112 protein-coding genes and 1 tRNA gene (2 of these 113 only partly in view) are annotated in these 109,369 nt (G+C 65.7%); 36 read left to right on the top strand and 77 right to left on the bottom strand.

The window, feature by feature from the left end; all coding sequences use genetic code 11:
- Together ABIC90_RS17690 and ABIC90_RS17685 are read right to left on the bottom strand one after the other, a co-directional pair.
- On the bottom strand, positions 1 to 192 hold the 5' portion of the coding sequence (locus tag ABIC90_RS17690; RefSeq protein ID WP_354356219.1) for an aminoacyl-tRNA deacylase. It extends 300 nt beyond the left edge of the window; the window shows 192 of its 492 coding nt (coding positions 1-192); its start codon is at positions 190 to 192; its stop codon lies off the left edge, out of view.
- Positions 189 to 1,250: an aldo/keto reductase gene (locus tag ABIC90_RS17685; RefSeq protein WP_354356217.1), complete on the bottom strand. Its 1,062-nt coding sequence runs from the start codon at positions 1,248 to 1,250 to the stop codon at positions 189 to 191. The genes ABIC90_RS17690 and ABIC90_RS17685 overlap by 4 nt, the downstream gene beginning before the upstream one ends.
- Positions 1,251 to 1,365: 115 nt before the next feature.
- Between ABIC90_RS17685 and ABIC90_RS17680 the strand changes: the two genes are divergently transcribed.
- Positions 1,366 to 2,292 (top strand): alpha/beta fold hydrolase, encoded by a 927-nt coding sequence (locus tag ABIC90_RS17680; RefSeq protein ID WP_354356215.1) that lies wholly within the window; start codon positions 1,366 to 1,368, stop codon positions 2,290 to 2,292.
- Here ABIC90_RS17680 and ABIC90_RS17675 read toward each other — a convergent pair.
- From ABIC90_RS17675 to ABIC90_RS17655, 5 genes are read right to left on the bottom strand one after another with little or no spacing between them, the layout of a single operon-like run.
- Positions 2,289 to 2,987: an aspartate/glutamate racemase family protein gene (locus ABIC90_RS17675; protein WP_354356213.1), complete on the bottom strand. Its 699-nt coding sequence runs from the start codon at positions 2,985 to 2,987 to the stop codon at positions 2,289 to 2,291. The genes ABIC90_RS17680 and ABIC90_RS17675 overlap by 4 nt on opposite strands.
- 43 nt (positions 2,988 to 3,030) lie before the next feature.
- A complete protein-coding gene (locus ABIC90_RS17670; RefSeq protein WP_354356211.1) occupies positions 3,031 to 3,384 on the bottom strand; it encodes a hypothetical protein in 354 nt (117 codons plus the stop codon).
- A 25-nt stretch (positions 3,385 to 3,409) separates the two neighbouring features.
- A complete protein-coding gene (locus ABIC90_RS17665; protein WP_354356209.1) occupies positions 3,410 to 4,231 on the bottom strand; it encodes a MetQ/NlpA family ABC transporter substrate-binding protein in 822 nt (273 codons plus the stop codon).
- A gap of 31 nt (positions 4,232 to 4,262) precedes the next feature.
- Entirely contained in the window at positions 4,263 to 4,925 is a 663-nt protein-coding gene (locus tag ABIC90_RS17660; RefSeq protein WP_354356207.1) for a methionine ABC transporter permease, read from the bottom strand.
- Complete coding sequence (locus ABIC90_RS17655; protein WP_354356205.1) at positions 4,918 to 5,790, bottom strand: methionine ABC transporter ATP-binding protein; 873 nt, start codon at positions 5,788 to 5,790, stop codon at positions 4,918 to 4,920. Before ABIC90_RS17655 ends, ABIC90_RS17660 begins: the two co-directional genes overlap by 8 nt.
- 239 nt (positions 5,791 to 6,029) lie before the next feature.
- Here ABIC90_RS17655 and ABIC90_RS17650 point away from each other — a divergent pair, with 239 nt between their 5' ends.
- The 12 genes from ABIC90_RS17650 (at position 6,030) to ABIC90_RS17595 (ending at position 20,111) form a co-directional block, all read left to right on the top strand.
- Positions 6,030 to 6,845: a MetQ/NlpA family ABC transporter substrate-binding protein gene (locus ABIC90_RS17650; protein ID WP_354356202.1), complete on the top strand. Its 816-nt coding sequence runs from the start codon at positions 6,030 to 6,032 to the stop codon at positions 6,843 to 6,845.
- Between the two features lie 441 nt (positions 6,846 to 7,286).
- A protein-coding gene (prfB, locus tag ABIC90_RS17645) for a peptide chain release factor 2 (protein ID WP_354356200.1) occupies positions 7,287 to 8,391 on the top strand; the annotation gives its coding sequence in 2 pieces (ribosomal slippage) (positions 7,287 to 7,367 and positions 7,369 to 8,391; 1,104 coding nt in all).
- 3 nt (positions 8,392 to 8,394) lie between these two features.
- Positions 8,395 to 9,093: an HAD family hydrolase gene (locus ABIC90_RS17640; RefSeq protein ID WP_354356198.1), complete on the top strand. Its 699-nt coding sequence runs from the start codon at positions 8,395 to 8,397 to the stop codon at positions 9,091 to 9,093.
- On the top strand, positions 9,080 to 11,773 hold the full coding sequence (gene pepN, locus ABIC90_RS17635) for an aminopeptidase N (protein WP_354356196.1): 2,694 nt from the start codon (positions 9,080 to 9,082) through the stop codon (positions 11,771 to 11,773). The genes ABIC90_RS17640 and pepN overlap by 14 nt, the downstream gene beginning before the upstream one ends.
- 40 nt (positions 11,774 to 11,813) lie before the next feature.
- On the top strand, positions 11,814 to 12,671 hold the full coding sequence (locus ABIC90_RS17630) for a hypothetical protein (RefSeq protein WP_354356194.1): 858 nt from the start codon (positions 11,814 to 11,816) through the stop codon (positions 12,669 to 12,671).
- 79 nt (positions 12,672 to 12,750) lie between these two features.
- Positions 12,751 to 13,761: a class 1 fructose-bisphosphatase gene (locus ABIC90_RS17625; protein WP_354356192.1), complete on the top strand. Its 1,011-nt coding sequence runs from the start codon at positions 12,751 to 12,753 to the stop codon at positions 13,759 to 13,761.
- 25 nt (positions 13,762 to 13,786) lie between these two features.
- Positions 13,787 to 13,862: transfer RNA gene (locus tag ABIC90_RS17620), tRNA-Thr, on the top strand.
- Between the two features lie 388 nt (positions 13,863 to 14,250).
- Positions 14,251 to 15,270 (top strand): hypothetical protein, encoded by a 1,020-nt coding sequence (locus tag ABIC90_RS17615; RefSeq protein ID WP_354356190.1) that lies wholly within the window; start codon positions 14,251 to 14,253, stop codon positions 15,268 to 15,270.
- Between the two features lie 256 nt (positions 15,271 to 15,526).
- Complete coding sequence (locus tag ABIC90_RS17610; RefSeq protein WP_354356188.1) at positions 15,527 to 16,447, top strand: site-specific DNA-methyltransferase; 921 nt, start codon at positions 15,527 to 15,529, stop codon at positions 16,445 to 16,447.
- Positions 16,444 to 18,477, top strand: coding sequence for an ATP-binding protein (locus ABIC90_RS17605; protein WP_354356186.1), 2,034 nt, complete (start codon positions 16,444 to 16,446; stop codon positions 18,475 to 18,477). The genes ABIC90_RS17610 and ABIC90_RS17605 overlap by 4 nt, the downstream gene beginning before the upstream one ends.
- Entirely contained in the window at positions 18,474 to 19,814 is a 1,341-nt protein-coding gene (locus ABIC90_RS17600) for a hypothetical protein (RefSeq protein WP_354356184.1), read from the top strand. Before ABIC90_RS17605 ends, ABIC90_RS17600 begins: the two co-directional genes overlap by 4 nt.
- A 66-nt stretch (positions 19,815 to 19,880) precedes the next feature.
- Positions 19,881 to 20,111 carry a DNA/RNA helicase domain-containing protein gene (locus ABIC90_RS17595; RefSeq protein WP_354356182.1) on the top strand — a complete coding sequence of 77 codons (231 nt, stop codon included), beginning with the start codon at positions 19,881 to 19,883 and terminating at the stop codon, positions 20,109 to 20,111.
- A gap of 39 nt (positions 20,112 to 20,150) precedes the next feature.
- Here the strand turns inward: ABIC90_RS17595 and ABIC90_RS17590 are convergent, their stop codons facing one another.
- Positions 20,151 to 20,423 (bottom strand): hypothetical protein, encoded by a 273-nt coding sequence (locus tag ABIC90_RS17590; RefSeq protein ID WP_354356180.1) that lies wholly within the window; start codon positions 20,421 to 20,423, stop codon positions 20,151 to 20,153.
- A 593-nt stretch (positions 20,424 to 21,016) separates the two neighbouring features.
- On the opposite strand from ABIC90_RS17590, the gene ABIC90_RS17585 reads away from it, so the two are divergent.
- The gene (locus ABIC90_RS17585) at positions 21,017 to 21,994 is read left to right on the top strand and encodes a phosphate acetyltransferase (RefSeq protein WP_354356178.1); all 978 of its coding nucleotides are present in this window, start codon (positions 21,017 to 21,019) and stop codon (positions 21,992 to 21,994) included.
- Between the two features lie 56 nt (positions 21,995 to 22,050).
- Here the strand turns inward: ABIC90_RS17585 and ABIC90_RS17580 are convergent, their stop codons facing one another.
- The 18 genes from ABIC90_RS17580 to ABIC90_RS17495 all read right to left on the bottom strand — a co-directional run bounded on the left by ABIC90_RS17580 (position 22,051) and on the right by ABIC90_RS17495 (position 38,006).
- Positions 22,051 to 22,305: a hypothetical protein gene (locus ABIC90_RS17580; RefSeq protein ID WP_354356176.1), complete on the bottom strand. Its 255-nt coding sequence runs from the start codon at positions 22,303 to 22,305 to the stop codon at positions 22,051 to 22,053.
- Positions 22,290 to 22,688, bottom strand: coding sequence for a hypothetical protein (locus ABIC90_RS17575; RefSeq protein WP_354356174.1), 399 nt, complete (start codon positions 22,686 to 22,688; stop codon positions 22,290 to 22,292). The genes ABIC90_RS17580 and ABIC90_RS17575 overlap by 16 nt, the downstream gene beginning before the upstream one ends.
- A 222-nt stretch (positions 22,689 to 22,910) precedes the next feature.
- Entirely contained in the window at positions 22,911 to 23,276 is a 366-nt protein-coding gene (locus ABIC90_RS17570; protein WP_354356172.1) for a helix-turn-helix domain-containing protein, read from the bottom strand.
- A complete protein-coding gene (locus ABIC90_RS17565; RefSeq protein WP_354356170.1) occupies positions 23,245 to 23,571 on the bottom strand; it encodes a transcriptional regulator in 327 nt (108 codons plus the stop codon). Before ABIC90_RS17565 ends, ABIC90_RS17570 begins: the two co-directional genes overlap by 32 nt.
- A gap of 202 nt (positions 23,572 to 23,773) precedes the next feature.
- Positions 23,774 to 24,145, bottom strand: coding sequence for a hypothetical protein (locus ABIC90_RS17560; protein WP_354356168.1), 372 nt, complete (start codon positions 24,143 to 24,145; stop codon positions 23,774 to 23,776).
- A 65-nt stretch (positions 24,146 to 24,210) separates the two neighbouring features.
- Positions 24,211 to 24,663, bottom strand: a complete 453-nt coding sequence (locus ABIC90_RS17555; RefSeq protein WP_354356166.1) for a hypothetical protein — start codon at positions 24,661 to 24,663, stop codon at positions 24,211 to 24,213.
- Between the two features lie 18 nt (positions 24,664 to 24,681).
- Positions 24,682 to 25,185, bottom strand: a complete 504-nt coding sequence (locus tag ABIC90_RS17550) for a hypothetical protein (RefSeq protein WP_354356164.1) — start codon at positions 25,183 to 25,185, stop codon at positions 24,682 to 24,684.
- Positions 25,182 to 25,655, bottom strand: coding sequence for a hypothetical protein (locus ABIC90_RS17545; RefSeq protein WP_354356162.1), 474 nt, complete (start codon positions 25,653 to 25,655; stop codon positions 25,182 to 25,184). Before ABIC90_RS17545 ends, ABIC90_RS17550 begins: the two co-directional genes overlap by 4 nt.
- Positions 25,656 to 25,672: 17 nt before the next feature.
- Entirely contained in the window at positions 25,673 to 25,999 is a 327-nt protein-coding gene (locus ABIC90_RS17540; protein WP_354356160.1) for a hypothetical protein, read from the bottom strand.
- A 152-nt stretch (positions 26,000 to 26,151) separates the two neighbouring features.
- Positions 26,152 to 26,622, bottom strand: coding sequence for a hypothetical protein (locus tag ABIC90_RS17535; protein WP_354356158.1), 471 nt, complete (start codon positions 26,620 to 26,622; stop codon positions 26,152 to 26,154).
- A gap of 16 nt (positions 26,623 to 26,638) precedes the next feature.
- A complete protein-coding gene (locus ABIC90_RS17530) occupies positions 26,639 to 27,136 on the bottom strand; it encodes a hypothetical protein (protein ID WP_354356156.1) in 498 nt (165 codons plus the stop codon).
- A 66-nt stretch (positions 27,137 to 27,202) separates the two neighbouring features.
- Positions 27,203 to 27,742: a hypothetical protein gene (locus ABIC90_RS17525; protein ID WP_354356154.1), complete on the bottom strand. Its 540-nt coding sequence runs from the start codon at positions 27,740 to 27,742 to the stop codon at positions 27,203 to 27,205.
- Positions 27,739 to 32,256 carry an RHS repeat-associated core domain-containing protein gene (locus ABIC90_RS17520; protein WP_354356152.1) on the bottom strand — a complete coding sequence of 1,506 codons (4,518 nt, stop codon included), beginning with the start codon at positions 32,254 to 32,256 and terminating at the stop codon, positions 27,739 to 27,741. The genes ABIC90_RS17525 and ABIC90_RS17520 overlap by 4 nt, the downstream gene beginning before the upstream one ends.
- A 30-nt stretch (positions 32,257 to 32,286) precedes the next feature.
- Positions 32,287 to 32,724 carry a DcrB-related protein gene (locus ABIC90_RS17515; protein ID WP_354356150.1) on the bottom strand — a complete coding sequence of 146 codons (438 nt, stop codon included), beginning with the start codon at positions 32,722 to 32,724 and terminating at the stop codon, positions 32,287 to 32,289.
- Positions 32,725 to 32,731: 7 nt separating this feature from the next.
- Positions 32,732 to 33,040 carry a hypothetical protein gene (locus ABIC90_RS17510; protein ID WP_354356148.1) on the bottom strand — a complete coding sequence of 103 codons (309 nt, stop codon included), beginning with the start codon at positions 33,038 to 33,040 and terminating at the stop codon, positions 32,732 to 32,734.
- 5 nt (positions 33,041 to 33,045) lie between these two features.
- A complete protein-coding gene (locus ABIC90_RS17505; protein ID WP_354356146.1) occupies positions 33,046 to 36,255 on the bottom strand; it encodes a type VI secretion system Vgr family protein in 3,210 nt (1,069 codons plus the stop codon).
- A gap of 117 nt (positions 36,256 to 36,372) precedes the next feature.
- The gene (locus ABIC90_RS17500) at positions 36,373 to 36,855 is read right to left on the bottom strand and encodes an Hcp family type VI secretion system effector (protein ID WP_354356144.1); all 483 of its coding nucleotides are present in this window, start codon (positions 36,853 to 36,855) and stop codon (positions 36,373 to 36,375) included.
- A 440-nt stretch (positions 36,856 to 37,295) separates the two neighbouring features.
- The gene (locus ABIC90_RS17495) at positions 37,296 to 38,006 is read right to left on the bottom strand and encodes an SIR2 family NAD-dependent protein deacylase (protein ID WP_354356142.1); all 711 of its coding nucleotides are present in this window, start codon (positions 38,004 to 38,006) and stop codon (positions 37,296 to 37,298) included.
- 75 nt (positions 38,007 to 38,081) lie between these two features.
- Between ABIC90_RS17495 and ABIC90_RS17490 the strand changes: the two genes are divergently transcribed.
- Complete coding sequence (locus ABIC90_RS17490) at positions 38,082 to 39,953, top strand: Ig-like domain-containing protein (protein ID WP_354356140.1); 1,872 nt, start codon at positions 38,082 to 38,084, stop codon at positions 39,951 to 39,953.
- A gap of 69 nt (positions 39,954 to 40,022) precedes the next feature.
- Here ABIC90_RS17490 and ABIC90_RS17485 read toward each other — a convergent pair whose 3' ends face one another.
- On the bottom strand, positions 40,023 to 40,451 hold the full coding sequence (locus tag ABIC90_RS17485) for a type II toxin-antitoxin system VapC family toxin (RefSeq protein ID WP_354356138.1): 429 nt from the start codon (positions 40,449 to 40,451) through the stop codon (positions 40,023 to 40,025).
- Complete coding sequence (locus ABIC90_RS17480; protein WP_354356136.1) at positions 40,448 to 40,759, bottom strand: type II toxin-antitoxin system Phd/YefM family antitoxin; 312 nt, start codon at positions 40,757 to 40,759, stop codon at positions 40,448 to 40,450. The genes ABIC90_RS17485 and ABIC90_RS17480 overlap by 4 nt, the downstream gene beginning before the upstream one ends.
- A 207-nt stretch (positions 40,760 to 40,966) precedes the next feature.
- Here ABIC90_RS17480 and ABIC90_RS17475 point away from each other — a divergent pair, with 207 nt between their 5' ends.
- Entirely contained in the window at positions 40,967 to 41,782 is an 816-nt protein-coding gene (locus tag ABIC90_RS17475; protein ID WP_354356134.1) for a hypothetical protein, read from the top strand.
- 21 nt (positions 41,783 to 41,803) lie between these two features.
- On the opposite strand, the gene ABIC90_RS17470 is transcribed toward ABIC90_RS17475, so the two are convergent.
- Complete coding sequence (locus ABIC90_RS17470) at positions 41,804 to 43,015, bottom strand: acetate/propionate family kinase (protein WP_354356132.1); 1,212 nt, start codon at positions 43,013 to 43,015, stop codon at positions 41,804 to 41,806.
- A 185-nt stretch (positions 43,016 to 43,200) separates the two neighbouring features.
- Between ABIC90_RS17470 and ABIC90_RS17465 the strand changes: the two genes are divergently transcribed.
- On the top strand, positions 43,201 to 44,145 hold the full coding sequence (locus ABIC90_RS17465) for a DUF2272 domain-containing protein (protein WP_354356130.1): 945 nt from the start codon (positions 43,201 to 43,203) through the stop codon (positions 44,143 to 44,145).
- Between the two features lie 39 nt (positions 44,146 to 44,184).
- Here ABIC90_RS17465 and ABIC90_RS17460 read toward each other — a convergent pair whose 3' ends face one another.
- Genes ABIC90_RS17460 through ABIC90_RS17450 form a run of 3 tightly spaced genes read right to left on the bottom strand, consistent with a single transcriptional unit; the run spans position 44,185 to position 45,449 of the window.
- Positions 44,185 to 44,433 carry a DUF3297 family protein gene (locus ABIC90_RS17460; protein WP_354356128.1) on the bottom strand — a complete coding sequence of 83 codons (249 nt, stop codon included), beginning with the start codon at positions 44,431 to 44,433 and terminating at the stop codon, positions 44,185 to 44,187.
- Between the two features lie 53 nt (positions 44,434 to 44,486).
- Positions 44,487 to 44,948, bottom strand: coding sequence for a ribonuclease HI family protein (locus tag ABIC90_RS17455; protein ID WP_354356126.1), 462 nt, complete (start codon positions 44,946 to 44,948; stop codon positions 44,487 to 44,489).
- A 51-nt stretch (positions 44,949 to 44,999) separates the two neighbouring features.
- Positions 45,000 to 45,449 carry a DUF4124 domain-containing protein gene (locus tag ABIC90_RS17450; protein ID WP_354356124.1) on the bottom strand — a complete coding sequence of 150 codons (450 nt, stop codon included), beginning with the start codon at positions 45,447 to 45,449 and terminating at the stop codon, positions 45,000 to 45,002.
- Between the two features lie 239 nt (positions 45,450 to 45,688).
- Between ABIC90_RS17450 and ABIC90_RS17445 the strand changes: the two genes are divergently transcribed.
- Positions 45,689 to 46,834, top strand: coding sequence for a hypothetical protein (locus ABIC90_RS17445; protein ID WP_354356122.1), 1,146 nt, complete (start codon positions 45,689 to 45,691; stop codon positions 46,832 to 46,834).
- Complete coding sequence (locus ABIC90_RS17440; protein ID WP_354356120.1) at positions 46,813 to 47,868, top strand: DNA methyltransferase; 1,056 nt, start codon at positions 46,813 to 46,815, stop codon at positions 47,866 to 47,868. Before ABIC90_RS17445 ends, ABIC90_RS17440 begins: the two co-directional genes overlap by 22 nt.
- 54 nt (positions 47,869 to 47,922) lie before the next feature.
- Here ABIC90_RS17440 and ABIC90_RS17435 read toward each other — a convergent pair whose 3' ends face one another.
- The 3 genes from ABIC90_RS17435 to ABIC90_RS17425 form a co-directional block, all read right to left on the bottom strand.
- Entirely contained in the window at positions 47,923 to 48,573 is a 651-nt protein-coding gene (locus ABIC90_RS17435; protein ID WP_354356118.1) for a DUF6134 family protein, read from the bottom strand.
- Complete coding sequence (locus tag ABIC90_RS17430) at positions 48,570 to 49,358, bottom strand: DUF1295 domain-containing protein (protein ID WP_354356116.1); 789 nt, start codon at positions 49,356 to 49,358, stop codon at positions 48,570 to 48,572. Before ABIC90_RS17430 ends, ABIC90_RS17435 begins: the two co-directional genes overlap by 4 nt.
- Before the next feature lie 121 nt (positions 49,359 to 49,479).
- Positions 49,480 to 50,526, bottom strand: coding sequence for an SAM-dependent methyltransferase (locus ABIC90_RS17425; protein WP_354356114.1), 1,047 nt, complete (start codon positions 50,524 to 50,526; stop codon positions 49,480 to 49,482).
- A gap of 167 nt (positions 50,527 to 50,693) precedes the next feature.
- On the opposite strand from ABIC90_RS17425, the gene ABIC90_RS17420 reads away from it, so the two are divergent.
- From ABIC90_RS17420 to ABIC90_RS17410, 3 genes are all read left to right on the top strand, one after another.
- On the top strand, positions 50,694 to 51,239 hold the full coding sequence (locus ABIC90_RS17420; protein WP_354356112.1) for a DUF4256 domain-containing protein: 546 nt from the start codon (positions 50,694 to 50,696) through the stop codon (positions 51,237 to 51,239).
- A gap of 64 nt (positions 51,240 to 51,303) precedes the next feature.
- On the top strand, positions 51,304 to 52,839 hold the full coding sequence (locus ABIC90_RS17415) for a cryptochrome/photolyase family protein (RefSeq protein ID WP_354356110.1): 1,536 nt from the start codon (positions 51,304 to 51,306) through the stop codon (positions 52,837 to 52,839).
- A gap of 7 nt (positions 52,840 to 52,846) precedes the next feature.
- Entirely contained in the window at positions 52,847 to 53,122 is a 276-nt protein-coding gene (locus ABIC90_RS17410; RefSeq protein ID WP_354356108.1) for a DUF3253 domain-containing protein, read from the top strand.
- On the opposite strand, the gene ABIC90_RS17405 is transcribed toward ABIC90_RS17410, so the two are convergent.
- Complete coding sequence (locus ABIC90_RS17405; protein WP_354356257.1) at positions 53,052 to 53,303, bottom strand: ORF6N domain-containing protein; 252 nt, start codon at positions 53,301 to 53,303, stop codon at positions 53,052 to 53,054. The two genes, ABIC90_RS17410 and ABIC90_RS17405, sit on opposite strands and share 71 nt — an antisense overlap.
- 164 nt (positions 53,304 to 53,467) lie before the next feature.
- Here ABIC90_RS17405 and ABIC90_RS17400 point away from each other — a divergent pair, with 164 nt between their 5' ends.
- On the top strand, positions 53,468 to 54,430 hold the full coding sequence (locus ABIC90_RS17400; protein ID WP_354356106.1) for a LysR family transcriptional regulator: 963 nt from the start codon (positions 53,468 to 53,470) through the stop codon (positions 54,428 to 54,430).
- A gap of 28 nt (positions 54,431 to 54,458) precedes the next feature.
- Positions 54,459 to 54,926 carry a GNAT family N-acetyltransferase gene (locus ABIC90_RS17395; RefSeq protein WP_354356104.1) on the top strand — a complete coding sequence of 156 codons (468 nt, stop codon included), beginning with the start codon at positions 54,459 to 54,461 and terminating at the stop codon, positions 54,924 to 54,926.
- 27 nt (positions 54,927 to 54,953) lie between these two features.
- On the opposite strand, the gene ABIC90_RS17390 is transcribed toward ABIC90_RS17395, so the two are convergent.
- From ABIC90_RS17390 to ABIC90_RS17375, 4 genes are all read right to left on the bottom strand, one after another.
- A complete protein-coding gene (locus ABIC90_RS17390; protein ID WP_354356102.1) occupies positions 54,954 to 55,352 on the bottom strand; it encodes a nuclear transport factor 2 family protein in 399 nt (132 codons plus the stop codon).
- 78 nt (positions 55,353 to 55,430) lie between these two features.
- Positions 55,431 to 55,775 carry a hypothetical protein gene (locus tag ABIC90_RS17385; protein ID WP_354356100.1) on the bottom strand — a complete coding sequence of 115 codons (345 nt, stop codon included), beginning with the start codon at positions 55,773 to 55,775 and terminating at the stop codon, positions 55,431 to 55,433.
- A gap of 92 nt (positions 55,776 to 55,867) precedes the next feature.
- The gene (locus ABIC90_RS17380) at positions 55,868 to 56,704 is read right to left on the bottom strand and encodes an alpha/beta hydrolase (RefSeq protein WP_354356098.1); all 837 of its coding nucleotides are present in this window, start codon (positions 56,702 to 56,704) and stop codon (positions 55,868 to 55,870) included.
- A gap of 61 nt (positions 56,705 to 56,765) precedes the next feature.
- Complete coding sequence (locus ABIC90_RS17375; RefSeq protein WP_354356096.1) at positions 56,766 to 57,215, bottom strand: helix-turn-helix domain-containing protein; 450 nt, start codon at positions 57,213 to 57,215, stop codon at positions 56,766 to 56,768.
- A 79-nt stretch (positions 57,216 to 57,294) separates the two neighbouring features.
- Here ABIC90_RS17375 and ABIC90_RS17370 point away from each other — a divergent pair, with 79 nt between their 5' ends.
- The gene (locus ABIC90_RS17370; RefSeq protein ID WP_354356094.1) at positions 57,295 to 58,158 is read left to right on the top strand and encodes a class I SAM-dependent methyltransferase; all 864 of its coding nucleotides are present in this window, start codon (positions 57,295 to 57,297) and stop codon (positions 58,156 to 58,158) included.
- 40 nt (positions 58,159 to 58,198) lie between these two features.
- On the opposite strand, the gene ABIC90_RS17365 is transcribed toward ABIC90_RS17370, so the two are convergent.
- Complete coding sequence (locus tag ABIC90_RS17365) at positions 58,199 to 58,660, bottom strand: DUF4259 domain-containing protein (RefSeq protein ID WP_354356092.1); 462 nt, start codon at positions 58,658 to 58,660, stop codon at positions 58,199 to 58,201.
- 49 nt (positions 58,661 to 58,709) lie between these two features.
- On the opposite strand from ABIC90_RS17365, the gene ABIC90_RS17360 reads away from it, so the two are divergent.
- Complete coding sequence (locus ABIC90_RS17360) at positions 58,710 to 58,952, top strand: hypothetical protein (RefSeq protein ID WP_354356090.1); 243 nt, start codon at positions 58,710 to 58,712, stop codon at positions 58,950 to 58,952.
- 41 nt (positions 58,953 to 58,993) lie between these two features.
- Here the strand turns inward: ABIC90_RS17360 and yidD are convergent, their stop codons facing one another.
- The 3 genes from yidD to ABIC90_RS17345 all read right to left on the bottom strand — a co-directional run bounded on the left by yidD (position 58,994) and on the right by ABIC90_RS17345 (position 60,345).
- The gene (gene yidD / locus ABIC90_RS17355) at positions 58,994 to 59,320 is read right to left on the bottom strand and encodes a membrane protein insertion efficiency factor YidD (protein WP_354356088.1); all 327 of its coding nucleotides are present in this window, start codon (positions 59,318 to 59,320) and stop codon (positions 58,994 to 58,996) included.
- 373 nt (positions 59,321 to 59,693) lie between these two features.
- The gene (locus tag ABIC90_RS17350; RefSeq protein ID WP_354356086.1) at positions 59,694 to 60,062 is read right to left on the bottom strand and encodes a copper-binding protein; all 369 of its coding nucleotides are present in this window, start codon (positions 60,060 to 60,062) and stop codon (positions 59,694 to 59,696) included.
- A 4-nt stretch (positions 60,063 to 60,066) separates the two neighbouring features.
- On the bottom strand, positions 60,067 to 60,345 hold the full coding sequence (locus ABIC90_RS17345; protein ID WP_354356084.1) for a helix-turn-helix transcriptional regulator: 279 nt from the start codon (positions 60,343 to 60,345) through the stop codon (positions 60,067 to 60,069).
- A 29-nt stretch (positions 60,346 to 60,374) separates the two neighbouring features.
- Between ABIC90_RS17345 and ABIC90_RS17340 the strand changes: the two genes are divergently transcribed.
- Positions 60,375 to 60,665, top strand: coding sequence for a GIY-YIG nuclease family protein (locus ABIC90_RS17340; protein ID WP_354356082.1), 291 nt, complete (start codon positions 60,375 to 60,377; stop codon positions 60,663 to 60,665).
- Positions 60,666 to 60,689: 24 nt separating this feature from the next.
- On the opposite strand, the gene ABIC90_RS17335 is transcribed toward ABIC90_RS17340, so the two are convergent.
- Complete coding sequence (locus ABIC90_RS17335) at positions 60,690 to 62,009, bottom strand: aspartate aminotransferase family protein (protein WP_354356080.1); 1,320 nt, start codon at positions 62,007 to 62,009, stop codon at positions 60,690 to 60,692.
- Positions 62,010 to 62,120: 111 nt separating this feature from the next.
- On the opposite strand from ABIC90_RS17335, the gene ABIC90_RS17330 reads away from it, so the two are divergent.
- On the top strand, positions 62,121 to 62,978 hold the full coding sequence (locus ABIC90_RS17330; RefSeq protein WP_354356078.1) for a LysR family transcriptional regulator: 858 nt from the start codon (positions 62,121 to 62,123) through the stop codon (positions 62,976 to 62,978).
- A gap of 18 nt (positions 62,979 to 62,996) precedes the next feature.
- Here ABIC90_RS17330 and ABIC90_RS17325 read toward each other — a convergent pair whose 3' ends face one another.
- The 3 genes from ABIC90_RS17325 to ABIC90_RS17315 form a co-directional block, all read right to left on the bottom strand.
- Entirely contained in the window at positions 62,997 to 63,659 is a 663-nt protein-coding gene (locus ABIC90_RS17325; RefSeq protein WP_354356076.1) for an FABP family protein, read from the bottom strand.
- 76 nt (positions 63,660 to 63,735) lie between these two features.
- A complete protein-coding gene (locus ABIC90_RS17320) occupies positions 63,736 to 64,161 on the bottom strand; it encodes a hypothetical protein (protein WP_354356074.1) in 426 nt (141 codons plus the stop codon).
- Between the two features lie 101 nt (positions 64,162 to 64,262).
- A complete protein-coding gene (locus tag ABIC90_RS17315) occupies positions 64,263 to 65,573 on the bottom strand; it encodes a hemolysin family protein (RefSeq protein ID WP_354356072.1) in 1,311 nt (436 codons plus the stop codon).
- Between the two features lie 23 nt (positions 65,574 to 65,596).
- Between ABIC90_RS17315 and ABIC90_RS17310 the strand changes: the two genes are divergently transcribed.
- Positions 65,597 to 66,460 (top strand): symmetrical bis(5'-nucleosyl)-tetraphosphatase, encoded by an 864-nt coding sequence (locus ABIC90_RS17310; RefSeq protein ID WP_354356070.1) that lies wholly within the window; start codon positions 65,597 to 65,599, stop codon positions 66,458 to 66,460.
- Positions 66,461 to 66,494: 34 nt separating this feature from the next.
- On the opposite strand, the gene ABIC90_RS17305 is transcribed toward ABIC90_RS17310, so the two are convergent.
- Positions 66,495 to 66,989 (bottom strand): response regulator transcription factor, encoded by a 495-nt coding sequence (locus ABIC90_RS17305; protein ID WP_354356068.1) that lies wholly within the window; start codon positions 66,987 to 66,989, stop codon positions 66,495 to 66,497.
- A 192-nt stretch (positions 66,990 to 67,181) separates the two neighbouring features.
- Here ABIC90_RS17305 and ABIC90_RS17300 point away from each other — a divergent pair, with 192 nt between their 5' ends.
- Positions 67,182 to 68,186, top strand: coding sequence for an AraC family transcriptional regulator (locus tag ABIC90_RS17300; protein WP_354356066.1), 1,005 nt, complete (start codon positions 67,182 to 67,184; stop codon positions 68,184 to 68,186).
- Between the two features lie 35 nt (positions 68,187 to 68,221).
- Here ABIC90_RS17300 and ABIC90_RS17295 read toward each other — a convergent pair whose 3' ends face one another.
- From ABIC90_RS17295 to ABIC90_RS17280, 4 genes are all read right to left on the bottom strand, one after another.
- Positions 68,222 to 69,187, bottom strand: a complete 966-nt coding sequence (locus ABIC90_RS17295) for an ABC transporter substrate-binding protein (protein ID WP_354356064.1) — start codon at positions 69,185 to 69,187, stop codon at positions 68,222 to 68,224.
- A 47-nt stretch (positions 69,188 to 69,234) separates the two neighbouring features.
- Positions 69,235 to 70,059, bottom strand: coding sequence for a class II aldolase/adducin family protein (locus ABIC90_RS17290; protein ID WP_354356062.1), 825 nt, complete (start codon positions 70,057 to 70,059; stop codon positions 69,235 to 69,237).
- Between the two features lie 153 nt (positions 70,060 to 70,212).
- Positions 70,213 to 71,331 (bottom strand): LLM class flavin-dependent oxidoreductase, encoded by a 1,119-nt coding sequence (locus tag ABIC90_RS17285; protein WP_354356060.1) that lies wholly within the window; start codon positions 71,329 to 71,331, stop codon positions 70,213 to 70,215.
- Positions 71,332 to 71,367: 36 nt separating this feature from the next.
- On the bottom strand, positions 71,368 to 72,381 hold the full coding sequence (locus tag ABIC90_RS17280) for an ABC transporter substrate-binding protein (RefSeq protein WP_354356058.1): 1,014 nt from the start codon (positions 72,379 to 72,381) through the stop codon (positions 71,368 to 71,370).
- Between the two features lie 144 nt (positions 72,382 to 72,525).
- On the opposite strand from ABIC90_RS17280, the gene ABIC90_RS17275 reads away from it, so the two are divergent.
- From ABIC90_RS17275 to ABIC90_RS17260, 4 genes are read left to right on the top strand one after another with little or no spacing between them, the layout of a single operon-like run.
- Positions 72,526 to 73,770, top strand: coding sequence for an acyl-CoA dehydrogenase family protein (locus ABIC90_RS17275; RefSeq protein WP_354356056.1), 1,245 nt, complete (start codon positions 72,526 to 72,528; stop codon positions 73,768 to 73,770).
- The gene (locus tag ABIC90_RS17270) at positions 73,767 to 74,747 is read left to right on the top strand and encodes an ABC transporter substrate-binding protein (RefSeq protein ID WP_354356054.1); all 981 of its coding nucleotides are present in this window, start codon (positions 73,767 to 73,769) and stop codon (positions 74,745 to 74,747) included. Before ABIC90_RS17275 ends, ABIC90_RS17270 begins: the two co-directional genes overlap by 4 nt.
- Positions 74,744 to 75,343, top strand: a complete 600-nt coding sequence (locus tag ABIC90_RS17265; RefSeq protein ID WP_354356052.1) for a cysteine dioxygenase — start codon at positions 74,744 to 74,746, stop codon at positions 75,341 to 75,343. Before ABIC90_RS17270 ends, ABIC90_RS17265 begins: the two co-directional genes overlap by 4 nt.
- Entirely contained in the window at positions 75,340 to 76,962 is a 1,623-nt protein-coding gene (locus ABIC90_RS17260) for a rhodanese-related sulfurtransferase (RefSeq protein ID WP_354356050.1), read from the top strand. The genes ABIC90_RS17265 and ABIC90_RS17260 overlap by 4 nt, the downstream gene beginning before the upstream one ends.
- 61 nt (positions 76,963 to 77,023) lie before the next feature.
- Here ABIC90_RS17260 and ABIC90_RS17255 read toward each other — a convergent pair whose 3' ends face one another.
- On the bottom strand, positions 77,024 to 77,632 hold the full coding sequence (locus ABIC90_RS17255) for a TetR/AcrR family transcriptional regulator (protein WP_354356048.1): 609 nt from the start codon (positions 77,630 to 77,632) through the stop codon (positions 77,024 to 77,026).
- A gap of 59 nt (positions 77,633 to 77,691) precedes the next feature.
- Here ABIC90_RS17255 and ABIC90_RS17250 point away from each other — a divergent pair, with 59 nt between their 5' ends.
- Positions 77,692 to 78,327, top strand: a complete 636-nt coding sequence (locus ABIC90_RS17250; RefSeq protein ID WP_354356046.1) for an NAD(P)H-dependent oxidoreductase — start codon at positions 77,692 to 77,694, stop codon at positions 78,325 to 78,327.
- A 212-nt stretch (positions 78,328 to 78,539) separates the two neighbouring features.
- Here the strand turns inward: ABIC90_RS17250 and ABIC90_RS17245 are convergent, their stop codons facing one another.
- The 8 genes from ABIC90_RS17245 to ABIC90_RS17210 form a co-directional block, all read right to left on the bottom strand.
- Positions 78,540 to 80,030 (bottom strand): DEAD/DEAH box helicase, encoded by a 1,491-nt coding sequence (locus ABIC90_RS17245; RefSeq protein WP_354356044.1) that lies wholly within the window; start codon positions 80,028 to 80,030, stop codon positions 78,540 to 78,542.
- A gap of 133 nt (positions 80,031 to 80,163) precedes the next feature.
- On the bottom strand, positions 80,164 to 81,051 hold the full coding sequence (ypfJ, locus tag ABIC90_RS17240) for a KPN_02809 family neutral zinc metallopeptidase (RefSeq protein WP_354356042.1): 888 nt from the start codon (positions 81,049 to 81,051) through the stop codon (positions 80,164 to 80,166).
- A gap of 107 nt (positions 81,052 to 81,158) precedes the next feature.
- On the bottom strand, positions 81,159 to 81,725 hold the full coding sequence (dcd, locus tag ABIC90_RS17235; protein WP_354356040.1) for a dCTP deaminase: 567 nt from the start codon (positions 81,723 to 81,725) through the stop codon (positions 81,159 to 81,161).
- 82 nt (positions 81,726 to 81,807) lie between these two features.
- Positions 81,808 to 83,094: a guanine deaminase gene (gene guaD / locus ABIC90_RS17230; RefSeq protein ID WP_354356038.1), complete on the bottom strand. Its 1,287-nt coding sequence runs from the start codon at positions 83,092 to 83,094 to the stop codon at positions 81,808 to 81,810.
- Positions 83,095 to 83,197: 103 nt separating this feature from the next.
- A complete protein-coding gene (locus tag ABIC90_RS17225; protein ID WP_354356036.1) occupies positions 83,198 to 84,298 on the bottom strand; it encodes a BMP family ABC transporter substrate-binding protein in 1,101 nt (366 codons plus the stop codon).
- A gap of 116 nt (positions 84,299 to 84,414) precedes the next feature.
- Positions 84,415 to 86,949, bottom strand: a complete 2,535-nt coding sequence (locus ABIC90_RS17220) for a penicillin acylase family protein (RefSeq protein ID WP_354356034.1) — start codon at positions 86,947 to 86,949, stop codon at positions 84,415 to 84,417.
- A 94-nt stretch (positions 86,950 to 87,043) separates the two neighbouring features.
- A complete protein-coding gene (locus ABIC90_RS17215) occupies positions 87,044 to 87,850 on the bottom strand; it encodes a helix-turn-helix domain-containing protein (protein WP_354356032.1) in 807 nt (268 codons plus the stop codon).
- Between the two features lie 86 nt (positions 87,851 to 87,936).
- Positions 87,937 to 88,887: a LysR substrate-binding domain-containing protein gene (locus ABIC90_RS17210; protein ID WP_354356030.1), complete on the bottom strand. Its 951-nt coding sequence runs from the start codon at positions 88,885 to 88,887 to the stop codon at positions 87,937 to 87,939.
- A gap of 97 nt (positions 88,888 to 88,984) precedes the next feature.
- Here ABIC90_RS17210 and ABIC90_RS17205 point away from each other — a divergent pair, with 97 nt between their 5' ends.
- Complete coding sequence (locus ABIC90_RS17205) at positions 88,985 to 90,292, top strand: MFS transporter (RefSeq protein ID WP_354356028.1); 1,308 nt, start codon at positions 88,985 to 88,987, stop codon at positions 90,290 to 90,292.
- Here the strand turns inward: ABIC90_RS17205 and ABIC90_RS17200 are convergent.
- From ABIC90_RS17200 to ABIC90_RS17130, 15 genes are all read right to left on the bottom strand, one after another.
- Positions 90,253 to 91,314 carry an adenosine deaminase gene (locus ABIC90_RS17200; protein ID WP_354356026.1) on the bottom strand — a complete coding sequence of 354 codons (1,062 nt, stop codon included), beginning with the start codon at positions 91,312 to 91,314 and terminating at the stop codon, positions 90,253 to 90,255. The genes ABIC90_RS17205 and ABIC90_RS17200 overlap by 40 nt on opposite strands.
- 131 nt (positions 91,315 to 91,445) lie before the next feature.
- Positions 91,446 to 91,820 (bottom strand): hypothetical protein, encoded by a 375-nt coding sequence (locus ABIC90_RS17195; protein ID WP_354356024.1) that lies wholly within the window; start codon positions 91,818 to 91,820, stop codon positions 91,446 to 91,448.
- 84 nt (positions 91,821 to 91,904) lie between these two features.
- Complete coding sequence (locus tag ABIC90_RS17190; RefSeq protein WP_354356022.1) at positions 91,905 to 93,077, bottom strand: BMP family ABC transporter substrate-binding protein; 1,173 nt, start codon at positions 93,075 to 93,077, stop codon at positions 91,905 to 91,907.
- Positions 93,078 to 93,126: 49 nt separating this feature from the next.
- Positions 93,127 to 94,047, bottom strand: a complete 921-nt coding sequence (locus ABIC90_RS17185) for an ABC transporter permease (RefSeq protein ID WP_354356020.1) — start codon at positions 94,045 to 94,047, stop codon at positions 93,127 to 93,129.
- Between the two features lies 1 nt (position 94,048).
- Positions 94,049 to 95,194: an ABC transporter permease gene (locus ABIC90_RS17180; protein WP_354356018.1), complete on the bottom strand. Its 1,146-nt coding sequence runs from the start codon at positions 95,192 to 95,194 to the stop codon at positions 94,049 to 94,051.
- On the bottom strand, positions 95,187 to 96,713 hold the full coding sequence (locus ABIC90_RS17175; protein WP_354356016.1) for an ABC transporter ATP-binding protein: 1,527 nt from the start codon (positions 96,711 to 96,713) through the stop codon (positions 95,187 to 95,189). The genes ABIC90_RS17180 and ABIC90_RS17175 overlap by 8 nt, the downstream gene beginning before the upstream one ends.
- 111 nt (positions 96,714 to 96,824) lie before the next feature.
- The gene (locus ABIC90_RS17170; RefSeq protein WP_354356014.1) at positions 96,825 to 98,204 is read right to left on the bottom strand and encodes an NCS2 family permease; all 1,380 of its coding nucleotides are present in this window, start codon (positions 98,202 to 98,204) and stop codon (positions 96,825 to 96,827) included.
- A gap of 78 nt (positions 98,205 to 98,282) precedes the next feature.
- Positions 98,283 to 99,275, bottom strand: coding sequence for a LysR family transcriptional regulator (locus ABIC90_RS17165; RefSeq protein WP_354356012.1), 993 nt, complete (start codon positions 99,273 to 99,275; stop codon positions 98,283 to 98,285).
- Positions 99,276 to 99,437: 162 nt separating this feature from the next.
- A complete protein-coding gene (gene xdhB / locus ABIC90_RS17160) occupies positions 99,438 to 101,888 on the bottom strand; it encodes a xanthine dehydrogenase molybdopterin binding subunit (protein WP_354356010.1) in 2,451 nt (816 codons plus the stop codon).
- A gap of 2 nt (positions 101,889 to 101,890) precedes the next feature.
- Positions 101,891 to 103,498, bottom strand: coding sequence for a xanthine dehydrogenase small subunit (gene xdhA, locus ABIC90_RS17155; RefSeq protein WP_354356008.1), 1,608 nt, complete (start codon positions 103,496 to 103,498; stop codon positions 101,891 to 101,893).
- Positions 103,499 to 103,673: 175 nt separating this feature from the next.
- Positions 103,674 to 104,936 carry a TCR/Tet family MFS transporter gene (locus tag ABIC90_RS17150; protein ID WP_354356006.1) on the bottom strand — a complete coding sequence of 421 codons (1,263 nt, stop codon included), beginning with the start codon at positions 104,934 to 104,936 and terminating at the stop codon, positions 103,674 to 103,676.
- Positions 104,933 to 105,898, bottom strand: a complete 966-nt coding sequence (locus ABIC90_RS17145) for a glycosyltransferase family 2 protein (RefSeq protein WP_354356004.1) — start codon at positions 105,896 to 105,898, stop codon at positions 104,933 to 104,935. The genes ABIC90_RS17150 and ABIC90_RS17145 overlap by 4 nt, the downstream gene beginning before the upstream one ends.
- Positions 105,899 to 105,906: 8 nt before the next feature.
- The gene (locus ABIC90_RS17140) at positions 105,907 to 106,119 is read right to left on the bottom strand and encodes an MbtH family protein (protein WP_307503226.1); all 213 of its coding nucleotides are present in this window, start codon (positions 106,117 to 106,119) and stop codon (positions 105,907 to 105,909) included.
- Between the two features lie 22 nt (positions 106,120 to 106,141).
- Positions 106,142 to 107,461, bottom strand: coding sequence for a glycosyltransferase (locus ABIC90_RS17135; protein ID WP_354356001.1), 1,320 nt, complete (start codon positions 107,459 to 107,461; stop codon positions 106,142 to 106,144).
- Between the two features lie 14 nt (positions 107,462 to 107,475).
- Positions 107,476 to 109,369: the final stretch of a non-ribosomal peptide synthetase gene (locus ABIC90_RS17130; protein WP_354355999.1), read on the bottom strand. The gene runs 5,579 nt beyond the window's last position; 1,894 of the gene's 7,473 nt are visible here — the last part of the coding sequence; its start codon lies off the right edge, out of view; the stop codon is at positions 107,476 to 107,478.

The following is a 109,369-nucleotide window of genomic DNA, read 5'->3' as shown; positions in this document are numbered from 1 at the left end:
GAGCGGCTTCGCGTCCTGGTCCTGCATCACCAGCGTCTTGATGACGGTGAACGGATCGAGCCCGAGCATCTCGGCCCCGCGCTGCGCGCCGCCGTGCGGCATGTACTCGTAGGGGTGCTCGGTGAAGGCGACCTTGTTCGCCCGCAGCAGCTGGGTGGCGGGGGTTTCGGAAACGTGGGCTTTCTTGCTCACATCGCCGGGTCGCGGATGTCCCACCGGATCGCGTCGATCTCGGCCAGCACCTCGGCCGACAGCGTGGTGCCGTACACGGCAATGTCTTCCTCCAGCTGCGCCAGCGTCGTCACGCCGATGATGGTGCTTGCCACCTGCCACTTGGTGTAGCAGAAGGCCAGCGCGAGCTGCGTGGGCGTCAGGCCGTTGTCGCGCGCCAGCTGGTTGTAGCGCCGCGCCGCGCGCAGGGCGTCGGGCCTGCCCCAGCGTTGCTTGCGCACCGATTCGTAGCTGGAAATGCGCGCGCCCTTGGGCGCATCCGGGCCCTCGATGCCGCTCTGGTCGTACTTGCCGGTCAAGAGGCCGAAGGCCAGCGGCGAGTACGCCAGCAGCGACACGCCCAGCCGGTGCATCGTTTCGTCGAGCCCGTTCTCGTAACCGCGGCTCACCAGGCTGTACACGTTCTGCACCGTCGCCACGCGCGGCAGGCCGTGCTGCTCGGCCAGCCGCACGAACTCGTGAACGCCGTAAGGCGTTTCGTTCGACAGGCCGATCGCGCGCACCTTGCCTGCCTTCACCAAGCCGCCGAGCGCTTCGAGCTGCTCCAGGATCGGCGTCTTCGACACTTCCTTGGACGGCTCGTAGTAGATGCCGCCGAACATCGGCACATGCCGCTCGGGCCAGTGGATCTGGTAGAGGTCGATCACGTCGGTCTTCAGGCGCTTGAGGCTCGCGTTGCACGAGGCCACGATGTCGTCCCCCGTCATGCCGTCGCCTTCGCGCACCCAAGGCGTGGTGCGCAGCGGGCCCGCCACCTTGGTGGCCAGCACCAGCTTCTGGCGCGCGCCGGGGTTGGCTGCAAACCAGTTGCCGATGATGGTTTCGGTGACGCTGTAGGTTTCCTTGCGCGTGGGCACGGAATACATCTCCGCCGTGTCGATGAAGTCGACGCCGAGTTCCAGCGAGCGGCTGAGGATGGCGTGCGAGGTGGGCTCGTCCACCTGTTCGCCGAAGGTCATGGTGCCCAGGCAGATGGGGGTGACGTGGAGGTCGCTCTGACCGAGTTGGATCTTTTTCATGCGCGGGATGCTACCGCCCTCCCCCGCAACGCGCTGGCCCGCGCCCCAAAAGCCCGGCGCCGGCTGTCGTGTGCCGGACTGCCCGAAGGCGGCCCGCTCCTTATCATCGACGCCCATGTACCCCACCCTTCGTCCCTCGCGCAGCGAATTCGTGCCCGTGCGCAACCTCAGCTACCACGTGCGCCTCTGGGGCCAGCCCTCGGCCGAACGCCCGCCGCTGGTGCTGGTGCACGGATGGATGGACGTCGCGGCCTCGTGGCAGTTCGTGGTCGATGCGCTGGCCGAGGACCGCTTCATCATCGCGCCCGACTGGCGCGGCTTCGGCCTCACCGACGGCGGCGGCGTCGACAACTACTGGCTGGCCGACTACCTGGCCGATCTCGAATGGCTGCTCGACCACTATGCCGGCGAAGGTGACCAGGCCCGCGCGGTCGACCTCGTCGGCCACAGCATGGGAGGCAACGTCGCGATGCATTACGCGGGCGTGCGGCCCCAACGCATCCGCCGCCTCGTCAACCTCGAAGGCTTCGGCATGCCTTTTCGCAAGCCCGACGAAGCGCCCGCGCGCTACGGCCAGTGGATCGACGAGCTCAAGAGCCTGCACCGCGGCGAAAAGGCCCTCGCCGGCTACTCGGCGGCAGACGGCGTGGCCCGCCGCCTCATGAAGACCAACCCGCGCCTGTCGCAAGACAAGGCCGACTGGCTCGCGAGCCACTGGGCGGCCGGCCACCAGCAGCCCGACGGCAGCATGCGCTGGCAGATCCTCGGCGAGGCGGCACACAAGATCGTCAATGCGCACATCTTCCGCGTCGACGAAACCCTGGCGCTCTATGCGCGCATCACCGCGCCCACGCTGATGGTCGAGGCCTCCGACGACAGCCTGCAGGGCTGGTGGAAAAACCGCTACACGCTCGAAGAATTCCACGAGCGCCTGAAGTCCGTGCCCTCGGTGCGCATCGAGCGGCTCGATGATGCCGGCCACATGCTGCACCACGACCAGCCGCAGCGCGTGGCGCAGTTGATCGAAGACTTCCTGGCCTAGTCTTTTTGCGTGGCGCGGCGCAGTGCGGCGCGTGCCAAAAGACGGGTGGAGTCCAGCGTGGGCAGCGGCGAATTCGCGTCGCTCATGATCAGCGGGATCTCGGTGCAGCCGAGCACCACCGCATCGCAGCCCTCTTCGTCCTTCATGCACTGCATCACGCGCTGGAAGGTGTCGATGGCCTCGGGCTTGAAGACGCCGCAGACCAGCTCTTCCATGATGATCCGGGCGATCTCGTCGCGCTCCTCGATCGTGGGGCGGACGTACGCCAGCCCGCGCGCCGACAGCTTCTCGGGATAGACCTCGCTGTCCGTCAGCCAGCGCGTGCCCGTGATCCCGATGCGGCGAAAGCCGCGCTGCACCGCCTCGTCCGCCACGCACTCCGCAATGTGCAGCCAGGGCAGCGGCGAGCGCCCTTCGATGAACGGCAACGCCTGGTGGATGGTGTTGTCGGGGCAGACCAGAAAGTCCGCGCCGATCTTCGCGAGCTTGTGCGCCGAAGCGAGCATCACCTCGCCCACGCCGCGCCAGTCGTCGCGGTAGATGTGCGCCATGTAGTCCGACAGCGACGGTGTGTGCATCGAGACTTCGGGGTGCGCATGCGGCCCCAGAAATTTCGCGCCCTCCACGCAGAGGGTCTGGTAGCAGAGTGCCGCGCCTTCGGCGGAGCAGCCGACGATTCCGATGTGCTGGGTCATGAGGGCATCCTACAAAAGGCGCGCCGCGATGCCCAGCCGCGGATCAGTCTTCGTTCACCGCATTGCCCGTCAGGGACAGCACTTCCTCCACGAAGGCTTCGAACAGCGGCAGCGCGACAGGCAAGCCTTCGAGCGACTGCGCCTCGCCCGCATCGAAAACGTATGGCTTGCCGGGCGGAATCCCGACCCACTCGCCGCCTTCGAACAACAACCCCAGGTAGCCGTCGACCGTAGGCAAATAGAACAGCCCTGCCCCATCGATCGCGCGCTGCCCCTTCTTCGCCTTGCCCCGCCCCCAGCTCACGCCCTGCCCGGCCAGATGCTCGGTGATCCAGCCGTCGCACACATGCGTGTCGCGCCAGTTGCCTTGGGCATCGAATACGGCGAGCACGGGCATGAGAGGGGTCCTTCGTGGGAGTTGGTTACTGCAGGAAGCTGGGCTTGGCGTAGCCCTGGAACTTGGTATCGACCACCGTCTTGAATTCCTTCGAGCGATAAGCCTCGACGATGTCCTTGGCCCATGCCGAGTTCTTGTCCGCACTCTTCACGGCCACCACATTGAGGTAGTAGTCCGGCGTCTTCTCCAGCACCACCGCCTCGGTGAGCTTCAGGCCCGAGGAGATCGCGAAGTTGCCGTTGACGATGGCGTACTCGGTGTCGCCCAGCGAGCGCGGCAGCTGTGCGGCTTCGAGCGGAATGAACTTGAGCTTCTTCGGGTTTTCGGCCACGTCCTTTTCAGACGCGCGGATCGGGTCCACGCCGGCCTTGATGGTGATGAGCTTGTTCTGCTCCAGCAGCACCAGCGCGCGCGCCAGGTTGCTCGGGTCGTTCGGCAGCGTCACGCGGTCGCCCTCTTTCACATCGGCCAGCGTCTTGCGCTTGGTCGAGTAGATGCCCAGCGGCGCGATCGGGCCCTGCACCAGTTCGGCGAGGTCCAGCTTCTGGTCGGCCGAGAACTTCTTCAGGTAGACCTGATGCTGGAAGAAGTTGGCGTCGAGCGAGCCCTGGGCCAGCGCAAGGTTGGGCTGCACGTAGTCGTTGAACTCGACCAGCTTCACCTTGTAGCCCTTCTTCTCGAGGATGGGCACGATGCCGAACTTCAGCTGGTCATAGTTGGAGCCGGCGGTGCCGCCGATCACGAGGTTCTTCTTGGCGTCTTGCGCCTGCGCGAGCGAGAGGCCGCCGAACGACAGCGCGACGAGGGAAATGGCGAGGACGGAGCGGCGCAGCAATGCGGTTTTCATGGAATGAGCAAAGTGAGGGGAAAGGAAAAGATCAACGCTTGTCCAGCCTGCGCGCCGTGGTGTTGCCCACGAACTGCAGGATCTGTACCAGCACCACCAGCAGTGCCACGGTGAGCACCATCACGTCGGTCTGGAAGCGGTAGTAGCCGTAGCGGATCGCCAGGTCGCCGATGCCGCCGCCGCCCACCACGCCGGCCACCGCCGAGTACGAGAGAAAGCTCACGGCCAGCACCGTCAGCGCCAGCACCAGGCCCGAACGGGCCTCGACCAGCAGCACGCGGCCGACGATCTGCAGCTCCGAGGCGCCCATGGCATGCGCCGCCTCGATCACGCCGCGCGGCACTTCGCGCAGGCACTGGTCGACCAGGCGCGCGAGGTACGGAATGGCGGCGAACGACAGCGGCACCGCAGCCGCCAGCGGCCCGATGGAGGTGCCCGCGATCACCCGCGTGAACGGCACCAGCGCCACCAGCAGGATGATGAAAGGGAAGGAACGCACCGTGTTCACAAGCCAGTTCAGCACCAGGAACGCCGGCTTGTTCTCCAGCGACTGCCCCGGCCCCAGCAGGAACAGCAGGATGCCCAGCGGCCCGCCGATCAGCACCGCGGCCGAGAGTCCGATGGCCAGCATCATGAAAGTCTGGCCCGTGGCGACCCACAGCTCGGGAAGGATGGGCGCGATGTTTTCAAACATAGGCCACCTCCTCGGCAGTGCGCGCGGCGGACAGGGCACGCGGCTCGACCGGCAGGCGCGCCTCGCGCTCGCGGCGGCGCACCAGCTGGTCGATCTCGCGGCCCAGCGCGGTCTTGCGCTCTTCGCTCGGCGCATCGACAACAGCGAACTGCTCGATCAGCCGCCCCTTTTCAAGGATGGCCACATTGCGGCACAGCACCTCGACCACCGAGAGCTCGTGCGTCACGATCACGATGGTCACGCCGATTTTCTGGTTGATGTCGCGCAGCGTTTCGAGCAGCGCGCGGGTGGTTTCGGTGTCCAGCGCCGAGGTGGGCTCGTCGCACAGCAGCACCTGCGGGCGCGGTGCCAGCGCGCGGGCGATCGCCACACGCTGCTTCTGGCCGCCGGAGAGCTGGGCCGGGTAGGTGTCGATCTTCTCGGCGAGGCCGACCAGGTCGAGGCATTCGCGCACCCGGGCATTGATCTCGGCCTTGGAGTGCCGGCCGTGGATCTTCAGCGGGAAGGCCACGTTGTCGAACACCGTGGCGTTCTGCAGCAGGTTGAACTGCTGGAAGATCATGCCGATGTTCTGGCGCGTGTCGCGCAACTCGCGGCGCGAGAGCGTGGTGAGGTCGCGCCCGCCGACGAGCACGCGGCCGGCATCGGGCCGCTCCAGCAGGTTGATGAGGCGCAGCAGCGTCGATTTGCCGGCGCCGCTCTTGCCGATCAGGCCGAACACGTCGCCCTGGTGGATGTCGAGCGAAAGCGACTGCACGGCGTCGAACACCTCGCCGCTGGGCAAGGCAAAGGACTTCTGCACCGATTGAAGACGGATGACCGGCGCCGCGTTGCCGCGGGCCGCATCAGGCGAAGGGTGGGTCATGGAGAAAAGGCGCTGCCCGCGTGAAAGCGCGGTCGCGGAGTTCGCAAAAAGGTGCCGAGTATGAAAACAAAAGCAGCCAAAGGGAACGAACAAATCCTCGCTTGCTTATGCGCGAAATCACATAAGCGCCGCAAGTCGCACATCGGTCGCGCCATAAAGATATGCGGATTGCTTCGTTCTCAAAACGGTGAGGCAGTGCCACATTCGCGCCTTCCCTTTTTTTGATTTCGCACCACAACATGCACAGCATTTTCAGCCGCCGCACCCTGGCCCTTGCCGCATTGGCCACCGCTCTTTTTGCCGGCGGCACCGCCTTCGCGCAGGACAACAAGAACACGCTCAAGGTCGGCGTTTCCGTCGGCAACGGCGAGCAGATCTTCGAAGTGGTGAAAAAAGTTGCCGCCAAGGACGGTCTGAACATCCAGGTCGTGGTGTTCAATGACTACCAGTTGCCCAATGCAGCGCTCGCCTCGGGCGATCTGGACGCCAACGCCTTCCAGCACCAGCCCTTCCTCGACAACCAGAACAAGGCGCGCGGCTTCGACATCGTGCCCGTGGGCCTGACCATCACCGCGCCGCTGGGCTTTTACTCGCGCAAGATCAAGGCGATCGACCAGCTGCCCGACGGCGCTTCGGTCGGCATCCAGAACGATCCGTCGAACGGCAACCGTGCGTTGCTGCTGCTGCAACAGGCCGGCCTGATCACGCTCAAGCCCGAAGCGGTGAAGAACAACAACGCCACGCCGCTGGACGTGGTGACCAACCCCAAGAAGCTGAAGCTGATTGCGCTCGACGCGGCCCAGCTGCCGCGCTCGCTGGACGACCTGACCATCGCCTCCATCAACAACGACTACGCCGAGAAGGCGGGCCTGTCGCTGAACAAGGACGCGGTGATCAAGGAATCGCCGAAGAGCCCGTACGCGAACCTCATCGCGGTGCGCCGCGCCGACAAGGACAAGCCGTGGGCCAAGCGCCTCGTCGCCGCCTATCAGTCGGCGGAGGTAAAGAGCTTTATCGAGGCGCAGTTCAAGGGGTCGCTGGTGCCGGCGTTCTGACCTGAGCAGATTCCCCCTTGCCCCCTGTGCGCGCGCGACGCGTCCAGGGGGATTTTTGCTTTTGGTGAATCCAGAGAAAACCGAAACCCGAACCGGAAAATCGACGTGCGATCAGTTCCGATAGCTCGTTGATTGGCAAAGCCTTTTGGCTTAGTGCAAGCGGAAACCCAACCGGAATTCAGACCGGCAGCTCGAAAGTGAAATGCGGAGAACGGGGTCGCGCTCTGCCTTTGACTTGCTCCCTCCCCTCCCGGGGGAGGGTTGGGGTGGGGGCTCGCGGCCTTTGCACATGCACCGTTTTTTCGAGCGCCGCCGCGCCCCCATCCCAGCCTTCCCCCAGAGGGGGAAGGAGCAATACAGGGCCTGTGCAAGGAAGGTTTCCCAAGCATGAGAAAATGGCCGGTTCCCCCGAACACCAACCTCACACAGTCAGGACACCCCATGGACGCAGAACAAATCAACCAAATCGGCGCAATGCTCGCGGACCTGAGCGCCCGCACGGTCGATTTACGGAGGTATCTTTGACTACGATGCCAAAGCTGAACGACTGAGGACAGTCAACGCATCGCTCGAAGACCCGAACGTCTGGAACGACCCCAAGAAGGCCCAGGAACTGGGCAAGGAGAAGAAGTCGCTCGACGACGTGGTCGTGACGCTCGACCGCCTCACCAACGGTCTCTCCGACAACACCGAGCTCTTCGAAATGTCGAAGGCCGACGGCGACATGGACGGGCTGCAGGCCATCTCGGATGACGCCGACACGCTTGAAGCCGACATCAAGCAGCTCGAATTCCGCCGGATGTTCAACAACCCGGCCGATCCGCTCAACGCCTTTGTCGACATCCAGGCCGGCGCCGGCGGCACCGAGGCTTGCGACTGGGCCAGCATGCTGCTGCGCCAGTACCTCAAGTACGCCGAGCGCAAGGGCTTCAAGACGCAGATCGAAGACGAAACCCCGGGCGACACCGCCGGCATCAAGGGCGCGACCATCAAGATCGAAGGCGACTACGCCTTCGGCTTGCTGCGCACCGAAACCGGCGTGCACCGCCTGGTGCGCAAGTCGCCGTTCGACTCCTCGGGCGGCCGCCACACCAGTTTTGCCAGCATCTTCGTGTACCCGGAAATCGATGATTCGATCGAGATCGACATCAACCCTTCCGACGTGCGCACCGACACCTTCCGTGCCAGCGGCGCGGGCGGCCAGCACATCAACAAGACCGACTCGGCCGTGCGCCTGACGCACATTCCGACCGGCATCGTCGTGCAGTGCCAGGACGGCCGAAGCCAGCACAGCAACCGCGACGTGGCGTGGAAGCGCCTGCGCTCGCGGCTGTACGACTTCGAAATGCGCAAGCGCCAGGAAGAGCAGCAGAAGCTGGAAGACAGCAAAACCGACGTGGGCTGGGGCCACCAGATCCGCAGCTACGTGCTGGACAACAGCCGCATCAAGGACCTGCGCACCAACGTCGAAGTCTCGGCCACGCAGAAGGTGCTGGACGGCGACCTCGACGTGTTCATCGAAGCCTCGCTGAAGCAAGGCGTGTAAGCGATGACGCTGAACAGCCTGAAGAAGAACGGCAAGGTCGAAGCCTTCATCTTCGACATGGACGGCACCATGATCGACTCCATGCCCTGGCATGCGCGCTCTTGGGTCGTGTTCGTCGAACGCCACGGCCTCAAGCTGGACGTGAGCGACATCCTTGCGCGCACCACGGGCCGCACCGGCACCGAGTGCATGCGCGAGCTGTTCGACCGCGCGCTGTCCGACGACGAGTGCCAGGCCCTGGTGCACGAGAAGGAAGAGATCTACCGCGACATGTTCAGCGACAACTTCACCGAAGTCGCCGGCTTCACCGCCTTCGCCAAGGCCGCCGTTGCACGCGGCCTGAAGGTGGCCGTGGGCACGGCGGGCGACAAGGGCAACATCGCGTTCGCCATGTCGCGCCTGAAGATGGACCCGCTGCCGCTGGCCATCGTCGGCGGCGACGAAGGCTTCAGCGGCAAGCCCACGCCCGCCATCTTTCTGGAAGCCGCGCGCCGCATCGGCGTGGCGCCCGAGCGCTGCATCGTTTTTGAAGACGCCCCCTTCGGCATCGAAGCCGCCCGGCGAGGCGGCATGCGCGCCGTGGCCGTGTGCAGCACCCACAGCGCCGCCGAACTGGCAGGCCCCCATGTGATCGCCGCGGTTCGTGACTACAACGAACTCGCCCATTCGAATTTTCTGGAGACACTCGATGATGCTGCGTGATGCCCAAGGGCAACCGATTGCCGTTCGCCGCGAAGACTATGCCGCGCCGGCCTTCTGGATCGACACCGTCGACCTGACCTTCGACCTGGACCCCGCCAAGACCCGCGTGCTCAACCGCATGCAACTGCGCCGCAACCCCGAGGTGCCCGGCCAGCCGCTGCGCCTGCACGGCGATGAGCTCAACCTGGCGCGCGTGCTCGTCAACGGCCAGGGCGCATCGTTTCGCATGGAAGGCGACCAGCTCGTCATCGACGGCCTGCCCGACGCGTTCGAGCTCGAGATCTTCACCACCTGCTGCCCCATCAAGAACACCAAGCTGATGGGCCTGTTCGTGAGCGAAGACACCTTCTTCACGCAGTGCGAGGCCGAGGGCTTCCGACGCATCACCTACTTCCTGGACCGCCCGGATGTGATGGCCACCTACACGGTGACGCTGCGCGCCGCCAAGGCCGCCTACCCGGTGCTGCTGTCCAACGGCAACCTGGTCGAAGAAGGCGAACTGCCCGAGGGCCGCCACTTCGCCAAGTGGGTCGACCCCTTCCGCAAGCCCAGCTACCTTTTTGCCCTGGTGGCCGGCAAGCTGGTGGCGCGCGAGCAGCGCATCAAAGCGCGCAACGGCAAGGAACATTTGCTGCAGGTGTACGTGCGCGCCGGCGACCTCGACAAGACCGAGCACGCGATGAACTCGCTCATCAACTCGGTGCTGTGGGACGAGGCCCGCTTCGGCCTGCCGCTGGACCTGGACCGCTTCATGATCGTCGCCACCAGCGACTTCAACATGGGCGCCATGGAGAACAAGGGCCTGAACATCTTCAACACGAAGTACGTTCTGGCCAACCAGGCCACCGCCACCGACGCCGACTACAGCAACATCGAAAGCGTGGTCGGCCACGAGTACTTTCACAACTGGAGCGGCGACCGCGTGACCTGCCGCGACTGGTTCCAGCTGTCGCTGAAAGAAGGCCTCACCGTCTTCCGCGACCAGGAGTTCAGCCAGGATTTGTGCGCCGACGCATCGGCCCGCGCCGTCAAGCGCATCGAAGACGTGCGCGTGCTGCGCACCGCCCAGTTTCCCGAAGACGCAGGCCCCATGGCCCACCCGGTGCGGCCCGACAGCTACATCGAGATCAGCAACTTCTACACCGTCACCATTTATGAGAAGGGTGCCGAGGTCGTTCGCATGATGCAGACGCTGGTCGGCCGCAAGGGCTTCGAGAAGGGCATCACCCTCTACTTCGAACGCCACGACGGCCAGGCCGTGACCTGCGACGACTTTGCACAGGCCATTGCAGACGCCAACCCCGATTCGGAGCTCGCCCGCCTCTTGCCCCAGTTCAAGCGCTGGTACAGCCAGGCCGGCACGCCCCGCCTTGCGGCGCACGGCGTGTACGACGCGCAGAACCGCAGCTACACGCTGAGCGTGGTGCAAAGCTGCCCGCCCACGCCGGGCCAGCCGAGCAAGGAACCCTTCGTCATTCCGCTGAACATCGGCCTGCTCGATGCCGCCGGGCGCGAGCTGCCGATTCAGCTCGAAGGCGAAAGCGAAGTAACGCGCGGCACCCGCACCGTGGTGCTCTCGCGCGCCGGCGAACAGCTCACCTTCGTGGGCCTGGACGCGGAGCCCGTGCCGTCGATCCTGCGCGGCTTCAGCGCGCCGGTGATCCTGGACTTCGACTACACCGACGCCCAACTGCTCACCCTGCTGGCCAACGACACCGATCCCTTCAGCCGCTGGGAAGCCGGCCAGCGCCTGGGCCTGCGGGCCGCGCTGCAGGGCATTGCCGCCCTGGCCACCGACACCACCCCGGTGCTGAACGACGCCTACATCGACGCCATGCGCAGCGTGCTGCGCAACCCGCAGCTGGACGCCGCCTTCAAGGAGCTGGTGCTCACGCTGCCGTCGGAAACCTACATTGCCGAGCAGCTCGACGTGGTCGACCCGCAGCGCGTGCACATCGTGCGCGAAGCCATGCGCGCCCAGCTGGCCAGCGCCCTCTTCGCCGACTGGGAACAGACGTACGAAGAGAACCACGACACCGGCGCCTACACCCCCGACCCCAGCTCGTCGGGCCGCCGCGCGCTGGCCGGCATGGCGCTGAACTTTCTGTGCCTGGCGGCGCGCGCCTCCGGCGACACCGTGTGGCCCGGCAAGACGCTGCAGCGCTTCAAGGACGCGGGCAACATGACCGACCGCTTCAACGCCCTGAACGCGCTCGTGGCCTCGGGCCACACGCTCGCGGCGCAGGCGCTCGCGCGCTTCCACGCCATCTTCAAGGACGAGGCGCTGGTCATCGACAAGTGGTTCTCGCTGCAGGCCGGCGCCCCCGACCGCGGCGGCGACATCCTGCCGCTGGTCAAGCAGCTGATGAAGCACCCGGACTTCTCGATCAAGAACCCCAACCGCGCGCGCAGCGTGATCTTCAGTTTTTGCAGCGCCAACCCCGGCGCATTCCACCGTGCCGACGCGGCCGGCTATGTGTTCTGGAGCGACCGCGTGATCGAGCTCGACGCCATCAACCCGCAAGTGGCCGCCCGCCTGGCGCGCGCGCTCGACCGCTGGAGCAAGCTGGCCGAGCCGTACCGCAGCGCTGCGCGCGAAGCGATTGCGCGCGTGGCCGCCCGGCCGGACCTGAGCAAAGACACGCATGAGGTCGTAACGCGTGCACTCGCCGGCAACTGAGCAAGACCCGAATCGGCCTGCGCTGCCGCAGGGCAGGCGCATGCAAATGCTGCATCTGCGGCTGCGCGTGCCCTTTCGTCCGGCGCTTGCGCTGACGACGGTGCTGCTGTGCGCGGCGCTCGCCGGCTGCGCAGGCGGTGCGGGCGGGAGCTCGCGCCAGCCGTGGATCAGGACCTCGCAGCTCGCCACCCTCCCCGGCTCGACCGTGCAGGTCGTCGTGCCCGGCATCGGCGTCGAGGTGGAAAGCGACCCCGACGCCGGCTCCAAACGCATGCGCGTCATCGGCGCCGGCATGGCGGCGATTCCGGGCGTGGGCATTCTGGGCGCCATGGCCGTGGGCGGCGCAACCGGCGCGGCCAACCTGCGCTACCAGGCCTCGGTGCAGGAAGAGATCCAATCGCGATCGGCCCTTTACCTGAAGGTGGTCGGCAACTACGAGCTGGCGCCCCAGCTCAGCGCCCGCCTTGAGAAAGCATTGCGCACCAGTCCCAACTACCGCAACGCCACCTACCGCGAGCCCGCCACCAGCATGTTCAGGGGTAGCCCGCTGAACCCCGACAGCGCACAGACCGTCGTCGAAGGCTGGGCCAACGTGTCCGACGACGAAGACGAAGCCGTGGTGCGCGCCACCGTGCGCATCGGCTCGCCCGACAAACGCACGCTGTGGCACGAGTACGCCTACCGCTCCGCCGTGAGCCTTGCAGACCTCGCCGGCCCTTCGCTCAAGCAAGAACTGCGCGGCAAAGACGCCAACACCCAGCGCAGCACCCGCCGCGCGCTGTGGCTCGCAAACGACGGCAAGCTGCTGAACGAGGGCTTGGCCAAGGCCACCACCGACATTGCGATGCGCATTGCCTACGACCTGGGCGCACCCTGGCCCGAAGACAACACCGAATAGCGCCGGCCCCACCGACAGCCCCCGCCGCCACCACGACACAACACACCGACTCGAACCCCATCCAGGAAGCACACACCGTATGACCCAGAAGATTTCCCTCACCCGCTACCTCGTCGAAAAGCAACGCGCCGACGGCCTCATTCCCGGCCAGCTGCGGCTGCTGCTCGAAGTGGTGGCACGCGCGTGCAAGAGCATCAGCCAGGCCGTCAACAAGGGCGCGCTGGGCGGTGTGCTCGGCACCGCCGAGAGCGAGAACGTGCAGGGCGAGATTCAGAAGAAGCTGGACATCATCGCCAACGAAGTGCTCATCGAGGCCAACGAATGGGGCGGCCACCTCGCGGCCATGGCCAGCGAGGAAATGGACAGCATCTACGTGGTGCCCAACCGCTACCCGCAAGGCGAATACCTGTTGATGTTCGACCCGCTCGACGGCAGCAGCAACATCGACGTGAACGTGAGCATCGGCACCATCTTCAGCGTGCTGAAGAAGCCCGACGACACCCCCGGCGTGCAGGAGGCCGACTTTCTGCAGGCCGGCACCCAACAGGTGGCCGCCGGCTATTGCATCTACGGCCCGCAGACCACGCTGGTGCTGACCGTGGGCAACGGCGTGGACATGTTCACGCTCGACCGCGAGCAAGGCAGCTTCGTGCTGACGCAGCAGGACATCCAGATTCCGGCGGACACCAAGGAATTTGCGATCAACATGAGCAACATGCGCCACTGGGACGAGCCCATGAAGCGCTACATCGACGAATGCCTGGCCGGCAAGGAAGGCCCGCGCGGCAAGGACTTCAACATGCGCTGGATTGCCAGCATGGTGGCCGACGTGCACCGCATCCTGATGCGCGGCGGCGTGTTCATGTACCCGTGGGACAAGCGCGAGCCCGAAAAGGCCGGCAAGCTGCGGCTGATGTACGAGGCCAACCCGATGAGCTGGCTGGTCGAGCAGGCCGGCGGCGCGGCCACCAACGGCAAGCAGCGCATCCTGGACTTGAAGCCCACCAAGCTGCACGAGCGGGTGAGCGTGATGTTGGGTTCGCGTAACGAAGTTGCGCGTTTGACCCAGTACCACGCCGAAAAGGCCTGATGAGGTGGCTATAATCTGAGGCTTCGCCGGTGTAGCTCAGTCGGTAGAGCAGCTCATTCGTAATGAGAAGGTCGGGTGTTCGATTCATCTCTCCGGCACCAAATTGAAAGCCCCTGATTTGCAAGAGTCAGGGGCTTTTTCTATGCGCACGTCATGAGCCAGCTGCTACGGCTAGCTCCAAACAATGCCATAAGAGCAATCTCCTAACGTTCAGCTCCTCGGGAAGGTTTGGACGCGGGGAATTTTTCAGTAGTGCCTCTCGAGACAAGTGGAAGCAACTTCCACAGCGCGTCAGGCGCGCGCCACTCGAGTTCGGCATGCGGACTCATCCGCCACAACCGCTCTTACAACACGCCACGCGCATTTAGCTCGGCGCGCGAGCGCCCCATTACTGCACGCTGGACAACGCGCGTCATTGAAAGTCCCAAGACCTAATTTTTATTACATGATGTAGCATGCCCCCTATCAAAAAGCCGGGAGGGCAGCAACATGGCGGTGGGCAGAGTTCTTCGGATCGAAAACGAAAACCAAGCTTCAGCTTATTTAGAGCGCGCGTTAGCCGGTCAATTCGAAGGGAAAGACATAGAAATAGTTTTTTCGAATTGGCCAATTCTCAGCATACGCGCAAAGGGGGAAGGTTACGACAGCACAATTACCCCAGATATGGCAGGGGCCTTGGTTGAAATACAGCACGCCATGAATCGGGCATATGCGCGATTCGTTCATAATAGCGGAAATGCCAGAGTCTTAACAGCTGATGAACGTCAAGATATTCAATTCAAAGCCAAAGTAAAGCGCGGCAGCTCACTGATGGAAATCAATGTGGGTGAATTTGCAGAAAAACTCACAACCGCATTGGTGGGAAAAATGTCGTCCACAGAAATTGTCGTTACGGTTTTAGGGATTGCCTTTATTGGTGGGAGCGCAATTTTATTGAAATCTTTCCTTAAAGACCGCGCCGAAGAAAAGAAGGCAGACATTGAGTTCAGGAAAACTCTCTCACTCTCTCAAGAAGAAACTAAGCGATTGGAAGTGGTGACGCGAGCGCTTTCGGAGCAGCCAAGGCTTCGGGCTGCGCAAGAGGATTTCGATGAAAGCAGACGAGAAATTCTGCGCAGTGTCGGAGATGCCAAAACCCTCGAAGTTAATGGCATTGAAATGAGCAATGCTGTTGTGAGGTCGATTTCCACGGCTTCAAGACAAAGAGCCAAAGAAATTCAGCTGAATGGAAATTACCGAATCTTCAAGATAGATTGGCAACAGGAGCAAAACGTGCGTCTCTGGCTTGCCGGCGGCGATCGTAGCGGTGAATTCATTGCGGCCTTGGGGACGGAAACCATAACCGCCCAACATCGAGAATTACTTAAAGAGGCAGAATGGGGGCGAAAGACCCTGTATATGCAAATTAATGCCACTGAACTGCGTGGCGAAATAACTACTGCGCGAATCGTAAGCGTCGCTTGGCCGAGGGACCGGCGTAAACCTCGTCCTGTTGATTCTGGAGGGTGATAGAGGCAAGTAAAAAAAGAGCGAGTGAGGAGATTTGAAAAAAACTTCCGCGACGGTAAATCTTCTTGCTTGAAACATTATTTTTCTTGATTGACAAATTGCGTTAACCAGAAAATCGCGAGCTGCAAAAAAACTTACTTCTGATATGCCCGAGAAGAAAAAAAAGAAACAGAGCCCTCTGGCTCCTCTAATCCTTCCCTCTACACGGTCTCGTGCGTATACCGCTAAAGACGGTAGCTACTACGTGGGTGACTCGTTGGAAGTATTGCAATCAAAAGCCTTCGAACGCTTGCATGGTCGTGTCCAACTACTTCTGACATCCCCTCCTTACCCATTAAACGAAAAAAAGAGCTATGGGAATCTAACGGGAGACAAGTATTTAAAGTGGGTGGAATCTCTCGCTCCAATTTTCGCAAAACTATTGACGCCTGACGGATCAATTGTGATTGAGTTGGGAAATAGCTGGGAGCCTGGCCGGCCCGTGCAAAGCCTTCTTGCACTTGAAGCGTTACTTGCATTCACGAAGGCCGAGGGCGCTGGCTTGCGCTTAGTCCAACAGTTTGTCTGTTATAACCCCTCGCGCTTGCCTTCTCCAGCCTCGTGGGTGACGGTCAATCCACTTAGAACAGTAGATAGCTTCACTCATGTTTGGTGGCTGGCCAAAACCGATTACCCCAAAGCCGACAATCAAAAAGTATTGCGCCCTTATAGCGACGCGATGAAAAGTTTGCTCAAGCGCGGATCCTACAACTCCGGCGATCGTCCGTCAGAGCATAGGGTTAGTTCAAAGGGATTTTTGAATGATCGGGGCGGTTCTATCGCGCATAATTTTCTGGAGCTTGAAGCCATGCAAAGTGGTCGCGATGTAAGACTGCCCAACGCATTTTCTCTTTCTAATACTGCCTCTAAAGATCATTTTCATCGCGAATGCAAACGGCTGAAGATTACTCCTCATCCAGCTCGCATGCCGGTAGGACTGGCTTCCTTCTTCATTGAATACTTGACCAACGAAGGCGATTTGGTGCTGGACCCTTTTGCCGGCAGTAATACAACGGGTTTTGCTGCAGCCCTGTCGAAACGACGATGGGTGGCCATCGATGCGCAAGACAATTTTGTTGCGCAATCAAAATTACGATTTAGCGATCCCATATTTCGTTCAGTGAAAGAAAAGTCATGAGCATCACAGACGCCATTACCAAACAGGACTTCTTTAAACGCAAGCAAGACGGAGGCAAATGGGAGTGGGATACAGGCACCTTCGTTGGGCGCCCTTTCAAGATGTCCTACGTCGATTCTTCGGTATTGATGGCAGACGCATGGAAGGAAAAAGCTCATGGGATTCCGCAGGGCTGTTTTCTTCTTGCCTATTACGACTGCGACCCACAACAAAAATACCTTCAAGAGGCGGTGCTTCTTCGTGTGATCGAGCCAGCTGAATTGCCCACCGACAGAGAAGTGGTTAGTTCAATGGTCGAATACTACAAAGATCATATACGCACTGGCTCCAATCAACAAAGCCAGCTCGATCAGTATTCTCGATATGAATTCGGGTTCTCTGGCGTACGTTGCAGTATTCTCGGGTGTTTTTATCTTGACGATGCGAGCAAACTTCGTTTTGGCGCCGATGTCGAAAATTTTTATTCTGCCCACAATTATTCAGTAATTAAACCGTCCGATGATCTTTTGACTTTCATCGTCAACTACCGCGATACAGGAGTGCCTGGTGGCCAGGGAGATATTCGGATAGGGAAAATACGCTATAGCTCGAGCCGTCGATTTGCCGCGGCTCAAGCCGATGTACCTATGTACGTAAAGGCCAAGGATTTTGCCGGCAAGCGCACAGCGCTATTTGGTATGACTAGGACTGGCAAGTCCAACAGCATCAAGAAAATTATTCAGGCCAATGAGCAGATGAGCGTAATGGCAGGCATGCAACTTAATGGCACTAAAGAGTCCGCAGAAGAAATTCTCGAACCCTTTCAGGGTGAGACACCAAAGTATCCCATCGGTCAATTAATCTTTGATATGAATGGAGAATACGCTAACAAAAATCTTCAGGATGAAGGCACCGCTATTTTCGAGATATATAAGAACAAGACCGACCGCTATTCCATAGTCGAAAAACCTGGATTCAAGGTTATGAAAGTGAATTTCTACAAAGAAGTAGAAGCTGGCCTGGAGTTACTGAAGACACACCCCACGGTGGCGGATGATTCTTCAAAATACATGACGAGCTTTCGTTCCGTTTTTCTAGAGAAGCCCACGGATTACGACACTAACCCATCTGCTAAAGCACGCTTCGATCGGCGAGTCGCTGTCTATCATTGCATGCTATATAGGGCGGGTTTTAAGCCGCCCGCTTCGATGAAAATAACGTTCACCGCTTCTGTCGACGTCCGCGGCGAGGTGGACAGTAAGATCGATCCATCAAATGGGCTCGAACTTGAAGCCGCCGCAAATTGGTGGGAGGCCTTTTGGGCAATTTATGACAATTCTCAATTCGGACAAAAATACAAACAAAAAAATGCGCGCGAATGGGCCGATGATGATTTAAAGGCCCTGCTTGTAATGCTCACACGCTGCCGAAGCTCGGGTGGACAAGTTGATTGCACGGGATATCGCAATCTTAAGCCGATAATCCCCCAGCACACCAATGTCTCGATGACGCCGTTTGAAGACGACATCCTCGCGGCCTTGCGCGCTGGACGCATCGTCATTGCCGATTTGTCCAGCGGCGATGAGGAGCTACAACGCATGTACTCTGAGCGCATTACGCGCAAGGTATTTCGCGATGCGATGAGTCGCTTTACTTCCGCACAGCCTAACAATTTCATTCAGTTTTATTTCGAGGAAGCACATAATCTATTTCCAAAAAAAGAAGACAAGGATCTCAGTCAAATCTACAACCGATTGGCAAAAGAGGGAGCTAAGCTACACCTTGGACTTGTCTACGCTACACAGGAAGTTAGCTCGGTTAGCGGAAATATTCTAAAGGCAACTCAAAATTGGTTTATATCTCACCTCAACAATGAGGACGAAATTCGAGAGTTACGTAAGTATTACGACTTTAGTGATTTCAGTGACAGTTTGGTGCGCTTTAGTCAAGATACCGACAAAGGCTTTGTTCGGGTTAAAACCTATTCAAACGCATTTGTCGTTCCTGTGCAAGTCGATAAGTTTGCGGCTGCGCCAGGAGAGTCGAAGTGAGTTACTCGAGCAATGGCCCTAAGCCATATGAGCGAGCCAGCAAATCTTCACATCATCACATTATCAATGATGAGAGCGTCAAGGAGTCACTCAAAGGTTTGTTCTTACCGCCAAAAAGTGACAACGTTTCTCTGGAACAGCTGCTGTGTAAATTCGTGCCGACCCAGACCTCAATTCAACATGTTGTTGCAGTTGACGGTGGCTATACGGAGGTACCGCTGCGCGAAGGATATCCCTCGGCCGCAATGCATTTCTTTCAGTTTGGTGCGCTGCACTTTCGTATTGAAGACCTCATAGCGCTCGAATCTTCAAGACATGTCGCGCCAGAAGACATGCAGAAGCTAAAAAATATTGATCGATTGAAGTTACCTCTCGCTACGCGTGGGGCACGCAGAAAAGATTGTGCGTCGCTTCGAGAGTCTGTGCGCAAGACTTTGTATGAATTTCTTGCTAAGGAGAAATTGAGCGAAGACCTGAGTTTGCTAGACACCTTAGCTTGGTTTGTTTTTAGAAAATATAAGAGCGCGCGCACTGAGGACGATAAAAAATGGATTCTTGGGAGCAACCCACACGGCGCTGATGGCACCGTGAGTCTTAATGAGGCCGACATGACCGCGGCATTCGCTTTTGAATGCCCAATAACGAAGAAGCCAATCTATTTGAGCGATGTTTTTCGCTTACATGAGCGCGTTGAAGAAGAAACTGGAGCTTCAGGCGTGGCGGGTTATGTCTCAGGCGTAATTGAGCATCTCGTATTGCTGCACATCATTCGAAATCTTGTCCGAAAGAATTCGGCCGCACTCAGCCAGGTACTTTTCATTATTGATCGACCAACTGGCTGGTTCGGGGTAACAGCCTCGATGCACAAATTGAGCCTAGAGTTGAATGGTTGGCTGTTCGATCAACACAATTTATTCATGGCGGGATTGGAAAAGAGTGGGGCGTTCGTTGAACACGCCGCCTCTATTCAAGAGTTAGTGCCCCGCGGCTCGATCCTTCTGCTCAGCGATGAATACATCTACCGGCATATTTCTCCTGGAGATGAGGATCCAGTACGCCCTTACGCTGCGACCTCGTACTACGGACACAAGATAATCTTTCGGTCGCGAAATGGTCAGATGTATGTCGTTTCACTACCCGTTAAAAAATTGATGAAGACACCTGCCGCAGCTGATATTCCGAATCTACATGCAATTTTGACTCATGTAGAACAACTGCATTGCGACATGTTCGAGAACGCATTACTTCCAGTTGCTCTTGCAAATAAGCTTGTAAGCCTCTCAGCACATCCGAGTTCTCAAATATTGAAAGCCTTCGCTCAATCGAGCGTGGCTTAAATTAAGAATGTTTGCCAGGGTAATCACCGGGCCGGACGGAGCACGCGCGACGAAAACGTCGAGATAGTGCCAGCCGCACGAGACCGCTACGACAAGACTTTGCGCGGCCACAAGGTTCGGGCCAAGGTCGATCCCGAAAAGGCCGCTGCAGCGGCAGACCTCATCATCAAGAACACCTACCGCACGTCGATGACGCGAGGCATAAAGGGGTGCTACGTCTACTGCAGCGACGAAGAGACCGCTCGCTACTTTCGCACCCGACTTTCACCCGGTGCGCTTGTTGCGGCCCAACCATGAAGATCAACGGTGGGCTGCGACACCCACCGGCTGACGACCTCAGGCTTCTTGCTGATCCAGCGCGTTGAGCCTGCTCAAGACTTCCTGCGCAAGCCGGGTGATTTCATCCGCCAAGTCCGCCGCAAGCCACATCAGGTGGTCCCGATGCTGCTCCCCTATCCCGTCGAACCATTCGCTCCAATCCCCGTAGCAGCAACTCAACAGCGATCGCAATTGAGTCAACTTGTTCTCAAGGATGTCCGACGCGTCCGGACCCTGAGTTGCGTCGTAGGAGGTGGGCAGGTTTTGCCCGGCGATAATTTCATCAGCCATTTGTTGTGCTCTCTTTCCAAAGTAATGCACTTCAGGTGGTCAGACGGCCATGGTGTTAGCGCACCTTGGCCGTCGCCTTTTCTGCCTCACATCGACATCGCTGCGGTGTGCATTTCGATGTCCCGCCGTGAGGCGCGGCGGTCGACAAATATAAGAACAGAAGCGCGTCAACAGAGCGCCCGCGCACCGAACAAATCCCGCATTGCGCCAACTTTGCCCACATCGGCAAACCTCAGGAATTACCCAAATGTCACGGCGATAAACGGGCGATAAATCGACACGAAAAACCCACTCATCACGCCCGTGTTGGGCGCCGCTCTGAAGCGTTGACGCCTGCCGAATCGCGTGAGGCAATCGCAAGCAGCCAAGCTCTTCAACGTCACTCCATCGACCATCTCGCACCGGGAATCCAACACGCAGGCGACGGAGCCCCATGACTCATCGGCGCGGCTGGTCGAAACGCCCTGACTACAACAAGCTCAAGCCTGCAGGGGCTGGCCGCCAACACCCGCCCCGTCACGGCGCTGCTTGCTGCAAACTCCCCTCAGCCACTTGCCCATTCGCCCATCCCTCACCCATCTTCCGGAGCCCGCATGGCGTCTACCTCTCCCTCCGCTGCCCCGTCTTCGTCTTCAGCCCACCCCCACTACGACCGCCTGATCGCCTCCGCCCGCGCCCTCCCCCCGCTGCGCGTCGCGGTCGTGCACCCGACCAACGCGATGTCGATCGAAGCGGCCTTGGCTTCGGCCGAGCTGGGCCTCATCGCGCCGGTGCTCGTCGGCCCGCGCGCCAGAATCGAGGCGGCGGCGCAAGAGGCCGGCGCGAGCATTGCGCACCTCACCATCGTCGATGCGCCGCACAGCCACGCCGCGGCCGATGCCGCCGTGGCCATGGCCTTGCGCGGCGAGGTCGATGCGTTGATGAAGGGCAGCCTGCACACCGACGAGCTGATGGGCGCGGTGGTGCGGCGCGAGGGCGGCCTGCGCACCTCGCGGCGCATCAGTCACTGCTTTGTGATGGACGTTCCGGGCCACGCGCAGCCGCTGATCATTTCGGACGCGGCGATCAACATCGCGCCCACGCTCGAAGACAAGGTCGACATCGTGCAGAACGCCATCGACCTGGCGCATGCGCTGCACATGCCCGAGGTGCGGGTGGCGATTCTGTCGGCCACCGAAACGGTCAACCCCAAGGTGCCCTCCACGCTGGACGCCGCCGCGCTGTGCAAGATGGCCGACCGCGGCCAGATCACCGGCGCGCAGCTGGACGGCCCGCTGGCGCTGGACAACGCCATCGACGCCGAGGCCGCGCGCATCAAGGGCATCGTCGATTCCCCCGTGGCCGGCCACGCCAACGTGCTGATCGTGCCCGACCTGCACGCAGGCAACCTGCTGGCCAAGAGCCTCAGTTTTCTGGGCGGCGCCCTGGCGGCGGGCATCGTGCTGGGCACGAAGGTGCCGGTGATCCTGACGAGCCGCGCCGATTCGGAATCGGCACGGCTGGCTTCGTGTGCGGTGGCGTCGATGCTGGCGAAGGCGGGGCGGGATGGGACGATCAAGGCGGTGGGGTGACAAGGGGCCGGCGGAGCAGGCAATGGCCTGTTCGCCGGTTTGACAGTCCAAGGTTTTCAGGCAGCCGGCCAGGCCGAAAGCATTCGGATGAATTCACCCAATTCGATGTGCACAGGCGCCATGTCCTCGTCCCAAAGGCTCTCTATGCAGACGCCGCCACATGTGAACTTCACATTGAACGCGTTGCCAGCGATTTCCAGTTCGTCCTGATGGCCTGCGCGAACATTTCTGGCAAAGCCCAGGTACCGCTCGCGATCCGTTGCCGTCAGGATGTCGCTGTCCACGAGCTTGTCGATCAGCTGGCGCCCCATTTCAGATACTCCCCGCTCTTGGCACTGTAGAACCGCATCGTCGACGCCACGATGTGCGCAAACCAGGGCCCGCTGAAGCCGCTCACCACGAACCGGTACACCTCGCCCGCGTTGTTGTCGAAGAAGCGCTGGCGTGTTTCCTCGGGGAGTGTCGAGGGATCGGGCTTGGAGAAGACTTCCGACTCGGTGTCGGTCTTCCACGCGATCGGGCAATCGATGTAGCCCACGTCGGTGAACTCGATCTGCAGCTGATACCCCTGAGTGATGTCGAGCGTTCCCCGCACGATCACGCTGACCTCGTCGTAGCTGACGAGGTAGAAGTCCATCCACGGGTGCTCCATGATGGCGGCGTTCAGTGCCTGTTCGCCGGTCTGATAGTCCATGGTCAATACGGTATGTGTGTGTCCGCCGCCCCGGCGGAATTGAAGATCGGGTTCGGGCTTCCGTCCTTGAAGGTTTCCTTGAGCGTGCTCGCGTGGTGCCAGCATCCGTGAATGTCCATGTACTCTTCCCCTTTGCCGCGCCAAGATGTTCGCGCCGTTCAGGCCCAAAGAAGAAAGCCGGGCTGAGCTTGCGAACGCTGGCCCCAAGGGCCACGCAGAAGCTCAGGCCTTGATCTGCTTGACCTTTGCACGACCAGGCGTACGGCGCGGCGTCTTGTAATTCGGATCGGCAGCCCTGAGTGCTTCGGGCATCTTCTCGGCGATGGCAATCAACGTCTTGGCTGCACCCGTCGGTTCGCGACGGCCTTGCTCCCATTGCTGCAAGGTACGCACAGACACGCCAAGAAGTTCGGCAAAGCCAGCTTGCGAAAGGCCTGCAGCCTCGCGCGCGGCAACAACGGGTGTGTAGACCGTGCGGGTCTTCCCGGCGGCCATTTCGCGCGCAGACTGAACCAGCAACGCTTCGAAGTCCTGGCTTGCTTCGAAGGCTTCCAACTCAGCATTGGTCAACGGCTTTTTCTGCGGCATCGCGCAATTCCTTCAAGGTTTCGCCGGAGATCGAATCGAGGTTCGCTTTGGCGTAGATCAACAACAGGACGACTTCACCGGGCTTCTTGCGGCTGAAGTACAGAACTCGCACGCCGCCACTCTTGCCGAATCCAGCGCGGCTCCAGCGCACTTTGCGCACACCGCCAGACTTCTGGACAAGATCACCAGCATGGGGGTTTTCGGAGATGTAGGCGGCAAACGCGCCTCGCTCTTCCTCTGTCCAATAGTTCGGCCATAGCTTTTGAAAGGTCGGGGTTTCTACGACAGTGAGCATGGCCGAAAGAGTACGCCACTGGCGTACATTCTACAGTTGTAGAACGTGAGCATCATCACGACTTCAGCAGAAGTTTTCCGGGTTGCCTGCTGAGTGCTTTCAGGCGGTGCGTTTCACCGGCGATTGCCCGAGGGAAGTGCCCCGCGGCGTTCGACGCCGCGTCGTAGCGGCCGCAGGGGCCGTCACCGCGGTGAAGAAAGCACTACCGGGCCATCATCAAGTTGCGGAGCCGCTCGAAATGGTCGTCGCACCATCTCGAATAAAGCGCCGCGTCGAAGTTCTTGATCTTGTAGAGGTCGTCGGCATTGAAGTGCGAGAAGAAGCATCTCGCCGTGCTGAGCACGACCCAGTGAATGACCTCGCGATGCACCGGGCTCACCTCGTCCTGGCCGAGCACCAGTTCCATGTCGTCGATAAGGCGACTGAGCAATGCATCGTCGAAGAAGCGATCTTCGAACAGGGCGTGACAGAAGGTGCCTTCGATCTGGTCGTTCTTGTTGTCCAGGATGCGGCGGATCGCGGCGCTGACATCCGGGCCTTGCTCGCTGGGCGGCTTGGGCGCGTTGGGATTCATTCGTCCTCCTTGCGTTCAGGTTCAAGGTGCTGCTCGAAACATCGTTGCTCGAGAGTGGCCGAGCATCAAAGGCTTTCGAAAAAGTAAGCCATCAGCGTGTTGTCGATGAATCCCTTGGCGAGCATGGTGTTCGACAAAGGGTGCATCGCTTCGTCGAAGGCGATCTGCGCGACGTGGTGCGCTTCTTCGAGCACCTTCACCAGCGGCGCGCAAAGCGTCTGCAGCGCGGCGTGCTCCACGCTCAGCTGCCAGGCATCGCCCACCAGTGCATAGGGCAGCACCACGAAGATCCGAAGGTCGAAGCGAATGAAGAACTGCGCCCGCAGCGCGGGGCTGAACGCGCAGTCGATCAGGTGCGAGTAGCGGTCGTTGGCGGGGCCGGTGCCCGTAGCGTGCACATCGGCAGCGCCGAAGAATGCAGCTAGCACTTCGTCGATCTCGTGTGCAGGGGCATCGGGCAGCGGCTCGAAGTCTCTGGCTGCGGCGAAGGCTTTCAGCTTCTGGACAGTCGGTGTCATCGCGGGTTCGGAGGTCGATCAAACGATCTCGGCGAACAGGCTCTCGAACACGGTCGCCGGCAAGCCGTCGAGCTGCGTGGCGCAGCCCGGCGCGGGCAGAAAGAAATACGCGTGCGCCACTTCCTGCAAACCCTGCGCGGCGAACATGGCCCGGGCCTTGTCGATCAAGGACTTGGCGGCCTCGGGCAACCTCGCCGGATCGATCGGGTGATTGACCTCGCCCCGGTCGACCATGGCCCATTTCCTGTCGAAGCAGTACACGGCGAACAGCGGCGCCTTGGACGAGATGTAGAAGCGAAGGTCGAATTCGAAACGCTTCTTCAACCCCTCGTCCCGGCCCGACAGCTTGCACGCGAGCGAGTGCGCCGGGTTGTAGTTCGTGTCGTCGTCCAGCAAGAAAGCCATGCCCAAATCACCCGACAGCGCATCGCGCAAGCGGGCCACCCACGCGGCGTGGTCTTGCACGCAGCCGACGGGTTGCGCTATTGCATCGAGGATGAACGGCGGGAGCGTCGGCATCACGGGGCCACCGTGTATTGCAGGTCACGGTGCCTGATGCGGATGACGGCCTGCGTGAAGACGATCTCGTGGCTCAGAAGGTCGTCGTCCAGAACCAGCATTTCGTCGATCAGCCAATCGCCATGCGACCGGTCGCCGGCGGGCCAGTCGCTCTTCGTTTTTTCCACCGAGTACGACTGCACGTCGCTGTAGGTCAGCAACAGGCGGTTGCCATAGGCGCCGACGAGGTGAATCTCGATGCCGTTCGCTCGCGCATCACCTTCATCTTCTTCTTCGAATTCCAGCACCACCAGCTTTTGCAGGCGCGCATCGTGAGGGCATCGCTCGTCCCGGTGCGCGTAATGCCACGGCGCGCTCATGAACGCGAGCGCGTCCGCCGGCACACGGTGCATCACTTGCGCCACGTAGGCGGGGTAGCCCGAGCTGTCCATGGCGTAGCCGTCAGCGGTTTCGGAGAACTGGATGATCTTCAAGGTGCTCGTCTCCGGCATCAGTCGCAGAACGCTGCAAGCCCCATGCCTTGCTCTGCGGCGCGGGCAAGAATCCCCTGCATCGCCTTGAAGGCAGCGATCCGCCCGCGGTCAGCGCCGAGCGTGTCGGCGTTGGTGTTGAACACGCGCAGCATCGTCATGACTTGGTCCGGGCGCAGCAGCGAGTCGTCGAAGTACCTGAGGTCCGCGCCGGCTTTCCTGCACTGGTCGAGTTCAAGGGCCAAGGAGCCATGCGCCTCGAAGTCGATGGAACCTGCGTGCGCCAACCCGCGCGGGTCCTTGGGCATGGCGCTGCACGAAGGGGGGACGAAGTAGATGTCGAGCATGGGTTTCCGCTAACGCTTGCGGGGCATCATGCTGCCCACCTCGGCACACGTCAGGTCCAGCCCGTCGGCGTAGCTGGTCAGCGGAACGCCGAGCTTTGTCTCAAGCTCGCGCAGTTCTTCGAGAGTCATGGGCGTTTGCATTGATGCCATGCTCAACGCCGCACCATTAAGCGGTAGTAATCCGCGAGAGCACCGTACGGAAGCAGAGCGCCGGCTATCTTCGTCAGCACCAGTGCGTCGCGCTCCTCTTTGCGGAAATGAACCGTGACGCTGGAGGGGAGCAGTACCACCTGCTCGTCGCATAAGTCGAAGCGTGTCGCGCCCTCCAAGGGGCTGGTGGCCTGTGATAGCCCAGCAATTTCCGAGAAACCGGGAAGATCGCAATGGCCGAAGAAGTCGATGGTGTCGTGCGAGAAATTCTTTTCGGGGTCGAAGTGGAGGTTGAGGCTCCAGCCGTCGAAATCGAAGGTGTAGACAACCCCGGCCCCCGTGCGCCATTGCTCGTCGGCCTCTTGCGCGCAGGCTGTTTCTTCTGGAATGCCCATGCCTGCGGCCAGATGCACAGCGCCTCGCTCAAGGTAGTGCAGCAGGTTGAGTTGCGCGGCGATGGTTTGCTTCAACATCCGACGTCGAGCCTGTTCAGTCCATGGCTTGCCGCCACCCGGCAATCCATGGATGGCCGACCACGGAAGGCGCCAATTGCGCCAGAACCTTCAGGAACTCGTCGCGCACGGCAAGCAGCATGTCGTCGAGCGCCGTGATGTCCAGTTCCTCGACTTCAGGGTCCGGGGCCCAATCGGTCCGGCTGATGCAGCGAACTGCACATCTATCGCCTGGCGGAAGAAATTCGAGTGTCCGCTCGATGCCCTGCTCGTACAAATCGATCACTGCAGCCTGTCGCGCCCGAAGCGCTTGCACGGCATCGGGCAGTTGCTCCAAAAACACGGCGAGATCGGTACGAACATCCACTGGCCATCGGGCCTGACCGAACCCGGCGATCAGGAAGTCCGCGGACTCATCGAGCGCTCCGCAGAGATCCATCACGATCGATCGCACGTCGTCGTCATCGGGGTCATAGAGACGAGGCGATAGTTCCGCCGCCGGCAGAAGGGGGCGGACTCTCAATTCGATATGCATGGGAGGCTTCGCGAAGGCCTGAATCAGCATCAGCGCATACGGAAATTTTCCGCCGCAGTTATCAATTCAATCACTTGCTTCGCACAATTTCCCAAGTCTGTTGAATTTTATAAAATCCCTGTATATCTCGGCAATATCTGGGTTTTCGTTATTTTTACAGACTAGCATCAATTTCTCCAAGGCATTGGGCAAATCCAAAGTTACCAACAACTCAGCCAATCGCCTATACAAAAACTCGTCTCCGCTCGCAAGATATCGATGAATTTGGTTATCCAGAGAATTTTCAACTACTGTTCTGCTGTCGAGGAAATGAGAGGAATATTGCAGCAGCACGGCCCTTGCAATGATGAGATTATCGATACTGCCATCGACAGCAATATCCAAAATCACAGGAGCAATTTCAGCCAACTCCAGATTACTTAGCCCAGGGGCGTCTTCCTTCAAAAACCTGAGCGCGGCAGCCTGCTCCGAAATAGTGCTTAGAGCCAGCAGCATGAATTTCTTGAAGTCAGCATGCCTTTTAAAATTGAATCGACTGACAAGAAGTGAATTTTCCGCATCTTTCACGACCCGCCATTCCTCAGGAAAAATATCTGGGTTATTCATTTCTTTCCTGCATGCTGCCAAGGCAGAGATTCGAACAAGGCTTGGAATTCCGTAAATGGCATATCTCGAGTCGGGAAAACCGTCGCATGCCCCGGTCCGCGAGGAGAATTTGGAATCACATCCGACCCGTCCCGAACTATATCGATTCCACTCGGCATTTTGGTTCCCTCTGGAATATCGTGGTAATGCCCGCTCAAAGGTGATTTTGTCGGATCGACGGTGGTCGACGCACCCTCCGGGAATGTCTTTCCGGCCTGCGACTTGACCATGCCGTTGGCATCTACCGCAATGTCTTTTCCCGGTCTCGGCGCTCTGGGCTTGGTGGCATTGCCGAACGCACAGTATGAAAGCCCCAGCGGATCGATCCACCGAGCCGAGTTGGGCGCATATTGATGAAGGTTCGACCCACCCATCAACCCGATCGGGTCAGGGCTGATGAACCGCCCGATGTCCGGGTCATAAAACCGGAAGGTGTTGTAGTGCAGCCCCGTGTCCCGGTCGAGGTACTGCCCCTGGAAGCGCAGGTTCTGCGCGACGGCTTCGGGTGCTTGCTCTGCTGCGCTCACGGGTCGCCCGTTCAGCGAGGTGAGCTCCCAGTGCTCCGCGACGGTCGCGCCCCAGGTACGGTAGCTCGCGCGCCAGCACAGGTTGCCGTCGTTGCTGCTCAGTTCCTCGGGCAGGCCCGCGGGGCCATTGTGAAAGTGAAAGACCTGTGCGACCGGCGCGCCGTCATCGTGCGCGCGCGCGTGAGCGGGCTCGACCCTGGCATCGAGCCGCGCCACCGGCACATGGCTGCCGGCCTCGTACACATAGCTCAGCACCTGCGCGCCCCTGCGTTCCTCAATGAGCCGCATGCCCTCCCAAATGAACCGCGTGCTGCCGAACGCATCGTGCTTGGCCACCCGTCGCCCCATCGCGTCGTAGTCGAAGCGCGTGACCTGGGTGGTGGCCTCGGGCGTGTTCGGGCGGCGCGTGGTGTGCACGGCCACAAGCCGGCTCTCGTCGTCCCACTCGAAGCGTTGCGCGGTGTGCCTGCCCGACAGCTTGCGCACCAGCCGGCCGTGGCCGTCATAGCTGTAGCGCTTGTCTTCGAACACGCGCACCAAGTTATCTCGCACATACCCGGGAGCGGCACCACCGAGCGCGGGGCCGGCGAGCGAGGCGTCGAGCAGGTTGCCGGCGGGGTCGTACGCAAAGCGCTCGCTGTTGTTGCCGGCCGCGCCGCGCACGGTCTGCTCGATGCGGCCGGTGGCGTCGTAGCGGTGCGCGGTGGTGCCTTGCAGCGAATGGCGGCTCTGGCGCAGCTCGCCCACGGGGTCGTAGCTGTACTCCTTCATGAGCCCGTCGAGCAGGCGGGCCTCGGGCGTGCCGGCGCTGTCGATGGCCTGGCGCCACGCGTCGTCGCGCGGAGCGAAGGCGGTGTTCAGTGCAGCCGGGCGGCACCATGCCGCGGCGCGGCGGCCCAGCGGGTCGAGCGCGAAGCGGGTGTGCAGGGCACCCTGGCTGCGCCCCACCTCGCGGTGCAGGTCGTCGCGCTCGATGTCGCTGATGAGCTGGTGCACCGCAGGCGCATCGCCGTGCTGCTGCGACAGGTTGACCTGGTGCAGGTGGCCGGAGCCGTAGTACAGATAGTTGAGCGCGCGCTGCACGCCCTGCCCCACCTGTCCCGCTTGCCCCGCCTGACCCGATATGGCGGGCAGCAGCGTCCGCGTGCGGTTGCCCAGTTCGTCGTGCGTGTGGCTCAGGCTGTGGGTTTCGCCGGTGAGTTCGTCAATGGCGGTTTCGCCGACGAGGCGGCCGAGCTTGTCGTAGGTGAAGGCGGTGCGATGCAGCGCGCGCAACCCATCCGGCGAATCGGGCTGCAGCACTTCGAGCTTGACCGCCTCCGTCAACCGGTCGAGCGCGTCGTAGCGGTAGCGGTAGTGGTGGCTCGCGGTGCGCTTCTCGACGAGGCGGCCCACGGCGTCGCGCAGCAGCTCGGTGCGCAGCGGCTTGGCCGCCTGCTGCGGCTCGGCGCCGTCGCGCAGTTCGAGGTCTTCGTCGCCGATGCCCGGCACATGGGTGATGCGCACCGGCCAGCCGTTGGCGTCGTAGTGCACCTGCACGCGGGTGCCGCCGACGCGGCGTTCTTCGACCACGCGGTCGCCGGCGTCGCGCACGAATTCGAAATGCAGCCCGTTCTCGTTGACCAGCGACTGCAGGCGCTGGGCGCTGTCGTAGTTCCAGGCGATGCGCCGGCCTTCGGCGTCCTCGCGCATCAGTGGCTGGCCGCGCAGGCCGAGCGCAAAGCGGGTGCTGCGGCTGAGCGCATCGGTGGCGCTCACGATGCGGCCGGCGGCGTCGCGGCTGAAGCTCTGGTGGCTGTGGTCGGGCTGCGAAACCGACAGCAGCCGGCCCATGGCGTCGTGGGTCAGTCGCGTGCGCTGGCCGGCGGCATCGGTCACGGTTTGCAGGTGACCCCGGCCGTCGTAGTCGTAGCGCGTGGTCTTGCCGGAGCAGTCGGTCAACGCGACCAGTTGCGCGCATTCGTTCCAAGCCATGCGGTTGGTGCCGCCCTTGCCGTCGGTGACGACGACGGGCAACCCGCGCCTGTCGTAGCTGTATTCGGTGGTGTGGCCCAGCGGGTCGGTCTCGCGCACCAGGTTGCCGCGGTCGTTGTAGACATAGGTCCAGGCACTGCCGTCGGCCAGGGTTTCCCGCCAGGGCTGGCCGAACTCGGTCCAGCCGGTGCTGTGGGTGCGGCCGAGGGCGTCGGTGCGGCTGCTCACGAAGCCCATGGGGTCGTAGGTGCAGCGGGTGGTGGCGCCGCCGGGCTCGGTGATGGCGACGAGCTGGCGCAGCGCGTTGTACTCGGCCCGCCAGTGGCGGCCCATCGCATCGGTGTAGTCGGTGATCTGGTGGTCGGCGTTCCAGTGCCACGCAAACTCGCGGCCGAGCTGGTCGGTGACAAGGGTTTCGCCGATGGCCAGGGCATCGTCCGGGGCGGGTGGCCTGCGGCGCACGGTGTAGCGCTCGCCGTCGTTGGTCCAGTGGCGGACCACATAAGCCTCGTTGGCGGCACCGTGCCATTCGTAGTGGCACTCCAGCCCCGCGGCATCGGCATGAAAGCGCATGAGGCCCTGGGCGTCGTAGCCGAAGCGGCGCACCACCTGGCCGTTGCGGTCGGTCACTTCGAGCAGGCGTCCTTGGGCGTCGTGCCGGTAGGCGACCAGCAGGCCGGGCAACTCGCCGGGCGCACCGGCCGCCAGGCGCACCGCACTCAGCCGTCGGCTGTCGCCCGCGTGGTCGAGCGCCAGCAGGCGGCCGGTGCTGTCGGTCAGCTCGCTCAGGCGGCCTTGCGCGTCGTGGCGCAGTTCGATGAAGTTGCCGTTGAGGTCTTCGAGCCGCGCGAGCTTCAGCGTCTGCGCGCGCGGCAGGCCCTCGCCCGGCGCCTCGAACATGAAGAACAACCCGCCGGGCACATGAATGAAGTAGTGGCCGCCCTCGGTGCGGCAGAGGTCCAGGCCGTCACGCAGGCTGTACTGCCGCTCGCCGGGTTCGATGTCGGGCAGCACCACGGGCCTGCCCTGCTCGTCGATGAGGGTGACGGTGGGCTGGCCGGCGGCGTCGTGGCCCAGCCGCAGCTCCATCGCGTAAGGCAGGCTCCAGCCCTGCCCCAGTGCACCGTCGCGGCGCGCATCGTGGCTGTTGTAGAAGCGCTGCCACGCAATGGGCAGCGGCCCGGGCAGCGTGAAGTCGAGCTCGCTCTCGCCCCCCAGAAACTTGCCGCCCGTGGCCGCATGCACCGGGTTGCCGAAGGAGCTGACCATGCCGTGGACGCCCATGCCCAGCCCCACCGCGCCTTCGATCAGGCAGGGCAGCGCGTTCTTGCCCTGCCTGGCGAGCTTGGGCAGGCAGCGCAGGCCCTTGTAGATCATGACCAGGTTGAACACGGTCACCAGCACCTTGGAGATGAGCGGCACCTCGTCGGCCACCTCGCGCACGCGGGCGGTGGGCCCGCCGATGAAGACGGTGGGCGAGCCTTCGCTCACCTTGGCGCCGCACTCGGTCTGGTCGTCCTTGCGCGAGGCGACGCCGAAGTTGATGAAGACGGTTTCCGCGCCCTCGGCCAGCCGGATCTGCGGCGAATCCTTGGCGCAGCTCACCGTGTCCATGGGAACGTCGGGCGATGCGCGCGCCGCGCCTATGGCCTTGCTGTCGATGAACACGTCCAGCGAGCCGCTGGTGATCATGCCGGTGACGGTGAGTGTCTCGGGCACCAGCGCATCGGCAATGGATTCGCCGATGCCGGCGCCCACGTAGCCGCCGACCATGCGCGCCCCCACCACCACGGCGCCCGCCACCAGCGGCCCGGCAAGGCCGCCGGTGCCGACCACCGCCGCGGCGGCCAGGCCCACCGCAAAGCCCACGGCGATGCCGCCGATCAACCCGCCCGCGAACTTGGCCCAGAACCTGGCGTGGGCGTTGGTGTGGGCAATGGGATCGTGCAGCCGCGCCGCGGGTTTACCGGCCATGGGTCGTCGGGTCTCCGGTAGGTGGCGGCGTCACGCCCGCGGTTGAAAGCTCGCGAGCGTGCGCTGCCAGAGCGCGAGCGACTCGGCATCGAAAGGCACGGGGCTGCTGGCCGTCAGAATCAACACGCTGCGACTTGCCGCGGACGGCAGGAACACGGCTTGCCGCTGGTACAGCGCTTGCCCGTTCTGCTTGAACTGCGTGGCCAGTTCGATGGCGCGCAGGTTCTGCAGGGGCGAGCCGATGGCGACTTCGTCGCGTGAGATTTCCTTGAGCTGGGTCACCTGCCGCATGAGGTCGCGCATCTGGCGGGTGACAAACTGGGCCAGCGTTTCTTGCGTCTGCAGTGCGTCGCGGCTCACGATGAGCGTGGTGCCCGAGCCGTCGGGCATGGCCAGCACGTTCATCGAGCGGTCGATGCGGCCGTCGTCGGGAATGTCGAACTGGCCTTCGTTGAGGTGGTAGCGCATGGGGTCGTCAAGGAGAAGAAGAAGAAGGCGCGGCGACTTTCGCCTTGGCTCGCAGTTGCACGATGCGCGAATGCAGAACGTCGCGCTGCAGGGTCACGGCGTCGGGCTCGCGGCCCTGCCCAGCTTCATGGGCCGCCGCCGCCAGCGCCGTGCCGGTCGAATCGATGGCGGCGGGCGACACGTAGCGGTCGCCGATGGCCTCCAGGCCCCGCGCAACATGTCGCCGCGCGGCGGCCCAATCCTGCCGCGCGATCGCCTCGTCGGCGGCGCGAAGAACGGCCTCGGTCTCGTTGGCGAGTGCTTCGTCTTGGGTCATGGGGATCAGGGCGACACGCGATTGAGGACGCCGCCGCTGCCTTGGTAGTAAGCCAGGTTCATCTTCTCGGCCGTCTCACGCGCGGCGACGCGCGTGGCCGTGGGGAAGCTCATCGTGCCGGTGCCCTCTTTCATGAGCTGGGCGATCCTGGCGTTCTGCGCCTTGTTGAGCAACGTGGAATCGACGTACGCGGGCGTCTGGGCCGTTCGCATGTACATGAACTGGTCGGCGCCGCTCTGGGCGAGGATGACGTTGTGCTGGTTGTTGATGAGGTAGCCGGCGTCTCCGCCGCTCAGGGACACGCCGGTGTAGTTCTGCAGCGGGTGGGAATGGAAGGGCCCCAGCACCTGCTGGTCATCGGCCACCGACAGGTTCGGCACGGCGTGGCCTGTGGCCCCCGAGACTCGGTTGACCAGCCCCACGTTGCCCTTCTTGTCCGAGACCAGGGTACTGGCCTGTTCCTGGGCCTTGCCATTCGGAAAGCTGTTGTTCCACTGCTGGGCGAAGTCGTTGTTGAACTCGGTGAAGTTCACCTGTGCCGGCGCCATGCCCGGCGAAGCCGGCACCGCGAGATTGGCAGCGGTGACGGGCGGCTCTTCCGCCGGCGTCGGTGCGAACGCGGGCTGGGCTCCGGCTTTCGCCGCGGCGGGCTGTGCGGCGGTCGCGCCGCCCGAGGGTGCGGCCGGCACGGCCAAGGCCTCCCCTTCGGGCGGAGCCGAGCCGACGGGCGCCTCGCAGTTCAGGAAGATCTTTCCGCCGCGCTGGTCCAGTTCGCCCGTGAAGTTGACCAGCCCCTTCACCCCGTTGATCTGCACCGTGCCGTCGGCCAGGAGCACGATGGACGACTTGCCGCAGATCAACGAGATGCTGGTCTTGGCGGTCACGAACACATCTTGCTCGGCGGCCTGGACGACGACCGACTTCTGCCCCGTGAGGTTGGCGTTGGCCGTGGTCGAGGTCATCGAGGCATCGGTCTTGGACACCAGGTTGATGGCGCCCGCGCTCGCATGCGAGACGATGTCGCCCGCCGAGACCACGCTGATCTGCCCGCCCTCGCTCACCTGCGTGAGCATGCCCTTGGCGACCAGCTGCGTGAGCTGCGCGCCGGTGGTCAGCGTCATGGCCGAGGTGGAGCGCACCGACACGCTCTGCCCCGAGCTCACCACGATGGGCTTGGGGCTGATCATGGTCTGCCCCTCGGGGCTCACGATGGAGACCACGGGCTTGTCGATCTTGCGCGACAGATCGAGCATCTGCTGCGCATCGGCCATGGCGGGGTCGGGGTTGTCGGACACGCCGGCCTCGGCCGATGCGCCGCCCGCCAGCGCGGCAACGGCCGACGGGATACCGCCCGCCGACTGCACGCCCTGCACCAGCCCCATCAGCGTCTGGTTCTTGGCCTGTGCCATGGCACCGACCATCGCCTTGGTGGCCGCAATGGCCTGGCCCGAGGCCTGCATCAGCGCGTTGCTCTGCGCGAGCGTGGCGCCCATGTGCTCATGGCCGTCGGGGTTGTCGCGCGAGGCTTTCTGCGCGAAGTCCTGCGTGTAGGTGGTCAGCAGCAGGCCCTTGTCGGCACGGATGGAACCCCACTCGTTGGTACGCAGCTCGAAGCCGTAGCTGCGCTGCGCCTCGGAGCCCTGGTTCATGAGGTAGCCCATGTGCAGATGGGTGTTGCCGTGGTCGGTCGAGAGCTCGATGTGCTCGCTGCCGCGCTTGTCCTCGAAGCGCAGCATGTGCTTGCCGCCGCCGCCCTTGCTCCAGTGGGTCTGGAAGCCGGTCTGGGTCTTGTGGCGCGGCAGCTCCCAGGGCGGCATCTGCGCGGCGTTGTAGACGCAGCCGGTGACGATGGGGTAGTCGGGGTCGCCGTTCAGGAAGTCGACGATCACCTCCTGGCCGATGCGCGGGACGTGCATGGCGCCGTAGTTGCTGCCGGCCCAGGTCTGCGACACGCGGATCCAGCAGGAGGCGTTCTCGTCCTTCTTGCCGTAGCGGTCCCAGTGAAACTGCACCTTGATGCGGCCGAATTCGTCGGTGTAGATTTCTTCGCCCTCGGGGCCGACCACCACCGCGGTCTGCGGGCCGGTGGTGCGGGGCTTGGGCGTGACGCGCGCGGTGCGGTAGGGGGCGCTGTCGGGCAGCACCTCGAAGCTCTGGCGGTAGCTGGTGCTGCTGGTGGATTCGGCGTAGTCCGCGCCGGCCGCGCCGATCACGCGCAAGGCGTTTTCCTGGAAGTCGTAGCTCACCGCCTCCACGAGGTAGCGGCGGTTGTCTTCGGCGTTCGGATGCCGCGCCAGCTCGAACAGGTAGCCGGGCGCCATGTGGCGCAGGTTGCCTTCGGCCTCGATGGATTCGCGGCGGCCCATTTGCTGCTCCAGCCGCAGGCGCGCGTAGTTCTCGCCGTCGCCCAGCTCGGTGTAGCCGCCGGGCCAGTCATACATTTCGTAGCTGTCGCGGCTGTGGCCCGCGGGCTGGCGGCGCAGGGTGTCGATTTCGGCGTTGGGCTTCTTGAAGTCGTAGTCGTCCGCGGCAAAGTGACCCGAGGCGATGTCTTCGGCGTGGCTCCAGGTGTCGATGAAGTCCTGCTCCAGGATTTGCGCCGCGAGCACGCCCGCGTGGTACGGCACCTTGACCGGGCCGGCGGGCAGGTCGGCATGCGAGCCGGGGCCGTCGCACAGCACCAGCTGGTGGCTGCCGTTGCTGTGGGCAAAGAAGTAATAGATGCCTTCCAGCTCCATCAGGCGGCTGACGAAGCTGAAGTCGGTTTCGGAGTACTGCACGCAGTAGTCCCAGGTGCGGTAGCTGCCGCTGAGGCGCGCGTCGATGGCAAAGCCATAGGGGCCGAGCACGTCCTGCAGGATCTCGGGCACGGTCTTGAACTGGAAGATCTTGAAGTCCGAGCGCCGCGTGGCGTACCAGAGCCAGGGCCGCAGCACGGCCTCGTAGACGCACATGTCGCCGTCGTCCTTGCCCACGCAGGCAAAACGCGTGACCTGGCCGCTGATGAAGCGCTTGCCCTCGCCGCCCAGTTCGGTGGCGAGGTTCACCTCGATGGTCATGTCCTCGCCCAGCATGCGCTTGGCCGGGATGCCGGGGGTGTCGCTCACGAGCCGCACGCGCGACTCGAAAAGCGTGGAGATGCGCTCCTGCCCCGTCATGGAACGGAACTTGAGGCGCTCGCCCATCGAGCTGTGGGCGATGAAACTGCGGGTCATTGGCGGATCCACTCCCTGTCGTCGATGCGAACGCGGTGCCGTGCAGGCACCGGAGCGTCGGACGCGGCGGGGGTTGTCTCAGGTACGCTGCCTGCCCCCGTGCGCCGACGCGGGAAGTCAGACTTCCTTGTTTTCCTTGATGTTCCAAGCCAGCACGGTCTCGGCGCCCTTGCCGCCCTTTTCCGTCTGTTCCCAGTACTGCTGCTTGACCTTGGCGGCCTGGAAGGCGTACTGCACGAACACCGCATCGCTGCCCTGCTCGGCCGTGTACTGCACCGAGGTGACCAGCACTTCCTCCAGCGTGACGCGGGTGTATTCGATCTGTCCGCCGCCGGCCTTGCACACCGACACTTCGATCTTGGACAGGTGCTTGCCACTGGCGCAGTTCTTCAGCACGGCAGGCGCCGCCTTGTCGATGCGCGCGAGCACTTGCAGGTCGTTGAAGCTGGCCTTGCCGACGCCGCCGCCGCCGCCGCTGACCATGTTGCCCGGCTGCGTTGCGCCCCAGGCGAACGACTTGATGTCGGTCCACTCCTTGTGGTTCGAGTCCTTGGATTCGCCGTTCGCGCCTTCGACGCGCATGAACATGTCTACTGCCATGATGAAGCTCCCTGAGTTGCTGGTACCCGATAAGGCACCGTTGAAAAAATGCGCTGCTGTGCGCGTGAGCGCACCTGCCGATGTTGCGCATTAAGCGTGACAAATGAAAATTATTTGTAAAAGCTTGGTGCCTGACTCGGGAATATCAACCGAATTGTTTATCGCCAATTGCGTTTTATTTGTTTGGATAAAACATAAGGCTTAAGCACTTCGGCAGGCATTCCCGCTCGGGGGACACACTCTCGCAACATTGGTGAACTTAGGCGATCCGGGCCCGATGCACCAGTGCCCAAGGTCATGCAGAAAAAAGAACTACAAACAACTGAATGTCGGAATAACAATCCGCTTTGAATCAATTCGTTTTACATGCGCGCCAATAAAAAGCCCGCCATCTCATCGATGGCGGGCTTTTGTCTGCTACGAGCAATTGCGAAAAAACGCTATGCGCTTCTCGCCGCTTCGGCCAGCCATTGCGCAGCCAGCGCAGGCACCACATCGGTCGCCTTGCCCTGAAGGAAGCGGAAACCGTGCGGCAGGTCTTCGATCTCCAGCGCCACCAAGACCTTCTGCGCGTGGTGGCTCGCATACCGCACCAGCGACGCGGCCGGGTTGACGGTGAGCGAGGTGCCCACCACCAGCACATGCGAGGCGCTGGCCACGTGCATCCGGGCCTCCTCGAAGTGCTGCACCGCTTCGCCGAACCACACGATGTCGGGCCGCAGTTGGGTGCCGTCTTCGCACAGCTGGCCAATTTCGATGGGGGCGCCGTCGATGCGGTAGCGCCTGGGGGTGGCGGACGTACCGCGCGCATACGCGAGCTCCCCGTGGATGTGAAGCACCTTCGTCGAACCCGCGCGCTCGTGCAGCGCATCGACGTTCTGGGTGGCGATCACCACCTCGTATGCCGCCTCCAGCGACGCAATGGCGATGTGCGCGGCGTTCGGCTGCGCCTGCCAGGCCTTTTCGCGCCGCTCGTTGTAGAAGGCCAACACCACCTCGGGGTGCCGCTGCCAGCCCTCGGGGCTGGCGAGTTCCTGCCAGGAATGGCTGTTCCACAGCCCGTTTGCGTCTCTGAAGGTCGGCAGGCCGCTCCCCGCGCTGACGCCGGAACCCGACAAAACGACGATCTTGCGGGCTTGAACTTGTTTCATGACTGTAAAAATTGATGGCTTTTAGTACTTAATGCACACTAAACTTACACTTTTGATACATACGTACCTGAGCAGATGCGCGCTCTTTCTTCGCTGTTTTTCCGTGCTTTTACCTGCGGTACGGCCTTCTTCCTGAGTGCTTTCATCGCCAGCCCGACGGCCTGGGCCGGCCTGAACGATGTTGGCAATGCGCCACACAGCACGCACCGCCTGAAACTCTACGTCGACCCGCAACTGGCCGCGGACATCGGCCCGGCAGAAGCCGGCCGGCGCCTGGCGCAGTACGTGGCCGACGTGAACACCGTGTTCACCCGCGAGACGGTGCGCAGCTTCGTCTTCGACCCGGCCGCCGACCTGCAACTGGTGGCGCCCGCCGACGCACCGGCCTGCAGCCACAACGGCCTGGTCAACGGCGAAATCGCAGTGTGCATCTCCAAGTCCGTCCGGGGCTACAGCCATGGCGGCCTTGCCGCGAGCTGGACCTTTCCGCAAAAGGGCGTGGCCTGGAACCTGAACTGGATCGCCATTCACGACCCGCTGCACCTGTCGCGCGACATCACCGCGGCCGCGCCTGAATCGACCGAGAAGGACTACCTGGGCCGTCAGCTCAAGACGCTGCTGCACGAGCTGGAACACGTGTTCGGCGCGGGCGCCGGCGAGTACTACAACACCGCGATGGTCAAGGACACCACCGGCACCGCGCCGCAGGCCGACCTGGCGCTCGCGAGCGACACCGACCGCTACTGGTGGACGCGCCAGAGCTGGCGGCTCGATCCGCTGCTGGGCACCGTGTTCGAGCAGCGCCGCGACCCGGCCACCAACCGCATCCTCACGCTGAACATGATCCGCTTCACCGCGGGCACCAAGGCCAACATCAACACCGATTGGAGCGACTGGCCCAAGTTCGGCACCTCCAAGTTCATGGCGGGCACCACGGCCACGCAGGTGCGCATCACCGATCGCGACAGCGGCGGCCCCCTGCCTGGCGCGCAGGTGTCGGTGTGGCGCAATGCCGGCACGAGCGCGCAGCAGCCGATGGTGCTGCTCGCGCAGGGCACGGCCGACGAAGCGGGCCGCTTCGCTTTCAACTGGGACTGCGGCTTCACCTGCTTCAACAGCGCAAAGTCGACGCTGCTGGTCAAGGCCTCGGCGCTGGGCCGCTCGCCCACCGCGACCTGGTTCACGATCTTCGATGCGTTCGAGCAGAAGGCGGTGAAGGGGCAGTCGACCTTCACCATCGACGTGGCATTGGGCGGCGAAGACAAGGTGCCGCCGCGGGTGTCGCTGTCGGCGCCCGCGACGGCCGTGGTGGGCCAGCCCGTCACCATCGCGCCGGCCGTGGTGGACAACGTGGGCGTGTGGGGCGTGAAGGTGGCGGGGGCCGACGGCATTCCGATCTGCACCTTCGAGGCGCCGCCCTTCACCTGCACTTGGACGCCGCTGGCGCCGGGCATGCAGACCCTTCGCGTGATCGGTCTGGACGCCGCGGGCAACTCGGCCGTGGCCACGGCGAACGTGATGGTCAACCCGCCGGCGAGCACGACGCCGCCGGTGGTGTCGGTGGCTGTGCCCGCGGCCACCGGCGTCAGCCGGACGACCACCTTGTCCGCCGCGGCCGAAGCCAACGCCGGCATCGCCGAGCTTCAATTCATCGTGGACGGCAAGATGCTGTGCACCGTCAAAGCCGCGCCCTACACCTGCAACTGGACGCCGGGTGCCGCGGGCTACGCGAGCATCGAGGCACGGGCGGTGGACGCGGCGGGCAACATCGCGAGCGTGTCGGCCAACATGCGGGTGAATGCGCAGGTCACGCCGTACCGGGCGCTGGCGCAGAAGCAAGGCGATGACAGCGGCGGGGCCGCAGGCGACCTGCTGACGCAGACGCCGCCGCCCGCGGCGCCGAAGATTCGCACGGCGGCGGCGGCGCGTGCGCGCAGCGGTTTCTGACGTTTTTAGGGGCGTTCCCCGAGACTTGAAGAAGATTCTTCAAATTCGATCCGGCGGCCAGTCAGCGATTTACTGGCTCTGCCAAGGATTGATGAGCGCCGCGCCTGTCTTGGCATACCCGCCGGTATCCCGCGACACGATGCTCAGCCCGTGATGCAGGGCCGTGGCGGCAATGATGAGATCGGGTTGCGAGAACGTGTGCCCGCTCTTGCGCCCGTCCTCGACCAACAGGCGCCACTTGAACATGACGTCTTCAGTGATGGGGAGAACGCGGTTCTCGAACATCGGGCGCAGTTGCAGGTTCAACCAATCGTTGAGAGAGGCGCGTTTGTGGACGTCTTCGATCAATTCGATACCGAAGCGGATTTCCGCAAAGGTGACGGCGCTGACATACAGGGTGTCCAGCGGCAGAGCGCTTATGAAAGAAACGACTTTCGGCTCCGGCCGAATGCGCCGCAGCTCGGACAGGATATTGGTATCGAGCAGCCATCCTTTCACAATTGGACGTCCCGAACCGGCGCGGCTTCAGCCGGGGCAAGAACCAGGTCGACATCCCGATGTGGCGAGGCTTGCAATGCTTCAACCAAGGCTTTGCCTGTCTGCTCACCCTGCAAGCGCCTGAATTCCTCGGCGGCGATGACCACGACCTCATCCCGGCCATGAACCGTCACGTGCTGTGGGCCGTCGCTCCGCACGCGCCGCACCAGTTCGCTGAAACGCGCCTTGGCATCTTGAAGCAGCCAGTGCCCCGGCAGAGGGGCCGGTCGCTTGGCTGGAGGATTACTCGGCTCTGTAAATCTAGTCATTCCGACCAGAATATCACTGTCGCCGTGCCGGCGCAAACAAGAACCCCGTGTTGCGCCACATGACCGTCAGGCAGCGGGGCTATGACGCTGTCCGGCTCCGTGCGAGGCCACAGAATGGCGCCCATGCCCAAGCTGCCTCACTCCCCTTTTATCGCCGCCGCGCTCGCCTGCGTGGTTTCGGCGTAAGCCATGAACAAATCCATTCCCATGCAACGTGCCTACCTGCTCCTTGTCGCCATCGCCGTGTTCGTCGGCTGCTGGCTGGCGCCCATCGATGCGCCCGCGCGCGAGCAGGTCAACGACGGCCTGAAGCGCGCGCTGACCACCTTTGCCGCCGCGCGTGCGTTGGGGGCGGTGGTGTCGGTCGCGCAGGGTACGCAGGTCGATGCAACGCCCGGCGGCGTGGGCGTCAGCTTTGCGCCGGGCCAGGCGCTCAAGCCCTTGAACGAATTGATCGAGCAGTTCGCGGCCATCATGCTGGCGGCCAGCGTGTCCTTCGGCATCCAGCTGATGCTGTTGAGCATCGGGGCGCATGAGCTGATGTCTTACCTGGTGTGCGGCGTGGCGCTGGTGTGGATCGCGGCGCGATGGCGGCGCGGCCATGCACCGCGCTGGCTGCAATCGGCGCTGATCGGCTTGCTGCTGGTGCGCTTTGCGGTGCCGCTGAGCGCGATGGCGAACGAAGGCGTCTACCGCGTCTTCATGGCCGGCGAATACCAGATGGCGCTGTCGGGCATCGAGAAGTCGCCGGCCGCGGTGGTCGACGCCACGCAGGAGGCGCCTTCGGCCCAGGGGGAGGGATGGAAGGAACGCATCGAGCGCTGGCTCCCGAAGCTGCCCAACCTGAAGGCGACCTACGACCAGATTCTCCAATCGGCTTCCGACTGGGCCGAACGCATCGTGAAGCTGATTGCGCTGTTCGTGCTGCAGACGATCGTGCTGCCGCTGGCCTTCCTGTTCATCGCATGGCGGCTGGCACGAGCCGCCGTTCGCGGCCCGGCGGCGGCGCAGGCCTCGGCCTAGCTGCGCCAGGCTTCGACAGCCTCAGCCCGCCGCGCGCAGCACGCGTGCGGTGTGGCGCGCAATCACCGCCTCTTCGTCCGTGCGCAGCACCCAGGCGCTGACGGGGCTCCCGGGCATCGTGAGCCGCGCCTGCCCCGCCGCATTGGCTGCAGCATCGACACGCACACCCAGCCAGCCGCATTCTTCAAGAATGCGCGCGCGCAATGCGGCGGCGTTCTCGCCGATGCCGCCGGTGAAGATCACTGCATCCACCCCACGCAGCGCAGCGGTCAGGCTGCCCATGTGCTGCACCACCTGCTCGATGAAATGCGCGATGGCCTCGGCGGCCTCGGGCGCGGCGGAGGCGTCGAGCTCGCGCATGTCGCTCGAAATACCCGACAGCCCCAGCAAGCCCGACTCGCGGAACAGCAGCGTCTCGACTTGGTCGGCCGACATGCCGTGCGAGCGCATCAGGTACAGCACCACGGCCGCGTCGAGGTGCCCGCAGCGCGTGCCCATCGTGAGGCCGTCGAGCGGAGAAAAACTCATCGTGGTCGCCACGGAGCGGCCCTGTGCAATGCCGCACATCGAGGCACCGTTGCCCAGGTGCGCAACCACGACGCGCTTGTCCGCCAGCTCCGGCGCAACGCGAGCGAACTGCGCAACGATGGATTCATAGGAAAGCCCGTGGAACCCATAGCGCCGGATGCCCGCATCGTGCAGCGCGCGCGGCAGCGCAAAGCGCCGGTTCACCTCGGTCTGCGTCGAATGAAATGCCGTGTCGAAGCACGCCACCTGCGGCACGCCCTCGAAGGCTTTTGTCGCCGCGCGCACGCCGGCCAGGTTGTGCGGCTGATGCAGCGGTGCGAGCGGCTCCAGCGCGGCCAGTTCGGCCAGCACCGCATCGTCGATGCGCACCGGCGCGACGAAGTTGATGCCGCCATGCACGATGCGATGGCCGACCGCCGCGATGCGGTCGCCGCCGCCCTCCCCGTCACCCTGTTTTGCATGCCATTCGAGCAGCGCCGCGAGCGCGCCCTGGTGCGAACGCCGGTCGCCTTCGAGCGTTTCGTCGAGCAGCGGCCGGCCTTGCGCATCGTGCACCCGCAGCCTGGCCTTCAACCCGGCGCCGAGCCCGTCGGCCTGACCCGACCAGCGCGCCGCATGCAGCGCATCGCCCTGGCCGGCGACATCGAACAACGCGACCTTGATCGACGACGACCCGGCGTTCAGCGTAAGCAGCGAATCGGTCAATGCAGTCCTTGTGTTTGCCCGGAAAGCCCACCGGTTCTGGGGAGCGCGGGCTCCGTCTTGGAGCTTGTGGCAACAGATGGCCCGCGACGGAGCGGCGATTGTAGGAGCCGGCCCCTTTCTTCTTCTCCACGCCCCGCTTGCGCGCGCGGGGAGCGCACGGCCCGAAGGGCTATGCTCCTTGCGACATGACGCCGCCCACCGCCACCTCTTCGTTGCCTCTGAAGACCCTGGCTGTGGGCGTGTTTGCTTTGTTGCTGGCGGCGGCAGGCAGCGCATCTGCCGCGCAAGCTTGCCAGGACACCGCCCTGCAAGCCCCGGCGCCCTCGCGCGCGCTGGCGATGGCTGCTTTCGCGCAGCAGGAACACCAGGCTTTCGGCGGCCAGACGATGGATGCCGAAGGCCGCATGACCTTCGCGGGCGATGCCGAGGCGCAGGGCGTGCGGCGCACGCCGCCAGACCTGGCGCCCTGGCAGCGCGTGCTCGGCTACTGGCAGGCCACGGGTGTGCGGCTTCGCGGCGTGAGCGCCGAGACCGATGCTGGCCCCGATGCCGGACCCGCGTCGTCCGAACCGCCATCCATCGACGATGCGCTGAGCCGCGTCGCCGTGATCGATGCGCCTTGGTCGGCGGCCTTCATCAGCTGGATCGCGCGCACGGCGGGGTTCAGCGCCGACGAGTTTCTTTTCTCCGAAGCGCATGCCGACTACGCAGGCGCCGCATGGAAGGCGGGCCTGGACGAAGCCACGGGCCGCTCCCCGCGCTACGCCCTGCGTGCCTGCGACCTGATGCGCACGCCGCCGCGTGTCGGCGACCTGGTGTGCCACGCGCGCGGTATGGGCGCGGGCCTGGACACCTTCGACAGGATCGGCGAGGTATTGGCGCTGCGCCCCACCGGCGGCGAGGCCTTGCCGATGCATTGCGATGTGGTGGTGGCCGTGGATGCCGCGGGCTTCGACGCCGTGGGCGGCAACGTGCTGCAGTCGGTCACCTTGCGGCGCCTGGCGTTCGCGCCGGGCACGAGGCTGCTGGATGCGAGCTACCTGCCCGAAGGATGCGCCGCCGGTGCGCCGGGGTGCATCGACCGCCACATGAGCCGCCAGCCCTGGTCGCTGCTGCTGCAGTGGCGGTGAAGGAGCCGGGCCCCTCGGGGCCCGGCGGCAGGTTTCAGCTCAGCGGTAGTAGGCCTCGACCGTGCCCTTGAGCTTGAGCAGCAGCGGGTAGCCCTTGCGGTCCACCGCCTTGCCCGCGGGCACCTTGATCCAGCCTTCGCTGATGCAGTACTCCTCCACGTCGAGCCGCTCCTTGCCGTTGAAGCGGATGCCGATGGCGTGCTCGAAGACGGCGGCCACATGGTGCGGGCTGCGCGCGTCGGTGGACAGGTGATCGGGAAGGGGCGGACGGTCGATGGGTTCGGTCATGGGGATCGGTGTTTCGGGAACGACCCGAATGATAGGACCTCGGGCGAGGCCTGCTATCGCCGCTTCTTCCAGGGCTTGGGGGGCGGCTTGGGCCCGAAGCCGAGCGCACCGCGCGCCAGTGCGTCGGCCTCGGCGTTGCGGTGGCGCGGAATCCACTGCACGCTGGCCTCCTCGAATGCGGTAAGCAGTGCGCGCGCTTCGTCGAACAAGGGCGCCAGGCGAGCGATCGGCCTGGCATCGGCGGCGCCGAGCTGCTCGACCAGGATGCTGTTGTCGCTGTAAGCCACCACAGCGCTTGCGCCGCGCGTGTGCAAGGCCTGCAGCGCCAGGGTCAGCGCCCGCAGTTCGGCCTCGTTGTTGCAGCCCGTGGTGTGCGTGGCCTGCGACAGCGTGTGGCGCGTGCCGTCGGGTTGTGTGATGACGGCGCCGATGCCCATGCGCCCCGGGTTGGGCATGGCGCTGCCGTCGCAGTACACGGTCCAGTGGCGGGGGCGCTCAGGCGCTGGGAGATTCATGGAGAAAAAGGGACGCCTGCTGGCCGGCGATGCAGCCGGCCGCAACGGGTTTCAGCAGTTGTTGCGCTTGATGCCCGCGAGGTTCTGGCAAGGGCGCGACCCTGGCGGCGGGCCGGGATCGCGAACGCGCGGCGGCGGGCGATAGCCCGGGCGGCGACCGCCGTCGTAATACGGGTCCGGCCCCAGGATGTAGACCGGCGGATCGACCGGGGGAGCCTCGGCAACCGGGTTGGAGGGAATGATCGCCGGGCCCGAAGGCGCGGGCACCGGAAGCGGCGGCGCCGGTGCGTAGGCCGACCGACGCCATGCTTCGTCCTGCGGCCGGGGCACCGGCGGAGGCGGCGAATCGTCGATGTCCACCTGCCGGGATTGCCGGGTGTCCGAGGGGCACTTGCCGTCGGTGTACGAGATTTTTCCGCTGGCGTCGGTGCAGCGCACCACGTCCGCATTCGCAGCCAGGGCGATGAAAGAGAGCGGTATGAGAAGGGCTGATGCGCGCATGGGGCGGTTCTAACAGATTGCGCGGCTGTTCCCAATGAACCCATGGCACCAACGGCACCCATCCATCGGGTCGAGCGGATCGCCCCCTGGAGCCGAGGCTGTCGTATGGTTGCGGGTGCGGCGTTTCTGCCGCTCCATCGCCTGCCATGCACCCTGCTCTGCTTCCGGCCTCCAGCCCTGCCATCTCGTCCGAACCAGCCCTGTGCACGGAGGTGGTACCGCGCGTCACCACCTGGCCCTTGGACCAGGTCGCACGCGCCGATCTGCCGCGCAGCGCGAGTTCACCGCTCTTCGAGCGCCTGCGCCACTCGGTCGGCCAGGTCACCCTGCGCGCGCCGCTTCAGCATGAAGCGACGCGCTGGCACAGCCACGCCATCGGCGGCGTGCAGCGCCGCTTTGCGCAGCCTGTCACCTTCACGCCGTATGCCTCGGTGCGGCCCTGCTCGGCGCGCTGCAGCTTCTGCTCGGAGAACCTGCGCAAGGCCCAGGGCGGAACGCCTGCCTCCCGGTTGCGGCCGGCATCCGACTATTTCGAAGGGCTCGCCCGCGCGTTGAAGGCGCTGCGCGGCGTACCGCTGTCATGGTCGCTCTCGGGCCTGGAAACCAGCGACGACGCCGGCTGGATGCTGCAACTCCTGGCCACGCTGACCGCGGGCGAACGCGACGGCCCCCTGGTCGAAGACCGCGTGCTCTATACCAACGGCGCAGGCTTCGCCGACGCGCAATACGGCGAGGCACTGCGGCGCGCACTGCAAGGCTTCGCCCTGAGCTGGCTGGAGCTGTCCCGCCACCATCACGAAGGCGCCGTCAATCAAAACATCATGCGGTTCCGCCCCGAAGTGGCCATCGGCGACCAGGCCGTGTTCGAGCGCACCGCGCGGCAACTGGCCGATGCGGTGGCGTTGCGCCTCGTGTGCATCCTGCAGCGCGGCGGCGTCGCCGGGCCGCAGGATGTGGCGGCCTACCTGCGGTGGGCACAGCATTGCGGCGCGGGCACCGTCGTCTTTCGCGAGTTCTCCCGCCTGGACGACGGCTACCGCGACAACGCCACCGCGCGCTACCTGCGCGCCGAGCGCGTGTCGATGGACGCGCTGCTCACCGCCTGCCTGGACGACCCCGCCGTCTCGCACGGCTGGCGCCTGGAGAGCCTCACCGAGGGCTACTACTTCTGGAACCTGCGCCTGCGCACCGCCAGCGGTCTTTCGGTCGTCTTCGAAAGCGCCGACTACGGCGCCATGCACGAGCGCCATGCGAGCGGCGACGTCTACAAGCTCGTGTACTTTGCCGACGGCCAGCTCTGCGCCGGCTGGGAGCCCGGGCACGACGTGCTGCTCGACACGCGCATCGAACCGGCAAAACACCCATGGCTAGCCACAGCTGGCTGATGCTCGAGCGCGAGTCGCCGCGGCATCGACTGCCCGACGACCTGCGCGCCGGCGACCCGATGGGCGGGCGCGATTGCGGATGGGTCGAGCAGATGCTGCCGTTCGTGCGCCAGTTCTCGCGGCCGGGCGACACGGTGTTCGATCCCTTCGCCGGCTTCGGCACCACCTTGCTCGCGGCGCGGCTCGAAAACCGGCTGGCCTCCGGTTGCGAAGTCGATGCGGGGCGCATCGACCTCATCCGCGAACGGTTGACGCGCCATGGCTTGCTGAGCGGCACCACGCTCCTTCACGGATCGTGCGATGCGCTGGACGACGGCGCCTTGCCGCCCTTCGATCTCTGCCTGGCCAACGTGCCCTATTTCGGGTGCCGCTGGCCGGGCACACCATCGACCGCGCAGCTCTACGACAGCCAGAGCTATGCACAACACCTCGAAGGCCTACGCCATGTGTTCTACCGCGTCCGTTCAGGCTTGCGCGAAGGCGGCGCGTGCATCGCGATGGTCCAGAACATCCGCCTGGGCGACCGCGTGCTGCCGCTGGCCTTCGACCTCGCGCGCATCCTGGGCTCGCTGTTCGTCATGGAGGAAGAGCGCGTGCTGGTCTATCCGCACGAAAGCGAAGAAGAAAAAGACAGCGCAGATGCACGCACCGACCGCCGCCACGAATACGGCCTGGTGTTCCGCAAACAGCGCGAACGTATCGACCTCAAAGCCACCGCCGCATTGCTCGATGCGCTGCGCGCGCAGGGCCATGCGTTCACCTTGCTCGGCAGCTTCGCCCGCTTTCTGCAAGGCCCGCAAGACACACAAGGCACGCCGCCCGCAGACGCGGACATCCGCGTAGACCCCGACCCGCAGCGCCTGAACGCCCTGCTGCATTGGCTGCGAGACCAGGGCTTCGCGCTGACGAGCTGGGGCGACCCCGTCCCCCTGCCCCTTCACTTCGACAGCTACCGCGGCCGCTACTACTTTCGTGCCGACCGCATCGACAGCGCAGGCGCATTGGTCAGATTGGACATCTGCTACGAGCAGTGAGCGGCGCCATCGTGCGCTGCGCACGCGCGTGAAGAACCGCCACGGCCGGGCGATTCACTTCAACCGATAGCTCAGCTTGCGCCCACCACTGACAGTCGAGTCCAACCCCACCCACTCGCCCTGCGCCGTGTACCAGACGTCGATGGGCTGCGCCGGCGTGGCGATGCGCCAGCGCGCGGCCTCCACCGGCTGGCCGCGAACCTCCACCATGCCGCTGCCGGCGCGGGCGACCTGCACCGCTTCGAGCTTGCCGGTCTGCGAGTTGAGCAGCCGCTCCTGCCTGCGAATGGTGGGGTTCCAGTAGGCGAAGCTCATCACGCAGCCTTCGACCGGCTGCGTGCCCTTGGCCGTGGTCACCGCCAGCGTGTTGTCGCCCACGGCCTTGGCATCCACCTTCTCGGGCGTGCCGTCGTCGTCGGTCTTCGAGACCAGCTGGCGCAGGCAGTCGCCGCGCCAGGTTTCGTTGGCCGAGTGCCGGTAGCGGTACACCGTCACGCCCAGCAGCTTGACCGAGAACTCGGCCTCGCTGGTCAACCGGCGATCCTCGCCCGCGGTGGCCAGCATGAAGCGGTGCTCGCCGATGGGCGAATCGTCCAGCAGCACGCGAAAGCTCCACTCGCCGCTGGCCGGCCCCGTGGCCGAGGCGGCGCCGCTGAACAGCGCGGCCCACAAGGCCAGCGCCCAAACCCTGCGATTTTTTGTCATGGCACTTTGTTCTTGCGCACCGGCCCCGGAAAGAAGGCGTTGGTGCGTGCGATGTAGTCGCGGTAAGCGGGCCGCCGCTCGCCGATGTCGCCTTCGAGCATGCTCACGCCCGACACCTTCAGCAGCAGCCAGGTCATGAGCAGCGGCGAGACGATGCTCCACGCGCCGCTCCAGCCCGCACCGCCGATGGCGATGAGCCACAGCGCCCACCAGACGCAGACCTCGCCGAAGTAGTTGGGATGCCGCGTGTAGCGCCAGAGGCCCCGGTCCATCACCTGGCCCTTGCTCGCGGGGTCGGACTTGAAGCGCGCCATCTGCGCGTCGCCGATGGCTTCGAAGAAGATGCCGAACAGCGCCAGCGCAATGCCCGCGACATCGAGCACACCCAGCGGCCGCGCCGACGCCATGCCCGGCAGGAACGGCGCCGAAACGATCCACGCCAGCACCGCCTGCAGCGCGAACACCAGGTACAGGCTCTTGAACGCAAAGTTTGGCTGGTTGCGCGCGCGAATCGCCTGGTAGCGCCGGTCTTCGCCGTGCCCCCAGTTGCGCGCGCTGATATACACGCACAGCCGCACCGCCCAGGCCGTGCCCAGCACCGCCATCCACAGCCCGCGCGGCGTGTGCCCCGGCAGCAGCGAGAAATAAACCAGCCCCGCGCCCACGATGCACAGCGGCCACACCCGGTCGACCAGGCTCACGTCATGCCGCGCGAGGCTGGCCAGCCAGGTCAGCACCACGAGCAGCGCGGTCCATGCCAATCCCGCCAAGGCGATGCCACTCATGAGACAGCCACTCCTGCACGTTCGAGGAACACCATGGAACCGGCTTCGCCGGGCCATCGGTGTTGCCCCCGGTCGGGGGAAGGAGAAGCGACACGAAGTGCGCGAAGCCTGGGGGCGAGCCTCATGATTCGCGGCGCTCGAAAAGATAGTGGCTGACCCACCAGCGCTGCCCGTCGTCGAAGCCGAACAGTTCCGCCACCGACATGAAGAACAGCCGCCAACGCGTCCACCACACATTGGCCTCGGCGCCGTAGGTGGCCTGGAACAGCGGGCGCAGCTCGTTGCGGCGCGCATCCATGTTCTGCAGCCAGGCCTCGGCGGTGCGCTGGTAATGGCTGCCGGCCCAGCGCCAGCGGCGCAACAGGCGCAGGTCGTCCTGGCAGTGCAGCGCCAGGTCGTCGCTGGGCATCATGCCGCCCGAGAAGAAGTACTTGCTCATCCAGTCGCTGGGGTCGCGGACCTCGAAGGGGTACGGCGCCTCGCGGTGCGCGAACACGTGCATGAAGAAGCGCCCGCCCGGCTTGAGCCAGCGCGCCACATTGGCGAAGGCCTGCGGCCAGTTGCGCAGGTGCTCGAACATTTCGACGGAAACGACCCGGTCGAAGCGGTCGTCGGTGTCGAACAGGTTGATGTCGCGGGTGAGCACCCGCACGTTGGCCAGGCCCCGCTGCCTGGCCTGGGCCTCGATGTATTCGCGCTGCGAATTGGAGTTGGAGAGCGCGGTGATGCGGCTGCCCGGGTACTTTTCGGCCATCCACAGGGTGAGTGAGCCCCAACCGCAGCCCAGCTCCAGCACGTCCTGCCCGTTGGCCAGGCCCGCGCGCTCGCAGGTGGCGGCAAGCGCGGCGGATTCGGCTTCTTCCAGGGTCCGGGTGCCTTCGGGCCAGTAGCAGCTGCTGTACTTGCGGTGGTTGCCGAGGACTTCGCCGAAGAAGGCGGCAGGAACTTCGTAGTGCTGCTCGTTGGCTTTTTCAGGGAGCGGGGCGAGGTGGGAAGCGCTCATCCGGGCGACGAAATCCTGTGTCAGCTCGGCGACAGCCAGGGCGTTGCCGGCATGGAGTTCGGTCAGGCGCTCCTTCAAGAGGCGGCGGATGCCGCGGCGGATGAAGGGGTCGGGGACCAGGCCTTTTTCGACCCAGCGGATGGCGAATGTGATGTCCTGCGGCATGGCGGTTCCTGTTTGGCGGCACGTCGGAGGGCGTGCCGTAGGCACTGGTACGCGGCAAATCGGTTTTTGGATGAGGCCGTCCGATTTTGGCGGGTGATTTCCCCCGGCTGCTATAAAACCGAGCGCCCTTTCCGTCACCGGTGCACCGCACAACAGGACCAAGCCCCATGAACGCCGAACAACGCAAAGCCTTCATCGACGCACTGAAGCTCCGATTCGCCCAGAACAAGCATCGACACCCCGCAGCCGAGTGGGCCGCCGTGCTCGATCGCCTTCAGGCCAGCACCAAAAAACTGAGCTCGCTCTTCGAAATGGAGCAAACAGGCGGTGAACCCGACGTCATCGGCGCAGCGGACCACGAGGGCGCCTACCTGTTCTGCGATTGCGCCGCTGAAACCCCGCAAGGCCGCAGAAGCCTGTGCTTCGACGCCGAGGCCTTGCACTCCCGAAAAGAAAACAAGCCCGGAGGCAACGTCATCGACACCGCCGCGGCAATGGACGTTGCGCTGCTGACCGAAGCGCAATACCGCGCGCTGCAGACATTCGGCGAGTTCGACCTGAAGACATCCAGCTGGATCGCAACGCCCCCGGAAATCCGCAAGCTCGGCGGTGCCTTGTTCTGCGACAGGCGCTACGGCATGGTGTTCGTCTATCACAACGGGGCGCAGTCCTACTACGCATCGCGCGGGTTCAGAGCCTCGCTCAGGATCTGAGCCCGATGATGGAGGCACCGTCCACGCGGCACGCCAACCATCCCAATCGATCATTCATTCGTCCATGCGCAACCTGATCGTCGTCCTGGGCGACCAACTGAGCCTCTCCAGCGTGGCCTTCGAAGGCTTCGACGCCGCGCAAGACCGCATCTGGATGGCCGAGGTGCCAGAAGAATCGGAGCATGTGCCGAGCACCAAGATGCGCACGGCCCTCTTTCTTTCGGCGATGCGCCACTTTGCCGAGGCGCTCACCTCGCGCGGAATGCCCGTCGACTACCTGAAGCTGGGCACGCATCCTTTCGCCTCGATCGAGGCTGCCCTGGCCGACGCCTTGTCGCGCCACCGCCCCGACGCGGTCGTGATGGTCGAGGCGGGCGAATGGCGGCTGGAGCAAGCGATCGCAAAGACATGCCGGGCCGCAAACGTGCGCCTTGCGGTCCGCGACGATCTGCACTTCATGGCCTCGCGCGCCGAGTTCGCGGAGCACGCGCAAGGCAAGCAGCGCCTGGTGATGGAGGCCTTCTACAGAAAGATGCGCGTCAAGCACGAAGTGCTGCTCGACGAACGCGGCCAGCCCGAAGGCGGGCAATGGAATTTCGACCACGACAATCGGGGCGCCTTCGGCCGCAACGGCCCGGGCATGCTGCCGCCGCCGACCTCCTTCGCGCCCGATGCCATCACCCGCGAAGTGCTGGCCGACGTGGAGACGCATTTCGGCGACCACTACGGCAGCGCCGAGCGGTTCGACTGGCCGGTCACGCGCGAACAGGCCCTCGTTGCCATGAACGACTTCATGGCCTTCAGGTTGCAGGACTTCGGGCGTTTTCAGGACGCGATGTGGACCGACGAGCCATTTCTGTATCACGGGCTCCTGTCTTCGTCGTTGAACCTCAAGCTCCTGGACCCGCGCGAAGTGATCGATGCGGCCGTGGCGCAGTGGCGTGCGGGCGCAGTGCCGCTGGAATCGGTCGAAGGCTTCGTGCGGCAGATCCTGGGATGGCGCGAGTTCATGCGGGGCGTGTACTGGTGGCGAATGCCCGACCTGGCCGACGCCAACGCGCTGGACCACCACCAAGACCTGCCCGGCTGGTACTGGACGGGCGAGGTCGGCATGAACTGCATGAAGCAGGCCATCGGCCAGACCTTGCGAACGGGCTATGCGCACCACATCCAGCGCCTGATGGTCACCGGCAACTTCGCGCTCACCTTCGGCGTTGCGCCGGCGCAGGTGCATGCGTGGTACCTGTCGGTGTATGTCGACGCGGTGGAGTGGGTCGAGCTGCCGAACACGGTGGGCATGTCGCTCTTTGCGGACGGCGCGCGCTTCGTGACCAAGCCCTATGCGGGCGGCGGCGCCTACATCAACCGAATGAGCAACTATTGCGGCGGCTGCCGGTACAAGCCGGGCACGCGCAGCGGCGAAGGCGCGTGCCCTGTCACGGTGATGTACTGGGACTTCGTGGCACGCCATGAACGAATGCTCGAAAGCAATCCGCGCACCGTGGTGATGACGCGCAACCTGCAGCGCTTCAGCGCCGATGAGCGCGCGGCGATTCGGCGTACCGCGAATGACATGCGCGAGCGGCCGGAGCTGCTTTGAAGATCAGATGACGGACGACGCACCCAAGCTCGCCAGCGACGAGCAAATCGCGCAGACCGTCTTCGCGCTGCTGGCGCAACGCGATGCTGCTGCTTCGATCTGCCCGTCGGAGGTTGCACGTACGCTGGCGAGCAGTGATCTCGACTGGCGTGCGTTGATGCCTGCTGTGCGTCGCGTTGCCGCGACGCTGGCAACCAAGGGCTCGCTGCGGGTCACTCGGGGGGCTGACGAGGTCGATGCGAGGTCTCCAGGCGGACCGGTGCGCTTGCGTCGGCCGAAGTAGGCGCGCTGAGACTAGGGGCGAGACATTGAAATCGGCGCATGCCTGCTGCGCGAGCGCGAACGTTCGCCACACCCTTTTCGGTGAGTACGTAAGGTGCCGTGCGCCGGCCACCGCAGCCTGTGTTTGAGGTCACAGTTTGTGACCTCAAAGCGGTCCGCTCCTCCGACGAGAGCTGAAACATGAAATCGGAGTCCAGCATCACGCACTGTTCGAGCAATGACAAGATGCGGCGACTTGATGAGCTGACCTACCGGGCACCTCTTGCAAGAACCGGCATTCCCGAGAAAACATCGATGCCCCTACAGCCTCAGGCCCCACTCCCGATGCTGGAACAATGCGCCCACCATGGACGGCCTCGACCTCATCAAAACATTCCGCGAAGTCGCGTTCCGCCGCAGCTTCTCCCGCGCCGCCGATTCGCTCGGCATGTCCAAGGCCACCGTCAGCCGCTATGTGGCCGAGCTTGAAACGCGCAGCGGCGTGCGTCTGCTCAACCGCTCCACCCGCTCGCTGAGCCTCACCGATGCCGGCCAGGTGCTGCTGGACCGCAGCGCCGAACTGGTGGCCATGGCCGAGAGCACGCTCAACGACCTGCAGGGCCACGGGGCCCATCCGCGTGGGCGCCTGCGGATGAGCGCGCCCAACGGAATGATCGGGGGGTGGCTGTCCGACGTGATGGCCGCGTTCATCAACCTCTACCCCGAGGTGTATGTGAGCCTGGTGTTCACCAACCGCGACATCGACCTGATCGAGGAAGGCATCGACATCCACCTGACCGGCGGCCGCATCGACGACATGAACCTCATCGTGCGGCGGCTGGTGCAATACGACATGGTGGTGTGCGCGTCGCCCGCCTACTGGGCGCGGCGCGGCATTCCGCAGGTGCCCGAGGACATGGGCCGCCACGACATGCTGAGCTATGCGTCGATGCCGACCACGCACCTGCCCTTCGAGACCGACGGCAAGCCGCACGACGTGGCAGTGCACAGCCGCATGGAGGCCAACGATGCGATGGCTCTCATCGAGCTGGCGCTGCGCGGCGTGGGCGTGGCCTATGTGCCGGAGCCGCTGGCGCAATCGCATCTGGAGCGCGGCGCGCTGGTGCCGGTGCTGCGCGAGCACATGCCGCACGACCACTGGCTGTATGCGGCCTACTCGCAGCGCCGCCACAACAGCGCGGCGATGCGCGCAATGCTCGACTTTCTGGAGCAGTCGATGGGGCCGGCCCCGAAGCCGGCCATGCCGCCCGCAACGCCGGTGTCGCCGCCTGCGTGCGCTTTTCCCAGGGCAACAACCGACACCGTGTGACGGGCCGAGTCGTGATGCAATCCGGCACATGACGACCTCTTCTTCTTTCCTCATCCGCCCGCCCACACCCGACGACCACGCAGGCTGGAAGCCGCTCTGGGACGGCTACAACGCCTTCTACGGACGCGAAGGCGCGACCGCCCTGGCCGACACGATCACGCAAGCCACGTGGCAGCGTTTCTTCGACGCCTATGAGCCCACGCATGCGCTGCTTGCGGAGCGCGACGGCCGGATCGTGGGCCTGGCCCACTACCTCTTTCACCGCAGCACCGTGCGCATCGAGCCGACCTGCTACCTGTCGGACCTGTTCACGCTGTCATCGGAGCGTGGCCAGGGCGTGGGGCGGCAGTTGATCCAGGGCGTGTACGCGCATGCGCAGCGCGTGGGCGGCCACCGCGTGTACTGGCAGACGCATGTGGACAACGCAGCCGGGCGCACGCTCTACGACAAGGTGGCGTTGCACGAAGGCTTCATCGTGTACGGCACGCTTGTCTGAGCACTGCGGCTGCGGCTCGGAAGGGGCTCAAGAAACCGACGACGCCGCCTGCAGCATCGCGCCCATCTTCTGGTGGATCAGGTTCACGGCCTTCAGGGGCCGGAGCATCACCTTGAACTCGACGATCTTGCCCGCGTCGTTCCACTTGATCATGTCGACGCCGTTGACCGCGATGCCTTCGAGCTCGACCTCGAATTCGAGCACCGCATCGCGCTCGCCCTTGAGCTCGCGCACGTAGCGGAAGCTGTCGTTGAAGAACACCTCGAAGGCCGCTGTCAGGTACTTGGCGGTGACGGCCTTGCCCAGTTGCGGCTTGTGCACCACGGGCGAAAGAAAAACGGCGTCGTCGTCCAGCAGGGCATCGAGCCCCTTTGCGTCATGCGACTTGACGAGCTGGTGCCAGGTGGCGAGTGTGTCGATGGCCATCAAGAGTCTCCTCGTGCAGTGATGCGGCGCAGTCTACGTGCCCGAGTGCGTGGCTGGCTACACGATGGCCAACCCCGGTCAGTACTTGATGGTGACCCCGGCCTTCACGCCGTTGTTCGCCTTGCCGTCGGAAGACACGCCGCCAGTGAGCGACACGTCGCCGCCCGTGCTCGCGCCCACCGAGTACGTGGGCCTGGGTGTGGAGGTGTCGGTGCCGATGTAGGTGCCGCTGCCGTCCGGGCGCTCGACACCGATGGTCGCGCCCTTGGTGTAGGCCGAGGTTTCGGTAGGCTGGACGTTGGGCGCAACGTACACGGTGCCCTTTTCACCGCTGTCGATGGGCACCTTGACGGGTTCGGCGATGGCTGCGGTGCTCGCGCACAGCGCGGCCACGGTCAGGCTTGCAAGGATCAGTTTGCTCATCGGACCATGCTCGCGGGTAGGTGATGCCGTGCCTGTAGGACAAAGCGAAGCATGCGGGCCGGACATGCCGGGCTTGATGGCAAAGGTTGTCCTCATGCCACCTTCGGCTCCGGCAGGATCGCCGTCAACGCAAAGTCGATGAGGTGCAGCCAGGTCGCCTCCAGCCCCATGATGTTGTGATGGTCGGAGGCGGGCACGGTCTCCACGCTCACGGGCGTGGGCCATGCCGCGATGAGCTTGGCCGAACGCTCGGGCAGCACCACGTCGTCGTGCGCGGCCAGCAACACCTGGGTTTTTGCGGCCACCTCCGCGCAGTGGGTGAGCGAGTCGAAGCGATGGCGCAGCAGCAGCGACAGCGGAACCAGCGGAAAGCGGCGCTTGGCCACTTCCAGCATCGAGTCGTAGGGCGTGACCAGTTGCAGGCTCGCAAAGTCCTGCCGCGCCACCAGCTGTATCGCCACGCCCGTGCCCAGGCTCCGGCCGACCACGTGCAGGCGCGCATGCGGGAACGCGCGGCGCAGGTGCTTGGCGAACTGGCTCGCGTCTTCCACCGAGGCGATTTCCGAAGGGTGCCCTTGCGAATCGGCCACGCCCCGGTAGTTGAGCGCGGCGAAGCCGAAGCCTTCGGGCAGCCAGTGCAGCGTTTGCGCGGTGGCGCGAACATCTTCGCCCCGGCCCGCGAAATAGATGAACAGGTCCTGCAGCGCTTCTTCGCCCTGCGGGTGATAGACGTAGCCACGCACCATGCCGCCGGGCACGGTGTGCGAGTAGGTGGAAAAGTCGTCCGACAAAGGAACGACGGGGAGCTTGCGGGCGTTGAACAGGATGTGCCCCTGCCGCGTTGCAAGCAGGGTCCAGTACGCCGCGAGACTTCCGATGGCTGCTGCCGAAACGGAGAGTGCGATGCGGGCGGCTTTGGTAGACGACAAGGTGTGATTTCCAGACGGCGCGGGGCCGGTGTGCGAAGCCCCTAGTTTCGCCGGGTTCACTTCACCTCTGGTTGGGGTGCGGCTTCGGTAACTTTTTGCTGCGAGCGCCGATGGCCCCGGCGCCGGCGCCGGCGGCTTTCACGATTCGGCGGAAGGTCGGGCACTCCATGTGGCTGGGCGCGGGGCAGACCGCGGCGTGGCGCAGGCCGTCTCGCATGGCGCTCAGCTTGCGGATGGTCCGGTCGAGTTCGTCCGCCTTGTCCGCAAGCGCCTGCCGGTCGATGCGCGGCTGGCCCTCGGGTGCGAACATGCGCGCGATCTCGTCGAGCGAGAAACCGGCGGCGCGCCCCACCGCGATCAGCGCAAGGCGCTCGAGCACGGCGGCGTCGAACAACCGGCGCAGCCCCTGCCGGCCGGTGGAGGCAATCAGCCCCTTTTCGTCGTAGTAGCGCAGCGTGGACGCGGGGATGCCGGAGCGCCGCGCCACCTCGGCAATGTCCAGGTGCGTCATCCGCTTGACCTCAAGTCGACTTGAAGTTGCACAGTCTAGCTTCCGCCTCTTTCAGGGGCACGCAAGAAGGATCAAAGCCATGGTTGCCGCACACCCGCCCAACAACGAACAAACCGCGCTCTGGAACGGCCGCGCAGGCCACGCGTGGGTCGACGAACAGGCGGTGCTCGACCGCATGTTCGAGCCCTTCGAGCACCTGCTCGTCGATGCGGTGCGCGCCGCGTCGGCGCTGCGGGTGCTGGACGTCGGCTGCGGCACGGGCAGCACCACGCTCGCCATCGCGCGGCTGCTCGGTGCCGGGGGGCGCTGCACCGGGGTGGACATCTCCGCGCCGATGCTCGCCAGGGCCTGGTCGCGCAGCGAGCGCGAAGACACGCCCGCCGGCTTCATGCAGGCCGACGTGCAGGGGCACGCCTTCGAGCCCGCGAGCTTCGACATGGTCGTCTCGCGCTTCGGCGTGATGTTCTTCGAGGACCCGGTGGCCGCCTTCGCGAGCCTGCGGCGGGCCGCGAAGGCCGGTGCGCCGCTGCGCGCCATCGCGTGGCGCAGCGCGGCGGAGAACCCTTTCATGACGACGGGAGAGCGCGCAGCGGCGCCACTGCTGTCGAACATGCCGGTGCGCCAGCCCGGCGCGCCGGGGCAGTTCGCTTTTGCGGACCGACTGCGCGTTGCATCCATCCTGCAGCAGAGCGGATGGGGCGACATCGACATCCAGCCGATCGACGTGGACTGCACGCTGCCCGAGAAGGAACTGGTGGGCTATCTCACGCGGCTCGGCGCCGTCGGGCAGGTGCTCCAGGACGCGGCCGAACCGACGCGCAAACGGGTGATCGACGCGGTGCGCGCGGCATTCGAGCCGTATGTGCGTGGCGACGAAGTTCGTTTCCCCGCGGCGTGCTGGATGCTCTGTGCCCGCGCGCCGAAGGAGGCCGCCGGTGTCTGATGCCGCGAACTGGGTAGCGCATGAGCGCCGCGTAGCGCGCTCAACGCCCGAGCCTGGCCCTCAGTTCGCCGATGCGCGAATCCCATCCGCTTGGCTTGCCTTCGGCCCATAGTTGGGCAAGCTCCGAAGACTTCCGGTCCGCCACGCGGGCAAGGGCCTGACGCGCACGCGGTGCGAGCGCGCGCACCTCGGGTTCATTCGCCTTGGCGAAACAAGCTGTGGCTTGCGGACCAGGCACCTTGGGGCCTTTACCGTCGGCGCTGGCAATGACTTGCGCGGCGGCCACCGCGATAGACCCGTCTTCAGCGTCCAGGTAACCAGGGCGCAATGCTGCCTCGATGGCGCGCGTGATGGCGGTACGCCCCGAGGGCTTTGCGCATTCGGAGAGCCAGTCCATTGCATCGTCGTTGTCGAAGGGACCCTCTCCCCATGCGCCGGCAGTGGCAGAAATGCTCACCGCCAGCGCGAACGCGGCGACACTGACTCGTTTCATTTTTTTCATTTCCGTAGCTCTCACTTTTGATGGCGCCATGACCGACTCTCGACCACCCGTGAAGACCAAGAAGGATCAGCGGTTAAGAACAACCCTGGCCGTGCTCTTCGTTTTTTTCGGCTTCGCCCTTATGGGACTGTTGTTCGGGTACGGAAGGGGTGGGAACTCAACGAGCATTGTGGGCAGCGAGATATGCAAAGCGACCTGCATGGAGCGGGGTTGGCAGAACGGCCTGCTGGTTTCGCCGAGCGATGCTGCATCAGGCGGGCCGCACGGTCCCAAGACCTGCGAATGCCGATGACGCCGTGATCGACCACTGCTGCCGCGGCTCGCACGCTCTATCTAGCCCGGCCAGCACCCGCAACACCCTGACATTTTCCTCGCGCCCCAACGCGACCAGATCGGGCAAGCTTCTGCAGGCGTTTCCGGCTGCGTGCCTTCGGCGTGGAATCGAGAGTCGGCAAGGATTCGCGCTGAAGTGGCGCAGGTACCGAAGCGTCGCATGATGACCAGGGCACCCGCCCAGACACCCAAACGACTGATGACACGCTTGGCAAACTGCGAGCAGGACGCCTCGCCTGTCAGCACACGATGCGCACAACTGAAACCCTTGTAGGGCGAGATGAATCGCTGGTATCCGTCGATTGCGGCCAGCGCAAAAAATCTCATGGTGTCCCCTTACTTCGAGCGCGATTCACTTCGACCGATCGGAGCATAAAAGCTCCCACCCGAGACCGGCAGCCCAGCCGATCCCCACCAACCATGCGCCAGCCTGGACAGTATCAATGTCGGCCGGTGCAATCCAGTGGACCGCCATCGCAACAAGCAGTCCGGCCACGGCACCGACGCAAGACCAAAGAGAAAGAAGGACATCAAACATTTGGAAGATCCAGACATTCAATTGGCCCGGTGCTGCCGATTCGCGCGGAAGCTCGCGCGAGAAACACCGCTACCCAAGACAACGGGCTTGCGCATTGCAGAAGGCCGCGAGGCCAGATCGCCTGCTGGGTGACCAGACCGCAAAGTCGTGGGCCCGATCAATTCAATCGCACTTCTGAAACCGCACGCATTCGTCGACAACGCGGATCGAGGTCAGCGTGTTCTCGCCGTCGATGCGCTTCGACGTGAACTTGACCGACGACCCCACGGGAATGTCGGCAAGCGGCGACGGATCGAGCACCCTGAAGATCTGCGTCATGAAAGGAATCTTGGCTCTCGGCAGCAGCTTCAGCCGCGCGTAGAACTTGCCGTCGGATTCCTTGTGAAAGCTCTCCAGGCGCGCACGGGTCATGACCGGCTCGGCCTCGCGCTTGGCCTCGGCGGGGCGCTGTTCAATCGGCTGAGCCGCGATGCAACCCATCGCGACAGTGCCCATGCCGACCCAGACGATGATGCGCAGGGAAGCGTTCATGTGTTCACTCCTCGGATGCAGGGGGTGGCTCGCCGTATGCAAACGCCAGCTTCGTCTCGATGCCGTAGAGCGCCAGCAGGCCCAGCACATGCCCGATGGCAACGCCGGGTTCGCCCGATTCGATGCGCGCGATGGTTTGCACGTGCACGCCCAGCCGCGCCGCCGCCGCGGACTGCCCTTCGCCGGCCTTGGTGCGCGCCAGCTTGGCCTGCGCACCCATGTGCCGGATTGCCTGGAGGGCTTTGCTGTCGATGTCTGCGGAGATGCGTTTGCCTTGGGCCATCGCAAGATTGTCGCTGCACAATCTGCGCCGTGCCTGCAACCCTGCCCCACTCCCCGCCAGACGCCGAGCCCCAGCTTTACTGGCTCTATCTGCTGGAATGCGAAGGCGGCGTGTACTACGCGGGCATCGCGCTCGACGTGGAGCAGCGCTTCTTCCAGCACGTCTTCGGACTGGGCGCCAAGTTCACACGCGCGCGTCCGCCGCTGCGCGTGCTGGCGGCCCGCGAATACCCGGACAAGGGCGCCGCGCTGCGGGCGGAGATCAAGGTCAAGGCCTTGCCCCGCGCGCGCAAGCTGGCCTTCTTCAACAGCGCTGCCTAGCCTGCTTGCATCACTTCCCCGGGGTCATCTCGCGGTCCCGGAGGCCACCACGTTCTCGATGGCCTGCTTCAGCAGACTCAGGCCCAGGTCGATCTCCGCATCGCTCACGGTCAGCGGCGGCGCGATGCGAAACACACCGCCCATGCCCGGAAGCTGCACGATGTTCATGCTGAGGCCGAGCGTCATGCATTCGCGGGTGATGGCCGCTCCCAGGTCGGGCGCGCCTTCCTTGCCGGCGCGGCTCTTCACGATCTCGATGCCCAGCAACAGGCCCCGGCCGCGCACGTCGCCGATGCAGTCGAACTCACGCTGCAGCGCGCGCAAGCCGTTCTCCAGCCGCTGGCCGGCGACCCGGGCACGGTCGACCAGGTTGTCGCGCGTGACCACCTCGAGCACCTTCAGACCGACCGCGGCCGGCAGCGGATCGGAGACGTGCGTGGTGTAGAACAGAAAGCCGCGCGCGTGGCACTCTTCCTCGATCTGCGCCGAGGTCAGCACCGCCGACAGCGGCAGGCCGGCGCCCAGCGTCTTCGACAGCGTGAGGATGTCGGGCACCACGCCGTCGCGCTCGAAGGCGAACATCAGGCCGGTGCGGCCCACGCCGGTTTGCGCCTCGTCCAGGATCAGCAGCATGCCGCGCTCGACGCACTTGTTCTTCAGCGCGGCCAGATAGCCCGGCGGCAGGTCGATGAGCCCGCCCGAACTCAGGATGGGCTCGGCAATGAAGGCCGCGAGATTGCCGCTGGACTGCCGGTCGATCAGGTCGAAGGCGTAGTCGAGTTCGGCCTGCCAGTCGAAGCTGCCGTTGCGCTCGAAGCGCGGCCGGTAAGGGTACGGCGCGGGAATCGCGAACGAGCCCACCGCGGCCGGTCCGTAGCCCTTGCGGCCGGCGCTGTAGGTGGCCGAGGCCGCGCCGCCGGTCATGCCGTGCCACGACTGGGCGAAGCTGACGATCTCGTACTTGCCGGTGTAGAGCTTGGCCATCTTGATGGCGGCCTCGTTGGCCTCGGCGCCGGTGCTCAGCAGCATCGAGCGGTCCAGGCCGGGCGGCGTGATCTCCGCGAGGCGGGTGGCCAGGTCGACCACCGGGCGGCTCAGCATGCCGCTGAAGAGGTGGTCCAGGTTGCGCGCATGCTCGGCCACCACACCGGCGACCTCGGGATGGCCGTGGCCCAGCAGCGAACTCATCTGGCCGGATGTGAAATCGAGAATGGCCCGTCCGTCCGCGTCGTACACGAAGCTGCCCTGTGCGCGCTCGATGATCATCGGCTCGAAGCTGCCGCCGTAGCGGATCAGGTGGCGGTGCGCGTTGCTCCAGAAAGCGGGGTCGGTGTTGCGGGACATCGCAAGCTCCTGAGGGATTGATTTCCATCGAGCTTACGAACGGCGAAGAAACAAGAAAAGCTAATATGTCTTAACCTAGATATCAGCCGGCCTTATGTGTCGCCCTGCACCGTGACTCGTCATCTCGACATCGACCTGCTGCGCACCTTCGTCGCGATTGCAGAAACCCGCACCCTCGGCCGCGCCGCCGGAAAGATCGGCCGCACGCAGGCCGCGGTGAGCATGCAGGTCAAGAAGCTCGAAGCCATGCTCGAGCAGCCGCTGCTCAACCGCACCGGCCGCGGCGTGGTGCTCACGATGCACGGCGAACGCCTGCTGGGCCATGCGCTCGTCATCCTCAGGCACCACGACGCCGCCGTGGCCGACATTTCGGGCGCGGGGCTCTCGGGCACGGTTCGCTTCGGCTGCCCCGACGACTATGCGACGGCGTTCCTTCCGCACATCTTGCGCAGCTTTGCGGGCCGGCATCCGCAGGTGTTTGTCGAAGTGGTGTGCGCGCCCACGCCGCGGCTGAAGGAGCGACTCAGGAAGCATGCGCTCGACCTCGCGCTGATCTCCACCACCGATGCCGAAGACAAGGCCTCGGTGATCCGCCACGAGCCGCTGGTGTGGGTGGGCAACAGGCACGACGACGCGGTGTCGCACGAGCCGCTTCAGCTGGCCCTTTCCGACCCCGACACCCTGGACCACAGCGCGGCCTGCGAAGCGCTCGATGCGGTCAAGCGGCCGTACCGCGTGGCCTACGCGAGCGGCAGCATCTCGGGCCTGCTGGCCGTGGTGCGCTCGGGCCAGGCCATCGCGGTGCTGACGCAGGCCGCCGTGCCGGACGATCTGCAAATTCTGGCGCCGGGCAAGCGGCTGCCGAAGCTGCCGGTCGTGGGGCTCACGGTGAAGTTCGATCTGAAAAGCCCGCCTGCGCTGGTGGCGGAGTTTGCGGAGCATCTGCGGAAGGTCTTGCCCGCGCTGTAGGCGCCGATCTTGTTTGCGCTATTTGCGCTGCACGATCACCGCCGCCGGCGCATCCGCCATCGCCAGCGGATTCAACACCGGCGCCGCCACCCGCGTCAGCGTGTTCCGGTCCGTGTGATGGAAGGGCTCGGCCTGTCCCTGGATCTGCATCACCGTGTCCTGGTCGTAAGACCAGGTGCCGTCGGGGTTGATCGTGACCGTGATGTTCCACGCCAGCGTGGTGAAGGCGTGCTCGATGAAAGGATTCGACACGATGCCGTTCACCAGGCTGCCGCGTTCGGCGCTGAGCGTGAAGCGCGTGTCGCCGGCTTTCGCGTGGCCGCTGGCCATGGCCACCTGGCCGCGCGGAATGGCCAGCGTGTGCATCACGGTGCCGGTGGCCGGCTCCCACAGCCAGTAGCCGACCTGGTCGTGGTACATCTTGGTGAGGCCGGGCTTGTGGATGTAGGTGTGATAGCGCAGGCCGTACAGCAACTGGGGGCTATTGGTCTGCGGGTCGATGGGCTGCAGCTCGTAGCGCTCGACGTAGACCTGCGTCTTCGGGCCTTCGCGCTTGGGCTTGACGTCGACGCCGCGTGCGCCCTCCCAGACACCGGCCATGGCGCGCAGCGGACCCAGGTTGGCGAGGGTGTCGGGGTCGGCGTTGGGCTCGGTGTAGATGTCTTCGGGCGTCGTGGTCATGGTGTTGCGCAGGGGGCGAAAGGCTTGCGATTTTGCTTGAGCGCTTCAAGGCGCTCGATGTTCGAAGGCGCACGCATCACAGCGTCTCCCAAACCTGCACCAGCCCGACGAGATGAACAACGCCGAAGACCAGGCACACCAGCGAGCTCCACACCCAGAATGCGCTGAGGCGCCGCCGGTCGAAAACGAAGAGCGCCACCGGCACCAGCCCGCGCAGCAGGTACACGGCGGTGATGGCGGGCAGCACGAACGCCAGCAGCGGCAGCGGATCGATCACGCCAGCGCCGGAGAGCGCATACGCAGCCCAGGTCGCCAGCACGCCGGCGATCACCACGGTGAGCACCGGCGGATACCAGTGCCCCGCCGCCGCACCCGAGGCCATGCGTTCGCCCGCGCCGAAGAAGCGGTACCACGCGGGGCCGCCGACGATGACGCACAAGTGCAGCAGCGCGGCGATGGCGCTGAGGACGGCGCCGGCGATCAACGGAATGTTGTATGTCATCAAGTCTTTCAGCCCGCCACCCGCTCCCCGGGCCGATGCGATGGTGCCCGGCTCGTCGACCGGCCAGCGTTTGCTGATGGGCGAAGCGAGATCCGACGCTCCTAGTCGTCGCGCGGAACGGTCGGGTCTGGGGCTGCCAGCACGCGGTCGATGCGGCGGCCCTCGAGCGCGACGATCTCGAAGATCCATCCTGCGCACTCGATGTGCTCGCCCACGGCCGGCAGGCGGCCCGACACCGACATCAGCAGGCCGGCCACCGTGTTGTAGCGGCCCCGGTCTTCTTCGGGCAATTCGCGGATGCCCAGGCGCGCGCGCAATTCCGACACCGGCATCAGGCCGTCGAGCTCCCACACGCCGTCGGGCCGCTCGCGCGCCCAGGCGTCGGTCTGCATGCCAGGCTGCAGCTCGCCGGTGATGGCCTCGAGCAGGTCGCGCGGGGTCATGAGGCCCTGCACCACGCCGTATTCGTCCACCACGAACACCAGCCGGCCGGCGCGGGCGCGGAACTGTTCGAGCAATTCCATGCCGGTGAGGGTTTCGGGCACGAACACGGCGGGCGTGGCCTCCTGGCCCAACACGCCGGCGTGGGCGGCGCCCAGGCGCAGCAGGTGCGCCACGCTGATCACACCGACCACGTCGTCCAGCGAGTTGCGGCAGACCGGGTACCAGGAATGCACCAGGTTGAGCGCGGCCGCATCGGCCACCTTCTGCAGCGCCTGCGACACGGTGTTGGAGGCGTCCAGCCATTCGATGTCGGCACGCGGGATCATCAGCGACGAGAGGCGGCGGTCGTCCAGATGGAACACGTTGCGCACCATCTGGTGCTCGTGCTGCTCGATGACGCCGGCGTCCACGCCTTCTTCGAGGCTGGCGGAAATTTCTTCTTCAGTCACCGAGCGCGCGGCGTTGGCGTCGATGCGCAGCACCCGCAGCATGGTGGCGGTCGCGCCCGCCAGCAGCCACACGAAGGGCTTGGCGCCCTTGGCCAGGCCGCGCATGGGGCGCGAGACGAAGCGCGCGACCGGCTCGGGGTACAGCTGGCCGATGCGCTTGGGCACCAGCTCGCCGAAGATGATGGTGAAGAAGGTGATGCCGGTCACCACCACGGCGGTGGAAACGATGCTGGCAGTGCCCGCGCCCATGCCCAGGTCTTCCATCCACACCGCGAGCGGCGCGGCGAAGGCGGCCTCGCCGACGATGCCGCTGAGCATGCCGATCGAGGTGATGCCGATCTGCACCGTCGAGAGGAATTGCGTGGGCGATTCCATCAGCTTGAGCGCGGCGGCGGCGCCGGTGTCCCCCGTTTCGGCCAAGGCGGCGAGGCGTGCGCGCCGGCTGGTTGAAAGGGCCATTTCGGACATTGCGAACACCGCATTGAGGGTGGTCAGCAAGGCCAGCAGCAGGACATCCATGAACAGGGGGAGAGAATGAGGGAATGTCACTTTACTGTATCGGCGACGTGCAGGGCTGCGACCCTGCCCTCGGGCGGCTGCTGGCGGAGATCGATTTTTCGCCCAGCCGCGACACCCTCGTGCTCCTTGGCGACCTGGTCAACCGGGGCCCGGATTCGGCAGCGGTGCTGCGGCGCGTGCAGGGCTACGGCGCCTCGGCGCGCAGCGTCCTGGGCAACCACGACCTGCATCTGTTGGGCGTGGCGCACGGCGCGCGCAAGGCCGGCCGCAAGGACACGCTGGCCGACCTGCTGGCCGCGCCCGACAGCGAGGCGCTGCTCGACTGGGTGCGCCACCAGCACATGGCGCTGCACATGCAGATCGGCCAGGGCGACAAGGCAAGCGACCTGCTGATGGTCCATGCCGGCGTGCTGCCGCAGTGGACCGTGGGCGACACGCTGGCGCTGGCGTCGGAGGTCGAATCGGTGCTGCGCGGGCCGGCGCTGGGCGACTTCCTGCTCACCATGTACGGCGACGAACCGGCGCAATGGAGCGACAGGCTCACCGGCAGCGCGCGCCTGCGCGTCATCGTCAACGCACTCACGCGCATCCGCTACTGCACGCCCGAGGGCGCAATGGAGTTCGAGAGCAAGGACGGCTCCATCCCCGGACCCGAAGGCTTTCTGCCGTGGTTCGATGTGCCGGGGCGCAAGACGGCGGCGGCCACGGTCGCCTTCGGCCACTGGTCGACGCTGGGCTGGCTCTCGCGGCCCGACCTGCTCTCGACCGACACCGGCTGCGTATGGGGCGGGTGCCTGAGCGCGGTGCGCTTCGGCGCGACGCTGGACGAGCGCGAGCTGATCCAGGTTCAGTGCGAGCAGGCGCAAAAGCCTGGGAAGTCGGCCTGACCGGCCTGGGCGCCATGCCCGGGCGCCGGCCCGCTCAGTGCGCGGCGCCCTCGCCCTCGTTCCAGTTCAGAAGACCCAGGCGCGTCGCCTCGTGCACCGCCTGCACGCGCGACTTGACGCCCAGCTTGCGGTAGATGCTCTTGACCTGGGTGTCGATGGTGCTGGCCGATCGGATCAGCGCCTCGGCGATCTTGCGGTTGCTCCATCCCCTGGACACCAGCTGCAGCACCTGCTGCTCACGCGGCGACAGCCTGACGCTCGGCGAGGCTGCCGCCTGCCGGTGCGACCCCTTGGCCATGAGCGCCGGTACCGCTTGCGGAGCCGGCGGCCGTGACCGCGCGGAGGCGGCGATCACGCCCAGGATGTGGCGCGCCATCCGCGACGCCCCCGGCGCGTCGCCGCGCTCGATGGAAAACATCAGCAGCGCCAGTTCCGCCTCGTTGGCTTCGGTGAAAAGATAGCCGGCAGCACCTGCCGCCAACGCCGGGCTGACCGGTTGCTCCTGGGGTTGGGAAGAGCCTGATTGCATGTCGATGTCCGCTTGGAAAGTCGATGCGACCATGCGGCCGCTGGGATGCAAGGTTGATTCCCCCGCCCAGCGCGGCTTGACCGTGCGTCTCAGTTCTTGCGAGAATCCGCGCGAAATCAGGCATTTTTTAATACTTCTTAACATTTGTTTCGTGGACTGCCTCGCATTCCACGGCGTGCCTGCCCCGATTCGATGAACCTTCGCGACCCCGCGGCCGGCGCCTTCTTGGCGCCGAAGGGCCTGGCCCACAGCCACTTCAGCGTGAAGGAAGAACCGCCGGCGCAGCGGCTGCTGGCCTGGCGCAGCCGGGTGGGCCACGTGATCGACGTGCTGCATTCGTCGTCCGATCTGCAGAAACCGTTCGACGCCGCCATCGACCGCTACGAAGCCGGCGGCCTGGTGTTTACCGATTGCCGCTCCGACGCGATGCTGCTCGACCGGTCGCTCGCACGCATCTCCAGGGACCGGGTGCGCGACTACGCCTTTCATGTGTTCGTCGAAGGCGGCGTCGACGACATGGCGCTGCGCGGCAAGCCGCAGGCCGCGGACGCATCCACCACCAGCGTGCTGGCGCTGGACATGAGCCAGCCGGTGCGCATGCGCCGCAGCGCCTGCCGGGTGCTCACCTTCTTCGTGCCGGGCGCGATGGTGGCCGAAGTCTTTCCCGATCCCGAGGCCATTCACGGCCGCACGATCCGCAACAACACGCCGCTCGCGCGGCTGGCCATCGAGCACGCGGCAACGTTGGGCCAGAACATCGCGGGCCTGAGCGCGCCCGCGGCGGAAAGCGCAATGCGCACCGGCACACAACTGCTGGTCTCGGCCTTCGGCAAGCAGGCGGGCCTGAGCGGCAACACGCGCGCGGCGGTGCGGGCGGCCATGTTCGGCCGGGTGCGGCGCTACATCCAGGCGAACCTGCATCGCGCGGACTTGTCGCCCGAGGCGGTGCTGACCGCGCTGCAGCTGCCGCGCCCCACCCTGTACCGCATGTTCCAGCACGAAGGCGGACTGGGTGCCTACATCCGCCATCTTCGGCTGCGCCATGCGGCCGGCGACCTGGCGCGCTACCCGCACATGATGGTGACCGACATCGCCTACAGCGTGGGCTTCAAGAGCGCCTCGGACTTCACGCGCGCATTCCGCCGCGCCTACGGCATGGCGCCGCAGGACTTCAGGGTGATGTCGCAGGAGCGCTGAGGGCGCTCACTCCTGCGCCTTCTCGCGCTGGCTAGCTAGCCGGCCACGCCGAAGCCGGTGTCGAAAGTGCCCCGCACATCGAGCGGCTGCTTGATGAGCCCCACCTGCCTATAGAAATCTGCCGTGCCCTGCTGGTCGGCGACGACTTTCGCGTCGATGGCCACCCACTTCTGCTGGCGGCGCTCGAACTGCAGCTTGGCCGCCTCGGGCGGGATGCCGATGATGCGGGCCAGCGCGGCCGAGTAGGCATCGACGTTCCGGTACGACCAGACTTGTGCCTTCACCACGCGCTGCAAAAAGTCCTGCAGCACCGGCCGCTTGGCGGCGATGGCGGCATCGGTCGCGGCGAGGTAGCTCAGCCCCGGCAGCAGCCCGCGCCCGCTCACGAGCACGCGCGCGTGCTGGCTCACCTCGGCCAGCGCGGTGTAGGGCTCCCAGGTGGCCCAGGCATCGACCGAGCCCTGCGTGAGCGCGAGCTTGGCATCGGCCGGCGCAAGGAAGCGGATGTTCACCTCCTCGGGCCTCAGGCCTGCCGCGGTGATGGCTTTGAGCGTCACGTAGTGGCCGATGGAGCCGCGGTTGGTGGCGATGCTCTTGCCCTTCAGATCAGCCGCCGTCTTGAGCGGCGAATCGGGGCGCACCAGCACGGCCGTGCCATAGGAGTCGGAACGGTTCGCGCCGATCGCTTTGACGCGCGTGCCCGCAGCAAGCGCGAAGATGAGCGGCGCATCGCCGATGGGCCCCGAGTCGACCGCTGCAGCGTTCAGCGCTTCGGCCAGCGGCGCGGCTGCGGGGAATTCGGACCACTGGATGTCGTAACCGAGGCCTTCGAGTCCGTTGGCCGCTTCGAGCAATGCGCGCAGGCCGCCCTTCTGGTCGCCGGCCTTGAGCAGCGGGCGGCCCTGTGCGCGGGCCTGCAAGGAGAAAGCGGGCAGCGCGACGGCGGCGGCCACGGCGCCGCCTGTGCGCAAGATGCTGCGGCGGGATATGGGACGGGACATGGGGCGTGAATGGGATGAGGTCATCGCGAACTCGAACGGCTTCTTGTTCATTCCAGCAGCTCGGGCTCGGTTTCCACGAGCCCTTCATAAAGGCTGTAGAAGGAATGAATGGCCCCCTCCGGCCCGCCGATCTGGCTGTGCGTGTGGCGCGCGGTGTCCTCGTCGATGGGCTGCGGCTTGCCGGCGGCTTCTGCGAGGAGCTGCGTGTGGCAGGCGTTGTCCAGCGCGATGTACCACCACGCGGCGGCCTCCACCGACGGGCCTGCGGTCAGGATGCCATGGTTCTTGAGGATCGCGCCCTTCCTGTCGCCGAGCGCCTGTGCGATGCGGTCGCCCTCGCTGGTGTCGACCACCATGCCGGTGAAGTCGTCGAACAGCGCCACGTCGTCGTGGAACACGCAGCTGTCCTGCGTGATGGTGTCGAGCTTGCGGCCCAGCGTGGACCAGGCCTTGCCGTAGGTCGAATGCGTGTGGGCGGCCGCGACGATCTTCGGGTGGTGCTCGTGGATCGCGGCGTGGATGGCGAAGGCGGCCTTGTTGAGCGGCCGGTCGCCGATCACCGTCTCGCCCTTCGAATTGACGAGCAGCAGGTCGGACACCTTGATGCGCGAGAAATGAATGCCCAGCGGATTGACCCAGAAGTGGTCGCTGAGCTCGGGGTCGCGCGCGGTGATGTGGCCGGCCAGGCCCTGCGCGAAACCGAAGCGCGCGAACAAGCGGAAGGCGCCCGCCAGGCGCTCCTGGCGGTGGCGGCGCTCGGCCTGCACGCTGGTGCGCGGCGGGACGGGGTCGAACCAGTACTTCTGCTGCGGGTTCGGGTTGAACTTGAGTGGTTGGGGGGCGTTGCGGTCGATGGAAAGAACGGCGCTCATGGAGATTCCTCGTATTCGGTTTCTTGGTTTTGCTCCTTCCCTTTCCGGGGGAAGGCTGGGATGGGGGCACGCGCGGCCTTCGAGGCTGCGCGGCGTTGAATGCCGCTCGCCCCCACCCCTGCCCTCCCCCGGGAGGGGAGGGAGAAAGTCAGCTCAGGCCGCTTTGCGAATGGAAGCCGCGCGCTGCGCCACCAGTTCGCGCGTGCGCGGGATCAGTTCGCGGCCGTAGTCCGTCGCGTCTTCCAGCGGATCGAAGCCGCGAATGAGGAAGGTCGTCACGCCCAGGTCGTAGTAGTCGAGCAGCGCATCGGCCACCTGCTCCGGCGTGCCGACCAGCGCGGTGCTGTTCGAACGGCCACCGATTTCCTGTGCGACCGCCGTCCACAGGCGCTTGTCGATGCGCGGGCCCTTGTCGGCCGCGGCCAGCAGGCGCTTGGCACCTTCGCTCTGCTGCGGGCCGCCGCGGTTGTAGCCCTGCACCACGCGCAGGCGCTTTGTCTCGGCCAGGATGTGCTCGGCGCGCGCCCACGCGGCCTCTTCGGTCTCCGCGAGGATCGGGCGGAACGACACCGAGAAGCGCACGCTGCGCCCGTGCTTGGCCGCTTCGGCGCGCACGCGCGTCGTGAGCTCGCGCGCCTGGTCCAGCGATTCGCCCCACAGGGCGTACACATCGGCGTATTTGCCAGCGACCGGAATCGCCGCCTCCGACGCACCGCCGAAATACACCGGCACATGCGGCTTGCCGTTGCGCGTCTGCAGCGGCTTCACTTCGGAGAAGGCGTTTTCATAGCGGTAGTGCGCGCCTTCGTGGTCGAAGGGCTTCTCGGCGGTCCACACCTTGTGCAGCACCTCCAGGTATTCGTCGGTGCGGGCGTAGCGCTGGTCGTGATCGAGCCAGTCGCCGTCGCGGCGCTGCTCTTCGTCGGAGCCGCCCGAGATGTAGTGCACGCCGAGCCGGCCGCCGCTGAACTGGTCGAGCGAGGCGAACTGCCGCGCCGCGAGCGTGGGCGCAACGAAGCCGGGGCGGTGCGCGAGCATGAAGTGGATGCGCTCGGTGACCGAAGCCGCATGCGCCACGGTGAGCGTGGCGTCGGGTGAAGTCGAATGGTGCGGCACCAGCACGCGGTCGAAGCCGGCGTTCTCGTGCGCCTGCGCGAAGGCTCGCACGTAGTCGCGGTCGATGGCCGGGCCTTTGGCGGCGTGGATCTCCGAGACCTTCTGGCCCTGGATCATGCCGATGAATTCAACGTCGTTCTGGGTGTTCTGGCTCATGGGAGTCCTTTGTTTGTTGTCGGGGTGTTGGGGTGTTCAGGCGGCGGGCAGGCGCAATACGCTTTCGAAGCTGCGGTCCCACAGGGGCTTCACATCGGCGGGTCCATCGAGCACGCCGATCTTCAAGAAGGTGTCGGCCACGTCCTGGTGGCTGCGCACCACCGCATCGCTGACCGGGCCGAGGCTGTAGTCGCCGCTGCGGCGGTTGAAGAGTTCGACCAGGTCGCCGACCGGCACGCGCGTCTCGGCCGACTGCGCGCGTGCATAGGCCAGGAAGTTGCCGTTGATCCAGGCGAACGAACGCTGCAGGCGCTGCAGCAGGTCGCTCAGCGCCGCGCGGCGCAGCATGTCGTCGAGCGCGCGCGGGTTGGCGTAGATCGGGAAGTTGCCCGACAGGTAGCCCACGCCGGTCTTGATGGTCCGCGCGCCGTACTGGGTGCGCGCGATCTGGCCGTTGTAGCCGTAGATGGCCCAGGCATCGAGGTCGCCGCGCGCAAAAGCCGAAAGGCCGTCGGACGGCGTGAGGCTGATCGCCTGGATGTCGCTGAACGACAGGCCCACCTCGGCCAGTTGCTTGGCGAGGTAGTAGTGCGAAGTGGTGGCCCGCACATAGCCCACGCGCTTGCCCTTGAAGTCGGCGATGGTACGGATCGGCGAGTCCTTGCGCGCGAGCGTGGCCTGGTTGTTCAGGTCTTCGTGCGTCACCGCCACCAGTCGTACGCTGGATTTCTGGCGCGCCGCGAACACCGGCGGAATCTCGCTGCCCGAGCCCAGGTCGAGCGCATCCCCGTTGATGGCCTCGATGTGCAGCACCCCGTTGTTGAGCTCGCGCCAGTCGATCCTGTAGGGCGTGTCGGCCTGGCCCGAGGCCTGCAGCAGCGGGCGCCAGAGGCCCTTGTAGGTGCCCACGCGCAGGGTCACGCCCGAGAGGTCGCGTGACGGTGCGGCAGCCTGCGCGGCGCCTGCCGCGCCGAAGCCGGCGGCGGCGGCGCCCCAGGCAGCGGCGGTACGCAACAGGCTGCGTCGGTCGAGGGGAAAATCGGTTTTCATGCGTTGCGGTCTTTGTTCTTTGCTGCCCATGGCAAGAGGCCAGACCGTAACCAGACGCACCGCAAAAACGAACGCAGAAAAACGAGTTTGCATATGCGGGATGCATCGTTTTCCGCGTGCCGGCGGCCCGGTACCGTGCAGGCCATGAGTGCACTCCCCTTGCGCCGCCCGTCGGCCACGCCTGAAGAAATTCCATCCACCACCGTCGATGCGGCGTTGCTCGCGCGGCTGTCGGCGCAGTTCGCCGCCACCGCAGCGGACCACGACCGCAGCGGCGCCTTCCCGCGAGAGAACTTCGAGGCCCTGCAGGCGCACGGCCTCATCGGCCTGGTGGCGCCCGCTGCTTACGGCGGCGGCAGCGCCACGCTGGCGACGGCACGGCGCGTGATCGCGGCCGTGGCACGCGGCGAGCCGGCCACCGCGCTGATCCTCACCATGACCTACCTGCAGCACCACGCGCTCACGCGTGGCGACAACCGCTGGCCGTCGCAACTGCGCGAACGCGTGTCGCGCGATGCGGTGGAGCGCGGCGCGCTCATCAACGCGCTGCGCGTGGAGCCCGCGCTGGGTTCACCGGCCCGCGGCGGCCTGCCCTCGACCGTGGCGCGCCGCGACGGCAACGGCTGGAAGATCGACGGCCACAAGCTCTACACCACCGGCATCGAAGGCCTTGCATGGCTCGCCGTGTGGGCACGTACGCATGAAGCCGATGAAACCTCGCCGCGCACCGGCGTGTTCCTGGTTCCGCGCCACGCCCCCGGCGTGCGCGTGATCGCCAGCTGGGACCACCTGGGCCTGCGCGCCTCGGGCAGCCATGAAGTGATCTTCGAGAACGTGGCCATCGACCTGGACCACGCGGTCGACCTGCGTGCGCCGGCCGACTGGGCGCCCGATGCCGGCAGCCAGACCGACATCGACGCGCACGCCACCCAGCAGGCCTGGATGACGGTGCTGCTCGGCAGCCTCTACGACGCGGTGGCGCAGGCCGCGCGCGACTGGCTCGTGGGCTTCCTGAACCAGCGCGCGCCCGGCAGCCTGGGCGCCCCGCTCGCGAGCCTGCCGCGCGTGCAGGAGCACGTCGGCGAGATCGAGGCGCTGCTGCGCACCAACCGCGTGCTGCTCGACGATGCAACCGGGGCTGTCGACCACGGCCAAGCCCAGCCGGCCACCGACAGCGGCCTGCTGAAGTACACGGTGACGAACAACGCGATCCGCGCGGTCGAGCTCGCGCTGCAGCTGAGCGGCAACCACGGCCTCACGCGGCAGAACCCGCTGGAGCGCCACTACCGCGACGTGCTGTGCAGCCGCATCCACACGCCGCAGAACGATGCGATCCTGGTCGGCGCGGGCAAGCGCGCGCTGTTTTCTTTTTCCGGAGTTGCCGCATGACCGATCCGTTGTTCTCCAAAACCTCGCGCCGCAGTTGGCTGCTGCAAGGCGCGGCACTTTCGCTGGCCGCAACCACAACGCTGCGCACCTGGGCGCAACCGCAGACCACGCTGATCCTGGGCGACCAGGCCGGCGGCCTGCGCGCGCTGTTCGAAGCCTCGAAGGCCTTGGACGGCGCACCGTTCGCCTACCGCTGGGCCAACTTCCAGGGCGCGGCGCCGCTCTTCGAGGCGCAACGCAGCGCCGCCGTCGACACCGCGGTGGCCGGTGATCTGCCGGTGCTCGCGGCAGCGGTCGGCAAGACGCCGCTCAAGATCGTCGCCACGCGCGTCGGCAAGCCCGATGCGCTGGGCATCGTGGTGCAGGCCGATTCGCCGCTGCGCAGCGTGGCCGACCTGCGCGGCAAGACGGTGATCGTCTCGTCCGCGCGGGGCAGCATCTCGCAGTACCAGCTCTACGGCGCGCTCGAAGAAGCGGGCGTTCCGCGCAGCGAAGTGACGGTGAAGTTCGTGCTGCCCACCGATGCGGCTGCCGCGTTCGCGTCGAAGCAGATCGACGCGTGGGCCGTTTTCGATCCGTACTACGCGATCGCGCTGCAGCAGGGCGGGCGCATCCTGCGCGACGGGCGCGGCATCAACACCGCGCTGGGCTTCATCACCGCGAGCGAGCATTCGCTGGCCGATCCGGCCAAGCGTGCGGCCATCGTGCAGTTCCTCGACCGCCTGGGCCGCGCGGGCGACTGGGCGCTGGCCAACCCCGAGGCCTATGCGCAGGCCTACAGCCAGCTCACGCGGCTGCCGCTAGCGTCGGCGCGCATCATCACTGCGCGTGCGTCGGTGGCGGGCCGGCCGGTGAGCGAGGCCGACATCGTCGCGCTGCAGGCGGTGGCCGACCGCTCGGCGCGCGACGGCATCCTGCCGGTGCGCGTGGACGTGCGTGCCATCACTGACGCTCAACTCTGGAAGCGCCCGGCGTGATCGCGCCGCTGCGCGACTTCGTCGGCGCCTTCGGCCGGCTGCTCGACAGCGCGCCGGACGAGCCCCGCATCCTCGCCGAGGGCGGCTCGCTCCTGCGCACGCTGGTGGCGCGCGACGACTGGCTGCCCGATACCTTCGCCCAACCCGACCCGGCGCGCTACCGGCAGTTCCTGCTGCATGCCGACAGCACCGAGCGCTTTTCTGTCGTGAGCTTCGTCTGGGGACCGGGGCAGGCCACGCCGATCCATGACCACACGGTGTGGGGCCTGATCGGCATGCTGCGCGGCGCGGAATACAGCCAGGGCCATGTGCTCGACGCCAACGGCCGCGCGCAGCCGCAGGGCGATGCGGTGCGGCTCGATGCCGGCGACGTGGAGGCCGTGTCGCCCACCGTCGGCGACCTGCACCGCGTGCACAACGCGCATGCGGACCGCGTGTCGATCAGCATCCACGTCTACGGCGCCAACATCGGCGCGGTACGGCGGCATACTTACCCGGCCGAGGGTGGGCGCAAGCCTTTTGTCTCGGGCTACTCCAACACGCTGCTTCCCAACCTCTGGGACCGCTCCGAAGAACTCAGAGCTACATCCGCATGACGACTGCCGCATTTCCCCTTGTGCCCTTTGCCGCCGTGCGCGAACGCCTCATCGCGCGCGACGAGACGGCGCTGCTCGACGTCCGCGAGGAAGATCCGTTCGCGCAGGAGCACCCGCTGTGGGCGGCGAACCTGCCGCTCTCGAAGATCGAGATCGAGGCCTGGCGGCGCATTCCGCGACTGGACACCTTCATCGTGCTGTATGGCGCGCACGGCGGCACCGACCTCGCCCCGCTCGCCGCGCGCACCTTTGCTGCGCTGGGCTACACCAACGTGCACCTGCTCGAAGGCGGCCTCGAAGGCTGGCGCGCGGCGGGCGGCGAGCTGTTCCGCGACGTCAACGTGCCGAGCAAGTCCTTTGGCGAACTGGTCGAGCACGAGCGGCACACGCCGTCGCTCTCGGCGCCCGAAGTGAAGGCGCTGGTCGAGGGCAAGGCCAACGTGGTCGTGCTCGACGCGCGGCGTTTCGACGAATACCAGACGATGAGCATCCCCTCGGCCACCAGCGTGCCCGGCGCGGAGCTGGTGCTGCGGGTGCGCGAGCTCGCGCCCGATCCGTCGACGCAGGTGATCGTCAATTGCGCGGGACGCACGCGCAGCATCATCGGCACGCAGTCGCTGGTGAATGCGGGCATTCCGAACCCGGTGGCTGCGCTGCGCAACGGCACCATCGGCTGGAAGCTCGCGGGGCAGGTGCTGGACCACGGCGCGGACCGGCAGGCGCCGGCTGATGTGTCCGATGCGCACCGCGCGCAGGCCGCAGCCGATGCGCGCCGGGTGGCCGATGCGGCCGGCGTGCGGCGCATTCCGCTCGATGCGTTGCAGACGCTAGAAGCGCCGCACCGCACCGTCTACCGATTCGACGTGCGCACGCCCGAGGAATATGCAGCGGGCCACCTGCCCGGCTTCGCGAGCGCGCCCGGCGGGCAACTTGTTCAGGAGACCGACCACCAGGTGCCGGTGCGCGGTGCGCGCATCGTGCTGGCGGACGACGATGGCGTGCGCGCGTCGATGAGCGCATCGTGGCTCGCGCAGATGGGGTGGGAGGTCCATGTGCCCGATACGGCGCCTTCGGCTTCCGCGTTCACGGAGACAGTGGCGCCATCGCCGGCCTACCCGCCGGTCGCGGCAGCCGTCGGAGAGATCGCGCCCAAGGCACTGGCCGAGTTGCTGAAGCAGCCCGGCACCGTCGTGCTCGACGTGACCACCAGCGCCAACTACGTGAAGCGCCACATTCCGGGCGCCTGGCACGTCATTCGCGCACAACTCGCCGGTGCCATCGATGCAGTCATCCCCGCATCGCAGCGCTATGTGCTGACGTGCGGCAGCAGCCTGCTCGCCCGCTATGCCGCAGCCGACCTGCGCACGCTGCTCGATGCGCGCGGGCAGCGCGATGTCGAAGTGCTGGTGCTGACCGGCGGCAACACGGCATGGTTTGCTGCGAGCCTGGAAGCGGAGACCGGCGAAACGCGCCTCGCGACGGCGCGCACCGACCGCTATCGCCGCCCCTATGAAGGCACCGATGCGCCGGTAGAAGCGATGCAGGCATACCTCGACTGGGAGTTCGGCCTGGTCGCGCAACTGGCGCGCGACAGCACGCATCATTTCAGGGTGATCTGAGCCTTCGGGCTGTTGCCGAATCGCTTCGCGGGCGAGACGCGCGCATCTTCGGCCGTGTGGTTCAGGCCCTCTGCACGATCCGCACAATCGCGTCGTAGATTTCATTCTCCGCATCCCCCGGACTGAACTCGCCCGCAGCAGCAGCAAACGACACCGCCTCCGCCGCGCCCAGCACCGCGCGCATGGCGGCCGGCGCCATGGGCTGTTTCGCGAACGGCTGCAGCGCGTCCCGACACTTCACCAAGAACGCAGCCTCAAGCGCCTTCTTCAACGCGTCGAGCTCGGGCGACCCGGCCAGCGCGGCGCTGATGCCGGGCATCTCGCGACCCATCTCCATGACGCAGTTGACATAGGTCGAGGCAATCACCTTCGCCACGGCGCGCAGCGACTTGCCCGACGCCCGCAAGGCCTCGTCCATCCGTGCATGCTGCCGGCTGTCGTATTCCCCGTAGAGGATGCCCAGCAGGCCGGTCCGTGTGCCGAAATGGTCATACACGACGGGCTTGGTCACCCCCGCGCGCTCCGCCAGATAGCCCAGAGTGAGCGCATCGGTTCCTTCGCTGCGCACGATGGACCACGCGACATCCATGAGCTGACGGCTGCGCTCGTCCTTGGAAAGGCGTTTCTTTGCTGCGGCTTGCTCAACCGGTTTCGTCTGCTTGCTTGACATCTTTAACCTACCAAAGGTAACCTACTAAAAGTAGTTTACACCCCGCACAAGGAACCGCCATGCATGCCCTCATCGTCGTCAGCCATCCCGATTCCAAGTCCCTCACGCACGCCATCGCGCGCTCGTTTGCCGCAGGAGTCGAGGAATCCGGTGACCACACCACCGAGATCGCCGACATCGCCGCAGAAGGTTTTCAGCCGGCCTTCAACCGGGACGACCGCTTCGCGTACCTTCTCCAGGCACCCTTGCCATCGGATATAGCGCGCGAGCAGGAGCGCATCGACCGGGCCGACGCGCTCGTGCTCGTCTACCCCGTCTACTGGTGGTCGTTCCCCGGCCAGCTCAAAGGCTGGATCGATCGCGTGTTCTCCAATGGATGGGCCTATGACGAAGCACCGGATGGCACCCTCGGCAAACGGCTCGGCCGCCTTGCGGTCCACCTCGTCGGCATCGGCGGCGCGGACGGCGGCACCTATGCGCGGCACGGCTACGACAAGGCGATGCGCACACAGATCGATCACGGTATCTTCGATTTCTGCGGCGCACGCGTCGTCACCTCGGAGTTTCTGCTCGACGTGAACGGGCGAGCGGCGCCGTCCCATCTCGTCACCGCGCGGGCCCTCGGCTGCAATGCGTTCGAGAAGGCAGCATCGGTCGGCGGCAATCTGTCGGCGGTCGCCGAGCAACCAGGCTGAGGCGAACACAGCGGGATACGGTGAGCGACTGCCGTTCGAATTCACCCGCCTGTCGCAAGCTTTCGGTAGGCGTTGTCGTAGTTCGGCACGGGTGGTGACACCGCCAATGCTGCGAACTCGCCGCGCGCCATTGCGTTCTTCAAAAGAAATCTTGCCAAAGACAAAAGGCCGGGGATCACCCGGCCTTTTGTCTTGCGCTGCGTTCGAGGCGATCAGCTCGGCTCTGCGCTCTTGAACAGCGCCGCGACCTTGCGCTTGCTCTTGATGTTGCTCGAGATGCCGCGCGCGGGCGCGGCCTTGGCGGCAGCTTCCCACGCCGGCGTGGCCTCGGCGGCCTGGCCCGGCTCGTAGGGCTTGTCGAAGAAGGGATCGCGCGACGCCGAAGGCGCCCGGTGCGGGCGTGCGCCGCCGCCGCTGCTGCCACGACGGGGAGCATCAGCACCGAAGCTGCTGCCGCTGCGTTCGCGCGGCTGGTCGAGCACATCGCGTGCGTCGCCGGCTTCGCCTTCTTCGCGCCAGTGGCGGCGTCCGTCGTTGATGCGACCGCGCGGACGGTCTTCTTCGAACTCGACAGGTTCGAGCTCGATCTTCTTCTTGATCAGTTTTTCAATGTCGGCCACCAGGCGGGCATCGTTGCCGCCGCTGGCAAAGCTCACGGCCAGGCCCGAGGCGCCGGCACGGCCGGTGCGGCCGATGCGGTGAACGTAGTCTTCGGCGTTGAACGGAATGTCGAAGTTGAAGACGGCGGGCACGTCCTTGATGTCGAGGCCGCGGGCCGCGACGTCGGTGCACACCAGCAGGTCGACTTCGCCGGCCTTGAACGCGGCCAGCGCCTTCAGGCGTTCGTCCTGGCTCTTGTCGCCGTGCAGCGCAGTGGTGCGGTGGCCGTCGCGTTCGAGCGAACGGGCCAGGCGTGCGCAGCCGAGCTTGCTGTTGACGAACACGAAGGCCTGCGTGATGCCGCGCTGCTTCACGATCTGTGAGAGGGCGCGGCGCTTGTCGTCGTCGCTCACGCTGAAGAAGCGCTGCTCGACGGTGGAAGCCGTTTCGTTCGGCCGCGCCACTTCGATGGTGACCGGGTTCTGCAGGTAGCTGCCAGCCAGGCGCTTGATTTCAGGCGAGAAGGTGGCCGAGAACAGGAGCGTGGTGCGCTGCTTGGGCAGGTAGCTCAGGATGCGCTGCAGGTCGGGCAAGAAGCCGATGTCCAGCATGCGGTCGGCCTCGTCGAGCACCACGTATTCGACCTGGTTGAGCACCGCGTTCTTGGCTTCGATGTGATCGAGCAGGCGGCCGGGCGTGGCCACCAGCACTTCGACGCCCTTCTTGAGTTCCAGCGTCTGCGGCTTCATGTCGATGCCGCCGAACACCACCGTGCTGCGCAGGTTGGTGTACTTGGCGTAGAGCTTGACCTGTTGCGCGACCTGGTCGGCCAGTTCGCGCGTGGGCAGCAGCACCAGCGCACGCACCGGATGCCGCGCGGGCGAGGTGGAGGCGTTTTCGTGCTTGAGCATGCGCTGCAGCAGGGGGAGCGAGAACGCCGCCGTCTTGCCGGTGCCGGTCTGCGCGGCGCCCATCACATCCTGGCCCGACAGCACGACCGGAATGGCCTGCTCCTGGATCGGTGTCATGGTCTCGTAGCCCATTTCGGCTACGGCGCGGGCCAGCGGTTCTGCCAGCGAAAGATTGGAGAAGGAGCTTGTCATTGAGCCCGCTATTGTCGCATTGCCGCAAAAAACGGCAGTGACAGCGTTGTGAAAACGCCCGCGACACCTTCGTTGCTATTTAATCAATAGCAACAAAGGTACTGGACACGCGGGCTTTCCGGGCCGGGGGAACTCAGAGATTCTTCGTGTTGAAGGTATCGCAGGACTTCATGTCGCCGCTCTGGTAGCCCGTGCCGAACCACCGCTGGCGCTGGGCGCTGCTGCCGTGGGTGAAGCTGTCGGGCACCACGGCACGGCCTGCCGAACGCTGCAAGGCGTCGTCGCCGATCTTCTGCGCGGCGTTCATGGCGGCCTCGATGTCGCCCGGGTCCAGCCATTTCTTCGATTCCTGCGAATGGTGCGCCCACACGCCCGCAAAGCAATCGGCCTGCAGTTCGACGCGCACGCTCATCGCGTTGTTCTGCGACTGGCTCAGGCGCCCGCGCATGCCGTCGACCTTGGCGGTGATGCCCAGCTCGTCCTGCACATGGTGGCCCACCTCGTGCGCGATGACGTACGCCTGCGCAAACTCGCCCGGTGCGCCGAGCTGGTTCTTGAGCGTTTCGTAGAAGCCCAGGTCGATGTAGACCTTCTTGTCGCCCGGGCAGTAGAACGGGCCCATGGCCGATTGCCCGGTGCCGCAGGCAGTGGGGGTCGCGCCGCGAAACAGCACGAGCCGGGGCGCCTGGTAGCTGCCGCCGTTCTTGCGGAAGAGATCGGTCCACACCACTTCGGTGTTCTTGAGCACGGTCGACACGAAGGCCGCTTCGCGGTCGTTCGCCGGCGGCTTGGGCGCGGGGCCCTGTTGCTGTTGCTGCACCGGGGCCGGGCCGCCGCCACCGCTGAGCATGCTCAGCACGGTGAGCGGATTGATGCCGAAGACCCAGCCCGCGACCAGCGCGACCGCGATGGTGCCGATGCCGATGCTGCGGCCGCCGAAGAAACCGCCGCCTCCGCCCCCACCGCCCTGCCCGCGGCGGTCTTCGACGTTTTCGGATTGTTCGTTGCCTTCCCATCTCATCGCAGTCTCCTTGGCCGGCCTTGCGGAAGCAGCCGGTGACGGCAGGATGGTACTTGTCCGGGCGCGGCGCGGGGTAACCGGGCGTCAGCGCCCGGCCCGTCGCCGCGTCAGGTTTTGGGCAGAGTGACGCCGCGCTGGCCCTGGTACTTGCCGCCGCGGTCCTTGTAGCTGGTTTCGCAGACCTCGTCGCTCTCGAAGAACAGCACCTGCGCGCAGCCTTCGCCCGCGTAGATCTTGGCGGGCAGCGGCGTGGTGTTGCTGAATTCCAGCGTCACGTAGCCTTCCCACTCGGGCTCGAAAGGGGTCACGTTGACGATGATTCCGCAACGCGCATAGGTGCTCTTGCCGAGGCAAATGGTGAGCACGTTGCGCGGAATGCGGAAGTACTCGACCGTGCGCGCCAGCGCGAAGCTGTTGGGCGGGATGATGCAGTAGTCGCCGTGCATGTCGACGAAGCTCTTCTCGTCGAAGTTCTTCGGGTCGACCACGGTGCTGTGGATGTTGGTGAAGACCTTGAATTCAGGCGCGCAACGGATGTCGTAGCCGTAGCTGGAGGTGCCGTAGCTGATGATCTTGTGGCCGCCGGCCTCGCGCACCTGGCCGGGCTCGAAGGGCTCGATCATGCCGGTCTGCTCGGCCATGCGCCGGATCCATTTGTCGCTCTTGATGCTCATATGCGCTCGCTGATGCTGCTGCGGGGGAATCGGGGCCGAATTGTGGCATGGGCGCCCTGTGCGCCCTCCCCCGGGGCGCAGTTCAGCCCGCCTGCGAAATCACCGTGCGCTCGACCAGCCGGTCATCGCCCAGCACGATCATCGCGAACAGCAGCTCTTCGAGGTTGTTGGCCAGCTTCGTCTTGCGCGCGAGCAGCGGCGTGGCCGAGGGGTTGAGCACCAGGAAGTCGGCCTCGCAGCCCGGCTGCAGGTTGCCGACCACGCCGTCGAGCCCCAGCGAACGCGCCGCGCCGCCGGTGTGGTGCCACCAAAGCTGCGACGGCGCAATGCTCAGGCCGGTCTTGGTCTGCCCTTCGCGGCCCACGTAGTAGGCGGCCATCATGGTCTGGAAGGGGCTGAAGCTGGTGCCGCCGCCCACATCGCTCGCCAGGCCGTAGGGCGCCTGGGCGCGGTCGGCCGCGCCGAAGTCGAAGAAGCCGCTGCCCAGAAACAGATTGCTCGTCGGGCTCACGGCGGCGGCCGTTTTCGTCTCGCGCATCAGGCGGCGGTCTTCGTCGTCGATGTAGATGCAGTGCGCGTACACCGCGCGCTCGCGCATCAGGCCGAAGCCGGCGTACACGTCCAGGTAGGAGCGCGACTGCGGATACAGCTCGCGCGCCCATTGCACCTCGTCGCGGTTCTCGGCCACGTGCGACTGGATCCAGGTGTCGCCGTACTTCGCGGCCAGTTCGCCCGCGCCGCGCATCTGCGCATCGGTGCTGGTGGGCGCAAAGCGCGGCGTGATGGCGTAGCCCAGCCGGTCGACGTTGTGCCACTTGCGGATCAACGATTCGGTATCGACCAGGCTCTGCTCGGTGTCGTCGCGTACGCCGTCGGGCGAGTTGCGGTCCTGCAGCACCTTGCCGGTGATCATGCGCAGCCCGCGGCGTTGCGCGCTCTCGAAGAAGGCATCGACCGAGGCGACGTGCGAGGTGGCGAAGGTGAGCGAGGTGGTCACGCCGTTGCGCAGCAGCTCGTCGAAGAACACATCGGCCACTTCACGTGAATGCGCGGGGTCGACAAACTTGCTTTCGGCCGGGAAGGTGTAGTTCTCGAGCCAGGGCAAGAGGCCGGCGGCGGGCGCGCCGATGATGTCGGTCTGCGGAAAGTGGATGTGCATGTCCACGAAGCCCGGCGCGAGGATGCGGCCCGGCAGGTGGGTCACTTCGGCATCGGGATGGCGCGGCGCCACGGCGGCATGGCTGCCGGCATCGACCACGCGCTGGCGGCCGGCACCGTCGGGCGCAACGACCAGGAGGCCGTCTTCATCGAAAACGGCTTGGCCGTCGGCGTCGAATCGCAGGAGGGAGGCGCGGTAGGCTTTTTTCATCGTGGATGCGGAGGGTAATCCAGCCCCGCGCCGTCGCAATTTCCATGCGCGTATGAGTGCTATATGCGGAACGCACTCTGCGCGCGCCGCCGAAACAGCCGGTTCAGCGCGTCACGCGCCCCTGCACGCCTTCGGCCAGCCAGTTCATCTTCAGGATCTGCTCGTCGCTCAGTTGCGCGCCCCTGGCGATGACGACGCGGCCTTCGTTGTCGCGCACATCGCCGTTCACCGCGCGGAACGGCTGCAGCTTGCCCGCCGCGATGTCCTGCTGCCGTGCCAGCACTTCCTGCTGCACGGCCTTGGGCACCTTGGAGCCGAAGTCGCCGACGCGGATCATTCCTTCCTTCACGCCGCCCCAGAGGTTGGCGCTCTTCCAGGTGCCGTCGAGCACCGCTTTCGCGCGCTGCGTGTAGTAGCCGCCCCACTGGTGGGTGACCGCGACGATCTGCGCATCGGGCGCGATCTTGAGCATGTCGGAGTGATAGGCCACGGCCATCTTGCCGCGCTCCTGCGCCGCGGCCATCACCGCGGTGGAGCCGGTGTGAAAGGCGACGACGTCGGCGTTCTGGTTGAAGACGGCCATCGCGGCGTCGCGCTCCTTCGGCGGATCGAACCACTCGTTGAGCCACACCACGACCACCTTCGCATCCGGGTTCACCGAACGCATGCCCAGCGTGAACGCGTTGATGCCCTGCAGCACCTCTGGAATCGGAAAGCCCGCCACGTAGCCCGCGACATTCGTCTTCGTCATGCGACCGGCGGCGATGCCCGCGAGATAGCGGCCTTCGTAGTAACGCGCATTGGCGGTCGCCACATTCGGCGTCTGCTTGTAGCCGGTGATCGATTCGAACTTCACATCCGGAAAATCGCGCGCCACCTTCAGCGTCGGCTCCATGTAACCGAAGCTGGGCGTGAAGATCAGCTGGTTGCCCTGCTGCGCCAGGTCGCGGATCACGCGTTCGGCATCGGCGCCTTCGGCCACGTTCTCGACGAAGGTGGTCTTTACCCTCGCGCCGAGCGCTGCGTCCACAGCCTTGCGGCCCTCTTCATGCTGGCGCACCCAGCCTGCGTCGGTGACCGGCGCGACATAGACGAAGCCGATCTTCAGCGGCGCCTTGGCGGCCTGCGGTTGGGAAAAAGCGGGAGATAGAAAACAGGCGGCTGCCCACGCCAGAACGGCGCGGCCCGCGAGGTTTTTGTACATGGTGGTCCTCTACATGGCCCCGGAAAAGCAAAAACCCGCAGCCGGCCGGGACGCCCGGCTGCGGGGTGCGGATTCTAAGACCGGGGCTTCAACCCGCGCCCAGCCTTGCTCGCGCCCTATTCGCTCACCACCGCACTGCGGTAGGCCGCATCGCCCTTGATCTCCGCTTCCGAGAATGGCACCTTGAGCCACTGCCCGGCGCTGTACGCACGGGTGTAGTCGGCGTTGTGCGCCGAGGCCGGGTCGTCCGACTGCGAGAACGTGAGGAAGGTGTGCGCCTCCACACCGCCCTCGGGAAACCGCACGATCTGCATGTAGCTGTTGCCGTTCGGGTTGCCGTCCATCGTGTAGCCGCCCTGGTCGAGCCGGTTTTCGGAGCACGCGATGGTGAAGTAGCCCGGCCCGCCGCACCCGCCGTAAAGCGGAATCTTCTGGCCGCCGCGCGTGGCGAACACGTAGTCGCCGCGCTGGGCATCCAGCGCGTAGCCGCTGGCTTCCACGCGTGCCACGGCGGCGCCGAAGGCCTGCTGCAAGGCGGCCGATGCGCCGCTCTTCAGGTCGCGCGGCGTATGGATCGGATCGCTCGCGCTGAACGGCACGTTGTAGAGCGTGGCCGACGACAGCAGCGAGGCCCGGTTCCAGAACTCGTCCCAGATGTGGGCGCCGCGCGCGCCGCTCACGCCGGTGTTGTTCCACGCCTGGAGCACGGCACAGGCCGGCCCGGTATCGACATCGCGGCCGATGGCGGCGCCGCCCTGCGGATCGGTCGCCACGTTGATCGTCGGCGTCGCGCACACCATGGCCAGCGCCTGCGCCTTGAACAGCTCGGCCGTCAGCACCCGGCTGTTGAGCACCATCTGCTTGACGGTGTCGGGGGTGGCCACCTTGCCGGGGTAGTTGTCGGTGCCCGCGAGGCGCCCCTGCGCGAGCAGGTTGCCCAGCCGCGTGCGGAAGGTGACGGGCGCGGTGCCCGCCGGGCCCATGATGTCCGGGTAGCCGGTCAGCGGTGCGTTCGGATTGGCTAGCCAATAGCTGTCGTTCATGTTGGCGACGTAGTCGTCGCGCATCAGGCTGGGCATGCGGGCCGGGCCGAGCGCGCCCGTCTGGGCAGAGTCGGCATCGGTCTGCCAGTCGCACTCGCTTTTCGACCCGTCGAAGACGGGCACGCGCGGCAGCGAAGGGCCGAGCGCCGCGCCCAGCGGCGTCGTGCAACTGGCCACCTGCGTCGGCGACACGTTGGGAATCGCGCCGATGTCGGCATACCAGGACTTGGCCGCGCCGCGGCCCACGGCCACGGTGTTGACCCATGGAATGGCCGACTCCTCGCGCTGGATGGCGATGAACTCGTCGAGCGACTTCGCCTGGTTCCAGCGCAGCCAGTTCCTGAATGTGCGGTAGTTCTCGCCGTTGATGTCGCGGATCGCGAAGGCGGAGGTCTGGCTCCAGCCCAGCGCCGCGTTCAGCGGGGCCAGGTTGACCATCGGCCCGTACTCGGACTTGTAGAGCGTGCGGGTCACCGGCGCCACGCTGCCGTCTGCCTGCTTCACGTTGACGGTGATGTTCAGCGCCTGCATCTTCACCGCGCTGCCGTCACGCATGTAGCTGGTCGGGTCGCCCGATGCGAGCTTCAGCTCGAAGAAGCCGAAGCGGCGCGCGGTCGACACCGTGTGGCTCCATGCAATGTTGTCGTTGAAGCCGATGAGGATCACCGGAATGCCCAGGAACGAGGTGCCGCTGATGTTGAGCTGGCCCGGAATGGTGAGTTGCGCCTGGTAGAAGCGATCGGGTCCGCGCCAGTACCAGTGCGGATTGCCGAAGAGCAACGGGCTGGCATCGCCGGTGGCGGCGGTGCCGAAGCCGATCATGTTGCTGCCCACGCCTTCGTGCCCGCCCACCTGCAGCTCGGGCACGCGCGTGCCGCCCTCGGCGAGTTGCAGCGGCGCCTTGCTGAGCTTGCCGCGCGAGGCGGTCTTGGTGGGTGCTACCGGTGCGGGTGCGATCGCACTGGCGATGTTCGGCAGGAAGTTGCTGTAGCCGCCCGCGAGGTTGGCCGCGTACATGCGGCGGTAGATGTCCTCGGCGGTGATGGGCTTGACCCACGCCTCGCTGCGGCAGGCTTCGTGCGCCGTGCCGCTGGCCTTCACGTCGCGCACGTAGCGGTTGTAGCCGGCGGCAAAGCCCTCGACCAGTTGCTTGAGGTTGTCGGGCTGCGCCGCGATCATTTTGTCGAGCACATCGGCCGAGATCACGTGCTTGTGGAAGAAGTCGGCGTCGATGTTCTTCGGCCGCGCGATGGTGCTCGCGGCCACGAGCTGCGCGTCCGCGCCGAAGTACTGCGAGCGCTCGCCGCGATAGGTGAGGAACGAGTCGGCCATCGTGCACAGGTCGTCTTCGGCCTGCGCAAACCCGTAGCCATAGCCCACGCCGGGCCAGTTGTCGGCCTTGATGTGCGGCACGCCCATCGCGGTGCGGCGGATCTCGGCCTTGTAGGTGCCTTCGGGCGGCGGGTTGGTGGGCGGGTTGCCGCCGATGGGCAGGAAAGAGAACCCGTTGCCGCCACCTCCACCGCCGCCGCAGGCGGTGAGCGCGGCGGCGGTCGCCAATGCAAGCAAGGACAGCGGCATGGCGCCGCGCGAGGATGTCTGTCTCATTGATGTCTCCAGTTGATGCTCTCTTGATGGAGCACCGCCAGCTTAGGCAGGGAGACCGGCTGCGGCTTGAACGTAGCCGCTGTCCTCGGGAGGATCAGTGAACCGTCGCCCTGCCCCAAGCATGCGAGGCCTGCGCGTCCGCCGTCACATGCACCTGGCTCGCAAGAAAGGACGGCGGCAGGCCGAAGTAGCGCTGGAAGGTGCGGCTCATGTGGGCCGCATCGGTGAAGCCGCTGGCCAGCGCCACGTCGGTGAGCGGCCGGCGGCCGGTGAACTGCTGCACCGTGCGCCGCACCTTGGTCCACAGCGCATAGCGCTTGACCGACACACCCACCTGCTCGGCGAACAGATGGGTCAGGCGGTCGGGCGAGAGACAGGCCACCGCCGACAGCTCCTTCAGCGAGATCTGGCCCGCGTGCTCGCGGATGGCCTGCAGCACACGCGCGATGCGCCGGTCGATGGGCGTCACATGCTCCGGGCATTCGGTGATCGCCTCGACCATCTTCGCGCTCAGCAGCTGCAGTTGCGGGTCGCCCAGCATGCCGCGCTGCGCGGGGTCGAAGTCGTCGCGCAGGCGCCCGAAGCGGCGCGCATCGATGGCCTGGATGCCGTGGCCGCCCATGCAGCGGGCCAGCATGCGGTAGGCGCCGGAGGCCGGGTCGAGGTTGAGCGACAGCAGCCCGCAGCCATCGACATCGAGCCGGCGCGACACATGCGGCGCCACCAGCGCGGCGGTGCAGCGCACGCGCGTGCCGTCGACGGCTTCCAGCGTGAACGGATGCCCGCTGACCGACGCCAGCAGCGTGGCCGACGAGCGCGCCGTCAGCCCCGACTGGATCGCCGGCGTGATGTAGAGGAACCGGTCATCCCACAGATGCAGGAAGTTTTGCGCGTTGGCCATGCGGTATCGCTTGTGTGTGTTGTCTCCAGCGGCGGATTCTCAGGCATTGCCACAGCGTCGATGAGAGGGATTGTGCTCAGTGCAACTCAGTGCAATTGCGCAGGGTCCGACCGCACATGCTGGCGCACCGCTTCGAGCAGGAGCGTGGCCAGCCGGCCCACGGGCGCTTCGGCATTGGCCTGCGCGCGGTAGAGCGCCAGCGACATCTGCGGCAGCGCCGGAAGGCCGACCGCGGTGCGGTCGATGGCACGCACATGCGAGGGCAGCCCGAAAGGCGTGCGCACCGTCAGGCCCAGGCCGGCCGAACTCGCCGCCCACAGGGCCGCGAGGCTCGCGCTCGTGAACGCGTGGCGCCACGGCACGCCGGCGCGGTCCAGCGACCTGGTGACGATGTCGCGCAGCGGGCATGGCGCGTCGAGCAGCACCAGCGGCAGCGGCTCCCTGGACTTGCGCGCGCCGTGGCCGCGCTGCGCGCGCTCTTTCCACCACGACGCGTCGAGTGCATCGGTCGATGCGGGGCCTATCCACTGCAGCGGCAGCCGCGCCACGCGCTCGGCATGCAGCGATGGCGGGTGATCGCCCGCATCCCACGCCAACGCCAGGTCGAGCTGGCCGAGTTCGAGCCGCTCGCGCAGCTCGGCGCTGCGCGCCACGCAGGCCTCGATGCGCACCTTGGGGTGCGCGCGTGCAAAGCGGCCCAGCACGGCGGGCAGCAGCGTTTCGCCGAAGTCTTCCTGCAGGCCGAGCCGCACCCAACCCTGCAGGTCGACGCCGCGCATCGCTGCGCCCGCTTCCTCGTTGAGTTCGAGCATGCGGTGCGCGTAGGCCAGCAGGGTTTCGCCCGCGTCGGTGAGTTCCAGGCCGCGGCCTGCCTTGCGGAACAGCACCGTGCCGGCCTGCGCCTCCAGCTTCTTCAGTTGCGCGCTCACCGCCGAGGTGGAGCGGCCCAGCCGGTCGGCCGCGCGGGCATAGCTGCCGAGTGCGATGCCGGTGGAAAAACTGCGCAGCACATCGAGATCGAACATCACCTGGGACATGGCATCTTCCTTATTCAATCGTCCTGATTTTCAGCACGATTGATCAATTATTTTCTGATTTTCAAAACCTTTGCAACGGCGGACACTGCTTTGCACCATGACCTCATTGACCCTTTCCGCCGCCTCATGCCTGCCCCGCCACCGCTGGAAAGTGCTGGCCGCCGGCGTGGCCGCCAACGCGGCCTTTTCCGTGGCGTTCAGCGGCATTCCGATGACCGCGGTGCTCATGCGCACCGGCTACCAACTCGACAACGCCACGCTCGGACTGGTGCTCGGCCTCATGGGCCTGGGCATTGCGGTGAGCGAGCTGCCGTGGGGCCTGTTGACCGACCGCTGGGGCGACAGGCCGGTGCTGCTGACCGGCCTGGGCAGCACCGCGCTCGCGCTGGTGGGGATGGCGCTCTGGGCCGCGCCGAGCGCACAGCACATCCCCAGCCTGGGCTGGCTCTCCGCGGGGCTGCTGCTGGTCGGCCTGCTGGGCGGCAGCGTGAACGGGGCGAGCGGCCGTGCGGTGATGACGTGGTTCGACGCCGGCGAACGCGGCCTCGCGATGAGCATCCGCCAGACCGCCGTGCCGCTGGGTGGCGGCATCGGCGCGCTGGTGTTGCCGTATGTGGCGCTGCATTTCGGCTTTGCCGCGCTCTACGGCCTGCTGGCGGTGCTGTGCGCGCTGAGCGCGGTGATGAGCTGGGCCTGGGTGCACGAACCGCCCATCGTGCCGCGCGCCGACGCTGCCCTCGCATCGAACGCATCGAGCCCATTCCAAAGAGGCCCGCTGCGCGACGCGCGCGTGTGGCGCATCGTGCTGGGCATCGGCATCCTCTGCGCGCCGCAGTTTGCGGTGCTGTCCTTCGGCACGGTGTTCCTGCACGACTTCGGCCATGCGGGCCTTGCGACGATCACCGCCACCATGGTCTTTACGCAGGTCGGTGCGATGGTGATGCGCGTATGGAGCGGCCGATGGACCGACCGCCGTCGCAACCGCCCGGCCTACCTCCGCGCCTGCAGCGCGCTCAGCGTGGCGCTCTTCGCCGCGCTCGCGGTGCTGGTGATGGCCGCGGGCACGCACACCGCCGACTCACCGGCGCTGCGCATCGCGCTGGTCGTCCTGCTGGGGGTGAGCGGCGTCTGCGTGTCGGCCTGGCACGGCGTGGCCTACACCGAGCTCGCCACGCTGGCCGGTGCGGCGCGCGCGGGCACGGCGCTGGGCATGGCGAACACCAGCGTGTTCCTGGTGTGCTTCGTCACGCCCTTTTCCATTCCGCACCTGCTCGCACTGCAGGGGTGGCCGATGGTGTGGTTCGCGGCCAGCGCCTGTGCGCTGGTGGCGATGCCGCTGCTGGTGCCGCGGCCCGCCGTTGCGGATCAGAAGCTTGCGAAGACGGCGTTGAGCCGGTCCACATAGGCGCGCTTGGCCGCCGCGTCGATGAAGCTGCCCTCGAAGCTGTTGGCCGCGAGCTGCCAGGCCTGCTGTGCATTGAGCCCGGTCGCCGCAAAGGTCTGCGTGAAGTTCTGGTTCATGTAGCCGCCGAAGTAGGCGGGGTCGTCCGAGTTGACGGTGGCGACCAGGCCCGCGTCGAGCAGCGCGCCCAGGTTGTGCTGCGCGAGGTCCGGGAACACGCAGAGCTTGAGGTTCGACAGCGGGCACACGGTGAGCGGAATGCGGTCTTGCGCGAGCCGCTTCATCAGCGCCGGGTCCTTGGCGCTCTGCACGCCGTGGTCGACGCGCTCGACCTTGAGCACGTCGAGCGCGCTCCACACGTATTCGGGCGGGCCTTCTTCGCCCGCGTGCGCGACCAGATGAAAGCCCAGTTCGCGACATCGCGCGAACACGCGGGCGAACTTCTCGGGCGGATGGCCGACCTCGCTGGAATCGAGGCCGACGCCGATGAACTTGTCCCGGAACGGCAGCGCCTGCTCCAGCGTCTCGAAGGCTTCTTCTTCGCTCAGGTGGCGCAGGAAGCACAGGATGAGCGACGCGCTCACGCCCAGCCTGGGCTGCGCATCGACGCACGCGCGATGCAGGCCGTTGACCACCGTCTCCATCGACACGCCGCGCGCCGTGTGCGTCTGCGGGTCGAAGAACATCTCGGTGTGCACCACGTTGTCGGCCGCGGCGCGCTCCAGGTAGGCCCAGGCCATGTCGTGGAAGTCCTGCTCCTTCAACAGCACGCTGGCGCCGGCGTAGTAGATGTCGAGGAAGCTCTGCAGATTGGTGAAGGCGTAGGCCTTTCGCAGGTCTTCGACGCTGGCGTAGGGAATGGCCACGCCGTTGCGCTGCGCGAGCGCGAAGATCAATTCGGGCTCCAGCGAGCCTTCGATGTGCATGTGCAGCTCGGCCTTGGGCATGGCGCGCAGCAGTTCGGGCAGGCGGTCGGCGGGAATGTGGTCGAAGCTCTTGTCGAAGGCGGGGCGAAAGGCGGTCATGGCGTGGGAAATCTGCGTTGTGATCCCGCACAGCATAAGGGCAGCCAGTGCCTGCGCGATCGGCGAAAACGTATACCCTCAAGCGAGGGCGCGGACGCAAGGAGTTCGTCGTTGCGGCGACGCGGCCGCCTTCACTGGCAGACCAGCTCGGTCCTGGCCACCGCGCACAGCCTGGCAACCTCGGCCTTCGACAGGAACTCGCTCGTCAGGCTGTTGAGCATCAGCACCGCCGGATAGAGGCGCGCATCCTGCGGGTTCGCGCGGTAGGCCTTCAGCAGCAACTGCTGGCCGGCCTTGCCGCAATGTTTGCGCTGCATGCGGTTGATCTCCTTGTCGCGCGCCGAGCCGTCGCCGTTGAACTCGCCAGCGAAGTGGAAGCACATCTCGGTGTCCGAGACGGCCTTCTGCAGCGGCTGCTCCCCCTTCGAGAACTTCGCGGGCCCGCCGGCGAACGACAGCGAGACCGACAGCAGCGCGGCGCCCGCGATGAAAGACATCAGCTTCATGGTGCGAACCTCTCGTTGAAAAAAAAGCTGCCAACAAGTGGCAGCTTTCCATCGGCACAAGGCCCCTGCCTGGGGGCGACCCGATTACTTCTTGTCGCCGCCCGGCACCTTGCCTTCCACGCCCTTGACGTAGAAGTTGATGCCGGTCAGAAACTTGTCGTCGGCCACGGCGTCCTTGGCGATCACTTCCTTGCCGTCCTGGCCGAGGATGGGGCCCTTCCAGATCACGAAGCTGCCGTCCTTCAGGCCCTTCTTGATTTCTTCGACCTTGGCCTTGGTTTCGGCAGGCACGTCTTCGGCGATGGACACCAGGTCGATGGCGCCTTCCTTCACGCCCCACCAGGACTGGCCGGTGGCCCACTTGCCGTCCAGCGCGTCCTGCGTGGCCTTGATGTAGTACGGCGCCCAGTTGATGGTGGCCGAACCCAGGTGGGCCTTGGGACCGTAGGCGGTCATGTCCGAATCCCAGCCGAAGGCGCGCTTGCCTTTTTCCTGCGCGGTCTTGAGCACGGCGGGCGAATCGGTGTTCTGGAACAGCACGTCGGCGCCGCCGTTGATGAGGGCGGTGGCTGCTTCGGTTTCCTTCGGCGGGCTGAACCATTCATTGACCCACACGACCTTGGTGGTGATCTTCGGGTTGACCGATTGGGCACCCATCGTGAAGCTGTTGATGTTGCGCAGCACTTCGGGAATGGGTACCGAGCCGACCACGCCCAGCGTGTTGCTCTTGGTCATGGTGCCCGCGATCACGCCGGCCATGTACGCGCCTTCGTAAGTGCGGCTGTCGTAGGTGCGCATGTTGTCGGCCGTCTTGTAGCCGGTGGCGTGCTCGAACTTCACGTCCTTGCTGTCGTTCGCGACCTTGAGCATGGGCTCCATGTAGCCGAAGGTGGTGCCGAAGATCAGCTTGTTGCCCTGGCCGACCAGGTCGCGGAACACGCGCTCGGCATCGGCGCCTTCGGGCACGCTTTCCACGAAGGTGGTCTTGATCTTGTCGCCGAATTCCTTCTCGAGCGCCTTGCGGCCGTTGTCGTGCGCGAAGGTCCAGCCGCCGTCGCCCACCGGGCCGATGTATGCGAATGCGATGTTCAGCGGCGCGGCCGGTGCCGGTGCGGCCGCAGCGGGTGCCGGAGCGGGCGCGGGCGCCGCTGCCGGTGCTGCCGCTTCTTCTTTCTTGCCGCAGCCGATCAGGGCCGCCGAAGCGACCGCCGTGAGGGCAGCCAGCTTGAGCAGGGAGCGCTTGTTCAGATCATTCATTGTCGGAAATCCTCGGTAAGGACGGGTTGGCGGGAAAACGGGAACGCGATTATGAGCCGGGGTAGAACGGTTTCCCTATGGAAGCCGGCATGTTGATGCGGATGAACGCGGGGTTGCGCGAAATCAGCGCCAGCACCACGATGGGCGCGATGTACTGCAGCATGCTGAGGAACTGCGGCGGCACGTCGACCCCGCTGCTCTGCAGGTGAAAGCCCAGCATCGAGACGCCGCCGAAAAGGTAGGCGCCCAGCAGCACGCGCACCGGCCGCCAGGTGGCGAAGGTGGTGAGCGCCAATGCGATCCACCCGCGACCCGCGACCATGCCTTCGACCCAGAGCGGTGTGTAGACGGTCGAGAGGTAAGCCCCGGCCAGCCCGCACAGCGCGCCGCCCGCGACCACCGCCATGAAGCGGATGCGCCGCACCGGGTAGCCCAGCGCATGGGCCGACTCGGGCGATTCGCCCACCGAGCGCAGCACCAGGCCCGCGCGCGTGCGGTACAGGAACCAGATGAGGCCGACGGTCAGCACCACCGCGAAATACACCATCGGGTGATGGCGGAACAGCGCGGGGCCGACCAGCGGAATGTCGGCCAGCACCGGAATCGCGTAGCTCGCGCTCTCGGGCAACTTGGCCTGCACGAAGTTGATGCCGACGAAGGCCGAGAAGCCCACGCCGAACAGGCTCAGCGCGAGCCCGGTCGCGTACTGGTTGGTGTTGAGCCAGATCACCAGCACGCCGAAGAAGGCCGCGAGCACGGCGCCCGCCGCCATGCCGGCCAGAAAGCCGAGCCAGGGGTTGCCGGTGATCACCACCGTCGCAAAGCCGGCGATGGCGGCGCAGAGCATCATGCCTTCGGCGCCGAGGTTGACGATGCCGGCCTTCTCGTTGATCAGAAGGCCCAGTGCCGCAATGGCCAGGACGGTGCCTGCGCTCAGCGTGGAGCCGAGCAGGAGTGCGTAGCTGTCCATGTCAGAGGGCTCCTTCGTTCGGGCGCGCAACGGGCGCGGTCAGCGGCGTGCTGGCTTGCAGCGAGCTCGTGGCCATGGCGGCGGCTTTCGCGGCCGCCTTGCGGCGGATGCGGTAGGCGATGAGCGTGTCGCAGGCCAGCAGCGTGAACAGCAGCAGTCCCTGGAACACGCCGGTCAGCGACTTCGGCAAGCCCAGGCGCGACTGCGCCAGCTCGCCGCCGATGTAGAACATGCTCATGAGGATGGCCGAAAACACCATGCCCACCGGATGCAGCCGCCCGACGAAGGCCACGATGATGGCCGCGAAGCCGTAGCCCGCCGGCACATAAGGCGTGAGCTGGCCGAGCGGCCCCGCCACTTCGAGCGCACCGGCCAGGCCCGCGGCACCGCCCGAGGTGAGCAGCGCGATCCACACCGCGCGCCGCGCCGAGAAGCCCGCATAGCGCGCCGCCGCCGGGGCGAGACCGCCGACCTGCTGCGCAAAACCCGCGCGCGTGCGGAACAGGAACACCCACAGCACGCCCACACCCACCAGCGCGATGATCAGACCGATGCTCACGCGCGAGCCCTTGAAGAGCCGCGGAATCTGCGTGACCGCCTCGAAGGTCTTGGACTGCGGAAAGTTGTAGCCCTGCGGGTCCTTCCACGGGCCGAACACCATGTAGCTCAGGAGCAGCGTGGCCACGTAGACCAGCATCAGGCTCACGAGGATTTCGTTGGCGTTGAACTTGTCGCGCAGGAACGCCACGATGCCCGCCCACACCATGCCGCCGAGCGTGCCCGCGACAAGGATGGCGACAACGATCCATGAGCCCGTGTTCTTGTCGGCCAGCAGCGCCACGCCACCCGCGACGATGGCGCCGAACACGAACTGCCCTTCGGCGCCGATGTTCCAGACGTTGGAGCGAAAGCACACCGCCAGGCCCAGCGCGATGATGAGCAGCGGCGTCGCCTTGATCATCAGCTCACCGAGCGCGTAGCCGTTCTTGATGGGCTCGTAGAAGAACACCATCAGGCCCTTGACCGGGTCCTTGCCGAGCGCGGCGAACAGCGCCACGCCGATCAGCACGGTGATGAGCAGCGCCAGGATCGGCGAGGCAAAGGTCCAGAAGCGCGAAAGCTCCGGACGGGGTTCGAGCTTAAACATGGGCGGCCTCCCCGGTCTTGTGTTCTTGCCAGAGGCCGCTCATCCATTCGCCGATCTGCGGCAGCGTGGCCGCGGCGCGGTCGATGGAAGGCGAGAGCCGGCCCTTGGCGATCACATGCAGGCGATCGCTGATCTCGAACAGCTCATCGAGCTCTTCGCTGACCACCAGCACCGCGCAGCCGGCATCGCGCAGCGCAAGGATCTCGCCGCGAATGAGCGCAGCCGCGCCCACGTCCACGCCCCAGGTCGGCTGCGAGACGATGAAGAGCCTGGGGTTGGCGTCGATCTCGCGGCCGACGATGAATTTCTGCAGGTTACCGCCCGAGAGCGAGCGCGCCGCCGCACGCGGCCCGCCGGCCTTGACGTTGAAGCGCTCGATGATCGATTTGGCGTGCTTCTCCAGCACCGAGGTGCGGATCCATCCGCCCTTGCCCACCGCATTGCTGCGCGTGAGCAGCAGGTTGTGCGCCAGGCCCAGCGTGGGCACCGCGCCGCGGCCAAGTCGCTCCTCGGGAACGAAGTGCAGGCCCAGCGCGCGCCGCGCACGCGGGCGCAGCCGACCGGCGGGCTTGTCGAACACATCCACCATCGACGCGTCGGCGCGCACGTCTTCGCCCGAGAGCGTGTAGAGCAGTTCCTTCTGGCCGTTGCCCGAGACGCCCGCAATGCCCACCACTTCGCCCGCGCGCACTTCGAACGAGATCCCGTCGAGGTCGACACCGAACTGGTCTTCGCGCGCCAGCGTCAGCCCCTTCACGCGCAGCGCCACGGCACCCGCGTGCACCGGGCGGTGCTGCAGCGCCGGCGGCTCGCTGCCGATCATCAGGCGCGAGAGCGAGGCGTTGCTTTCGTTCTGCGGATTGCACACGCCCGTCACCTTGCCGCCGCGCAGCACGGTGCACGCGGTGCACAGCTCGCGGATCTCATGCAGCTTGTGGCTGATGTAGAGGATGCTGCAGCCCTCGGAGGCCAGCTTGTTGAGCACAGTGAAGAGCTTGATGACCGCCTGCGGCGTGAGCACCGAGGTCGGCTCGTCCAGGATCAGCAGCTTGGGGTTGGTGAGCAGCGCGCGGATGATTTCCACCCGCTGCATCTCGCCCACCGACAGCGTGTGCACCGGGCGCGAGGGGTCGATGTCCAGGCCGTACTCGCTCGCCTTGGCGGTGATGCTGCGAGCCACTTCGGCCAGCTGCAGCGACTTGTCCAGGCCCAGCCATACGTTCTCGGCCACGGTGAGCGTGTCGAACAGGCTGAAGTGCTGGAACACCATGCTGATGCCCAGCGCCCTCGCCTGCTGCGGGTTGCGCAGGGTGACGGCCTGGCCGTCGAAGGTGACCGTGCCTTCATCGGGCTTGACCGAGCCGTAGATGATCTTCATCAAGGTCGATTTGCCGGCGCCGTTCTCGCCGAGAACGGCGTGGATTTCGCCGGGCGCCACGGCCAGCGAGATGTCGCTGTTGGCCACCACCGCGGGATACCGCTTGGTGATGTGCGCGAGCTGGAGTCTGGGGGTTGTCATGCCGGGTTTCGTGGGTTTGTCTCGTTCAACGTCAACAAGCGGGAACAGCTATCAGTTTAATAGCACTGATGGCTGTTGCCGCGTCCATCGGCGCCCGACGGCGCTTCGTTTTCAGTGTCCGCCGACGTAGGCGAACTTGAACAGGAAGATGGCCGCGATCACCCACACCATCGCATGCACTTCCCGTGCCCGGCCGGTGCACAGCTTGAGCACCGCATAGGTGATGAAGCCGAAGGCCAGGCCGTTGGCGATCGAGTAGGTGAAGGGCATGGTCAGCGCGGTCACCGCGGCGGGGATGACCTCGGTGGTGTCTTCCCAGTCGAGCTCGACCAGGTCGCGCAGCATCAGGCAGCCCACGAAGAGCAGCGCCGGTGCGGTGGCATATGCAGGCACCGAGCTCGCGAGCGGCGAGATCATCAGGCAGGCGAGGAACAGCACCGCCACCACCACGGCCGTGAGGCCCGTGCGCCCGCCCGCCTGCACGCCCGCCGCGCTTTCCACATACGCCGTGGTGCTCGAGGTGCCGAGCAGCGAGCCCGCGAAGATGGCGCCGCTGTCGGCCAGCAGCGCCTTGTTCATGCGCTCCATCTTGCCGGGCACCAGCAGGCCCGCGCGCTTGGCCACGCCCATCAGCGTGCCGGTGGCGTCGAACATCTCGACCAGGAAGAACACCAGCACCACATTGAGGATGCCGCCCTGGAGCGCGCCCAGGATGTCCAGCTGCATGAAGGTGGGCGCGATCGACGGGGGTGCGTCGAACACGCCGTGGAACTTGTTGCCGCCGAAGAAGAACGACAGCACCGTCACCAGCAGGATCCCGATGAGGATCGCCCCGCGCACCTTGAGCCGGTCGAGCGTCACGATGACCAGGAAGCCCAGCGTGGCCAGCACCACCGGTGCCGAGTGCAGGTCGCCCAGCGTGACGAAGGTGGCCGGCGAAGCCGCGACGATGCCCGCGCTCTTGAGCGCGATGAGCGCGAGGAACATGCCGATGCCCACCGTGATCGCCGTTCGCAACGACTGCGGTATGCCCGCGATGAACAGCTCCCGCAACCCGGTGACCGTGACGATGAGGAACAGGCACCCCGAGATGAACACCGCCCCCAGCGCGATCTGCCATGTGTAGCCCATGCCCAGCACCACCACGTAGGCGAAGTAGGCATTGAGGCCCATGCCCGGCGCCATGGCGATCGGGTAGTTGGCGTAGAGACCCATGATGAGCGTGCCCAGCGCCGCGATCAGGCAGGTGGCCACGAAGACGGCACCCTTGGGCATGCCCGCGTCGCCCAGGATCGAGGGGTTCACGAAGATGATGTAGGCCATCGTCAGGAAGGTGGTGAGCCCTGCGATGACTTCGGTGCGCACCGTGGTGTTGTGCTCGGTGAGCTTGAACATGCGTTCAAGCCAGTTCGCGTTGAGCGGCGCGGTGCGCGGCGCTGTCCCCGAGGCGTGGGGATCGGCGCCCTTGGGCACCTCTTCAAACCTGTTCATGTCGCTTGTCTCCAGCTGTTTTATGTGGCGGTTCATTCAAACGTGGCCTCGGTCGCGACGCCGGCGCGACCGAAGGATTCAGGGTGGGTCTCGGGTGTCGGGCGCCTCAGGCGCAAGGCCTCGCGCGGAAGGTGCGGAGAAAGCCGGCCGCAGCGAGGCGGCCACGTCCTTGATGCATTCGCGCAGCCAGCGCGCGGAGCTCGACGAATGGGTGCGTTCGTGCCAGAGCTGGTAGTACATGAGCCGCGGCAGCGCCACCGGGCAGTCGAGAATCTTCACCGGCAACCGCGCGGCAAAGCGCTCGCAGTACTGGCGGCCGGTGGTGAGCACCAGAAGGCTCGACGCCACCATGTCGGGAATGAGGCTGAAGTGCGCGCAGCGCGCGGTGATGTTGCGCTGCCGGCCCAGTTCGTCGAGCATCTGGTCGATGATGCCGCGCCCGCCCGGATGCATGGGCGTGGGCGCGATGTGCTCGGCCGCGAGCCAGGTCTCCAGGTCCCAGCCGCGGCGCACCGCCGGGTGGTCCTGGTTGACCAGCGACACCACCTCGTCGCCGAAGAGCCGCGCCATGTGCAGGTCTTCCGGGGGCTTGAGCCAATTGCCGATGACCAGGTCGACCTGGCCTAGCGCCAGATGCCCGTGGTAATCCGAATCGGGCGAGAGTGCATGGATCTCGATCTGGCACAGCGGCGCCTCGCGCTTCACATGCGCCACCAGCATCGGCAGGAAGAGCGGGTCCATGTAGTCGCTTGCTGCAATGCGGAAGGTGGTGGCCGCCGACTGCGGCTCGAAGCCGCGCGCATCGGAGAACAGCATCTCGGCCGCTCGCAAAATGCTCGCGGCCGGCTCGATCATCCGCAGCCCCGCATCGGTGGGCACCATGCCCGAGCCCGAGCGCACCAGCAGCGGGTCGCCCGACAACTCGCGCAGGCGCTTGAGCGCGGCCGAGACGGCCGGCTGGTACATGCCCAGGCGAATGGCGGCGCGCGAGACACTGCGGTCGGTCAGCACGGTGTGCAGCACCCGGATCAGGTGAAGATCGATCTTGTCGAAAAGCGCCTGGTCACGCATGGCGCACCCCCACGGTCTTCGCGCACTTTGCGCCGCTTCGCCCGGCCCCTGCCGGCGGCCGCACCCACGGCCCGGCGAAGCCGCATCCGTGGTGTTTCGCGAAGGGGATCAGGACGTGGGGCATTGGGAGGACTTTGGACATGCGCCAAAGTCTAAGAGTGACTATGCGGACTGGACAGCGGTAATCGCGCGAAGAATGGCCTCGCTCGTGGCCGGCGCCTTCAGCGGCGGATCGACACTGTGGCCGCCGGCCGCCGACACCGCATCGCGGATCGCGAAGAACACCGAGAACGGCAGCAACAGCGGCGGCTCGCCCACGGCCTTGCTGCGGTGAATCGAGTCCTCGAAGTTCTGGCCTTCGAACAGGCGCACGTTGAAGACGGGCGGGCAGTCGTTGGCGGTCGGAATCTTGTAGGTGCTGGGCGCGTGCGTGGTGAGCTTGCCGCTTTGCGGATGCCACACCAGCTCCTCGGTGGTCAGCCAGCCCATGCCCTGGATGAAGGCGCCTTCTACCTGGCCGATGTCCACGGCCGGGTTCAGCGACTTGCCCGCGTCGTGCAGGATGTCGGCACGCAGCAGCTTCCATTCGCCGGTGAGCGTGTCCACGACCACTTCGCTCACCGCAGCGCCGTAGGCGTAGTAGTAGAACGGGCGGCCCTGCATCTTGTCCTTGTCCCAGCTGAGGCCGGGCGTGGCGTAGAAGCCGTCGGACCAGAGCTGCTTGCGGTCGAGATACGCCTCGCCGACGACCGTGCTGAAGGCCAGCGTGCGGCCGCTGACTTCGACCTTGTCGTTCGCAAAGCGCACCTCGCTCGCCTTGCCGCCGTGGCGTTCGGCGGCGCTCTCAGCGAGACGCTCGCGGATCTGGCGCGCCGCATCCTGCGCGGCCTTGCCGTTCAGGTCGGCGCCGGTCGACGCGGCGGTGGCCGAGGTGTTCGCCACCTTGGTGGTGTCGGTCGCGGTCACGCGCACGCGATCGAAGCTCACGCCCAGCTCGTGCGCCACCACCTGCGCCACCTTGGTGTTGAGGCCCTGCCCCATCTCGGTTCCGCCGTGGTTCACCAGGATCGAGCCGTCGGTGTACACATGCACCAGCGCGCCGGCCTGGTTGAAGTGCTTCACGTTGAAAGAGATGCCGAACTTGAGCGGCGCCAGTGCCAGGCCGCGCTTGAGCACCACGCTTTTGGCATTGAAGGCGGCGATCTCTTCGCGCCGCGCGCGGTAGTCGCTGCTGGCTTCCAGCTCGGCCACGAGTTCGTGGACGATGTTGTCGGTCACGGTCTGGCGGTAGGGTGTGACGTTGTTCTCTGCCTTGCCGTAGAAGTTGACGCGCCGCACGTCGAGCGGGTCGCGCTTCAGCTCGCGCGCCACCGAGTCCAGGATGTTCTCGATGGCGATGGCGCCCTGCGGGCCGCCGAAGCCGCGGAACGCGGTGTTGCTCTGCGTGTTGGTCTTGCCCGAGAAGCCGTGCATCGCCACGTTGGGCAGCCAGTAGGCGTTGTCGAAGTGGCACAGCGCGCGCGTCATCACCGGGCCCGAGAGGTCCGCCGAGTGGCCGGCACGCGAGACCATGGTGATCTCCGCGCCGAGGATGCGGCCCTCGTCGTCGTAGCCCACGTCGTACTCGTACCAGAAGCAGTGGCGGCGGCCGGTGATCATGAAGTCGTCGTCGCGGTCCAGCCGCAGCTTCACGGGGCGCTGCAGCTGCCGCGCCGCAATGGCGGCCACGCACGCGAAGATCGCCGACTGCGATTCCTTGCCGCCGAAGCCGCCGCCCATGCGCCGGCATTCCACATGCACTTCGTTCGACTGCAGGTGCAGCGCATGCGCCACCAGGTGCTGCATCTCGCTCGGGTGCTGCGTCGAGCAGTGGATGTGCAGCGCGCCGCCTTCCTTCGGAATGGCGTAGCTGATTTGGCCTTCGAGGTAGAACTGCTCCTGACCGCCCACGTCGAGCGTGGCCTTGTGGCGATGCGGCGCCTTCGCGATGGCGGCGCGCACGGCAGCTTCGTCGCCTTCGTTGGCGCTGCCGCCGCTGCGCACGATGTGCATCGGTGGCACCACGTACTGGCCGCGCGCATGCGCGTCCTGCGGCGTGATGACGGGCGGCTCGGCCTCGACGGTCATCGCGTCCTTCGCCTTGGCGGCGGCACGGCGCGCGGCTTCGCGCGTTTCGGCGATCACCGCGAACACGGGCTGGCCGAGGTAGCGGATCTGGCCGCCGTCGTTCACCGGCAGCAGGATCGGGTCGTCGTGAACGATCGAGCCGCAATCGTTGGTGCCGGGAATGTCGTCGGCCGTCAGCACCGCGACCACGCCGGGCATCGCGCGGATCACGTCCAGCGACAGCGCGGTGACACGGCCGTTCGCAACAGGCGAAAGCCCGAGCGCGCAATGCAGCGTGCCGGTGAGCTCGGGAATGTCGTCGATGTAGGTCGCTTCACCCGCCACATGCAGGTGTGCCGACTCGTGCGGCCGGCTGATGCCGACACGCGCGCCGAGATCGTGCGCCACTGCTTCGGCCGCGGGGTCGATGCGCGCGGCGGTGTTCTTCAGGTAGTCGGCAAAAGCCTCCGCGGGCTGCAGCAGGCGGGCGTCGATGGGCTTGTTCATGGTCAGGCTCCTTCCACCGCGGTCTTGACAGCGGCATGGGGCATCGCGCTCCACACGCTGGTTTCTTCAAGCGAGAGCGCGTCCTCGGTGCGGGTTTCGAGCCAGAGGCGCTGGATCAGGTTCTGCGCCACCTGCAGCCGGTAGTCGGCCGAGGCGCGCATGTCCGACAGGGGCTTGAAGTCCTGCGCCAGCGCGAGCTTGGCGGTGGCCACGCTGGCCTGGGTCCATGGCTTGCCGACGAGCGCGGCTTCGGCGTTCGCCGCGCGCTTGACGGTCGCGGCCATGCCGCCGAAGGCCAGGCGCACCGCCTTCACCGTGTCGCTACCCTCTTCCAGATCGATCGCGAAGCCCGCGCACAGCGCCGAGATGTCGCAGTCGAAACGCTTGCTGATCTTGTAGGCACGCACCTGGCGGCGCATGGCGGCCAGCGGAATCGCCAGCCCCTGCACGAACTCGCCGGGCTGCAGCTGGTTCTTCATGTAGTCGATGTAGAAGTCGGGCAGCGGCATGCGGCGCACCGCGTCGCCGCGGCGCAGTTCGATCTGCGCGTCGAGCGACATCAGCACCGGCGGCGAATCGCCGATGGGCGAGCCGTTGGCCACGTTGCCGCCCATGGTGCCGGCATGGCGGATGGGCGGCGAGGCGAAGCGCAGCCACACGTCCTGCAGGCTGGGCACGCGCTGCACCAGCGCTTCGAAGGCGGATTCGAGCGAGGCGCCGGCGCCGATGTAGAGCTCGCCGCCCTCGTCGTTGTGCCGGGTCTCGATGGTCTTCAGTTCTGCCACGTCGCCCACATAGATGATGTCGCCCAGGTCGCGGAACTGCTTGTTGACCCAGAGGCCGACGTCGGTGGAGCCGGCCAGCAGCTGTGCGCGCGGTTTCTGCTCGCGCAGCGCGGCCAGTTGGGCAATGGTCTTGGGGGCGTGGAAATGGTCCATGCGGGCGCCGAGCGGCGCCGCATAGTCGAGCCCGTCGTTCTGCAAGGCAGTGAGCGCGGCCACCACGGGCTTGGTGTCGAGCCGCACGCTCGGCAGGTCGAACATGCGCTGCCCCGCATCGAGGATCGGCCGGTAGCCCGTGCAGCGGCAGAGGTTGCCCGAGAGGTCGTCCGCCAGTTGCTGGCGCGTGGGCTGCGTGCCCTCGGCCTGGTGGTGTTCGTAGGTGGACCACAGCGACATCACGAAGCCCGGCGTGCAAAAGCCGCACTGGGAGCCATGGCAGTCGACCAGCGCCTGCTGCACCGGGTGCAGCGTGTGGACGGGGTGCTTCTTGTCCTGTGATTTCGGGGTGGCGCACTGCGCCTTCAGGTCTTCGACCGTGAAGAGCGCCTTGCCGTGCAGCGTGGGCAAAAACTGGATGCAGGCGTTGACCGTCTGCAGCTGCAGGCCACCGATGGCATCGGGCGCATTGGCGTCGGTCGCCAGCTCGCCGATCACCACCGTGCAGGCACCGCAGTCGCCCTCGTTGCAGCCTTCCTTGGTGCCGGTGCAGTGCGCGTCCTCGCGCAGCCAGTCGAGCACCGAGCGGGTCGGATGCACGCCGCTCACCTCGACGATCTTGCCGCGATGGAAAAAACGGACGGGTTGGATGTTGTTGCGCTCTGTACTCATGCTCTTCGGCCTCGTGGGCGGCTCGGTGTTTCCGGCCAAGCCTGGACGTTAGTCGCTTGGACCGCAAGCCACATACCGCGGGAGCCATATTGCGTATGTGGGCGCGGGTATGCGACCTAGGGGGAAACCCTGGAGAGAGCGAGCAATTCCCGGGCCATGGGCCCTGGGCGCCGCATCAGGTCGGCTCGGGCACCGCTGCCGCCGCTGCTGCCTTCGGCTGTGCGTAGCGCCACGCGATCAGCGTGCCGATGCCGAGGAACACCGCGGCGATGAAGAAGGGCGCGCCCGGCAAGTGCACCGGCGCGTCTTCGCCGATGAAATAGCCGAAGCTGCCGGCGAACATCGCGGGTCCGACGATGCCCGCCACCGACACCAGGCTCGTCAGCGCGCCCTGGATGCGGCCTTGCTCGGCAGCGCCGACCTGCCGGGTGACCAGCGCCTGCGCCGCCGGCCCGGCGAACGCCAGCAAGGTGCCGAACGGCAGTGCGGCCAGAAGGACCCAGCCGGCATCGGCCAAGCCGTAGACGACGAAGCCGAGCACGCCGAAGCCCATGCCGAACAACAGGGCGCGACGCTCGCCGAAGCGCTTCACGCCCGGTCCGATCAACAGCGCATTGACCAGCACGCTGAGCACGCCCACCGCGCCGAGCACCCAGCCCACGGCGTCTTCCTTCCAGTGATACCGGTAGTCGGCGAACAGCACGAACACGCTGGGATAGACGTACTGGGCCAGGTTGACGAGGAAGATCACCGCCGCCAGCCCGAACACCTGCGGATAGCGCTTGAGCAGCACCAGCGACCCGATCGGGTTGGCATGCGACCAGTCGAACTTCCGGCTTCGCCGCTCGGGCGGCAGCGATTCGGGCAACACGAACCATCCGTAGCAGAAGCTGAGCAGCGTCAGGCCGGCCGCGAACCAGAACGGCAGGCGCGGATCGATGTGGCTCAGTTGCCCACCGAGCACCGGCCCGAACACCAGGCCCATGCCGAACGCCGCGCCCACGATGCCGTAGCTGCGGGCGCGTTCCTCCGGCAGCGTCACATCGGCGATGTAGGCATTGGCGATGGTGAAGCTGGCCGAGAAAACGCCAGACACCAACCGGCCGACGAACAGCCACGGCAGGCTGTCGGCCAGGGCCATGAACACGAAATCCACGCCCAGCCCGAGGCATGACAAGAGGATCACCGGCCGCCGTCCGAAGCGGTCGGACAACGCGCCCTGGATCGGCGAGCTCACGAACTGAATGACTGCGAACGCAGTGCCGAACGCCGCGATCCAGTACGCCGCCGTTGCCGTGCTGCCGCCGGCCAGCCGCTCCACCAGGTGCGGCAGGCCGGGAAGGATCAGGCCGAACGCCATGAAATCGATCAGCACGGTCACGAAGATGAAGGCGAGCGCGGCGCGGCGCACGCGCGGTGCTTGAAGCGTAGTGGTCAATCGCTGCGGCTCATCAGGTATTTGCCCACGCGCGGATGCGCCTCGCCGAGGCCCCCGAGCCGCCCGAACAGGCCATCGAAGCAGCCGAGCACCAGCGCGACGGTCTTCTTCAGCCGATCGCGCTCGAACATCAGCATGGGCAGGATCTGCTTGATCGTGTAGACGTTGATGAACAGGATCGCGGGGAAGGCGCGCACATGCGCCCGCGAGAGGTCCAGCGCATTGCGCGCAATGTAGTAGCGCCGCGCGGCCGGGTAGTTGATGAAATGGATCTTCCAGCCGAACAGCGACCTGGCCTGGATGTCGCCGATCTGGTGCCGCAGCACGACGTGCGGGTTCAGGTAGAGCGGCACATCGCGGCTGAGGGCGCGCATGCAGTAGTCGGTGTCCACGTGGTCGATCACGTAGCGCTCGTCGAACCGGCCGACCTTGGCCCAGGCGCCGCGCGAAATCAAAGAGCCCGAGGAAATCATGAAGGCGCAGCGCACCAGCGGCTCGGTGAAAGGCCGCCGCAGGTCGAGCTGGTAGACACGCTTGCCCTGGAGGCCGAACTGGGGGATCAGCGCGTCCAGGTTCGTGTCGTGCACCAGTGGGCCGACGAGAAACGCCGCGTCTTCCTCGCTCTCACTTTCCCTGCCCCGGGCCACCATCGCAGCCTCGCACATGGCTTCGAAGTAGCCGGGCGGCAACTTCGAATCCTGGTCGAGCAGGAAGAAGAGCTCGGCGCCCCGCGCTTCGAGTTCGGCGATGCCGCAGTTGAAGGCGCCCGCGATGCCACCGCGGTTGCCGTTGTGCAGCACCGAGACGCCCGCATCGACGAGCGCCGGATGCCAGCCCTCCACCTGCGGCGTGTTGTCGACCACGCAGAGGTGCGGGCACGAGGCGGCCAGCGAATGGAGGTTCGCCACCTGCTCGTCGGTCGGGAAATAGGTGACGACGACGGCACCGAACGGGAAGGACATCCTCGGCGTCAGCCAGCCGCCGTGGCCGCCACCAGCGAACGCGGGCGCATGTCCTGCCAGTTGGCCTCGATGTAGGCGCTGCAAGCGTCCCGGTCGGTCGGCGCCAGCGCCACCTGCCAGCCGGCGGGTACGGCGATGAAGGCGGGCCACAGCGAATGCTGGCCCTCGTCGTTCACCAGCACCTGGAAGCTGGCGTTCTTGTCGTCGAAGGGGTTGCTCATCTGCGATTTCCTTGTGTGGAGTTCAAGCCATTTCCGCGGCGACGGAGGTTTGCCGAAGTGCCTTGAGGGCGTCCGCAATGCCGGCGAGCGCGCGGTGGCACGCGAAGTCTTCGCGCAACACCGCGGCACGCTGCCGGTAGCTGGAGTTCCCCAGCACCTTGCGCACCGCGTCGCCGACCTGGCGGGCGCTCGGCTGGCCGGTGGCGAGGTTGATGCCCGCGCCCGTCCAGGCCACGCGCGCGGCGATCTCGGGCTTCTCTTCGGAGGTGCCGGCGACCACCAGCGGCACGCCCAGGCTCAGCGCATGGTTGACCGAGCCGTAGCCGCCGTTGGTGACCATGGCGTGCAGCTTGGGCAGCAGCCGGTCGTAGGGCAAAAACGGCACCACGCGGGCGTTAGCGGGCAGGTTCATCGTCAGCGCGGGCGGCACCGGGCCGCCGGTGGTGGCGATGACGAGGATGTTGCTGTCGCCCGCCAGCGCCTGCAGCGTCGGGCCGATCAGCTGCGCCGGGTTCTGGTTGGCCAGCGTGCCCTGCGTCACCAGCACGACCGAGCGGCCGTCGTCCAGCTCGTGCCACCACTCGGGCGGCGTGAAGTCGCGGCTCGCAGGCGAGAGCAGCGGGCCGACGAAATGCACTGACGCCGGCAGGTCGCTGCGCGGGTACTCGAACGACGGCGCGGTGAGCTGCAGGTACAGATCGGGCAGCTTGACCATCGCATCCACAAAGAAATCCGGCAGCGCGGGCAACCCCGAGCGCGCGAGCAGCGTGTCGAAGTGGCGCTGCACCTCGCCGAACATCGCCTGCTTGAGGTTGGCGTTCATCGCCTTGTTGCGCACCCACCCTTCCGGCGTGGACGAGGGCGGCAGCGCGGTGCCGAAGAAGGCGGTGTCGCAGCTGGAGAGCGGCAGCGCCGAGATGCCGATGCCGACGATGGCCGGGCGGTCATCGCGCTCCTTGCCCAGCAGCAGCGGGAAGGTGCCGCAGAACATCGTGTCGACCAGGATGGCATCGGCCTCGAAGTCTTCGAGGATCGATTGCAGGCCCGCGTGCTGCGCGGCCATGGCATCGGCGAAGAAGTGCTTCAGGCCGAAGCACATCTGCGCATGCGCGGACGCAATGCGCTGGCGCTCGGGAAAGCGCTTGTCCAGGTCGCGGTAGTCGAAGTCGATCGCGCGCTCGAAGGGCGTGAAGCTCGCACCGGTCGCCTCGGCCTGCGCCCGGAACTGGCTCGCGGTGTGCACCCGCACCTCGTGCCCCTGCCTCACCAGATGCTGGGCGATGGCCAGCATCGGCAGGACGTGGCCCGGCAAGGCGGTTGCGGCGATGAGATAGCGTGCCATTCGGTTTGCTCCTTTCAAGAGATGGTTTCCAGGGCGCGGCGCGCCTTGGTGGCTATGCCCAGGTCGACGAAGTAGCGCTGAAGCAGGTCGCGGTCCACCGGGCGGATCGGCGCGCCGATGGCTTCGAGCTGCGCATGCGTGGCCGCGCCGCTCACCTGCGGCGGCGTGGCCGTGGTGTCGTAGCGGTCGAGGATGGCGAGCACGGCGGCGAGGTCGCGGTCTTGCTGCACCGCGAGCCTTTCATGCGCGCGCTGCAGCCAGGGCTCCAGCCCGACCGGCTCCAGCCGCATGCCCATGCGCTCGAAGACGTGCGGAATGTCGCGCACCCGCAGCGCCGCCGGGCTCATCAGGTGGAACACCTGACCCCAGGAAGCTTGCTGCGCCGCAAGGCCCAGGATGGCGCGCGCCACGTCGTCCACCGGCGTGAGGTTCAGCGGCAGGTCCATGTCCGGAATCGCTTCCAGATCGGCATAGAGATGCGCCACGCGCCAGATCAGGTCGTCGGCATTGCAGATCGCATGCGTGTGGTCGCCGGTGACGGCGCCGAGCCGGTAGATCGCGACCGGCATGCCCCGCGCCTGCGCCTCGCGGGCCAGCGCATCGCCGACCCACTTGCTCTGGCTGTAGCCGTCGACCAGCCCACTCCACGAAGCCAGCGCCGATTGCTCGGTGATGGTGTCTTCCTTGTTGTTCTGGTCGATCACGGCCAGCGTGGAGACGTAGTGCATGCTCTTCGCGCGGCCCTGCGCAGTCCATTCGAGCAGCGTGACCACGCTGTCGACGTTCGCGGGCTTGAGGCTCGCGTAGGGGTGCAGAAAGTCCACCTGCGCGGCGCAGTGGTAGATGGCATCGCAGCCATCGCGTACAAGTTGCACTGCAGCGTCATCCAGGCCCAGGTGCGGCTTGCCGAGGTCGCCGGTCACGACCTTGATGCGCGCGTCGTCCCAGATCGCGCCGAGCTGGCGCTGGGCCAGCGTGCGCTTCAGGCGCTGCTCCCCCGCCTGCTCGTCGGGCGCGCGCACATGGCAGACCACGCAAGCTGTGGTGTCACGCAGCAACGCTGCCAGCAGGTGGCTGCCGACGAAGCCGCTGGCGCCGGTGAGGAACACGCGGCGCGGTGCAAGCTTGGGCGCTGTGGCCTGCGGTCGGATGTGCGCGGGCAAATCGAGTTCGCGGGACAGGTCCAGCGCCTCGGCGGTGCCGCCTTCGTTGTCGAGCCAGGCGGCCAGCTCGGCAATCGTCGGGCGGTTGTAGACCTCGGCATGCGGGAAGTCCGCGCGCACCTGTTGGCGGATGCGCATGCCCAGCTGGATGGCCATGAGCGAATGGCCGCCGATCTCGAAGAAGTTGTCGTGGATGCCGACGCGCTCGATGTGCAGCGTCTCGGCCCAGAGCGCCGCGAGCAGCTTCTCGGTGGGCGTGCCGGGTTCGACGTACTGCGTGGCGGCTTGCTGCTCGGGCACGGGCAACGCCTTCTTGTCGAGCTTGCCGCTCTGCGTGAGCGGCAAGGAGGGCAGTCCAACGAAGGCCGAGGGCACCATGTAGTCGGGCAAGGCCTGCGCCATGTGGGCGCGCAGCTCCGTCGGCTGCGGGTCGGAAACCGCGACGAAGTAAGCGACGAGGCGCTTCTCGCCGGGCACGTCTTCGCGGGCGATCACTGCCGCCTGGGTGATCTGCGGGTGCTTGAGCAGCACCGATTCGATCTCGCCCGCCTCGATGCGAAAGCCCCGGATCTTCACCTGCTGATCGGCGCGGCCGAGGAAGTCGAGCGTGCCGTCGGCCCGCCAGCGCGCGAGGTCGCCGCTGCGGTACATGCGGCTGCCGGGCGCACCGTGCGGATCGGCGATGAAGCGTTCCGCACTCAGCGCCGGACGGCTGAGGTAGCCGCGCGCCACGCCGCTGCCGGCG

This window comes from Variovorax boronicumulans (genome assembly GCF_040544675.1).
GTDB classification, from domain to species: domain Bacteria; phylum Pseudomonadota; class Gammaproteobacteria; order Burkholderiales; family Burkholderiaceae_C; genus Variovorax; species Variovorax boronicumulans_D.
The sequence above is the reverse complement of the archived record's forward strand: the minus strand, read 5'-3'. Positions and strand labels throughout refer to the sequence as shown.

Excerpts from the sequence above, each read along its gene's own strand:
- ABIC90_RS17685 (WP_354356217.1), bottom strand. The coding sequence starts at position 1,250 with ATGAAAAAGATCCAACTCGGTCAGAGCGACCTCCACGTCACCCCCATC.
- ABIC90_RS17680 (WP_354356215.1), top strand. The coding sequence starts at position 1,366 with ATGTACCCCACCCTTCGTCCCTCGCGCAGCGAATTCGTGCCCGTGCGC.
- ABIC90_RS17675 (WP_354356213.1), bottom strand. The coding sequence starts at position 2,987 with ATGACCCAGCACATCGGAATCGTCGGCTGCTCCGCCGAAGGCGCGGCA.
- ABIC90_RS17670 (WP_354356211.1), bottom strand. The coding sequence starts at position 3,384 with ATGCCCGTGCTCGCCGTATTCGATGCCCAAGGCAACTGGCGCGACACG.
- ABIC90_RS17665 (WP_354356209.1), bottom strand. The coding sequence starts at position 4,231 with ATGAAAACCGCATTGCTGCGCCGCTCCGTCCTCGCCATTTCCCTCGTC.
- ABIC90_RS17660 (WP_354356207.1), bottom strand. The coding sequence starts at position 4,925 with ATGTTTGAAAACATCGCGCCCATCCTTCCCGAGCTGTGGGTCGCCACG.
- ABIC90_RS17655 (WP_354356205.1), bottom strand. The coding sequence starts at position 5,790 with ATGACCCACCCTTCGCCTGATGCGGCCCGCGGCAACGCGGCGCCGGTC.
- ABIC90_RS17650 (WP_354356202.1), top strand. The coding sequence starts at position 6,030 with ATGCACAGCATTTTCAGCCGCCGCACCCTGGCCCTTGCCGCATTGGCC.
- ABIC90_RS17640 (WP_354356198.1), top strand. The coding sequence starts at position 8,395 with ATGACGCTGAACAGCCTGAAGAAGAACGGCAAGGTCGAAGCCTTCATC.
- pepN (WP_354356196.1), top strand. The coding sequence starts at position 9,080 with ATGATGCTGCGTGATGCCCAAGGGCAACCGATTGCCGTTCGCCGCGAA.
- ABIC90_RS17630 (WP_354356194.1), top strand. The coding sequence starts at position 11,814 with ATGCAAATGCTGCATCTGCGGCTGCGCGTGCCCTTTCGTCCGGCGCTT.
- ABIC90_RS17625 (WP_354356192.1), top strand. The coding sequence starts at position 12,751 with ATGACCCAGAAGATTTCCCTCACCCGCTACCTCGTCGAAAAGCAACGC.
- ABIC90_RS17615 (WP_354356190.1), top strand. The coding sequence starts at position 14,251 with ATGGCGGTGGGCAGAGTTCTTCGGATCGAAAACGAAAACCAAGCTTCA.
- ABIC90_RS17605 (WP_354356186.1), top strand. The coding sequence starts at position 16,444 with ATGAGCATCACAGACGCCATTACCAAACAGGACTTCTTTAAACGCAAG.
- ABIC90_RS17590 (WP_354356180.1), bottom strand. The coding sequence starts at position 20,423 with ATGGCTGATGAAATTATCGCCGGGCAAAACCTGCCCACCTCCTACGAC.
- ABIC90_RS17585 (WP_354356178.1), top strand. The coding sequence starts at position 21,017 with ATGGCGTCTACCTCTCCCTCCGCTGCCCCGTCTTCGTCTTCAGCCCAC.
- ABIC90_RS17580 (WP_354356176.1), bottom strand. The coding sequence starts at position 22,305 with ATGGGGCGCCAGCTGATCGACAAGCTCGTGGACAGCGACATCCTGACG.
- ABIC90_RS17575 (WP_354356174.1), bottom strand. The coding sequence starts at position 22,688 with ATGGACTATCAGACCGGCGAACAGGCACTGAACGCCGCCATCATGGAG.
- ABIC90_RS17570 (WP_354356172.1), bottom strand. The coding sequence starts at position 23,276 with ATGCCGCAGAAAAAGCCGTTGACCAATGCTGAGTTGGAAGCCTTCGAA.
- ABIC90_RS17565 (WP_354356170.1), bottom strand. The coding sequence starts at position 23,571 with ATGCTCACTGTCGTAGAAACCCCGACCTTTCAAAAGCTATGGCCGAAC.
- ABIC90_RS17560 (WP_354356168.1), bottom strand. The coding sequence starts at position 24,145 with ATGAATCCCAACGCGCCCAAGCCGCCCAGCGAGCAAGGCCCGGATGTC.
- ABIC90_RS17555 (WP_354356166.1), bottom strand. The coding sequence starts at position 24,663 with ATGACACCGACTGTCCAGAAGCTGAAAGCCTTCGCCGCAGCCAGAGAC.
- ABIC90_RS17540 (WP_354356160.1), bottom strand. The coding sequence starts at position 25,999 with ATGCTCGACATCTACTTCGTCCCCCCTTCGTGCAGCGCCATGCCCAAG.
- ABIC90_RS17535 (WP_354356158.1), bottom strand. The coding sequence starts at position 26,622 with ATGTTGAAGCAAACCATCGCCGCGCAACTCAACCTGCTGCACTACCTT.
- ABIC90_RS17530 (WP_354356156.1), bottom strand. The coding sequence starts at position 27,136 with ATGCATATCGAATTGAGAGTCCGCCCCCTTCTGCCGGCGGCGGAACTA.
- ABIC90_RS17525 (WP_354356154.1), bottom strand. The coding sequence starts at position 27,742 with ATGAATAACCCAGATATTTTTCCTGAGGAATGGCGGGTCGTGAAAGAT.
- ABIC90_RS17520 (WP_354356152.1), bottom strand. The coding sequence starts at position 32,256 with ATGGCCGGTAAACCCGCGGCGCGGCTGCACGATCCCATTGCCCACACC.
- ABIC90_RS17515 (WP_354356150.1), bottom strand. The coding sequence starts at position 32,724 with ATGCGCTACCACCTCAACGAAGGCCAGTTCGACATTCCCGACGACGGC.
- ABIC90_RS17510 (WP_354356148.1), bottom strand. The coding sequence starts at position 33,040 with ATGACCCAAGACGAAGCACTCGCCAACGAGACCGAGGCCGTTCTTCGC.
- ABIC90_RS17505 (WP_354356146.1), bottom strand. The coding sequence starts at position 36,255 with ATGACCCGCAGTTTCATCGCCCACAGCTCGATGGGCGAGCGCCTCAAG.
- ABIC90_RS17500 (WP_354356144.1), bottom strand. The coding sequence starts at position 36,855 with ATGGCAGTAGACATGTTCATGCGCGTCGAAGGCGCGAACGGCGAATCC.
- ABIC90_RS17495 (WP_354356142.1), bottom strand. The coding sequence starts at position 38,006 with ATGAAACAAGTTCAAGCCCGCAAGATCGTCGTTTTGTCGGGTTCCGGC.
- ABIC90_RS17490 (WP_354356140.1), top strand. The coding sequence starts at position 38,082 with ATGCGCGCTCTTTCTTCGCTGTTTTTCCGTGCTTTTACCTGCGGTACG.
- ABIC90_RS17480 (WP_354356136.1), bottom strand. The coding sequence starts at position 40,759 with ATGACTAGATTTACAGAGCCGAGTAATCCTCCAGCCAAGCGACCGGCC.
- ABIC90_RS17475 (WP_354356134.1), top strand. The coding sequence starts at position 40,967 with ATGCAACGTGCCTACCTGCTCCTTGTCGCCATCGCCGTGTTCGTCGGC.
- ABIC90_RS17465 (WP_354356130.1), top strand. The coding sequence starts at position 43,201 with ATGACGCCGCCCACCGCCACCTCTTCGTTGCCTCTGAAGACCCTGGCT.
- ABIC90_RS17460 (WP_354356128.1), bottom strand. The coding sequence starts at position 44,433 with ATGACCGAACCCATCGACCGTCCGCCCCTTCCCGATCACCTGTCCACC.
- ABIC90_RS17455 (WP_354356126.1), bottom strand. The coding sequence starts at position 44,948 with ATGAATCTCCCAGCGCCTGAGCGCCCCCGCCACTGGACCGTGTACTGC.
- ABIC90_RS17450 (WP_354356124.1), bottom strand. The coding sequence starts at position 45,449 with ATGCGCGCATCAGCCCTTCTCATACCGCTCTCTTTCATCGCCCTGGCT.
- ABIC90_RS17440 (WP_354356120.1), top strand. The coding sequence starts at position 46,813 with ATGGCTAGCCACAGCTGGCTGATGCTCGAGCGCGAGTCGCCGCGGCAT.
- ABIC90_RS17435 (WP_354356118.1), bottom strand. The coding sequence starts at position 48,573 with ATGACAAAAAATCGCAGGGTTTGGGCGCTGGCCTTGTGGGCCGCGCTG.
- ABIC90_RS17430 (WP_354356116.1), bottom strand. The coding sequence starts at position 49,358 with ATGAGTGGCATCGCCTTGGCGGGATTGGCATGGACCGCGCTGCTCGTG.
- ABIC90_RS17425 (WP_354356114.1), bottom strand. The coding sequence starts at position 50,526 with ATGCCGCAGGACATCACATTCGCCATCCGCTGGGTCGAAAAAGGCCTG.
- ABIC90_RS17420 (WP_354356112.1), top strand. The coding sequence starts at position 50,694 with ATGAACGCCGAACAACGCAAAGCCTTCATCGACGCACTGAAGCTCCGA.
- ABIC90_RS17415 (WP_354356110.1), top strand. The coding sequence starts at position 51,304 with ATGCGCAACCTGATCGTCGTCCTGGGCGACCAACTGAGCCTCTCCAGC.
- ABIC90_RS17410 (WP_354356108.1), top strand. The coding sequence starts at position 52,847 with ATGACGGACGACGCACCCAAGCTCGCCAGCGACGAGCAAATCGCGCAG.
- ABIC90_RS17405 (WP_354356257.1), bottom strand. The coding sequence starts at position 53,303 with ATGTTTCAGCTCTCGTCGGAGGAGCGGACCGCTTTGAGGTCACAAACT.
- ABIC90_RS17400 (WP_354356106.1), top strand. The coding sequence starts at position 53,468 with ATGGACGGCCTCGACCTCATCAAAACATTCCGCGAAGTCGCGTTCCGC.
- ABIC90_RS17395 (WP_354356104.1), top strand. The coding sequence starts at position 54,459 with ATGACGACCTCTTCTTCTTTCCTCATCCGCCCGCCCACACCCGACGAC.
- ABIC90_RS17390 (WP_354356102.1), bottom strand. The coding sequence starts at position 55,352 with ATGGCCATCGACACACTCGCCACCTGGCACCAGCTCGTCAAGTCGCAT.
- ABIC90_RS17385 (WP_354356100.1), bottom strand. The coding sequence starts at position 55,775 with ATGAGCAAACTGATCCTTGCAAGCCTGACCGTGGCCGCGCTGTGCGCG.
- ABIC90_RS17375 (WP_354356096.1), bottom strand. The coding sequence starts at position 57,215 with ATGACGCACCTGGACATTGCCGAGGTGGCGCGGCGCTCCGGCATCCCC.
- ABIC90_RS17370 (WP_354356094.1), top strand. The coding sequence starts at position 57,295 with ATGGTTGCCGCACACCCGCCCAACAACGAACAAACCGCGCTCTGGAAC.
- ABIC90_RS17365 (WP_354356092.1), bottom strand. The coding sequence starts at position 58,660 with ATGAAAAAAATGAAACGAGTCAGTGTCGCCGCGTTCGCGCTGGCGGTG.
- yidD (WP_354356088.1), bottom strand. The coding sequence starts at position 59,320 with ATGAGATTTTTTGCGCTGGCCGCAATCGACGGATACCAGCGATTCATC.
- ABIC90_RS17350 (WP_354356086.1), bottom strand. The coding sequence starts at position 60,062 with ATGAACGCTTCCCTGCGCATCATCGTCTGGGTCGGCATGGGCACTGTC.
- ABIC90_RS17345 (WP_354356084.1), bottom strand. The coding sequence starts at position 60,345 with ATGGCCCAAGGCAAACGCATCTCCGCAGACATCGACAGCAAAGCCCTC.
- ABIC90_RS17335 (WP_354356080.1), bottom strand. The coding sequence starts at position 62,009 with ATGTCCCGCAACACCGACCCCGCTTTCTGGAGCAACGCGCACCGCCAC.
- ABIC90_RS17325 (WP_354356076.1), bottom strand. The coding sequence starts at position 63,659 with ATGACCACGACGCCCGAAGACATCTACACCGAGCCCAACGCCGACCCC.
- ABIC90_RS17320 (WP_354356074.1), bottom strand. The coding sequence starts at position 64,161 with ATGACATACAACATTCCGTTGATCGCCGGCGCCGTCCTCAGCGCCATC.
- ABIC90_RS17315 (WP_354356072.1), bottom strand. The coding sequence starts at position 65,573 with ATGGATGTCCTGCTGCTGGCCTTGCTGACCACCCTCAATGCGGTGTTC.
- ABIC90_RS17310 (WP_354356070.1), top strand. The coding sequence starts at position 65,597 with ATGTCACTTTACTGTATCGGCGACGTGCAGGGCTGCGACCCTGCCCTC.
- ABIC90_RS17305 (WP_354356068.1), bottom strand. The coding sequence starts at position 66,989 with ATGCAATCAGGCTCTTCCCAACCCCAGGAGCAACCGGTCAGCCCGGCG.
- ABIC90_RS17300 (WP_354356066.1), top strand. The coding sequence starts at position 67,182 with ATGAACCTTCGCGACCCCGCGGCCGGCGCCTTCTTGGCGCCGAAGGGC.
- ABIC90_RS17295 (WP_354356064.1), bottom strand. The coding sequence starts at position 69,187 with ATGTCCCGTCCCATATCCCGCCGCAGCATCTTGCGCACAGGCGGCGCC.
- ABIC90_RS17290 (WP_354356062.1), bottom strand. The coding sequence starts at position 70,059 with ATGAGCGCCGTTCTTTCCATCGACCGCAACGCCCCCCAACCACTCAAG.
- ABIC90_RS17285 (WP_354356060.1), bottom strand. The coding sequence starts at position 71,331 with ATGAGCCAGAACACCCAGAACGACGTTGAATTCATCGGCATGATCCAG.
- ABIC90_RS17280 (WP_354356058.1), bottom strand. The coding sequence starts at position 72,381 with ATGAAAACCGATTTTCCCCTCGACCGACGCAGCCTGTTGCGTACCGCC.
- ABIC90_RS17275 (WP_354356056.1), top strand. The coding sequence starts at position 72,526 with ATGAGTGCACTCCCCTTGCGCCGCCCGTCGGCCACGCCTGAAGAAATT.
- ABIC90_RS17270 (WP_354356054.1), top strand. The coding sequence starts at position 73,767 with ATGACCGATCCGTTGTTCTCCAAAACCTCGCGCCGCAGTTGGCTGCTG.
- ABIC90_RS17260 (WP_354356050.1), top strand. The coding sequence starts at position 75,340 with ATGACGACTGCCGCATTTCCCCTTGTGCCCTTTGCCGCCGTGCGCGAA.
- ABIC90_RS17255 (WP_354356048.1), bottom strand. The coding sequence starts at position 77,632 with ATGTCAAGCAAGCAGACGAAACCGGTTGAGCAAGCCGCAGCAAAGAAA.
- ABIC90_RS17250 (WP_354356046.1), top strand. The coding sequence starts at position 77,692 with ATGCATGCCCTCATCGTCGTCAGCCATCCCGATTCCAAGTCCCTCACG.
- ABIC90_RS17245 (WP_354356044.1), bottom strand. The coding sequence starts at position 80,030 with ATGACAAGCTCCTTCTCCAATCTTTCGCTGGCAGAACCGCTGGCCCGC.
- ypfJ (WP_354356042.1), bottom strand. The coding sequence starts at position 81,051 with ATGAGATGGGAAGGCAACGAACAATCCGAAAACGTCGAAGACCGCCGC.
- dcd (WP_354356040.1), bottom strand. The coding sequence starts at position 81,725 with ATGAGCATCAAGAGCGACAAATGGATCCGGCGCATGGCCGAGCAGACC.
- guaD (WP_354356038.1), bottom strand. The coding sequence starts at position 83,094 with ATGAAAAAAGCCTACCGCGCCTCCCTCCTGCGATTCGACGCCGACGGC.
- ABIC90_RS17225 (WP_354356036.1), bottom strand. The coding sequence starts at position 84,298 with ATGTACAAAAACCTCGCGGGCCGCGCCGTTCTGGCGTGGGCAGCCGCC.
- ABIC90_RS17220 (WP_354356034.1), bottom strand. The coding sequence starts at position 86,949 with ATGAGACAGACATCCTCGCGCGGCGCCATGCCGCTGTCCTTGCTTGCA.
- ABIC90_RS17215 (WP_354356032.1), bottom strand. The coding sequence starts at position 87,850 with ATGGCCAACGCGCAAAACTTCCTGCATCTGTGGGATGACCGGTTCCTC.
- ABIC90_RS17210 (WP_354356030.1), bottom strand. The coding sequence starts at position 88,887 with ATGTCCCAGGTGATGTTCGATCTCGATGTGCTGCGCAGTTTTTCCACC.
- ABIC90_RS17205 (WP_354356028.1), top strand. The coding sequence starts at position 88,985 with ATGACCTCATTGACCCTTTCCGCCGCCTCATGCCTGCCCCGCCACCGC.
- ABIC90_RS17200 (WP_354356026.1), bottom strand. The coding sequence starts at position 91,314 with ATGACCGCCTTTCGCCCCGCCTTCGACAAGAGCTTCGACCACATTCCC.
- ABIC90_RS17195 (WP_354356024.1), bottom strand. The coding sequence starts at position 91,820 with ATGAAGCTGATGTCTTTCATCGCGGGCGCCGCGCTGCTGTCGGTCTCG.
- ABIC90_RS17190 (WP_354356022.1), bottom strand. The coding sequence starts at position 93,077 with ATGAATGATCTGAACAAGCGCTCCCTGCTCAAGCTGGCTGCCCTCACG.
- ABIC90_RS17185 (WP_354356020.1), bottom strand. The coding sequence starts at position 94,047 with ATGGACAGCTACGCACTCCTGCTCGGCTCCACGCTGAGCGCAGGCACC.
- ABIC90_RS17180 (WP_354356018.1), bottom strand. The coding sequence starts at position 95,194 with ATGTTTAAGCTCGAACCCCGTCCGGAGCTTTCGCGCTTCTGGACCTTT.
- ABIC90_RS17175 (WP_354356016.1), bottom strand. The coding sequence starts at position 96,713 with ATGACAACCCCCAGACTCCAGCTCGCGCACATCACCAAGCGGTATCCC.
- ABIC90_RS17170 (WP_354356014.1), bottom strand. The coding sequence starts at position 98,204 with ATGAACAGGTTTGAAGAGGTGCCCAAGGGCGCCGATCCCCACGCCTCG.
- ABIC90_RS17165 (WP_354356012.1), bottom strand. The coding sequence starts at position 99,275 with ATGCGTGACCAGGCGCTTTTCGACAAGATCGATCTTCACCTGATCCGG.
- xdhB (WP_354356010.1), bottom strand. The coding sequence starts at position 101,888 with ATGAACAAGCCCATCGACGCCCGCCTGCTGCAGCCCGCGGAGGCTTTT.
- xdhA (WP_354356008.1), bottom strand. The coding sequence starts at position 103,498 with ATGAGTACAGAGCGCAACAACATCCAACCCGTCCGTTTTTTCCATCGC.
- ABIC90_RS17145 (WP_354356004.1), bottom strand. The coding sequence starts at position 105,898 with ATGTCCTTCCCGTTCGGTGCCGTCGTCGTCACCTATTTCCCGACCGAC.
- ABIC90_RS17140 (WP_307503226.1), bottom strand. The coding sequence starts at position 106,119 with ATGAGCAACCCCTTCGACGACAAGAACGCCAGCTTCCAGGTGCTGGTG.
- ABIC90_RS17135 (WP_354356001.1), bottom strand. The coding sequence starts at position 107,461 with ATGGCACGCTATCTCATCGCCGCAACCGCCTTGCCGGGCCACGTCCTG.